The organism is Stutzerimonas sp. 21-1, assembly GCF_056336065.1.
Genome location: NZ_CM150500.1, coordinates 3497604 through 3610098, shown reverse-complemented (window position 1 = coordinate 3610098; position 112495 = coordinate 3497604). Strand labels below are relative to the sequence as shown.

At 65.2% G+C, this 112495-nt stretch carries 100 protein-coding genes (2 of these 100 only partly in view); 61 read left to right on the top strand and 39 right to left on the bottom strand.

Going from position 1 to position 112495, the window contains the following annotated elements; translation table 11 throughout:
* From bioD to AC0ZJQ_RS17305, 4 genes are all read left to right on the top strand, one after another.
* Positions 1-618 carry the 3' portion of a dethiobiotin synthase gene (gene bioD, locus AC0ZJQ_RS17320; protein WP_008569528.1) on the top strand. The gene continues 78 nt to the left of window position 1, outside the view, so the window shows 618 of its 696 coding nt (coding positions 79-696); the start codon falls outside the window, past its left edge; it ends in the stop codon at positions 616-618.
* 46 nt (positions 619-664) lie between these two features.
* A complete protein-coding gene (locus AC0ZJQ_RS17315; RefSeq protein ID WP_008569529.1) occupies positions 665-913 on the top strand; it encodes a hypothetical protein in 249 nt (82 codons plus the stop codon).
* 331 nt (positions 914-1244) lie between these two features.
* Positions 1245-3050: a phenylacyl-CoA dehydrogenase gene (locus tag AC0ZJQ_RS17310; RefSeq protein WP_476476996.1), complete on the top strand. Its 1806-nt coding sequence runs from the start codon at positions 1245-1247 to the stop codon at positions 3048-3050.
* A 198-nt stretch (positions 3051-3248) separates the two neighbouring features.
* A complete protein-coding gene (locus AC0ZJQ_RS17305; RefSeq protein ID WP_476476995.1) occupies positions 3249-5021 on the top strand; it encodes an acyl-CoA dehydrogenase C-terminal domain-containing protein in 1773 nt (590 codons plus the stop codon).
* A 361-nt stretch (positions 5022-5382) separates the two neighbouring features.
* On the opposite strand, the gene msrA is transcribed toward AC0ZJQ_RS17305, so the two are convergent.
* Together msrA and AC0ZJQ_RS17295 are read right to left on the bottom strand one after the other, a co-directional pair.
* On the bottom strand, positions 5383-6030 hold the full coding sequence (gene msrA, locus AC0ZJQ_RS17300; protein WP_155550808.1) for a peptide-methionine (S)-S-oxide reductase MsrA: 648 nt from the start codon (positions 6028-6030) through the stop codon (positions 5383-5385).
* Positions 6031-6124: 94 nt separating this feature from the next.
* Positions 6125-8788, bottom strand: coding sequence for a putative bifunctional diguanylate cyclase/phosphodiesterase (locus AC0ZJQ_RS17295; RefSeq protein ID WP_476476994.1), 2664 nt, complete (start codon positions 8786-8788; stop codon positions 6125-6127).
* Positions 8789-8934: 146 nt separating this feature from the next.
* On the opposite strand from AC0ZJQ_RS17295, the gene AC0ZJQ_RS17290 reads away from it, so the two are divergent.
* On the top strand, positions 8935-9426 hold the full coding sequence (locus tag AC0ZJQ_RS17290) for a hypothetical protein (protein WP_155551054.1): 492 nt from the start codon (positions 8935-8937) through the stop codon (positions 9424-9426).
* Between the two features lie 75 nt (positions 9427-9501).
* Here the strand turns inward: AC0ZJQ_RS17290 and aceF are convergent, their stop codons facing one another.
* Positions 9502-11160 carry a dihydrolipoyllysine-residue acetyltransferase gene (gene aceF / locus AC0ZJQ_RS17285; RefSeq protein WP_155550806.1) on the bottom strand — a complete coding sequence of 553 codons (1659 nt, stop codon included), beginning with the start codon at positions 11158-11160 and terminating at the stop codon, positions 9502-9504.
* A gap of 11 nt (positions 11161-11171) precedes the next feature.
* The gene (aceE, locus tag AC0ZJQ_RS17280; protein ID WP_237262658.1) at positions 11172-13820 is read right to left on the bottom strand and encodes a pyruvate dehydrogenase (acetyl-transferring), homodimeric type; all 2649 of its coding nucleotides are present in this window, start codon (positions 13818-13820) and stop codon (positions 11172-11174) included.
* Between the two features lie 269 nt (positions 13821-14089).
* Between aceE and glnE the strand changes: the two genes are divergently transcribed.
* From glnE to AC0ZJQ_RS17230, 10 genes are all read left to right on the top strand, one after another.
* Positions 14090-17026 carry a bifunctional [glutamate--ammonia ligase]-adenylyl-L-tyrosine phosphorylase/[glutamate--ammonia-ligase] adenylyltransferase gene (gene glnE, locus AC0ZJQ_RS17275; RefSeq protein ID WP_476476993.1) on the top strand — a complete coding sequence of 979 codons (2937 nt, stop codon included), beginning with the start codon at positions 14090-14092 and terminating at the stop codon, positions 17024-17026.
* 51 nt (positions 17027-17077) lie between these two features.
* The gene (locus AC0ZJQ_RS17270) at positions 17078-18001 is read left to right on the top strand and encodes a branched-chain amino acid transaminase (protein ID WP_043295460.1); all 924 of its coding nucleotides are present in this window, start codon (positions 17078-17080) and stop codon (positions 17999-18001) included.
* A gap of 81 nt (positions 18002-18082) precedes the next feature.
* Positions 18083-19117 (top strand): lipopolysaccharide heptosyltransferase II, encoded by a 1035-nt coding sequence (waaF, locus tag AC0ZJQ_RS17265; protein WP_476476992.1) that lies wholly within the window; start codon positions 18083-18085, stop codon positions 19115-19117.
* Positions 19118-20119, top strand: coding sequence for a lipopolysaccharide heptosyltransferase I (gene waaC / locus AC0ZJQ_RS17260; protein ID WP_138300543.1), 1002 nt, complete (start codon positions 19118-19120; stop codon positions 20117-20119).
* Positions 20119-21240, top strand: a complete 1122-nt coding sequence (locus AC0ZJQ_RS17255; RefSeq protein WP_138300542.1) for a glycosyltransferase family 4 protein — start codon at positions 20119-20121, stop codon at positions 21238-21240. The genes waaC and AC0ZJQ_RS17255 overlap by 1 nt, the downstream gene beginning before the upstream one ends.
* 121 nt (positions 21241-21361) lie before the next feature.
* Complete coding sequence (rfaP, locus tag AC0ZJQ_RS17250) at positions 21362-22177, top strand: lipopolysaccharide core heptose(I) kinase RfaP (RefSeq protein WP_102827938.1); 816 nt, start codon at positions 21362-21364, stop codon at positions 22175-22177.
* Positions 22174-22911, top strand: a complete 738-nt coding sequence (locus AC0ZJQ_RS17245; RefSeq protein WP_102827937.1) for a lipopolysaccharide kinase InaA family protein — start codon at positions 22174-22176, stop codon at positions 22909-22911. Before rfaP ends, AC0ZJQ_RS17245 begins: the two co-directional genes overlap by 4 nt.
* Positions 22908-23663: a lipopolysaccharide kinase InaA family protein gene (locus AC0ZJQ_RS17240; RefSeq protein WP_102827936.1), complete on the top strand. Its 756-nt coding sequence runs from the start codon at positions 22908-22910 to the stop codon at positions 23661-23663. Before AC0ZJQ_RS17245 ends, AC0ZJQ_RS17240 begins: the two co-directional genes overlap by 4 nt.
* Positions 23660-25099 carry a lipopolysaccharide kinase InaA family protein gene (locus AC0ZJQ_RS17235; RefSeq protein ID WP_237262655.1) on the top strand — a complete coding sequence of 480 codons (1440 nt, stop codon included), beginning with the start codon at positions 23660-23662 and terminating at the stop codon, positions 25097-25099. Before AC0ZJQ_RS17240 ends, AC0ZJQ_RS17235 begins: the two co-directional genes overlap by 4 nt.
* A gap of 100 nt (positions 25100-25199) precedes the next feature.
* Complete coding sequence (locus tag AC0ZJQ_RS17230; RefSeq protein WP_476476991.1) at positions 25200-26927, top strand: carbamoyltransferase family protein; 1728 nt, start codon at positions 25200-25202, stop codon at positions 26925-26927.
* 52 nt (positions 26928-26979) lie between these two features.
* Here the strand turns inward: AC0ZJQ_RS17230 and AC0ZJQ_RS17225 are convergent, their stop codons facing one another.
* Entirely contained in the window at positions 26980-28011 is a 1032-nt protein-coding gene (locus AC0ZJQ_RS17225) for an alpha-2,8-polysialyltransferase family protein (protein WP_237262652.1), read from the bottom strand.
* A 1000-nt stretch (positions 28012-29011) separates the two neighbouring features.
* Between AC0ZJQ_RS17225 and AC0ZJQ_RS17220 the strand changes: the two genes are divergently transcribed.
* Genes AC0ZJQ_RS17220 through AC0ZJQ_RS17210 form a run of 3 tightly spaced genes read left to right on the top strand, consistent with a single transcriptional unit; the run spans position 29012 to position 31975 of the window.
* On the top strand, positions 29012-29983 hold the full coding sequence (locus tag AC0ZJQ_RS17220) for a glycosyltransferase family protein (protein ID WP_237262651.1): 972 nt from the start codon (positions 29012-29014) through the stop codon (positions 29981-29983).
* Between the two features lies 1 nt (position 29984).
* A complete protein-coding gene (locus AC0ZJQ_RS17215) occupies positions 29985-30785 on the top strand; it encodes a polysaccharide pyruvyl transferase family protein (protein WP_237262650.1) in 801 nt (266 codons plus the stop codon).
* A gap of 8 nt (positions 30786-30793) precedes the next feature.
* Positions 30794-31975: a hypothetical protein gene (locus tag AC0ZJQ_RS17210; RefSeq protein ID WP_237262649.1), complete on the top strand. Its 1182-nt coding sequence runs from the start codon at positions 30794-30796 to the stop codon at positions 31973-31975.
* On the opposite strand, the gene AC0ZJQ_RS17205 is transcribed toward AC0ZJQ_RS17210, so the two are convergent.
* Positions 31939-32562, bottom strand: a complete 624-nt coding sequence (locus AC0ZJQ_RS17205) for a lipopolysaccharide kinase InaA family protein (RefSeq protein WP_237262648.1) — start codon at positions 32560-32562, stop codon at positions 31939-31941. The two genes, AC0ZJQ_RS17210 and AC0ZJQ_RS17205, sit on opposite strands and share 37 nt — an antisense overlap.
* 34 nt (positions 32563-32596) lie before the next feature.
* Between AC0ZJQ_RS17205 and msbA the strand changes: the two genes are divergently transcribed.
* Together msbA and hldE are read left to right on the top strand one after the other, a co-directional pair.
* Positions 32597-34402, top strand: coding sequence for a lipid A export permease/ATP-binding protein MsbA (msbA, locus tag AC0ZJQ_RS17200; RefSeq protein ID WP_237262647.1), 1806 nt, complete (start codon positions 32597-32599; stop codon positions 34400-34402).
* Between the two features lie 85 nt (positions 34403-34487).
* The gene (gene hldE / locus AC0ZJQ_RS17195; protein WP_476476990.1) at positions 34488-35909 is read left to right on the top strand and encodes a bifunctional D-glycero-beta-D-manno-heptose-7-phosphate kinase/D-glycero-beta-D-manno-heptose 1-phosphate adenylyltransferase HldE; all 1422 of its coding nucleotides are present in this window, start codon (positions 34488-34490) and stop codon (positions 35907-35909) included.
* 24 nt (positions 35910-35933) lie between these two features.
* Here the strand turns inward: hldE and AC0ZJQ_RS17190 are convergent, their stop codons facing one another.
* From AC0ZJQ_RS17190 to AC0ZJQ_RS17180, 3 genes are all read right to left on the bottom strand, one after another.
* The gene (locus AC0ZJQ_RS17190) at positions 35934-36821 is read right to left on the bottom strand and encodes a metal ABC transporter ATPase (RefSeq protein WP_237262645.1); all 888 of its coding nucleotides are present in this window, start codon (positions 36819-36821) and stop codon (positions 35934-35936) included.
* Between the two features lie 72 nt (positions 36822-36893).
* The gene (locus AC0ZJQ_RS17185; protein WP_237262644.1) at positions 36894-37703 is read right to left on the bottom strand and encodes an aldo/keto reductase; all 810 of its coding nucleotides are present in this window, start codon (positions 37701-37703) and stop codon (positions 36894-36896) included.
* Positions 37700-38872, bottom strand: a complete 1173-nt coding sequence (locus tag AC0ZJQ_RS17180) for an NAD(P)/FAD-dependent oxidoreductase (protein WP_237262643.1) — start codon at positions 38870-38872, stop codon at positions 37700-37702. Before AC0ZJQ_RS17180 ends, AC0ZJQ_RS17185 begins: the two co-directional genes overlap by 4 nt.
* A gap of 214 nt (positions 38873-39086) precedes the next feature.
* Between AC0ZJQ_RS17180 and AC0ZJQ_RS17175 the strand changes: the two genes are divergently transcribed.
* The 3 genes from AC0ZJQ_RS17175 to AC0ZJQ_RS17165 all read left to right on the top strand — a co-directional run bounded on the left by AC0ZJQ_RS17175 (position 39087) and on the right by AC0ZJQ_RS17165 (position 41549).
* Entirely contained in the window at positions 39087-39869 is a 783-nt protein-coding gene (locus AC0ZJQ_RS17175) for a sulfite exporter TauE/SafE family protein (RefSeq protein ID WP_314018122.1), read from the top strand.
* A 9-nt stretch (positions 39870-39878) separates the two neighbouring features.
* Positions 39879-40679 (top strand): prolipoprotein diacylglyceryl transferase, encoded by an 801-nt coding sequence (gene lgt / locus AC0ZJQ_RS17170; protein WP_008569565.1) that lies wholly within the window; start codon positions 39879-39881, stop codon positions 40677-40679.
* Positions 40680-40754: 75 nt separating this feature from the next.
* Complete coding sequence (locus tag AC0ZJQ_RS17165) at positions 40755-41549, top strand: thymidylate synthase (RefSeq protein ID WP_008569566.1); 795 nt, start codon at positions 40755-40757, stop codon at positions 41547-41549.
* Between the two features lie 24 nt (positions 41550-41573).
* On the opposite strand, the gene AC0ZJQ_RS17160 is transcribed toward AC0ZJQ_RS17165, so the two are convergent.
* From AC0ZJQ_RS17160 to AC0ZJQ_RS17140, 5 genes are read right to left on the bottom strand one after another with little or no spacing between them, the layout of a single operon-like run.
* Positions 41574-42560 (bottom strand): branched-chain amino acid ABC transporter permease, encoded by a 987-nt coding sequence (locus AC0ZJQ_RS17160; RefSeq protein WP_476476989.1) that lies wholly within the window; start codon positions 42558-42560, stop codon positions 41574-41576.
* Positions 42557-43447, bottom strand: a complete 891-nt coding sequence (locus tag AC0ZJQ_RS17155) for a branched-chain amino acid ABC transporter permease (RefSeq protein WP_476476988.1) — start codon at positions 43445-43447, stop codon at positions 42557-42559. Before AC0ZJQ_RS17155 ends, AC0ZJQ_RS17160 begins: the two co-directional genes overlap by 4 nt.
* Positions 43447-44151: an ABC transporter ATP-binding protein gene (locus tag AC0ZJQ_RS17150; RefSeq protein ID WP_155550786.1), complete on the bottom strand. Its 705-nt coding sequence runs from the start codon at positions 44149-44151 to the stop codon at positions 43447-43449. Before AC0ZJQ_RS17150 ends, AC0ZJQ_RS17155 begins: the two co-directional genes overlap by 1 nt.
* Positions 44144-44941 carry an ABC transporter ATP-binding protein gene (locus AC0ZJQ_RS17145; protein ID WP_165593758.1) on the bottom strand — a complete coding sequence of 266 codons (798 nt, stop codon included), beginning with the start codon at positions 44939-44941 and terminating at the stop codon, positions 44144-44146. Before AC0ZJQ_RS17145 ends, AC0ZJQ_RS17150 begins: the two co-directional genes overlap by 8 nt.
* Positions 44938-46146: an ABC transporter substrate-binding protein gene (locus AC0ZJQ_RS17140; protein ID WP_476476987.1), complete on the bottom strand. Its 1209-nt coding sequence runs from the start codon at positions 46144-46146 to the stop codon at positions 44938-44940. Before AC0ZJQ_RS17140 ends, AC0ZJQ_RS17145 begins: the two co-directional genes overlap by 4 nt.
* Positions 46147-46585: 439 nt before the next feature.
* Here AC0ZJQ_RS17140 and AC0ZJQ_RS17135 point away from each other — a divergent pair, with 439 nt between their 5' ends.
* A complete protein-coding gene (locus AC0ZJQ_RS17135) occupies positions 46586-47353 on the top strand; it encodes a ParA family protein (RefSeq protein ID WP_008569574.1) in 768 nt (255 codons plus the stop codon).
* Here the strand turns inward: AC0ZJQ_RS17135 and AC0ZJQ_RS17130 are convergent.
* Positions 47350-48147 (bottom strand): universal stress protein, encoded by a 798-nt coding sequence (locus AC0ZJQ_RS17130; RefSeq protein WP_476476986.1) that lies wholly within the window; start codon positions 48145-48147, stop codon positions 47350-47352. The genes AC0ZJQ_RS17135 and AC0ZJQ_RS17130 overlap by 4 nt on opposite strands.
* Before the next feature lie 187 nt (positions 48148-48334).
* Between AC0ZJQ_RS17130 and AC0ZJQ_RS17125 the strand changes: the two genes are divergently transcribed.
* On the top strand, positions 48335-49246 hold the full coding sequence (locus AC0ZJQ_RS17125; protein WP_008569576.1) for a response regulator: 912 nt from the start codon (positions 48335-48337) through the stop codon (positions 49244-49246).
* 138 nt (positions 49247-49384) lie between these two features.
* Positions 49385-50281, top strand: a complete 897-nt coding sequence (locus AC0ZJQ_RS17120; protein WP_008569577.1) for a peptidoglycan DD-metalloendopeptidase family protein — start codon at positions 49385-49387, stop codon at positions 50279-50281.
* A gap of 20 nt (positions 50282-50301) precedes the next feature.
* Here the strand turns inward: AC0ZJQ_RS17120 and AC0ZJQ_RS17115 are convergent, their stop codons facing one another.
* The 5 genes from AC0ZJQ_RS17115 to AC0ZJQ_RS17095 all read right to left on the bottom strand — a co-directional run bounded on the left by AC0ZJQ_RS17115 (position 50302) and on the right by AC0ZJQ_RS17095 (position 55457).
* Positions 50302-51645: a hemolysin family protein gene (locus AC0ZJQ_RS17115; RefSeq protein WP_008569578.1), complete on the bottom strand. Its 1344-nt coding sequence runs from the start codon at positions 51643-51645 to the stop codon at positions 50302-50304.
* A gap of 113 nt (positions 51646-51758) precedes the next feature.
* A complete protein-coding gene (gene phoR / locus AC0ZJQ_RS17110; protein ID WP_102827915.1) occupies positions 51759-53060 on the bottom strand; it encodes a phosphate regulon sensor histidine kinase PhoR in 1302 nt (433 codons plus the stop codon).
* Positions 53061-53100: 40 nt separating this feature from the next.
* Entirely contained in the window at positions 53101-53790 is a 690-nt protein-coding gene (gene phoB / locus AC0ZJQ_RS17105) for a phosphate regulon transcriptional regulator PhoB (RefSeq protein ID WP_008569580.1), read from the bottom strand.
* A gap of 182 nt (positions 53791-53972) precedes the next feature.
* Positions 53973-54869 (bottom strand): 4-hydroxybenzoate octaprenyltransferase, encoded by an 897-nt coding sequence (gene ubiA / locus AC0ZJQ_RS17100; protein ID WP_008569581.1) that lies wholly within the window; start codon positions 54867-54869, stop codon positions 53973-53975.
* Positions 54870-54917: 48 nt separating this feature from the next.
* Complete coding sequence (locus tag AC0ZJQ_RS17095) at positions 54918-55457, bottom strand: chorismate--pyruvate lyase family protein (protein WP_008569582.1); 540 nt, start codon at positions 55455-55457, stop codon at positions 54918-54920.
* Between the two features lie 133 nt (positions 55458-55590).
* On the opposite strand from AC0ZJQ_RS17095, the gene AC0ZJQ_RS17090 reads away from it, so the two are divergent.
* Positions 55591-56535, top strand: a complete 945-nt coding sequence (locus AC0ZJQ_RS17090) for a sensor domain-containing diguanylate cyclase (RefSeq protein ID WP_242683859.1) — start codon at positions 55591-55593, stop codon at positions 56533-56535.
* Positions 56536-56614: 79 nt separating this feature from the next.
* On the opposite strand, the gene glcC is transcribed toward AC0ZJQ_RS17090, so the two are convergent.
* Complete coding sequence (glcC, locus tag AC0ZJQ_RS17085; RefSeq protein ID WP_008569586.1) at positions 56615-57388, bottom strand: transcriptional regulator GlcC; 774 nt, start codon at positions 57386-57388, stop codon at positions 56615-56617.
* Between the two features lie 236 nt (positions 57389-57624).
* On the opposite strand from glcC, the gene glcD reads away from it, so the two are divergent.
* From glcD to AC0ZJQ_RS17035, 10 genes are all read left to right on the top strand, one after another.
* Complete coding sequence (gene glcD, locus AC0ZJQ_RS17080; RefSeq protein ID WP_476476985.1) at positions 57625-59124, top strand: glycolate oxidase subunit GlcD; 1500 nt, start codon at positions 57625-57627, stop codon at positions 59122-59124.
* Positions 59124-60182 carry a glycolate oxidase subunit GlcE gene (gene glcE / locus AC0ZJQ_RS17075; RefSeq protein ID WP_234302876.1) on the top strand — a complete coding sequence of 353 codons (1059 nt, stop codon included), beginning with the start codon at positions 59124-59126 and terminating at the stop codon, positions 60180-60182. The genes glcD and glcE overlap by 1 nt, the downstream gene beginning before the upstream one ends.
* A 6-nt stretch (positions 60183-60188) precedes the next feature.
* Positions 60189-61406, top strand: a complete 1218-nt coding sequence (gene glcF / locus AC0ZJQ_RS17070; protein WP_213661948.1) for a glycolate oxidase subunit GlcF — start codon at positions 60189-60191, stop codon at positions 61404-61406.
* A gap of 145 nt (positions 61407-61551) precedes the next feature.
* Positions 61552-61956 (top strand): heme-binding protein, encoded by a 405-nt coding sequence (locus AC0ZJQ_RS17065; RefSeq protein WP_008569589.1) that lies wholly within the window; start codon positions 61552-61554, stop codon positions 61954-61956.
* A 23-nt stretch (positions 61957-61979) separates the two neighbouring features.
* Positions 61980-64163 (top strand): malate synthase G, encoded by a 2184-nt coding sequence (locus AC0ZJQ_RS17060; RefSeq protein WP_008569590.1) that lies wholly within the window; start codon positions 61980-61982, stop codon positions 64161-64163.
* A 237-nt stretch (positions 64164-64400) separates the two neighbouring features.
* Positions 64401-66104 (top strand): L-lactate permease, encoded by a 1704-nt coding sequence (locus tag AC0ZJQ_RS17055; RefSeq protein ID WP_476476984.1) that lies wholly within the window; start codon positions 64401-64403, stop codon positions 66102-66104.
* Between the two features lie 116 nt (positions 66105-66220).
* Positions 66221-66388 carry a rubredoxin gene (locus tag AC0ZJQ_RS17050; protein ID WP_476476983.1) on the top strand — a complete coding sequence of 56 codons (168 nt, stop codon included), beginning with the start codon at positions 66221-66223 and terminating at the stop codon, positions 66386-66388.
* 32 nt (positions 66389-66420) lie between these two features.
* Positions 66421-67599 (top strand): FAD-dependent oxidoreductase, encoded by a 1179-nt coding sequence (locus AC0ZJQ_RS17045; RefSeq protein WP_476476982.1) that lies wholly within the window; start codon positions 66421-66423, stop codon positions 67597-67599.
* A 154-nt stretch (positions 67600-67753) separates the two neighbouring features.
* A complete protein-coding gene (locus AC0ZJQ_RS17040; RefSeq protein WP_043299591.1) occupies positions 67754-68026 on the top strand; it encodes an HU family DNA-binding protein in 273 nt (90 codons plus the stop codon).
* Positions 68027-68163: 137 nt separating this feature from the next.
* Positions 68164-68538 carry a hypothetical protein gene (locus AC0ZJQ_RS17035; RefSeq protein WP_003286587.1) on the top strand — a complete coding sequence of 125 codons (375 nt, stop codon included), beginning with the start codon at positions 68164-68166 and terminating at the stop codon, positions 68536-68538.
* Positions 68539-68676: 138 nt separating this feature from the next.
* Here the strand turns inward: AC0ZJQ_RS17035 and AC0ZJQ_RS17030 are convergent, their stop codons facing one another.
* The gene (locus AC0ZJQ_RS17030) at positions 68677-69585 is read right to left on the bottom strand and encodes a LysR family transcriptional regulator (RefSeq protein WP_008569596.1); all 909 of its coding nucleotides are present in this window, start codon (positions 69583-69585) and stop codon (positions 68677-68679) included.
* A 160-nt stretch (positions 69586-69745) separates the two neighbouring features.
* Between AC0ZJQ_RS17030 and AC0ZJQ_RS17025 the strand changes: the two genes are divergently transcribed.
* The 5 genes from AC0ZJQ_RS17025 (at position 69746) to AC0ZJQ_RS17005 (ending at position 74332) form a co-directional block, all read left to right on the top strand.
* Positions 69746-70927, top strand: a complete 1182-nt coding sequence (locus tag AC0ZJQ_RS17025) for an acyl-CoA dehydrogenase (protein ID WP_476476981.1) — start codon at positions 69746-69748, stop codon at positions 70925-70927.
* A gap of 107 nt (positions 70928-71034) precedes the next feature.
* Positions 71035-72258, top strand: coding sequence for a CaiB/BaiF CoA transferase family protein (locus AC0ZJQ_RS17020; RefSeq protein WP_476476980.1), 1224 nt, complete (start codon positions 71035-71037; stop codon positions 72256-72258).
* Positions 72259-72344: 86 nt separating this feature from the next.
* Positions 72345-72953, top strand: a complete 609-nt coding sequence (locus AC0ZJQ_RS17015; RefSeq protein ID WP_003286581.1) for a LemA family protein — start codon at positions 72345-72347, stop codon at positions 72951-72953.
* Positions 72950-73696: a TPM domain-containing protein gene (locus tag AC0ZJQ_RS17010; protein WP_237262625.1), complete on the top strand. Its 747-nt coding sequence runs from the start codon at positions 72950-72952 to the stop codon at positions 73694-73696. The genes AC0ZJQ_RS17015 and AC0ZJQ_RS17010 overlap by 4 nt, the downstream gene beginning before the upstream one ends.
* Before the next feature lie 18 nt (positions 73697-73714).
* Positions 73715-74332 (top strand): TPM domain-containing protein, encoded by a 618-nt coding sequence (locus tag AC0ZJQ_RS17005; protein WP_155550773.1) that lies wholly within the window; start codon positions 73715-73717, stop codon positions 74330-74332.
* 153 nt (positions 74333-74485) lie between these two features.
* On the opposite strand, the gene AC0ZJQ_RS17000 is transcribed toward AC0ZJQ_RS17005, so the two are convergent.
* Complete coding sequence (locus AC0ZJQ_RS17000) at positions 74486-76453, bottom strand: AAA family ATPase (protein ID WP_476476979.1); 1968 nt, start codon at positions 76451-76453, stop codon at positions 74486-74488.
* A 419-nt stretch (positions 76454-76872) separates the two neighbouring features.
* Between AC0ZJQ_RS17000 and AC0ZJQ_RS16995 the strand changes: the two genes are divergently transcribed.
* Together AC0ZJQ_RS16995 and AC0ZJQ_RS16990 are read left to right on the top strand one after the other, a co-directional pair.
* Positions 76873-77334: a FecR domain-containing protein gene (locus tag AC0ZJQ_RS16995; protein WP_155550771.1), complete on the top strand. Its 462-nt coding sequence runs from the start codon at positions 76873-76875 to the stop codon at positions 77332-77334.
* Complete coding sequence (locus AC0ZJQ_RS16990) at positions 77331-77897, top strand: OmpA family protein (protein ID WP_155550770.1); 567 nt, start codon at positions 77331-77333, stop codon at positions 77895-77897. Before AC0ZJQ_RS16995 ends, AC0ZJQ_RS16990 begins: the two co-directional genes overlap by 4 nt.
* A 54-nt stretch (positions 77898-77951) precedes the next feature.
* Here AC0ZJQ_RS16990 and AC0ZJQ_RS16985 read toward each other — a convergent pair whose 3' ends face one another.
* From AC0ZJQ_RS16985 to AC0ZJQ_RS16970, 4 genes are all read right to left on the bottom strand, one after another.
* Positions 77952-78332 (bottom strand): RidA family protein, encoded by a 381-nt coding sequence (locus AC0ZJQ_RS16985; protein WP_043297766.1) that lies wholly within the window; start codon positions 78330-78332, stop codon positions 77952-77954.
* Positions 78333-78448: 116 nt separating this feature from the next.
* Positions 78449-80557, bottom strand: coding sequence for a bifunctional GTP diphosphokinase/guanosine-3',5'-bis pyrophosphate 3'-pyrophosphohydrolase (gene spoT, locus AC0ZJQ_RS16980; protein ID WP_476476978.1), 2109 nt, complete (start codon positions 80555-80557; stop codon positions 78449-78451).
* A gap of 60 nt (positions 80558-80617) precedes the next feature.
* The gene (gene rpoZ, locus AC0ZJQ_RS16975) at positions 80618-80881 is read right to left on the bottom strand and encodes a DNA-directed RNA polymerase subunit omega (protein WP_003286572.1); all 264 of its coding nucleotides are present in this window, start codon (positions 80879-80881) and stop codon (positions 80618-80620) included.
* Positions 80882-81014: 133 nt separating this feature from the next.
* A complete protein-coding gene (locus AC0ZJQ_RS16970; protein ID WP_314018091.1) occupies positions 81015-81758 on the bottom strand; it encodes an RsiV family protein in 744 nt (247 codons plus the stop codon).
* A gap of 237 nt (positions 81759-81995) precedes the next feature.
* Here AC0ZJQ_RS16970 and AC0ZJQ_RS16965 point away from each other — a divergent pair, with 237 nt between their 5' ends.
* The 9 genes from AC0ZJQ_RS16965 (at position 81996) to AC0ZJQ_RS16925 (ending at position 91217) form a co-directional block, all read left to right on the top strand.
* Positions 81996-82613, top strand: a complete 618-nt coding sequence (locus AC0ZJQ_RS16965; RefSeq protein ID WP_008569609.1) for an NUDIX domain-containing protein — start codon at positions 81996-81998, stop codon at positions 82611-82613.
* On the top strand, positions 82610-83056 hold the full coding sequence (locus AC0ZJQ_RS16960; RefSeq protein ID WP_476476977.1) for a DUF1249 domain-containing protein: 447 nt from the start codon (positions 82610-82612) through the stop codon (positions 83054-83056). The genes AC0ZJQ_RS16965 and AC0ZJQ_RS16960 overlap by 4 nt, the downstream gene beginning before the upstream one ends.
* A 106-nt stretch (positions 83057-83162) precedes the next feature.
* On the top strand, positions 83163-83978 hold the full coding sequence (gene cpdA / locus AC0ZJQ_RS16955; RefSeq protein WP_476476976.1) for a 3',5'-cyclic-AMP phosphodiesterase: 816 nt from the start codon (positions 83163-83165) through the stop codon (positions 83976-83978).
* 77 nt (positions 83979-84055) lie between these two features.
* Positions 84056-84673 carry a YqiA/YcfP family alpha/beta fold hydrolase gene (locus AC0ZJQ_RS16950; protein ID WP_476476975.1) on the top strand — a complete coding sequence of 206 codons (618 nt, stop codon included), beginning with the start codon at positions 84056-84058 and terminating at the stop codon, positions 84671-84673.
* 15 nt (positions 84674-84688) lie between these two features.
* On the top strand, positions 84689-86575 hold the full coding sequence (gene parE, locus AC0ZJQ_RS16945; RefSeq protein ID WP_476476974.1) for a DNA topoisomerase IV subunit B: 1887 nt from the start codon (positions 84689-84691) through the stop codon (positions 86573-86575).
* Complete coding sequence (locus AC0ZJQ_RS16940; protein ID WP_476476973.1) at positions 86572-87552, top strand: esterase-like activity of phytase family protein; 981 nt, start codon at positions 86572-86574, stop codon at positions 87550-87552. The genes parE and AC0ZJQ_RS16940 overlap by 4 nt, the downstream gene beginning before the upstream one ends.
* Positions 87549-88076 carry a retropepsin-like aspartic protease family protein gene (locus AC0ZJQ_RS16935; RefSeq protein ID WP_476476972.1) on the top strand — a complete coding sequence of 176 codons (528 nt, stop codon included), beginning with the start codon at positions 87549-87551 and terminating at the stop codon, positions 88074-88076. Before AC0ZJQ_RS16940 ends, AC0ZJQ_RS16935 begins: the two co-directional genes overlap by 4 nt.
* A complete protein-coding gene (parC, locus tag AC0ZJQ_RS16930; protein ID WP_476476971.1) occupies positions 88073-90331 on the top strand; it encodes a DNA topoisomerase IV subunit A in 2259 nt (752 codons plus the stop codon). The genes AC0ZJQ_RS16935 and parC overlap by 4 nt, the downstream gene beginning before the upstream one ends.
* Before the next feature lie 181 nt (positions 90332-90512).
* On the top strand, positions 90513-91217 hold the full coding sequence (locus tag AC0ZJQ_RS16925) for a PqiC family protein (protein ID WP_476476970.1): 705 nt from the start codon (positions 90513-90515) through the stop codon (positions 91215-91217).
* A gap of 187 nt (positions 91218-91404) precedes the next feature.
* Here AC0ZJQ_RS16925 and AC0ZJQ_RS16920 read toward each other — a convergent pair whose 3' ends face one another.
* On the bottom strand, positions 91405-92913 hold the full coding sequence (locus tag AC0ZJQ_RS16920) for an AhpA/YtjB family protein (protein ID WP_008569619.1): 1509 nt from the start codon (positions 92911-92913) through the stop codon (positions 91405-91407).
* A 167-nt stretch (positions 92914-93080) separates the two neighbouring features.
* Here AC0ZJQ_RS16920 and serB point away from each other — a divergent pair, with 167 nt between their 5' ends.
* The gene (serB, locus tag AC0ZJQ_RS16915) at positions 93081-94295 is read left to right on the top strand and encodes a phosphoserine phosphatase SerB (RefSeq protein WP_008569620.1); all 1215 of its coding nucleotides are present in this window, start codon (positions 93081-93083) and stop codon (positions 94293-94295) included.
* A gap of 87 nt (positions 94296-94382) precedes the next feature.
* On the opposite strand, the gene AC0ZJQ_RS16910 is transcribed toward serB, so the two are convergent.
* The 6 genes from AC0ZJQ_RS16910 to AC0ZJQ_RS16885 form a co-directional block, all read right to left on the bottom strand.
* The gene (locus tag AC0ZJQ_RS16910; RefSeq protein ID WP_314018592.1) at positions 94383-95459 is read right to left on the bottom strand and encodes an NAD(P)-dependent alcohol dehydrogenase; all 1077 of its coding nucleotides are present in this window, start codon (positions 95457-95459) and stop codon (positions 94383-94385) included.
* A gap of 99 nt (positions 95460-95558) precedes the next feature.
* Entirely contained in the window at positions 95559-97625 is a 2067-nt protein-coding gene (locus AC0ZJQ_RS16905; protein ID WP_476476969.1) for an EAL domain-containing protein, read from the bottom strand.
* A 61-nt stretch (positions 97626-97686) separates the two neighbouring features.
* The gene (locus tag AC0ZJQ_RS16900) at positions 97687-99513 is read right to left on the bottom strand and encodes a molecular chaperone (protein WP_237262615.1); all 1827 of its coding nucleotides are present in this window, start codon (positions 99511-99513) and stop codon (positions 97687-97689) included.
* Between the two features lie 172 nt (positions 99514-99685).
* Positions 99686-100546, bottom strand: coding sequence for an archaetidylserine decarboxylase (gene asd / locus AC0ZJQ_RS16895; protein ID WP_237262614.1), 861 nt, complete (start codon positions 100544-100546; stop codon positions 99686-99688).
* Between the two features lie 11 nt (positions 100547-100557).
* Complete coding sequence (locus tag AC0ZJQ_RS16890; RefSeq protein WP_178091628.1) at positions 100558-101373, bottom strand: rhodanese-like domain-containing protein; 816 nt, start codon at positions 101371-101373, stop codon at positions 100558-100560.
* Between the two features lie 45 nt (positions 101374-101418).
* Positions 101419-102939, bottom strand: a complete 1521-nt coding sequence (locus tag AC0ZJQ_RS16885) for an HDOD domain-containing protein (protein ID WP_476476968.1) — start codon at positions 102937-102939, stop codon at positions 101419-101421.
* Positions 102940-103105: 166 nt separating this feature from the next.
* Between AC0ZJQ_RS16885 and motA the strand changes: the two genes are divergently transcribed.
* Positions 103106-103957 (top strand): flagellar motor stator protein MotA, encoded by an 852-nt coding sequence (motA, locus tag AC0ZJQ_RS16880; protein ID WP_008569628.1) that lies wholly within the window; start codon positions 103106-103108, stop codon positions 103955-103957.
* An 8-nt stretch (positions 103958-103965) separates the two neighbouring features.
* Positions 103966-104991 (top strand): flagellar motor protein MotB, encoded by a 1026-nt coding sequence (gene motB, locus AC0ZJQ_RS16875; protein ID WP_476476967.1) that lies wholly within the window; start codon positions 103966-103968, stop codon positions 104989-104991.
* Here motB and rsgA read toward each other — a convergent pair.
* On the bottom strand, positions 104988-106019 hold the full coding sequence (gene rsgA, locus AC0ZJQ_RS16870) for a small ribosomal subunit biogenesis GTPase RsgA (RefSeq protein ID WP_008569630.1): 1032 nt from the start codon (positions 106017-106019) through the stop codon (positions 104988-104990). The two genes, motB and rsgA, sit on opposite strands and share 4 nt — an antisense overlap.
* 121 nt (positions 106020-106140) lie before the next feature.
* Here rsgA and AC0ZJQ_RS16865 point away from each other — a divergent pair, with 121 nt between their 5' ends.
* Positions 106141-106947, top strand: coding sequence for a class I SAM-dependent methyltransferase (locus tag AC0ZJQ_RS16865; RefSeq protein ID WP_476476966.1), 807 nt, complete (start codon positions 106141-106143; stop codon positions 106945-106947).
* Positions 106948-106975: 28 nt separating this feature from the next.
* A complete protein-coding gene (orn, locus tag AC0ZJQ_RS16860) occupies positions 106976-107518 on the top strand; it encodes an oligoribonuclease (RefSeq protein WP_008569632.1) in 543 nt (180 codons plus the stop codon).
* Positions 107519-107553: 35 nt separating this feature from the next.
* Here the strand turns inward: orn and AC0ZJQ_RS16855 are convergent, their stop codons facing one another.
* Genes AC0ZJQ_RS16855 through AC0ZJQ_RS16845 form a run of 3 tightly spaced genes read right to left on the bottom strand, consistent with a single transcriptional unit; the run spans position 107554 to position 110392 of the window.
* The gene (locus AC0ZJQ_RS16855; RefSeq protein ID WP_476476965.1) at positions 107554-108195 is read right to left on the bottom strand and encodes an oxidoreductase; all 642 of its coding nucleotides are present in this window, start codon (positions 108193-108195) and stop codon (positions 107554-107556) included.
* 19 nt (positions 108196-108214) lie between these two features.
* The gene (locus AC0ZJQ_RS16850) at positions 108215-109891 is read right to left on the bottom strand and encodes a C13 family peptidase (RefSeq protein ID WP_476476964.1); all 1677 of its coding nucleotides are present in this window, start codon (positions 109889-109891) and stop codon (positions 108215-108217) included.
* Between the two features lie 45 nt (positions 109892-109936).
* The gene (locus AC0ZJQ_RS16845; RefSeq protein WP_102827874.1) at positions 109937-110392 is read right to left on the bottom strand and encodes a MaoC family dehydratase; all 456 of its coding nucleotides are present in this window, start codon (positions 110390-110392) and stop codon (positions 109937-109939) included.
* 166 nt (positions 110393-110558) lie between these two features.
* On the opposite strand from AC0ZJQ_RS16845, the gene AC0ZJQ_RS16840 reads away from it, so the two are divergent.
* Genes AC0ZJQ_RS16840 through AC0ZJQ_RS16830 form a run of 3 tightly spaced genes read left to right on the top strand, consistent with a single transcriptional unit; the run spans position 110559 to position 112241 of the window.
* Positions 110559-110921 (top strand): CidA/LrgA family protein, encoded by a 363-nt coding sequence (locus tag AC0ZJQ_RS16840; RefSeq protein ID WP_165593726.1) that lies wholly within the window; start codon positions 110559-110561, stop codon positions 110919-110921.
* On the top strand, positions 110918-111640 hold the full coding sequence (locus AC0ZJQ_RS16835) for an LrgB family protein (RefSeq protein WP_102827873.1): 723 nt from the start codon (positions 110918-110920) through the stop codon (positions 111638-111640). The genes AC0ZJQ_RS16840 and AC0ZJQ_RS16835 overlap by 4 nt, the downstream gene beginning before the upstream one ends.
* A 10-nt stretch (positions 111641-111650) precedes the next feature.
* Positions 111651-112241, top strand: a complete 591-nt coding sequence (locus AC0ZJQ_RS16830) for an LON peptidase substrate-binding domain-containing protein (RefSeq protein WP_102827872.1) — start codon at positions 111651-111653, stop codon at positions 112239-112241.
* On the opposite strand, the gene AC0ZJQ_RS16825 is transcribed toward AC0ZJQ_RS16830, so the two are convergent.
* Positions 112238-112495, bottom strand: partial view of a bifunctional DedA family/phosphatase PAP2 family protein gene (locus tag AC0ZJQ_RS16825; RefSeq protein ID WP_476476963.1) — the 3' portion only. Its footprint extends 1062 nt past the window's final position; 258 of the gene's 1320 nt are visible here — the last part of the coding sequence; the start codon falls outside the window, past its right edge; it ends in the stop codon at positions 112238-112240. The genes AC0ZJQ_RS16830 and AC0ZJQ_RS16825 overlap by 4 nt on opposite strands.

The following is a 112495-nucleotide window of genomic DNA, read 5'->3' as shown; positions in this document are numbered from 1 at the left end:
GCGCGGGCGGCTGGATTGTCGACGGCGGCGGTCAAGCCGATCGCTTCCGGCTGCACGGCGACGCCGCAGGGGCTGCGCAATGCCGATGCGCTCGCGCTGCAGGCCGAGTGCTGCCCGGCGCTCGACTATGCACAGGTCAACCCGTTTGCCTTCGCGCCGGCCATCGCCCCGCACATCGCTGCGCGTGAAGCCGGCGTGACGTTGAATACCGAGGCGCTGGCCGATGCCGTACAGGCCGTACTGGATCGACGGGCCGACTTCACCCTCGTCGAGGGGGCTGGCGGCTGGCGGGTGCCGCTGAACGCGCGGGAGACGCTGGCCGCCTTGCCGATGCGTCTGCAGCTGCCGGTGATTCTGGTGGTGGGCGTGCGGCTGGGTTGTATCAGTCATGCATTGCTGAGTGCCGAGGCGATCGCGCACGACGGTCTGGTGCTGGCCGGCTGGGTCGCCAATATCATCGATCCCGCCATGTCACGGCTGGACGAGAACCTCGCGACGCTCGACGAGCTGCTGCCGGCGCCCTGCCTAGGCCGCGTGCCGCGCCTGGCGGAGGCGTCGGCCGCGCAGGTCGCTGCGCACTTGCGATTGGCCGCGCTGGAACATCTGCCTTGCCGCTGACGACACCATCTGCTTGAATGCTGGCAATCCGCCTTCGGAGTCGACCATGCAAATCTCCAACAGTCTTCTTGGCGCCGGCCTGAGCGCCTACCAGGGCGCCCAGCAGCGAGTCGATCAGGCTGCTTCGACGATCGCCGCCGCCAGCCTGCCGACGGTCGACAGTTCCCAGGCGCTGACCGAGATCAGCGAGCAGCTGATCGAGCTGAAGCTCGGCGAGCACAACGCCGCACTCGGCGCCCGCCTGATTCGTAGCGCCGATGAAGTACTCGGCACGCTGATCGATACCCAGGCCTGATTCCTCGCGGCCCGTCGGCCGCGTCGCTTTCCCTCCTCTTCTTGTTCTTATGACGCGGCTGCTTTCACAGCCGGGCCCGCCCCTGCGCGTGCGTCGCGACTGCCGTCGCAACTGTCCGTTTCGTCCCTCTGCACACGTTGACGCATCGCCTAGCATGAAATCGCCGGCCGATGAGCGGCTGCCTTGTACCGGCTTGACATCGCTTGGGTCGAAACGTATGTTTCAAACGCCTGTTTGACTCTCCGTGCCCACGATCGACGGCCGGAATCGAATCCGCGCGGCCGGCCGCTGCCGACCGCCGCAACCAGAACTCACCGCTGAGGTTTACGTTATGCCCGACTACAAGGCCCCCTTGCGCGATATCCGCTTCATCCGCGACGAGCTGCTCGGCTACGAGGCGCACTACCAGAGCCTGCCGGGATGTGAAGACGCCACCCCGGATATGGTCAATGCCATCCTCGAAGAAGGCGCGAAGTTCTGCGAGCAGGTGCTTGCCCCGCTGAACCGTGTCGGCGACATCGAAGGCTGCACCTGGAGCGAATCCGGTGTGACCACTCCGACCGGCTTCAAGGAGGCCTACCAGCAGTTCGTCGAAGGTGGCTGGCCGAGCCTGGCGCATGACGTCGAGCACGGCGGTCAGGGTCTGCCCGAGTCGCTGGGTATGGCGATCAGCGAGATGATCGGCGAATCCAACTGGTCGTGGGGCATGTACCCGGGCCTGTCGCATGGCGCGATGAACACCCTGCACGCTCACGGCACCACCGAGCAGCAGCAGACCTACCTGACCAAGCTGGTTTCCGGCCAGTGGACCGGCACCATGTGCCTGACCGAGCCGCACTGCGGCACAGATCTGGGCATGCTGCGCACCAAGGCCGAGCCGCAGGCCGACGGCAGCTACAAGGTCACCGGCACCAAGATCTTCATTTCCGCCGGTGAGCACGACATGGCCGAGAACATCGTGCACATCGTGCTGGCCCGCCTGCCCAATGCGCCGGAAGGCACCAAAGGCATTTCGCTGTTCATCGTGCCGAAGTTCCTGCCGACGGCTTCCGGCGAAGTGGGCGAGCGTAACGGTGTGTCCTGTGGCTCGCTGGAACACAAGATGGGCATCCACGGCAACGCCACCTGCGTGATGAACTTCGACGCGGCCACCGGCTTCCTGATCGGCCCGCCGAACAAGGGCCTGAACTGCATGTTCACCTTCATGAACACCGCCCGCCTGGGTACCGCGCTGCAGGGCCTGGCCCATGCGGAAGTCGGCTTCCAGGGCGGTATTGCCTATGCCCGCGAGCGACTGCAGATGCGTTCGCTGACCGGTCCGAAGGCGCCGGAGAAAGCCGCCGACCCGATCATCGTGCACCCTGATGTACGTCGCATGCTGCTGACCATGAAGGCCTTCGCCGAGGGTAACCGCGCGATGCTGTACTTCGCCGCCAAGCAGGTGGACATCGTTCAGCGCAGTCAGGACGAGGAGCAGAAGAAAGCCGCCGATTCCCTGCTGGCCTTCCTCACCCCGATCGCCAAGGCGTTCATGACCGAAGTGGGCTTCGAGGCTGCCAACCACGGTGTGCAGATCTACGGTGGCCACGGCTTCATCGCCGAATGGGGCATGGAGCAGAACGTGCGTGACAGCCGGATCTCCTGCCTGTACGAAGGCACCACCGGCGTGCAAGCACTCGATCTGCTGGGCCGCAAAGTACTGATGACCCAGGGTGAGGCGCTCAAGGGCTTCACCAAGATCGTGCACAAGTTCTGCCAGGCCAACGAAGGCAACGATGCGGTCAAGGAATTCGTCGAGCCGCTGGGCAAGCTGAACAAGGAGTGGGGCGAACTGACCATGAAGGTCGGCATGGCTGCCATGAAGAACCGCGAGGAAGTCGGCGCCGCATCGGTGGACTACCTGATGTACTCCGGCTACGCCTGCCTGGCCTACTTCTGGGCCGACATGGCGCGCCTGGCTGCCGAGAAACTGGCTGCCGGCACCGAGGAGCAGGCCTTCTACAAGGCCAAGCTGCAGACCGCGCGCTTCTACTTCGCACGCATCCTGCCGCGCACTCGCACGCATGTGGAAGCCATGCTGTCCGGTGCCGACAATCTGATGGACATGGCCGAAGAAGACTTCGCGCTCGGCTACTGATCGTCTGCGCTGCACCCGAAAGCCGCTGCTCCTGCAGCGGCTTTCTGCATTCTGGAGCCTGAAAAAGTGCATTCCTAATGTGACCAATGAAAACTGATCGGTCACTAAAAGACGCTTAGTCCGATATTCGTTATTGGTTTAGACTCGCTGGAAACGGCCCGCCGAGGCCGCCAATCCGTGTCTTGCGAGGATTTGCACATGGCTGATTACCAAGCGCCGCTGCGCGATATGCGTTTCGTCCTGAATGAAGTCTTCGAGGCGCCGAAGCTCTGGCAGACCCTGCCGGCGCTGGCCGAGGCGGTGGATGCCGAGACGGCTGACGCCATCCTCGAAGAAGCCGGCAAGATTACCGCCGGTACCATCGCCCCGCTGAACCGCAGCGGCGACGAGGAAGGCTGCCGCTGGGACGCCGGGCAGGTCAGCACGCCGGCGGGCTACCCCGAAGCCTATCGCCTGTACGCCGAGGGCGGCTGGGTCGGCGTCGGCGGCGATCCGACCTATGGCGGCATGGGCATGCCCAAGGTCATCTCGGCGCAGGTGGAGGAGATGATGAACTCCGCAAGCCTGGCCTTTGGTCTGTACCCGATGCTGACCTCTGGCGCCTGTCTGTCGATTCACGCGCATGCCAGCGAGGCGCTGAAGCAGAAGTATCTGCCGAACATGTATAGCGGCGTCTGGGCCGGCTCCATGTGCCTGACCGAGCCGCACGCCGGCACCGATCTGGGCATGATCCGCACGCGCGCCGAGCCGCAGGCCGACGGCAGCTACAAGGTCAGTGGCACGAAGATCTTCATCACCGGAGGTGAGCACGACCTGACCGAAAATATCATCCATCTGGTGCTGGCCAAACTGCCGGATGCGCCGGCCGGTTCGCGCGGTATCTCGCTGTTCCTGGTGCCCAAGGTGCTGGTCAAAGAGGACGGCTCGCTGGGGGCGCGCAACGCCGCGTCGTGCGGCTCCATCGAGCACAAAATGGGTATCCAGGCCTCGGCCACCTGCGTGATGAACTTCGACGGCGCCACCGGTTGGATGGTTGGCGAGCCGAACAAAGGTCTGGCGGCGATGTTCACCATGATGAACTACGAGCGTCTGGGCGTCGGCATCCAAGGCCTGGCCACCGGCGAGCGTTCCTACCAGAGCGCCATCGACTACGCCCGCGAGCGCATCCAGAGCCGCGCACCGAGCGGCCCGGTGGCGCAGGACAAGGCGGCTGATCCGATCATCGTGCATCCGGACGTGCGTCGCATGCTGCTGACCATGAAAGCGTTGAACGAAGGTGGCCGCGCATTCTCCAGCTACGTAGCGCTGCAGCTGGATATCGCCAAGTTCAGCGATGATGCCGAAGCACGTCAGCGTGCCGATGCGCAGGTTGCCCTGCTGACACCGGTAGCCAAGGCCTTCCTCACGGACATGGGCCTGGAGACGACCGTGCATGGCCAGCAGGTGTTCGGCGGCCACGGCTTCATCCGCGAATGGGGTCAGGAGCAGCTGGTGCGCGACTGCCGTATCACGCAGATCTACGAAGGCACCAATGGCATCCAGGCGCTCGATCTGGTCGGCCGCAAGGTGGTGGGTAGCGGTGGCGAGCTGTACCGCAACTTCTCCGACGAGGTGCGTGGTTTCATCGCCTCTGCCGGGCAGGAGCTGGCCGAGTTCATCGAACCGCTGCAGGCTGCGCTGGACAATCTGGACGACTTGACCGCCTGGGTGCTGGAGCAAGCCAAGCAGAACCCGAACGAAATCGGCGCGGCCTCGGTGGAATACCTGCACGTGTTCGGCTACACCGCCTACGCCTACATGTGGGCGATGATGGCGCGTGCGGCGCTGGGCAAGAACGATGCCTTCTACCGCAGCAAGCTCGGCACTGCGCGCTTCTTCTTCGCCCGTCTGCTGCCGCGCATCCATTCGCTGACCGCCTCGGTACGCGCCGGCAGCGATTCGCTGTACCTGCTGGCGGCTGAGGAGTTTTGAGCGACGGCTTAATCTGGCGGCGTAATGAAATTAATCGGCCATGTGTGTGGAACGTTTGCGCCAGTAGTCCGGTCCTAAAAAGCACGTCGCTGTAAGCAATCACCTACAAAGCGGATCAAGGATGACTTGCTTGTAGGAAATTGCTTACAGCGCGTGATGCAAGATGGCTACTACTGTCTCGGCGAGGCGGTCAGTACTCTTCTGCACTCGGACCTCGGCGCAAGGTAGCGCAATCGAAAAGAAGGACGAGAACGGAGTGGCGCCAGGATGGCGCACGATCACGGATGTCAGGATTCACAGTCTGCAAAGCCCCGCCTCGGCGGGGTTTTTCTTTTTGCGCGCAACATAATCTGCGCCGGCGTCAGCCCGGCAGACGCACACCAGTACCTCCCAGGCCGCAGTAGCCACCCGGGTTCTTCGCCAAGTACTGCTGATGGTAGCCCTCGGCGTAATAGAACGTCGGTGCCTGCGCAATCTCCGTGGTAATCGCGCCATAGCCGGCCTGGCTGAGCTGGCGCTGGAACGCCGCCTGGCTGGTCTGTGCCTGCTCGCGCTGGCTGTCGTCCAGCCAGTAGATCGCCGAGCGGTACTGGCTGCCGACATCGTTGCCCTGGCGCATGCCCTGGGTGGGATTGTGCGATTCCCAGAACACGGTGAGCAGCGTCTGATAATCGATCTGCTGCGGATCGAATACCACCAGCACGGCTTCGGTGTGTCCGGTCAGACCCGAGCAGACTTCCTCATAGGTCGGGTTCGGCGTGAAGCCACCGGCATAACCCACGGCGGTGGTCCACACGCCGGGCTGTTCCCAGAAGCGCCGCTCGGCACCCCAGAAGCAGCCGAGGGCGAACAGCGCCTGCTGCAGGCCGGCAGGAAACGGTGGTTGCAGCGGATGGCCGTTGACGTAATGGGCCTCAGGTACCGCCATCGGCGTGGAGCGGCCCGGCAGCGCCTGTTCGGCGGTGGGCAGCGCGTTCTGATGCACGAGAATCTGCGAGCGTAGCGGCATGGTGACAACCTCGGCCGGAGCGAAAGACGTCAGTCAGGCTACCGGAGGTCGGCGGTGTCTTGAAGCGTCAGGCGCCGTCCGGTCGCCGCGGCGTTCAGGCCCAGTGCGGATAGCGCCGCAAGGCTTCGAGCAGGCGGGACGACGGGATCGGCTTATCGAACAGGTAGCCTTGGCCGATATCGCAGCGCTGGCGGCGCAGGAAGGCCAGCTGGGCGGGGCTCTCGATGCCTTCGGCGACGACTTTCAGACGCAGGTTGCGCGCCATCGCGATCACCGCCGAGGTGATCTCCATGTCGTCCTGGTTGTCGGGAATGTCCTTGATGAAGCTGCGATCGATCTTGATCACGTCGATGGGGAATTTCTTCAGGTAGCTGAGCGACGAGTAGCCGGTACCGAAATCATCCATCGCCAGCGTCACGCCCAGCGCCTTGAGCCCGAGCAGCTGCTGGCGAGTCTGTTCAGTGGCATCGAGCAGCAGGCCTTCGGTCAGCTCCAGCTCCAGCTGCGCGGCCGGCAGTTGTTCCTCGTGCAGGGTGGCAGCCAGGGAGGCGATCAGCTCGGGGTCGGAGAACTGCTTGGGCGACAGGTTGATCGCCACCTGCGGCCGGCCCAGCCCCAGCTCGGACAGTCGCACGCCCATGCGACAGGCTTCGCGGGCAATCCATTTGCCGATCGGGATGATCAGCCCGGTTTCCTCAGCCACGCTGATGAACTGGTCCGGGCTGATCATGCCGCGGGTCGGATGATTCCAGCGCAGCAGTGCCTCGACGCCTTGCAAGCGCCCCGAGCGCAGGCAGAGCTTGGGCTGGTAGAACAGCTCCAGCTCGTCGTGGGTGAGCGCACGGCGCAGGTTGTTTTCGACGAACAGCTTGTTGTTGGCCTCGGTGTGCAGCGCGTCGGTGAACACCTGGAGCTGGTTCTTGCCGTTGGCCTTGGCCTTGTGCAGCGCCTGGCCGGCATGCTTCATCAGCGTCTCCGGGTCGTTGCCGTGCAGCGGCGCGCAGGCCAGGCCGATCGAGCCGCTGACGCTGATCAGCTGCTTGTCGACGAACAGCGGTTTGTCGAGCGTGCGTAGGACCTGCTGCGCCAGGCGCTGGCCGGCTTCGAGGTCCATGTCGTCGAGCAGCAGGGCGAATTCGTTGCTGGCGAAGCGCGCCAGCACACCGTCGCGACTGAGGCCGTTGCGCAGGCGCTGCGCGAGGCTGGTCAGCAGCCGGTCGCCGGTCTGGTGCCCGAGGGTGTCGTTGATCCGCTTGAAATTGTCGATGTCCACCAGCAACAGGCACAGCTGGGGCGTGCGGTTGCCGGCGAAGCGCTCCTCCAGGCTGCGGATGAAGTACGGGCGGTTGCCCAGGCTGGTCAGGTTGTCGGTGTAGGCCAGGCGCTCGATGTGCTGCTGCACCAGCTTGCTCTGGGTGACGTCCTCGTAGATGCCGATGTAGTGCGTCAGCTCGCCGGCATCGTTGAGTACCTTGGAGATCGACAGCTGGCCCCAGTACGGCTCCAGGTTCTTGCGTCGGCTGCGAAATTCGCCTTGCCAGCTGTTGCCATGCGCCAGCGAGGAGGCCGTGTCCGAGAGCAGCGCACCGAGGTTCTCCAGACTGGTGAGATCAGTCAGCAGCTGACCGCGCACCTCTTCGGCGGAGAACTGGGTGATCGCGCTGAAACTCGGGTTGACGTATTCCACCCGGCCCTCGCGATCGACCAGGATGAAGGCGCTGGCGCTCTGTTCCACCGCACGCTGGAACAGGTGCAGCATGTGGGTCGCGCTGACGCGCTGCTGGTTGGCCAGGACCTGGGCGTACTGATCGGCGAGTTCGCCGGCGAACGCCACCTCGTCAGGCTGCCAGCGGCGCGGCGGGCCGTCGTGCTGCAGGCAGAGCAGGCCGATCATCTCGCCGCCGATACGGATCGTTGCGCTGAGGATCGAGCTGATTCCACGCGGAATCAGCAGATTTTGCGCCAGTTCATGCGTGCGCGAGTCGTGCACGACGTCGCTGACATCGAGGGTGCGACTGCTGTGCAGCGTCTCGAGGTACTGCGGATACGGGGCCAGATCGACCACGGCGGGGTACTCGTATCCGTCGTCGTCGCGGCGGAAGGCGGCGACCGCCTCCAGTTGCGTGCCGTTGAGCCGCCAGATGGCGGCCCGGCAGACCTCGTAGGCCTCGCAGGCGGCCTGGGTGATGAGTTCGGCGGCTTCGAGCTGCGGGTTGTCCGAGGCGTAGCGGTGACGGGCCAGGCGCACGATCAGCTGCTGCTGCGCGCGCGAGCGCACCAGCTGTTCCAGCTGTTCGTCGCGTGCCGGCGGGTCGAGCATGGTGTGCATGCCGGAGGTGGCGCCATTGAGCGGCGCGGCGGCGACCGGTTTGCCGACGATCAGGTAGCCGACCAGCAGTTCGCGCCCGTACTTGCGGCAGCGCTCGCCCACTTCGTTCAGCGTGAGCGTGCCGCGCGGAGTGTGCAGCTGGTATTCGACGCAATAGTGCGGCTGGTTCAGGAGCTGCTGCTGGATATCATCGTGCAGCTGGTGCCGGGCGTACGGCTCCATCAGGCTCGCGTAGGGCGAGTCGATCAGCGAGCACAGCTCGTTGGCCGCCACGTCGAAGTGGCGCTCGCAGGCTGGGTCCAGATAGAGCAGCAGCCAGCTGGCCTCGTTCAGACGCTCGAAACGCAGCATTCCAAGCCGGGAAGGCACTGGCAACTGCATCACAACCTCGGGCGCCAGACGGCTGGCGGCATCGGGATGTATTTTCATCGAGCGCTTGGCTTCCAGTATGCTGGCCGGACCGGCTGGTTGCGCTGTTGCACTGCTACAGCGGACTTCAAGGATGGCGAAATAATATTAACTTCGGGCAAGGGTGCATCATGCGACAGAGGCTGACAAGTCGGTGGTTGAAGTTATTGGCGGCGTCGATCTGCAGCTATGTCGCACTGCACACACACGCCGCCGATCAGGCGCAATTCAGTGGTGGCGAAGCCGAGCACTACCTCTCGGAATTGAAGTCTCGCTACGGTCTTGCCGGTGAGCGCGAAGCGCTGCTGGCGCATGGTAACGGCCTGCTGGACCGCTACGCGTTGCGGGTCGCCTATCAGGTCGGTGTCGCCAATCCGCAGGATCTCAGCTATCGCCTGAGCATCGGCAAATCCGGCGAACTGCAGGTTCGCGAAGAAGTGCGTGGTCCGGGCAACGGCATCGCGGTACACAATCGCAATCTGTCGGTGTTCGGTCTCGATCCCTATCTGAGCTATCGCTGTCCGCCGCAAGGGCTGGTGTGCATCATCGACAGTCCCGCCGACGGCATGCCGCTGGTCACCATCCTGCGCGATCCCGCGGGTGCCGAAGAACTGGCCAAGGCCCTGTCGTTCCTCATCCGCAATCTGCAGAAGGGCTAGCGGCGGCAGAGCCACCGGACGGCAAACAAAAACGCCGCATCCTTGTGAGGGATGCGGCGTTTTTCGTTCCGCGAGTTACAGCAGCAGTGTGCGAATATCCGCCAGCAGTTCCGACAGGCGCTTGGTGAAGCGCGCGGCGGCGGCGCCGTTGATCACCCGGTGATCGTAGGACAGCGACAGCGGCAGCATCAGGCGCGGCTGGAAGGCCGAACCATCCCACACCGGCTGCATGGTCGCCTTGCTGACACCGAGGATCGCCACCTCCGGCGCATTGACGATCGGCGTGAAGCCGGTACCGCCGATGTGGCCGAGGCTGGAGATGGTGAAGCAGGCACCCTGCATGGCATCCGGCGAGAGCTTCTTGGTGCGCGCCTTCTCCGCTAGCTCGGCGGCCTCACCAGCCAGTTGCAGCAGGCTCTTCTGGTCGACGTTGCGGATCACCGGGACCATCAGACCGTCCGGAGTATCCACCGCGAAGCCCACGTGCACGTACTTCTTGCGGATCAGCGCCTTGCCGCTGGGGGCCAGGGAGCTGTTGAAGTCCGGCAGCTCACGCAGCAGGTGCGCACAGGCCTTGAGCAGCAGCGGCAGCACGGTCAGCTTGACGCCGGCCTTCTCGGCGGCAACCTTCTGCGCCACGCGGAAGGCTTCCAGCTCGGTGATGTCGGCCGACTCGAACTGCGTGACATGCGGCACGTTCAGCCAGCTGCGATGCAGGTTGGCCGCGCCGATCTGCATCAGGCGGCTCATCTCGACTTCTTCGATCTCGCCGAACTTGCTGAAGTCCACTGCCGGGATCGGCGGAATGCCGGCGCCACCACTGGCGGCGACAGCGGTCTGCGGACCTTGCTGCAGCATGCTCTTGACGTACTGCTGCACGTCTTCCTTGAGGATGCGGCCCTTCGGACCGCTACCGGTGACTGCTGCCAGCTCGACGCCGAACTCACGCGCCAGCTGACGCACGGCCGGGCCGGCATGCACCTTGGCGCCGTCGCGGCTGGGCGCGCCAACCGGCTTGGCCGCTTCGGTCTGCGCGGTGGGCGCCGGCTTGCGATCGGCTTCGGCAGGCGTGGCGGCCTTGGTCGGCTCGGTCGGGGTGGTCGGTGCCGCGGCCGGAGCCGGAGTCGCCGCTGCGGCGCCCTGAACCTTGAGGGTCAGGATCAGGTCGCCGGTGCCGACTTCGTCGTTCAGCTTGATCGCCACGCTTTCCACCACGCCGGTGGCCGGCGAGGGGATTTCCATGCTCGCCTTGTCGGACTCCAGCGTCAGCAGGCTCTGATCGGCTTCGATGTGGTCGCCGGGCTTGACGTACAGCTCGATGACGCGGGCCTTGCCCGACGAGCCGATGTCCGGCACGTGGACCTGCTGGCTCTGCTCGGCGCCGCCAGCCGCTGCCGGTGCCGGTTCGGCACTGGCTGCCGGGGCGCTGGCTGCGGCGGTATCGGGTGCCTGAGCCGCTTGCGCGGCCGGCTCGGCTGGCGCCTCGGCGCTGGCTTCGCCGCCGTCACTTTCCAGCTCGAGCAGCTCATCGCCTTCCTTCAGGCGATCGCCCAGCTTGACCTTCAGCGCCTTGATTACCCCGGCCTTGGGCGCCGGGATTTCCATGCTGGCCTTGTCCGACTCAAGCGTCAGCAGGCTCTGCTCGGCCTCGATGCGGTCGCCGACCTTGACGAACAGTTCGATGACTTCGCCTTCGCCGCTGCCGATATCGGGTACGCGAATCAATTCACTCATGGCTTCGCTCCTCAGCAGTCCAGCGGATTGGGTTTATCGGCATTGATGCCGAACTTGACGATGGCTTCGGCCAATACCTTGGCTTCCATCTCGCCACGTGCGACCAGCTGTTCCAGCGTGGCCAGCACGACCCAGTTGCGATCCACTTCGAAGTGATGGCGCAGCTTCTTGCGCGTATCGCTGCGACCGAAGCCGTCGGTGCCGAGCACGCGGAATTCCTTGCACGGAACCCACTGGCGGATCTGGTCGGCGAACAGCTTCATGTAGTCGGTCGAGGCCACCACCGGGCCCTTGCGACCGGCCAGGCACTGCTCGACGTACGACTGGCGCGGCTTCTCGTGCGGGTGCAGGAGGTTCCAGCGGTCCACGGCGAGGCCTTCGCGACGCAGTTCGTTGAAGCTCGGTACGCTCCAGACGTCGGCGGCGACGCCGTAGTCTTCGCGTAGCATCTTCGCTGCCTCGCGCACTTCGCGCAGGATGGTGCCCGAGCCGAGCAGCTGGACGTGATGCGCGGCGTCCATCTTGTCTTCTTCGAGCAGGTACATGCCCTTGATGATGCCTTCCTCGATGCCCTCCGGCATGGCTGGCTGTTGGTAGGCCTCGTTCATCACGGTGATGTAATAGAAGATGTTCTGCTGCTCTTCGGTCATCTGTCGGATGCCTTCACGGATGATCACCGCCAGCTCGTAGCCGTAGGTGGGGTCATAGGTGCGGCAGTTCGGGATGGTCGAAGCGAGGATGTGGCTGTGGCCGTCCTCGTGCTGCAGGCCTTCGCCGTTGAGCGTGGTGCGACCGGCGGTGCCGCCGATCAGGAAGCCGCGCGCCTGGCTGTCGCCAGCCGCCCAGGCGAGGTCGCCGATGCGCTGGAAGCCGAACATCGAGTAGAACACGTAGAACGGCAGCATCGGCTGGTTGTGGTTGCTGTAGGCGGTCGCCGCTGCGATCCAGCTGGACATGGCGCCGGCTTCGTTGATGCCTTCCTCGAGGATCTGACCTTTCTTGTCCTCGCGGTAGAACATCACCTGATCCTTGTCCACCGGCTGATACAGCTGGCCGACCGAGGAATAGATGCCGAGCTGGCGGAACATACCCTCCATGCCGAAGGTGCGCGCCTCGTCGGGAATGATCGGGACGATGCGTTTGCCCAGGTCCTTGTCCTTGATCAGCTGCGCCAGCACGCGGACGAAGGCCATGGTGGTGGAGATTTCGCGATCGCCGGAGCCGTCGAGGATCGCCTTGAGGGTTTCCAGCGGCGGCGTCGGGATGCTGAAGCTCTTGGTACGCCGCTGCGGCACGAAACCGCCGAGCGCCTCGCGCTTCTTCTGCAGGTACTTGGCTTCCGGGCTGTCCGGCTCCGGCTTGTAGAACGGCAGGTCCTTGAGCTGGTCGTCGGCGATCGGTACACCGAAGCGGTCGCGGAACACCTTCAGGCTCTCGACGTCGACCTTCTTGACGTTGTGCGCGATGTTCTGCGCCTCGCCCGAACCGGTGCCGTAGCCCTTGATGGTCTTGGCCAGAATGACGGTCGGCTGACCCTTGTGGTGGACCGCCTGATGATAGGCCGCGTACACCTTGAACGGATCATGGCCACCGCGGTTGAGCTTCCAGACCTCGTCATCGGACATGTCGCTGACCATTTCCAGCAGCTCGGGGCGTGCACCGAAGAAGTGCTTGCGCACGAACGCGCCGTTGTTGGCCTTGTAGTTCTGGTAGTCGCCGTCGACCACTTCGTCCATGCGTGCTTGCAGCAGGCCGGCTTCGTCCTTGGCGAACAGCGGGTCCCACAGACGGCCCCAGATGACCTTGATGACGTTCCAGTCGGCGCCGCGGAAGTTGCCTTCCAGCTCCTGGATGATCTTGCCGTTGCCGCGCACCGGGCCATCGAGGCGCTGCAGGTTGCAGTTGATGACGAAGATGAGGTTGTCCAGCTTCTCGCGGCCGGCCAGGGAGATGGCGCCGAGCGATTCCGGCTCGTCGGTCTCGCCATCGCCGAGGAAGCACCAGACCTTCTGCTTGCCGGCCGGAATGAAGCCGCGGCTTTCCAGGTACTTCATGAAGCGCGCCTGGTAGATCGCCTGGATCGGGCCGAGGCCCATCGACACGGTGGGGAACTGCCAGAAGTCCGGCATCAGCCACGGGTGCGGGTAGGAGGGCAGGCCGCCGCCGTCGGTTTCGCGGCGGAAGTTGTTCAGCTGCTCCTCGCTGATGCGGCCTTCGAGGAAGGCGCGGGCGTAGATGCCGGGCGAGGCGTGGCCCTGGAAGTAGATCAGGTCGCCGCCATGTTCTTCGGTCGGGGCCTGGAAGAAATAGTTGAAGCCGATGTCGTACAGCGTCGCGCTGGAGGCGAAGGTGGAAATGTGGCCGCCCAGATCCGGGTCAGCGACGTTGGCGCGCATCACCATCGCCAGGGCGTTCCAGCGTACCAGCGAGCGGATGCGGCGTTCCATGAACAGGTCGCCGGGCATGCGTGCTTCGTGGGTGACGGGGATGGTGTTGCGGTACGGCGTAGTGATCGCGTAGGGCAGCTGGGTACCACTGCGGGTGGCCAGCTCGCCCATCCGGGTCATCAGGTAATGGGCGCGTTGTTCGCCCTCGCGGTCGAGGACGGACTCCAGGGCGTCCAGCCATTCCTGGGTTTCGACGGGATCGAGATCTTGCATGGCTTGCTCCAGGGCGGAAAGGCTTCCAGAATCGGTTGCCTGCTGCGCACCCGCTTTGTGGGCGGGAGCGTATATATGTTCTTGGATATGCCGGGGTAGGCCGGTCGTCTGTAGTTTTACTACAAAACTGCGCGGCGATCAGCCCCCTGCAGCATTCTTTAGTAGTAAAACTACAATCACAGGGCGCGGCCATACTTCCAAAGTGGCGCTTGCGCGGCTCTAGCTCGCGCGATCCGGCTGTTCCGACGTTACAAAAGGAAACGACCTACATGAGCCTGCCTCCACTGGCTGCATTGCCTGTTTCACTTCAGCCTTTTGTCAGCCGGGCGCAGGAGACGTTCCGGCGCGCCCTTGGCGAATCGTCCGAACAGCTGCTGGCGGCGTGGCCCGCTGCCCGGCGCGAAACGTTCGGTCGCGTTTGCGCCGCCAGCGATTTTGTCAGCGAACAGGTTAGCCGAGATCCGCAGATGCTGCTGGACCTGGCCGACACGGGGCTGCTGGAGCGCGCCCTGGCGCCCGGCGAGATGCGCGCGCTGCTGACGGCGGCGCTGGCCGAGTGCGACAGCGAGGACGCACTGGCGGTATTGCTGCGGCGCTTTCGCAATCGCCATCAGGTACGCATTGTCTGGCGCGACCTGGCGCGTGAGGCGGACCTGGCGCAAACCTGTCGCGAGCTGTCGGACATGGCCGACGCCTGCGTCGATCTCGCCTATCAGTGGCTCTACGCCCGCCATTGCGAGCAGTTCGGCGTGCCGACTGGTAACCGCTCCGGCCGACAGCAGCATCTCGTCGTGCTCGGCATGGGCAAGCTGGGCGCGCACGAACTCAATCTGTCGTCGGACATCGACCTTATCTTCGGTTATCCGGAAGGCGGCGAAACCGTTGGCGCCAAGCGTTCGCTGGACAATCAGGAGTTCTTCGTGCGGCTCGGCCAGCGCCTGATCAAGGCGCTGGACGCCATCACCGTCGACGGCTTCGCCTTCCGCGTCGACATGCGCCTGCGTCCCTACGGTTCGTCCGGGCCGCTGGTATTCAGCTTCAACGCGCTGGAACAGTACTACCAGGACCAGGGGCGCGACTGGGAACGCTACGCGATGATCAAGGCGCGCGTGGTCGCCGGCGATCAGCAGGCAGGCCGGGAGCTGCTGAAGATGCTGCGGCCGTTCGTTTACCGGCGCTACCTGGATTTCTCTGCGATCGAAGCGCTGCGTGGCATGAAGCAGCTGATCCAGCAGGAAGTCCGCCGCAAGGGCATGGCCGGCAATATCAAACTGGGTGCCGGCGGTATCCGCGAGGTGGAGTTCGTCGCCCAGGCCTTCCAGCTGATCCACGGCGGTCGTGACCTCAGCCTGCAGCAGCGACCGTTGCTGGATGTGCTGGCGACGCTGGCAGCGCAGGGCTACCTGCCGCCCGCGGCGGTCGACGAGCTGCGCGAAGGCTACGAGTTCCTGCGCTACACCGAGCATGCGCTGCAGGCGATCGCCGACCGGCAGACGCAGATGCTGCCGGAGAATGATGTCGACTGTGAGCGTGTCGCCTTCATGCTCGGCTTCGACAGCTGGACGGCATTCCATGAACGCCTGCTGCACTGGCGCGGGCGTATCGACTGGCATTTCCGCCAGGTCATCGCCGACCCCGACGAGGACAACAGCGAAGATGGCGAGCTGCCCGACGGCGGCGAATGGCTGGCGCTGTGGCAGCAGGACTGGGACGAGGACTTCGCCGCTGGTCAGCTGAGTGAGGCGGGTTTCCGCGACGGCCTGGCGGCCTGTCAGCGTCTGGCGCTGCTGCGCAACGGCAAGCAGGTGCGCACCATGCAGCGGCTCGGGCGCGAGCGGCTGGATGCCTTCATCCCGCGCCTGCTGGGGCTGGTCGTCGAGCAGGACAATCCCGATCTGGTGCTCGAGCGCGTGCTGCCGCTGGTCGAGGCGGTCGCCCGGCGTTCGGCCTATCTGGTGCTGCTCAGCGAGAACCCGCACGCGCTGCGGCGTCTGCTCGAACTGTGCGCCGCGAGCCCCTGGATCGCCGAACAGATCGCGCGCTTTCCGTCGCTGCTCGATGAGTTGCTCAACGCCGGGCGCCTGTACAGCCCGCCGCAGGCGCCGGAACTGGCTGCCGAGCTGCGCGAGCGGCTGATGCGCATCCCCGAGGACGATCTGGAGCAGCAGATGGAAGCGCTGCGCCACTTCAAGCTGGCGCATCGGCTGCGCGTCGCGGCCTCGGAGATCGCCGGCACGCTGCCGCTGATGAAGGTCAGCGACTACCTCACCTGGCTGGCCGAGGCGGTGCTGAAGGAGGTGCTGATGCTCGCCTGGCGCTACATGGTCGCCCGTCATGGCGTGCCGCGGCGCAGCGACGGCACGCCATGCGATCCGGGATTCGTCATCGTCGGCTACGGCAAGGTCGGCGGGATCGAGCTGGGGCATGGCTCCGACCTCGATCTGGTGTTCATCCACGACGGCGATCCGGCGGTCGAAACCGATGGCGCCAAGCCCATCGACAGCGCGCAGTTCTTCACTCGCCTGGGCCAGCGCATCATTCATCTGCTCACCACCCAGACCACCTCCGGCCAGCTGTATGAAGTGGACATGCGCCTGCGGCCGTCCGGCGCGGCAGGTCTGCTGGTCGGCTCGCTGGCCGCCTTCGAACGCTACCAGAGCCAGGAAGCCTGGACCTGGGAACATCAGGCGCTGGTGCGCGCGCGCGTGCTGGCCGGCTGTGCGCGGCTGACCGCCGACTTCGAGCGGGTGCGTGCCGCGGTGTTGGGGCGTGCGCGCGATCTCGACGCGTTGCGCCGCGAAGTCAGCGAGATGCGCGCCAAAATGCGCGACAACCTTGGCACTCGCTCCAGCCACGCCGGCGTGGATGACAACGCGTTCGAGGCAGCGGCCGAGTTCAATCTCAAGCAGGATGCCGGTGGTATCGTGGATATCGAATTTATGGTGCAATACGCGGCTTTGGCGTGGTCGCACCAGCATCCTGAACTGCTGCGCTATACCGATAACATCCGCATTCTCGATGGGTTGGAGCAGGCCGGGTTGATGACCGGCGATGAGGTCCGGCTGCTGCAGGACGCCTACAAGGCCTACCGTGCGGCTGCCCACCGGCAATCACTGCAGAAGCAGCCCGGAGTGGTGAGTGGGGATCAATTCCACGACGAGCGCCGCGCGGTCATGCGTATCTGGCGCGAGCTGGGGCTCGAGTGAAGCCCTTCGTCGGGCTACCAAGCAATTTCGAATTCTGAGGAGCTGGCAACGATGTCGATGGCCGATCGTGATGGCGTGATCTGGTATGACGGTGAACTGGTGCAGTGGCGCAACGCGACCACCCACGTGCTGACCCACAGCCTGCACTACGGCATGGGCGTGTTCGAGGGCGTGCGTGCCTACAATACGCCGCAGGGCACCGCGATCTTCCGTCTGGAAGCGCACACCGACCGTCTGTTCGACTCCGCCCACATCATGGGCATGAAGATTCCGTTCACCAAGGCCGAGATCAACGAAGCCACCCGCGCCGCGGTGCGCGAGAACGGCCTGGAGAGCGCCTACATTCGCCCGCTGGCCTTCTACGGTTCGGAAGGCATGGGTATCCGCGCCGACAACCTGAAGGTGCACGTGATCGTCGCCGCCTGGCACTGGGGCGCGTACATGGGTGACGAGGCGCTGGAGAACGGCATCAAGATTCGCACCAGCTCGTTCACCCGTCACCACGTCAACATCACCATGACCCGCGCCAAGTCCAGCGGCAGCTACGTCAACTCGATGCTGGCGCTGCAGGAAGCGGTCTCTGGCGGTGCCGACGAAGCGCTGCTGCTGGATCCGGAAGGCTACGTGGCCGAGGGGTCGGGCGAGAACATCTTCATCGTCAAGAATGGTGTGATCTACACCCCGGAAGTCACCGCGTGCCTGAACGGCATCACCCGTGGCACCGTGCTGACCCTGGCGCGCGAGATGGGCATCGAGATCGTCGAGAAGCGCATCACCCGCGACGAGGTGTACATCGCCGACGAGGCCTTCTTCACTGGTACCGCCGCCGAAGTCACGCCGATCCGCGAAGTCGACGGTCGCCAGATCGGCATCGGCCGCCGCGGCCCGGTCACCGAGAAGCTGCAGAAGGCCTACTTCGACCTGGTCACCGGCAAGACCGATGCCCATGCCGAATGGCGCACGCTGGTCAAATAAGCCGAGGGCTGGCAGCCGGAAGCTGGACGTGACCAACACTCCGGCACCGGCTTCCAGCTTCACGCTGATGACTTCCCGCTTATGAATATTCTGATCGTAGGTCCCAGCTGGGTCGGCGACATGGTGATGGCGCAGACGCTGTTCGTCTGCCTAAAACAGCGCCACCCCGACTGCCAGATCGACGTGCTGGCGCCCGAGTGGAGCCGGCCGATCCTCGAACGCATGCCCGAAGTGCGCCAGGCGCTGAGCTTTCCGCTCGGCCACGGCGTGCTCGATCTGGCGACCCGGCGCAAGGTCGCGCAGGGCCTGCGTGGCCAGTATCAGCAGGCTATCCTGCTGCCCAACTCGTTGAAGTCCGCGCTGGTGCCATTCTTCGCCGGGATTCCCAAGCGCACCGGCTGGCGCGGCGAAATGCGCTTCGGCCTGCTCAACGATATCCGCAAGCTCGACAAGCAGCGCTATCCGCTGATGATCGAGCGCTTCATGGCGCTGGCGTTCGAGCCGGATGCCGAACTGCTCCGGCCCTATCCGCACCCGTCGCTGCGTATCGATGCGACGACGCGCGCGGCGGCGCTGGCGCGCTTCGGCCTGAACGTCGAACAGCCGGTGCTGGCGCTGTGTCCCGGTGCCGAGTTCGGCGAATCCAAGCGCTGGCCGGCTGAGCACTTCGCCCAGGTTGCCGAGGCGAAAATCCGTGAAGGCTGGCAGGTCTGGCTGTTCGGCTCGAAGAACGACCATGCAGTCGGCGAAGACATCCGCGCGCGGCTGATTCCCGGCCTGCGCGAGGAGGCGGTGAATCTGGCCGGCGAAACCAGCCTGGCCGAGGCGATCGATCTGCTGTCCTGCGCTGAGGCGGTGGTGTCCAACGACTCGGGACTGATGCACGTGTCCGCCGCGCTCGGCCGTCCGCTGGTGGCGGTGTACGGTTCGACCTCGCCGGCGTTCACCCCGCCGTTGTCCGAGCAGGTCGAGGTCGTGCGTCTGGGCTTGGAGTGCAGCCCCTGCTTCGAACGCACCTGCCGCTTCGGCCATACCAACTGTCTGCGCGAGTTGGACCCGGCCCGCGTGATCGAGGCGCTGGGGCGCCTGCTGCCGCAGCCGGTCGAGGTGCGCTGATTGAAGGTGCTGCTGGTCAAGACCTCTTCGCTGGGCGACGTCGTGCATACGCTGCCGGCGCTCACCGACGCGCAGCGGGCCATTCCCGGCATCCGCTTCGACTGGGTAGTGGAAGAAGGTTTCGCCGAGATTCCCGCCTGGCATCCGGCGGTGGATCAGGTGATTCCGGTGGCTATCCGCCGCTGGCGCAAGCAGCCGTGGCAAACCCTCCGCTCCGGTGAGTGGCGCCGCTTCAAGGCACGTCTGCGCGAAACCCGCTACGACCTGGTGATCGACGCTCAGGGGCTGCTGAAAAGCGCCTGGCTGACCCGCTACGTCAAGGCGCCGGTGGCCGGCCTGGACCGTGATTCGGCCCGCGAGCCGCTGGCTGCGCGCTTCTATGATCGGTGTTACGCCGTGCCGCGCGAGCAGCACGCGCTGGAGCGGGTGCGTCAGCTGTTCGCCCAGGCGCTTGGTTATCCGCTGCCGATCGGCATCGGCGACTACGGGCTGGATCGCGCACGGATGGCTGCGCCGGGCGAGCAGCCGTACCTGCTGTTTCTACATGGCACCACCTGGCCGAGCAAGCACTGGCCGGAAGCCTACTGGCGCGAGCTGGCCGAGCGCATGAGCGACGTCGGCTGGGCGATCCGCCTGCCGTGGGGCAACGCCGAGGAGAAGGCCCGCGCCGAGCGCATCGCCGATGGCATCGGCAACGCAGCGGTGCTACCGAAACTGAATCTGGCGGGTATCGCCCGGGTGATCGCCGGTGCGCGCGCCTGCGTTGCGGTAGATACCGGTCTCGGTCATCTGGCGGCAGCGCTGGATGTGCCGGCTATTTCACTCTATGGTCCGACGCTGCCTGGGCGCGTTGGCGCCTACGGGCGCTCGCAGGTGCACCTGTGCGCCAGCGGGCCGAACGCCGGCAGCGGCGACCGGCACCGGCCCTGTTTCGACGAGCTGCGCCCCGAGCGCGTCGTCGCTGAATTGAATGCCCTGCTGCGGGCCACGGAGTCCGACTGATGCAACTGGCGTTCATCCTCTACAAGTACTTCCCCTTCGGCGGGCTGCAGCGCGATTTCATGCGTATCGCCCTGGAATGCCAGCGCCGCGGCCATGCCATCCGCGTCTACGCGATGATCTGGGAAGGCGAAGTGCCGGACGGCTTCGAGGTGCTGATCGCGCCGGTCAAGGCGTTGTTCAACCACACCCGCAACGAGCGCTTCACCGCGTGGGTCGAGGCCGACCTGGCGCGCCGCCCGGTGGATCGGGTGATTGGTTTCAACAAGATGCCGGGGCTCGACGTCTACTACGCCGCCGACCCCTGCTTCGAGGACAAGGCGCAGACCCTGCGCAACCCGATCTACCGGCGCTGGGGTCGCTACAAGCATTTCGCCGAGTACGAGCGTGCGGTGTTCGACCCGCAAGCGAAGACCGAGATCCTGATGATCTCCGAGGTGCAGCAGCCACTGTTCGTCAAGCACTACGGCACCCCGGCCGAGCGTTTTCACCTGCTGCCGCCGGGCATCGCCGCGGACCGCCGCGCGCCGGCCAATGCCGCGGCAATCCGCGCCGAGTTCCGCGAAGAATTCGAGCTGCGCCCCGACGAGCTGTTGCTGGTGCAGATCGGCTCCGGCTTCAAGACCAAGGGCGTCGATCGCAGCCTCAAGGCGCTCGCCGCGTTGCCGCGCGAGCTGAAGCAGCGCACGCGGCTGCTGGTGATCGGCCAGGATGATCCCAAGCCGTTCAAGCTGCAGGCCAAGGCGCTGGGCGTTTCCAGCATGGTCGAGTTCCTCAAGGGGCGCAGCGACATCCCGCGCTTCCTGCTCGGTGCCGACCTGCTGATCCACCCGGCTTACAACGAGAACACCGGCACCGTGCTGCTGGAAGCGCTGGTCGCCGGCTTGCCGGTGCTGGTCAGCGATGTCTGTGGCTACGCGCATTACATTGAAGACGCCGCCTGCGGCTGTGTGGTGCCCAGTCCGTTCGAGCAGGCGACGCTCGACCAGTTGCTGGCGCTGACGCTCGCCGATGACGAGCAGCGTGCCCGCTGGCGACGCAACGCCCTGGCTTATGCCGAGACCGCGGACCTCTACTCCATGCCGCATAAGGCGGCCGACGTGATTCTTGCGGAGGGCAAATGATTCGGCCTTGCTGCCTGCCCCGCAGGCTGGATAACACGCGTAGTGCTTATTCGTCGGCGCTGCCGCAGTGCGTCAGTGGTGGGCAAGGCTACACCGTGCCCCCTCTGGCGGAGGGGCCACCATGCAACTGATCCTCGCCGAACCCTTCAAGAGCCTGTGGCGGGGCAAGGATGCCTTCGCCGAGGTCGAGCGCCTCGAAGGCCAGGTCTACCGCGAGCTGGAAGGCCGTCGCACGCTGCGTACCGAGGTCGAAGGGCGCGGCTACTTCGTCAAGATTCACCGCGGTATCGGCTGGGGCGAGATCGTCAAGAATCTGCTCACCGCCAAGGCCCCGGTGCTCGGCGCCGGCCAGGAATGGCGGGCGATCCAGCGTCTGCACGAAGTCGGCGTACCGACCATGACCGCCGTCGCGTACGGCGAGCGCGGGGCCAATCCGGCCAGCCAGCATTCGTTCATCGTCACCGAGGAGCTGGCGCCGACCGTCAGTCTTGAGGATTTCTCGGTGAACTGGCGCGAGCAGCCGCCGCTACCGGCGCTCAAGCGCGCACTGATCGCCGAAGTTGCCCGCATGGCCGGTACCATGCACCGCGCCGGTGTGAATCATCGGGACTTCTATATCTGTCACTTCCTGCTGCACACCGACAAGCCCGTTACAGCGAGCAATTTCCGCCTGTCGCTGATCGACCTGCACCGCGCGCAGACCCGAGCGCAGACACCGCGCCGCTGGCGCGACAAGGACCTGGCCGGGCTGTACTTCTCGGCGCTGGGCATCGGCCTGACGCGGCGTGACAAGTTGCGGTTTCTGCGCGGCTATTTTCAGCGGCCCTTGCGTGACATCCTGCATGACGAGGCGCATCTGCTCGCCTGGCTGCAGCGCAAGGCCGAGCGGCTGTCCAGTCGCTATGCGCGCAAGTACGCGCCGGGCGCACAGGCGTGAGTGGCTGGCAGCTCGCGACCGGCACGCCCACCGAGGCGGTCCGGGCATTCGCCGATCTGCCGACGGTGTTCGCGCTGACCGGCGAGGCGATCGCCAGCGATCCGTTATCCGAGGTGATTCGCGTCGAATGCGGCGGCTTGCGCTACTACGTCAAACGTTATTGGGCTGCCGGCAAAGGGCTGCGGCGCTTTCTCGGGCGGCCGCGGGTCAAGGCCGAATGGCAGAATCTGCGGCACTTCGCGCGCTGGGGTATTCCCGTCGCGCCGGTGGTGGCCTGGGGCCTGGAGCGTCGTGGTGGCGCATTCCTGCGTGGCGCGCTGATCACGCTGGAAGTGCCCAACACTGTCGACATGGCGGCCATGGCGGCGAACAACGACCCGCGTCTGAGCGATCGCCACTGGGTTGCGCGCATCAGTCGCCAGCTGGCGCATGCTACCCGCACCCTGCATGATCACCATTTCGCCCACAACGACCTGAAATGGCGCAACCTGCTGATCAATGAGGACGGCGGGCTGTTCCTGATCGACTGCCCCTCTGGCGCCTTCTGGTGGGGGCCTTTCCTGCGGCGGCGCATCATCAAGGATCTGGCCTGCCTGGATAAGGTGGCCAAGTACCATTTGAGTCGCACCCAACGCCTGCGCTTCTACCTGCAGTACCAGCGGCGTGGGCGGCTGATACCGGCTGATCGGGTGCTGATCGCGCAGGTGCTGGAGTATTTCGAGGGACGCGAATGAACGAGTTTTTTTCCGTTACTGATCGGCCCCTGCTCGACGCGCACGGGCTGGCCAGCTTCGATGCACTCTGGGCCGTGCAGCTCGAATCGGTCGATATGCCCAATACCGGTCGCGGCGGCTGGAGTAGCGTGTTTCGCCTGGAGTTGGGCGATACGGCCTATTATCTGAAGCGACAGAGCAACTACCTGACTCACAGCCTGCGCCATCCGTTCGGCGAGCCGACGTTCGCCTGCGAATTTCGCAACATTCAGCGCTACCAGCGCCTGGGTATACCGGCGCTGCAGGCCGTATATTTCGGCGCGCGGCGAGTCGCCGGCGAGCATCGTGCCATCCTGCTCACTCGCGCGCTGGACGACTGGCGGGACCTCGACAGCTGGCTGATTAGTTGGAGTGAGCAGCCTCTAGCGACTCGGGCGGCCGTGCTGCGGGCCTGCGCCGAACTAGCCCGCACACTGCATGAGGCCGGTCAGCGCCACGGCTGTTTTTATCCCAAGCACATCTTTCTGCGCCCGGTCGGAGAGCGCTTCGAAGCCTGCCTCATCGATCTGGAAAAGACCCGGCCACTGCTGCCTGGGCGCAACGATCGTGTCGTCGACCTCGAAGCCCTGTTGCGCCGTGCCGCTGCCTGGGGCCAGAACGAGGTGCGACAACTGCTGGCGGGTTATCTGCAGCAGGACGAGCATGATCCGGCTATCGACGCCTGGCTGGAAAAGATCGCTGGCCGCCACCGTAGCAAGCAGGCACGCGCATGAAACTGAACGAACTGACCCGCGCCGGCCGCTCGCCGGCGCTGCCGCTGACGCTTGTGCTGCCCGCCGGCGAACTGCGCATGTTGCAGTGGCTGCGCGTGCTGCCGGGGCAGCGTTATGTCGGTAGGGCCGAATGGCAGGGACGTATCGTGCTGGCCAAGCTGCTGGTCGGCGCTAAGGCTGAGCGCCATTTCCAACGCGAGCGCCACGGTGCTCGGTTACTGGCCGAGCAGGGCATGAGTACCCCGGCGTTGCTCTCCGAGGGCTTTGAGACTGGGCTGGGTGGCTGGTTGCTCTTCGACTTCCTCGTTGGCGCCGAAAGTCTGGAACAGGCCTGGCGGGCGGTGGAGCACGAACCGCCGCTGTCCGATCTCCAGCAGACGGTGCTGGGGGAAGCGCTGGGCGCCATCGCGCAATTACACGCGCGCGGCCTGTGGCAGGACGATCTGCATCTGGACAATCTGCTGCGGCATGACGGCCATCTATTCATCATCGATGGTGGCGGCATTCAGGCGCAGACTCCCGGCCAGCCGCTGGCACGCGACAAGGTGCTGGCCAACCTCGGCGTGTTCTTCGCGCAGCTGCCGGCTGGTCTGGAGCCGTACATCGAAGAACTGCTGGTGCACTACATCTTGGTCAACGGCGAGCATGCCCTGCCGTTGGAGGCTCTGCTGCGGGAGATCGCCAGCGTACGTCGCTGGCGACTGCGCGACTATCTCGGCAAGCTTGGCCGCGACTGCTCGCTGTTCAGCGTCAGGCGCAGCCTGAGCGTGCTACGCATCGTTCGTCGCAGCGAGGTGGCTGTAATGGAGGACCTGCTGGCTGCGCCGGATAGGGCGCTCGAGTCGGGACGTGCATTGAAGCGGGGCGGCAGTGCCAGCGTGGCGCTGATCGAGACAGCCAGCAGGCCGCTCGTGATCAAGCGCTACAACATCAAGGGCCTGGGCCACTGGCTGCGTCGCTGCTGGCGACCCAGCCGTGCCTGGCACAGCTGGGTCGAGGGAAATCGCCTGAGTTTTCTCGGCATCGCCACGCCACGACCGCTGGCCATGCTGGAACGGCGTTGGCTGGGCCTGCGCCAACGCAGCTATCTGATTACCGAATACAGCGGCGGCGAGGATATAATTGCCCGTTTCCAGCCGTACCTCGCTGGTTCGCCGCCCGAATCCGAGTTGCGGGCACTCGATCAGTTGTTCGCTGCGCTACGTCGAGAGCGCATCAGCCACGGTGATCTTAAGGGTACCAACCTGCTCTGGGATCAGGGGTGCTGGACGCTGATCGATCTGGATGCTGCGCAGCAACACCGCAGCGAGGCGGGTTTCAGTCGCGCCTATACGCGTGATCGCGCACGTTTTCTGCGCAACTGGCCGGCCGACTCGGCGCTGCATCGGCTGCTGGCCGAACGAATACCGAAGGACAGCTTGGAGCCCGATGCTTGAAGCTGGAAGAACACGCTCTGCGGAGCTGAACTAAACATCCGCTGTTGCTTCAAGCCTCCGGCTTCAGGCGTCCAGCTCGCTTTTCAAGAGGCTTTCATCCGTGGCATTGACGATTCTCGGCCTTTCCGGCGCCCTCAGCCATGATCCTTCCGCTGCCCTCTACATCGACGGCAAGCTCATCGCTGCTGCCGAGGAGGAGCGCTTCGTGCGCGACAAGCACGCGAAGAACCGCATGCCCTACGAGTCCGCCAAGTTCTGCCTGGAGCAGGCCGGCATCAAGCCGAGCGACGTCGACGTGGTGGCGATTCCCTTTGCGCCCATCAGCATTTTCGAGAAAGCCCGTTGGCACTACGCCAAGCGCTACTGGTACGCCCCGGACCGCGCGCTCGACGCCATTCTCATGGGCAACCGTCGCTATTATCGCTACAAGAAGCGCATCCAATGGTGCTTGCAACAGCTGGGCTTCGATCTGAAAAAGGTCAAGCTGCAGCCGGTCGAGCATCACTTGGCTCACGCTTCCAGCGCCTACCACTGCTCCGGCTTCACCGAGAAGACCGCGATCATGGGCATCGACGGCAAGGGTGAGTACGCCACCACGTTCTTCGGCTGGGGCGAGAACGGCAGGATTCATAAGATCAAGGAGTTCTACGATCCGGATTCGCTGGGCGGTCTGTACGGAGCGATCACCGAATACCTCGGCTTCGAGATGCTCGATGGCGAGTTCAAGGTCATGGGCATGGCGCCCTACGGCGACGCGGCCAAGTACGATTTCTCTCGCCTGGCGAAATTCGAGAATGGCGAGCTGATCATCAACACCGATTACGCCAACGTCATCGGTTTCCGTCGCTACAAGGAGAACGGCAAGGGCTACTACTTCTCGCCGAAGCTGATCGAGTGGCTCGGTCCCAAGCGCGAGGGTGATATCGCCGACGATCCATATATCCACTACGCCGCCAGCATGCAGGCGCTGTTCGAGAAGCTTGCGCTGGAGATGATGGACTACTACCTGGGCGACATCATCCGCGAAACCGGCAAGATTGCTTTCGCCGGCGGCTGCGCGCTGAACGTCAAGCTCAACCAGAAGATCATTGCCCGCTCCGAAGTGAAGGAGCTGTTCGTCCAGCCCGCCTCCGGCGACGCCGGTACCGCCGTCGGTGCGGCGGCCTATGTATCAGTGCAGCGTGGCGTACCGGTGGAAAAGATGGAGCACGTATATCTCGGTCCGAGCTTCAGCAACGAGGACGTCATCGCGGCCTGCGCGCGCCACCCCAACAAGCCCGCTTGGCAGCAGATCGACAATGTGGCCGAGCGCATTGCCAAGATCATGGTCGACGGCAATCCGGTCGCCTGGTTCCAGGGGCGCATGGAATTTGGCCCGCGCGCCCTCGGCGGACGCTCGATCATCGGCTGCCCTAGCGTCCCGGGCGTCGCCGACCGCATCAACGAGCAGATCAAGTTCCGCGAGCGCTGGAGGCCTTTCTGCCCCTCTATGCTCGATACCGTCGCGCCGCAGATGCTCAAGGTCGACCACCCGAGCCCGTTTATGACCTTCACCTTCGAAGTCAACGAAGGCTGGAAGGAGCGCGTCGGCGAAGTCGTCCACGAAGACGGCACCTCCCGCGCCCAGGTCCTCAAGCGCGAATACAATCCGCGCTGGTATGACCTGATGGTCGAGCTGGAAAGGCTCACCGGCAACGGCGTCTCGCTGAACACCTCACTCAACCGCCGCGGCGAACCGATGGTCTGCTCGCCCACCGATGCGCTGAACATGTTTTATGGCTCGGATCTGCAGTACTTGATCATGGAGGATGTGTTGGTGGTGAAATAGTACCCATCCATCTTTCGATACCGGCAGCGAAAATCGCTTTGCTGTCGGAACCTCAGCGCAGTTCTACTCCGATGCTTCGGAAGTACCTTCCCAAGGACTCTTTCTTATCGGTTTGAGTAAGTGATAGACCAAAAGATATGGACTGGACGTCGTCGGCGAAAAGGATCTTTGCTGTGGCCAGTGCGGCGCTGTAACAGGAAATGACTGCTACTGGTTGGAGCTCGCACAGTGCAATCTCTACTGGACCGTTCTGCTCGATCAATTGGTATCCATCTACGAAAAAGTCCAGAAAATCTCCTGCGCGGGGGTGCTTGCTGTAATAAATAATGTCGAAGCTATTGTTCATCAGCCAGTTATGCATTTGATCCCGCACGTGCGCATGTGTGGAGTCGCTAATATATCCGTTCTTTAAGAGCGGTTGGCCAATGATTATAGCTGAACGTCCGGTGCGTGCCTTTGGAGTGCTCTGGATGTAGTTCTTCAGGCCCGATAGTTCGATTATTTTCTCCGGGGCAACGGGTACGATAATGCTTGGGAATGTATATATATTCTGGACAATATCGTCCGCTCCACCAATTAAGTCTCCGGCCGGAACATAATACTCCAGCATAGGGTAAAATATATTGGCTGGGTTCCATTTTTTTTTGAAAAATTTTATTTTCCGTTTTCTGTTGAGAGGAATCGGTTCTATGCTCGCAAGTCCGTGAGGAATAAGGCATACGCGTATTAGGCTTTGAGGAAATTTTTTCTTTAAATAGTTTATTGCATAGTTGCTCTTTGATGTCGACAGGCGAGGTAGATGAATTCGGATAGTGTCGGGTGCTGTGTTGAGCCTGTGCACCTCTCGGGCGACCATTTCAAGGTTGCTTAATATAGTGCGTCGTTCCGGGAATATGCCTCGCTTTGGCTGGGTTGAAAGTTTCAGATGGGAGGCAAAGGATTCGGGATTTATGATGAACGGTGCTTGCTTTCCACTATAAGCTAGTAAGTTTTGACTATGCTTTTCATGTTGGCTGGCGATTATTTCGGAGGCTAGCACTTCCAGTTCGGTTTTAGCAAAATAGATGGCAACAGATCCGCTCATGTAAGTGCTCCATATTGCATGGTATTAGTTTGCGTGTTTTGGGTTTTCGGGGGCAGTGATATCCGGGTTGGCGATATGTGGTTATGCGGAGCATTGTGTCAGGAAAGCTTGAGCTCCGCTCCCGAAAAGGGACGGATCATGGTGAAGTGTAGATGTCTGCTGTGTTCATAAAATGAGGTTGCGCTCTGTTTGCATAACTGCGCGTTCCTGTTTTTTGGAAAAAGGGCTTCAGTCGTTTGTTTTCCATGCATTATATGTTTTTTAGGCGTTTCTTTGGTTTGTTTATCGATCCGACCATATGGCTTTATTCTCGATTAGGTGCCAGCAAGGCGGCTTATATCATCTTCAGTTCGGGAGTGGCACAGCTAGTTGCAGCAGAAGAAGGTAGTCTAACTCTATCGAGTCCCCATCTGAATGCTTGATAGCATCCACGCTAAACGGTTTATCTTGCGTATCGCGGCGGCGGTGTGGGTGAAGACTACCCTGCAGCAATGCTCCTTGATAGTGTGGATCATATCCGCATTGTGCTGGCGGGCGCCATGAGGTGATAAGCATGCTTGGTGACTGCAATACAGGAAGCCCCTCTAGGCCGGCAAGGGCGCTTAAGGGGTTCCTTTGTCGGTGAGTGCGCTATAGCGGGTTTCGGCGAACGAGGGTTGGTGGTGATGCAGGTTAGACTGCTGTTAACGTCGATGCATGTTCGCCTGGGAAAGTTCTGCTTTCGGCTCGCGAGGCGGAGGCCGGCTTGCTCAGGGCCAGCTTTACTTGGCTTTGGCGAAGAATCAATCGGGCTGGTGGCTACTGTGTAGGGCGACTAGCGGATGCAGGGCGTTGCTCGGCTAGGCAAACAGAATTCGGATATTAAACAAAAAACAAGGTAAAGTTCTAAGTTGGGTGAGCTGGCTGCGGCTGGCGGCTGAAGCATTTTGAGCCTAGTGCGGTCAGGATCGGTGTTGCTTTCCACAGCGTTTCATTTTCAAGGTTATGGAGACTGGTTCTTGTGAAAGTTTTGCTGCTTGTGATGGACAAACAGCGCATCAATCTCGATCACCTGTACGAATGTGTTCGCATGGCTATTGGTGATTGCGATATCGTGCGTGTGAGTAACACGCAGCAAAGAAAGCTATGGCTAGTGCTTCGCCAGCGCAAAAGTCGAGCCTATGACCGTATCGTGATTTTCTCCCGATTGAAACGCCTAAGACGCCAGCTTGATGTGTTGCGTTGCATTCCTGGTCTAGTATTTATCGAGCATGACGCCTGCCAAAACTACATGGTGGGAAGCAAGTACTACGGTCGTTATTCCCCTTTTTATGGGAAATTGCCGTGGGCTAAAGTCTTGGTTTCAGGAGTGGGAGTGGCGAAGCGCTTGTGCAGTGAAGGGGTAGATGCGCATTTCGTTTCCAAGGGATACGACGAGCAGCTTATCGTGAGTAAAAATGCGAAGCGAGATATATCGGCCGCTTTCATCGGTAGTGTAAATGGCCACTCCTATGAGAAACGCAAAAGGATGCTGGAGTCCATCGCCGCTAGAAGTGAGTTATTGATAACGCGTACGGAGTCAGGTACGCAGTATGTAGAGCTGCTCAATCGTACCCGTATCTTCGTTAGTGCTGATGTCAGTATGGGTGAGTACATGGTGAAGAACTTTGAAGCCATGGCTGCGGGGTGTGCGCTGTTGGCTTGGAGTCAGGGTGAGGATGAAGATGCAGCTTTGGGCTTTGAAGATGGCAAGAACGTCATGCTTTACAGGTCTGTCGAGGAGGGCGTGGCTAAGCTTGAGCTTCTTAAGAATGATCCAGTTCTCGCAGAGCGCCTCGCCAAGGCGGGGCAGGAATTTGCTCGCCAGCGCTATACCTTCGCACGGGTTGGACAAGATCTAGCGCGGGCAATTCTCGAGCCCATGCGCCCCTGGCCAGGGCTAACCTCCTGGCGGCGGGCATGGGTGTATCTCCGATATGGAATGAGAGTCTAAAATGACTATTAAGCTTTACTGGTGCCGGGGTAAGGGGCGTAGCGACCCGGGTCAGCAGAATTTCGGTGACTATCTGTCGCCTTTGCTGGTGGAGATGTTGGCGTCCAAGCCTGTGGTTTATGCGCCAATAGATCGGGCGGAGATGATGGCCATAGGCTCGATCTTGCCTAGGGAACGTAAAGCCAGGCGTTTTTTTCTACCACATCGCTTGCACATCTGGGGCTCGGGTACGGACGCACCAGGGCTTAGCTTCTCTTCGCGCCATCATTATCATGCCTTACGGGGTACGAAAAGCCGCGAGCAAGTGCTTGGACTCCAGGCTAGCCCTGCATTGGGTGATCCTGGTTTGTTGGCGCAACATTGGTGGGCTGGTCGTGCGAAGCCAGCTAAGAGTTATCGGGTCGGTATTATTCCTCACTATGTGGATCGTCAGCATCCCGCGGTGATTCAGGCGGCGAAAATGCCGGGAGTGATGTTGATCGATGTATTCTGGCCGGTGGAGGATGTGTTGCGAGCAATACTCGCTTGTGATTTCGTACTCTCCTCCAGCATGCACGGACTGATTGTTGCGGATTCATTTGAGGTGCCTAATCGGCGATTGCGTCTTTCGAATGGATTGATCTCCGATTTTAAGTTTGTTGATTACTATTCGGCGTTTTCGATGGAAGAGCCCAAGCCTCTCGGCGATTCTGCACTGCATACCCTTGGGCGGGCGGATATCGCTGAGTTAGTAGGCGAGTATAAGCGTCCGGGATTGCTTGATTTGCAGGCTGGCCTGCTGCGCTCCTTCCCCCGGTATTGAGGTTTTTAATGACGTGGTTTGGTAAGCAGTGGCTGTACTATGGCCCTTGGATGTTCGCCGTACTTTTTGGATTGTTCTGTGTTGCTTTCTATCTTCCGCTTTCTTCGAAGGCGACAAACAACATATTCTATGTTGGCTTAGCTTTACCTTGTTTGGGTTGGTTGTTGTTGAAGCCGAATGCGTTGGTCTTGCTGGTTCGGCCGTTTGGCTGGTTTTTTGTATTGATAATAGCTTTATCAGTGCTGGATGCTAGGGGTGTGGCTGGCTTGAAAAAAGCATTGTATTTGTTGTTGTTTTTTTGTAGCTGCTTGTTGCTGCAGAGGCGACGCTGGGATGTGAACGCGCTGTATGAGGTATGTGCGTGGGTAGGCGTCGGTGTGTTGGCTTTTATTACCGTTGACTGGATATGGATATGGCAGAATAGTGGAAAATTTTTGCGCTACGGCCGTTTCCTTGGTGAACCAATAAATCCGGTACACTTCTCGCTCATCATTAGCAGTGCGATGATTTATATTTGGCTATTTCGATTGGCAGATACGTGCGAACGACGCTCGCCTTGGATGCTATCGGTGGGGTTGTTCTTACTGGTCTGTGCTGTTTTGCTGTGTGCAACTGTTTTCCAGTCCCGCTCAACGTTGGTGGGTTTGGTTCTGTTTTACGTCGGGTATTTAATATACAGGCGCATGATTTTTCTTGGACTGGCAACACTGCTAGCACTGGGGGCACTGGGAGCTCTCTTGTTCTTCGTTGGTGTCGATGAGTTACTTCTGCGGCGAGGCTTTAGTTATCGACTAGATATTTGGCAGGATGCTTGGGGACGCCTAATTGCCGTGTGCGGCTTTTGGACTGGCTGCGGTTCCGATGAATATCTCTTTTTAGGGAGATTCGAGCATCCGCATAGTGGCTATTTTGCCATGCTATACCGCAGCGGCCTGTTTGGGGTTCTGTTGTTCTTTTTGTTTGCGTTGCTGTGGTCTGTTTATGTGCTGCGTGTGCGCTCGAAGTGGTTTCTATTGTCGTTGTTTGGCTGGGGAAGTTTGCTGACAACAAGCAATGGTGTGCTTACCTCGCCGCAGCCCTTGTGGATTTATTTTTGGCTGCCCGTCTTTATGGCGATATTGGATAGTCAGCGAGGCGCAGTAACGAGCTATTTTCAGGAGCGCCGGATCTCATGTACTGCGCAGTCCTGATAATGAGCAATTAGGCTGTCAAGGGGGAAGTCAGTCAATTTGCGCCGGCGCAGGTAGTGCTTTAAGTGTGCGAAATTACGTTGCACCCGCCAGGAACTGAGTGGGTGTCGCTTGAACTGAAGGTCTAGAACATCAATCAGCCCATGTTCGCCGTCTGGAAGCAACAAAATATTTCCCAAGTGAAGCGAGCGAAAATATACTCCGCGCCGATGCAGTCGATATACGAAGTTGGCCAAAGAGGGTATGAGCTGCTGTGCCTTCTGTGGAGCTTGTCGGTAGAGTTGCTCGATGGACTCGCCTGGAAGCGGGCGATATATGCAGGCGCTTAGCCCTGCTTGGCGATCAAGCCAAAGTAGGTCCGTTATCTCAGGAGCTTGAACGCCGACTTGGCGCAGGCGCTCCGCGTTGTAGGCGAAACGGGAGGCCGCAGGCCTCAAGCGCGCCAGCCAACGCTGGCGGCGAGTATGAAATATCTTCAGAAACAAGCCATTTTCTAGCGCCACCACCTTCGGTCCCCGGGCATCCCTCTCCAGAACCTCTCCACTGGCCAACCAATCTTCCAGCTCCTGCGCTGATACAATCCGCATTTCGTTCCTCTAGCCGTCTCATGGGGCTGCCGCAATGGCCAATTCTACCCAGCAATCCAGCGTAAAGGTGTATCTGAGGTTGCTGCGCTATGTACTCCCCTATTGGGGCTTGTTCGCCATCAGCATCCTCGGCTTCCTGCTCTTCGCCTCCACCCAGCCCATGCTGGGCTACATCCTCAAGTTCTTCGTCGATGGGCTGAACAATCCGGACGCCGGTTTTTTTGCCCAGGTGCCTCATCTCAACGAACTGGAGTGGCTGGCCGGGCTGAAGCTGCTGCAGGCGGTGCCCTTGCTGATCGTGGTCATCGCGCTGTTGCAGGGTGTCGGTTCGTTTCTTGGCAACTATTTCCTGGCCCGCGTCTCGCTGGGTTTGGTACATGACCTGCGTGTGGCGCTGTTCAACAACCTGCTGACGCTCCCCAATCGCTACTTCGACAGCCACAACTCTGGACATCTGATCTCGCGCATCACCTACAACGTGACCATGGTGACCGGGGCAGCGACGGATGCGATCAAGGTGGTGGTGCGCGAGGGTATGACAGTGATCTTTCTGTTCGCCACGCTGCTGTGGATGAACTGGAAGCTGACGCTGGTGATGGTGGCGATCCTGCCGGTGATTGGTGTGATGGTGTCCAGTGCCAGCAAGAAATTTCGCAAGCAGAGCAAGAAAATCCAGGTCGCGATGGGGGATGTCACCCATGTGGCTTCGGAAACCATCCAGGGCTACCGGGTAGTGCGCAGTTTCGGTGGCGAGGCCTACGAGCAGGCACGTTTTCTCGGCGCGAGTCAGGACAACACCGGCAAGCAGCTGCGCATGGTCAAGACCAATGCGGTCTATACGCCGACGCTGCAGCTGGTGATCTACAGCGCGATGGCGGTACTAATGTTTCTGGTGCTGTACATGCGCGGTGATGCTTCTGCCGGCGATCTGGTTGCTTACATCACCCTGGCTGGCCTGCTGCCGAAACCGATCCGGCAGCTGTCCGAGGTCAGTTCCACCATACAAAAGGGTGTTTCCGGTGCCGAAAGCATCTTCGAGCAGCTGGACGAAGCCTCGGAAGTCGATGGCGGTACGCTGGAGCGTGAGCGAGTGGCGGGGCGACTGGAGATTAACGGGCTGAGCTTCGTCTATCCGGGCACCGATAAGCAGGTCCTGCACGACATCAGCTTCAATGTCGAGCCGGGGCAGATGGTTGCGCTGGTCGGCCGTTCGGGCAGTGGCAAATCCACCCTGGCCAATCTTATTCCGCGGTTCTACCACCACGATCAAGGGCAGATTCTGCTCGACGGCGTGGATATCGAGGACTACACGCTGCGCAACCTGCGTCGGCATATCGCCCTGGTGACTCAGCAGGTGACCTTGTTCAACGACACTGTCGCCAACAACATCGCCTATGGCGATCTGGCAGGTGCCCCGTTGGAAGACATCCAGCGCGCGGCTCGCGATGCCTACGCGGACGAGTTCATCCAGCAGATGCCACAAGGCTACCAGACGCTGGTTGGCGAGAATGGTGTGTTGCTTTCCGGCGGCCAGCGCCAGCGTCTGGCGATCGCCCGCGCGCTGCTGAAGAACGCGCCGGTATTGATCCTTGACGAGGCGACTTCGGCGCTGGACACCGAATCCGAGCGGCATATCCAGAGCGCGTTGGACCACGCCATGAGTGGCCGCACCACGCTGGTCATCGCCCATCGCCTGAGCACCATCGAGAAGGCCGATCTGATCTTGGTGATGGAGCAGGGGCGTATCGTTGAGCGCGGCAACCATGCGCAGCTGCTGGCGGCGAACGGTGCCTATGCTCGTTTGCACGAGAAGCAGTTCAAGGACGACGAGCCGGCGTGATCCGCGTGTCTGCTGGGCCGCGCGAGCCGCGGCGCGCCGGCATGCTATGATCCGCGGCGTTTTCCAGCGCCCCGGAGCCCTCTCAATGAAGCTGTCCATGCCCCGTTTCGACCAAGCTCCCGTCCTGGTAGTGGGTGACGTCATGCTCGATCGCTATTGGCATGGCGGCACGTCGCGGATTTCGCCGGAGGCGCCGGTGCCGGTGGTCAAGGTCGAGCAGATCGAGGATCGCCCCGGTGGTGCGGCCAACGTTGCGCTGAACATTGCTGCACTGGGCGCGCCTGCCCAGTTGGTCGGCGTGACCGGCGAGGACGAGGCGCGTCAGAGCCTGGTCGACAGCCTCGCAGCCGCCGGCGTTGAAGCGCATTTCCAATGCATCGAGCACCAGCCGACCATCGTCAAGCTGCGCGTCATGAGCCGCCATCAGCAATTGCTGCGCATGGATTTCGAGGAACCGTTCGATACCGATCCGGCGGCGCTGCTAGCCGAGGTCGAGGCGCTGTTGGCCGGGGTAAAGGTGCTGGTGCTGTCCGATTACGGCAAGGGAGCGCTGAAGAATCATCAGGCGTTGATCCAGGCGGCGCGCCGCCGCGGGATTCCGGTGCTGGCCGATCCCAAGGGCATGGATTTCGAGATCTATCGCGGTGCGTCGCTGATCACGCCGAACCTCGGCGAGTTCGAGGCGATCGTCGGGCATTGCGCCGATGAGGCCGAGCTGGTCGCCAAGGGCGCCGAGCTGATGCGCCGCCTGCAGCTGGACGCTCTGCTGGTGACCCGTGGCGAGCACGGCATGACCCTGCTGCGCCCCGACCACGCCGCGCTGCATCTGCCGGCGCGCGCGCGCGAGGTATTCGATGTGACTGGCGCCGGCGATACCGTGATTTCCACACTGGCCGCTGCGCTGGCCGCCGGTGCCGAGCTGCCGCAGGCCGTGGCGTTGGCTAACCTGGCCGCCAGCATCGTGGTCGCCAAGCTGGGCACCGCCTGTGTCAGCGCGCCGGAGCTACGCCGCGCGATCCAGCGCGAGGAAGGCTCCGGGCGCGGCATGATGACGGTCGAGCAACTGCTCACCGTGGTCGAGGATGCCCGCGCCCAGGGCGAGAAGATCGTTTTCACCAACGGCTGCTTCGACATCCTGCACGCCGGCCACGTGACCTATCTGGAGCAGGCGCGCGCTCAGGGCGACCGGCTGATCGTCGCGGTCAACGACGACGCCTCGGTCAGTCGCCTGAAGGGGCCGGGCCGCCCGATCAACAGTGTCGACCGGCGCATGGCGGTGCTCGCCGGCCTGGAGGCGGTGGATTGGGTGGTGTGCTTCTCCGAAGACACGCCGGAGAACCTGCTGGCGCAGGTACGCCCCGATGTGCTGGTCAAGGGTGGCGACTACGGTGTCGATCAGGTGGTCGGCGCCGAGCTGGTCCGCGCCTATGGCGGCGAGGTGCGTGTGCTGGGGCTGGTAGAGAACAGCTCCACCACCGCCATTGTCGAGAAGATTCGCAAGGCCTAGCGGCCGCGGCCGTGCCGCCGCCACTCAGCGGGCGACAGCCAGGGCGCGGCCGGCCCACCAGTCCTTCCAGCCAATGCGCTCGTCGCGCACTACCCAGCCGTCCTGCGGCGCGAAACTTTCCGACAGCCACAGCCCGCGGGTCGCCACCGGGCTCAGGCGGCCGCTACGCAGCTGCAGCAGCTGCTCCTGCGGTTCGCCATGCCGCAGCGGAATCAGATAGAGATCGGCCTGACTGCGATCCAGACGGGCAACCAGCTCGCCGTCCTCGAGACGCTCGTCGACATGGAACAGGCTTGGCCGATGCACGTCCTTCGGCACTTCCAGACGCATGTCGTAAACCAGCTGCAGCGAGGCCGTAGGCAGGTGCACGTATGCACGCGGACGTTCCATCAGCACCCGCTCGCCGCAGTGCACCGGCCGCGTGGCGCCGGTCAGCGAGGCGAGCGCGAAGTGCGGCGTTTCGCGGTACTGCAGCGGGCCTTCATACGGCGTTGGCAGCCAGGTATCGCCGAAGCGGCCGCTCAGCCAGCCTTCCGGGGTTTCCAGCAGGCATTCCTCGGCGATTTCCTGGATGGCGGTGAGCAGCGGCAGATTGAGTTCGTGAGCCGGCACGTAGCCGGAGATCAGCTTGAGTACCACGTCGCCGCGATCCAGCCGTTGCTGGCGTACCAGCACCCAGTATTCGCGATCCTGCCAGTCGAGGGTGAGGCGCACCGAAACGCCCAGATTGGCCAGCTCGAGGGCGAAGCGGTGGGTGCTGGGGACCTCGACCGGACGCCGACGCTCGATGACTTCGCCGAAGTTCAGCGGCCGGCCCAGGCTCTGGTAGTTGAGGCGGTCCGGGTTGGCCTCGACGTACAGCGGCAGCGTCTTGAAGGCGGTGGGGCTCTTGCGCAGCAGAACGGTCGGCATGCGGTTCCTCCTGGCGGCGAGTTTCGGCGGTAGCGGCCTCGGGCGGAGGAGACAGCCTAGCCCAGGCGGATCTCAGTTGCCCGTCAGTACGGCGGCGGCGGTGCGCACGTTGTCGGTCAGATGCTTCGGGTTGATGGTGCCGATGATCGCCGCGCCGACGCCGGGATGGCCGAACAGCAACTCGAAGCTGCGTCGCACCGGGTCCTCGCCCGGTCGCAGGCAGGCGTGGCCGCTGGCCAGCGCCTTCTTGATCAAGATGCCCTTGGCGTGGGCGGCGGCGTAGTCGAGCACCGGGCGTTCGGCCTGCTCGTTGAGGTTGTAGGTGACCATCGCGCAATCGCCGTCCTGCAGCGCCAGCAGGCCGCCCTCGACGGTCTTGCCGGACAGCCCGTAGGCGAGAATCTTGCCCTCGCGCTTGAGCTCGGCGAGTGTCTGGTAGACCTCGGCGTGGCGCAGGATATCCACGTCGTTGCCGTCCGAGTGCACCAGCACCAGGTCGATGCGGTCGGTGCGCAGGCGCGCGAGGCTGCGGTCCACCGAGAAGCGCGTGTGCGCGGCGGAGAAATCGAAGCGCGACTGGCCGTTGTCGAACTCCTCGCCGACCTTGCTGACGATCACCCAGTCGTCGCGCTGGCCGGCCAGCAACGGCCCCAGGCGTTCCTCGCTGACGCCGTAGGCCGGTGCGGTGTCGATCAGGTTGATGCCCAGCTCGCGAGCGAGCGCCAGCAGTCGGCGCGCCTGCGCGTCGTCGGGAATGGCGAAGCCGCTGGGGTATTTCACGCCCTGGTCGCGGCCCAGCTTGACCGTGCCGAGGCCCAGCGGGGAGATCGTCAGCCCGGTGCTGCCGAGCGGCCGATGCAGGTCATGCAGCGTCGTGCTCATAGCAGACCTTCCCAGAACGGGCCGCTGACCGGCGGTCGCGGCAGCGCCGGCAGTGGCGGATGGTTGCCCGGGCGGATGCCGTCGCGGGCGAGGGCCGCTTCGACGCGGTCGGAGAAGTCCGGTGACAGTGCCAGCTTGGTCGGCCAGCCGACCAGCAGTCGGTCCTGTTCGGCAAGGAAGGCGTTGTCCGGGCGCGCCAGGCTGGACTGTGCCGGCTCGGCGCGGTCGATCCGCAGCGTGGCCCAGCGCGCGGCGGACAGGTCGATCCACGGCACCAGTTCGGCCAGTTCCTGTTGTGCTGCGGCGATCTGCGCGGCCTCGTCGCGCGCCACGCCGGCGGCTTCGGCCAGGTCGCCGCCGAGATACCAGACCCATTCGCCGTCTGCGGCCGGATGGCTGGTCACGGTGATCCGCGGCTTGCTGCCACCGCCCAGGCAATGCGCGTAGAGCGGCTTGAGCGTCGGCGCCTTGAGCATGACCATGTGCAGCGGTCGGCGCTGCATGGCCGGCTGCTGCAGGCCGACGGCGGCGAGCAGTTCGGCGGTGCCGCCGCCGGCGCTGAAGACGATGCGTTGTGCGCGGATGGCGCGACCGTCGACGCGCAGGCCGACCAGCTCGCCGCCCTCGCGCAGCGGCTCGATCCGCTCACCGGCCAGCAGGCTGTCGCCGGCCAGTTCCGCCAGGCGAACGATCAGGCTCGGCACGTCAAGCACCAGCTCGCTGAGGCGGTACACCTTGCCCTTGAACTGCGGATGCTGCAGCGCCGGCGGCAGCGCGTCGCCCTTCACCTGACCGACCCGCGAGCGCACCGCCTTGCTGGCGAAGAAGCTGGTGAGATTGCCGGCCAGCGTGCCGGGCGACCACAGGTAGTGCGCATCGGACAGCAGCCGCGCGCCGCTCAGATCCAGCTCGCCCTGGCCGTCGAGTGCCTCGCGCCAGCGCCGCGGCATGTCGGCGATGGCTTCCGAGGCGCCGGTCAGCGCGCCGTGCAGCGCGTACTTGGTGCCGCCGTGGATGATGCCTTGCGATTTCACGCTCTGCCCGCCGCCCAGCGCGCCCTTGTCGACGAGCAGGGTGGCGAAGCCCAGGCGGCGCAGGCGGGCATTGAGCCAGAGACCGGCGACACCGCCGCCGACGATGAGAACGTCGGTGCTGAGGGATTCGGACATGGCGCGACCTCGCAAGAAAACAGGGCGGCAGTATAACTGGCGACGGCATTGGCGCAGCCACCGGCTGGGGGGTTGCCGTGCCCGTCGGCCGGATTTGCCGCGTCGGGCATGCGCGCCGCACCCGCCGCCGTGACGGGCGTTTGTGCTACCGCCGGCCTCCGTTTTGCGGCGGTTTCCGCTACCATGCCGCTTTCGTTGCGCCGGGACAGAAGCGATGGAGTTCCTGCTGTATCTGCTGTTGGGAAGCGGTGCCGGCGTGCTGGCCGGGCTGTTCGGCGTGGGCGGCGGGTTGATCATCGTGCCGGTGCTGGTACTCAGCTTCGGTGCACAGGGCTTTTCGCCGGAGGTGCTGACGCATCTGGCGGTCGGCACATCGCTGGCCACCATCGTTTTCACGTCGATCAATTCGATTCTGACCCATCACCGCAAGGGCGCGGTGCGCTGGCCGATGGTGCTGTGGATGACCGTCGGCATCCTGCTCGGCGCGGCGCTCGGCAGCCTGACGGCCGCGGCGATCCAGGGACCGATGCTGCAGCGCATCATCGGCATCTTCGCCATCGTGATGGCGGTGCAGATGGCCTTCGACCTGCGTCCCAAGGCCAGCACCGGCCAGCCCGGCAAGGTCGGGTTGTCGCTCGCCGGCGCGGTGATCGGCTGGGCGTCGGCGATCTTCGGTATCGGCGGCGGTTCGCTGTCGGTGCCCTACCTGTCCTGGCGCGGCCTGCCGATGCAGCAGGCAGTGGCGACCTCGGCGGCATGCGGCCTGCCGATCGCCCTGGCCGGGGCAATCAGTTTCATTGTTGTCGGCTGGCAGACGCCCGACCTTCCCGAGTGGAGTCTGGGCTTTGTCTATCTGCCGGCAGTGCTCGGTATCGCGGCGACGAGCATGTTCTTCGCCCGCCTCGGTGCCCGGCTGGCGCATCGCCTGTCGCCGCGCGTGTTGCGGCTGCTGTTCGCGCTGCTGCTGCTGAGCGTCGGTACCCATTTCTTGATTTGAGGAATCACCATGCTGGCTTACCCGCAGATTGATCCGGTGGCGGTCGCCATCGGTCCGTTGCAGATTCACTGGTACGGGCTGATGTACCTGATCGGCATCGGCGGCGCCTGGTGGCTGGCGTCCGGGCGCGTCGCGCGCTTCGCCCCCGAATGGCCGAAGGACAAGCTTTCCGACCTGGTGTTCTGGGTGGCGATGGGGGTGATCGTCGGTGGCCGCCTGGGCTATGTGCTGTTCTACGACCTGGCCGCTTACCTCAATCAGCCGAGCCTGATCCTGCAGGTATGGAAGGGCGGGATGTCGTTCCACGGCGGGTTGCTCGGCGTGCTGCTGTGCACCTGGATCTTCGCCCGGCGCAACGGCAAGAGCTTCTTCGAGCTGATGGACTTCATCGCGCCGCTGGTGCCGATCGGCCTGGGCGCGGGGCGCATCGGCAACTTCATCAACGCCGAGCTGTGGGGCAAGGCGACCGACGTGCCCTGGGCCATGGTCTTCCCGACCGATCCGCAGCAGCTGGCGCGGCACCCGTCGCAGCTCTACCAGTTCGCTCTGGAAGGCGTGGCGCTGTTCGTCATCCTCTGGTTCTACTCGCGCAAGCCGCGCCCCACGATGGCGGTTTCCGGCCTGTTCGCGGTCTGTTATGGCATCTTCCGTTTCATCGTCGAGTTCGTCCGCGTGCCGGATGCGCAGCTGGGCTACCTGGCCTTCGGCTGGCTGACGATGGGGCAGGTGCTCTGCGTGCCGATGATTCTGCTGGGCGTCGGCATGATCGCCTGGGCCTACAAGCACAACCCGCGCAAGGCCATCGCCTGACCGTCCGGCTCCGCCGGCGCGACAAGCGCGGCGGGGCCTCTTACCATTGCCCCTTTTTCCAGTTCCGAGCCCGCGATGAAACAGTACCTCGACCTCATGCGCCACGTGCGCGAGCACGGCACCTTCAAGAGCGACCGCACCGGCACCGGCACCTATTCGGTGTTCGGCTACCAGATGCGTTTCAACCTGGCCGACGGCTTCCCGCTGGTGACCACCAAGAAGTGCCACCTGCGCTCGATCATTCACGAGCTGCTGTGGTTCCTGAAGGGCGACACCAACATCGGCTATCTGAAGGACAACGGCGTATCGATCTGGGACGAGTGGGCCGACGAGAACGGCGACCTCGGCCCGGTCTACGGCTATCAGTGGCGCAGCTGGCCGGGGCCGAACGGTGAGTCGGTCGACCAGATCGCCAACCTGCTGGAGATGATCAAAAAGAACCCGGATTCGCGCCGGCTGATCGTCTCGGCGTGGAACCCGGCCCTGGTCGAGCAGGCCGCGCTGCCGCCCTGCCATGCGCTGTTCCAGTTCTACGTCGCCGACGGCAAGTTGAGCTGCCAGCTGTACCAGCGCTCGGCCGACATCTTCCTCGGCGTGCCATTCAACATCGCCAGTTACGCGCTGCTGACGCTGATGATCGCCCAGGTCTGCGGCCTGCAGCCCGGCGAGTTCATCTGGAGCGGCGGCGACTGCCACCTCTACGCCAACCATCTGGAACAGGCCGATCTGCAGCTGTCGCGCGAGCCGCTGCCATTGCCGACGATGAAACTCAACCCCGCCGTGCAGGACCTGTTCGCCTTCCGCTTCGAGGATTTCGAGCTGGTCGGCTACCAGAGCCATCCGCACATCAAGGCGCCAGTCGCCGTCTGACGTGCGCGGCGGCCGCCGGCGGCCTCAATCCTCGTCGTCGCGCCGGGTCAGCCGGCGACCGAGGCGCGAGGCATAGAATTCGCCGATCATGCCGCGGCGGAACACCAGCACGCAGACCATGAAGATGACCCCGGTGACCAGCGTCACCGGCAGCTCCGACGTGGCGAAGTAATTGCCCAGCCCCGTGACCAGCGCCGCGCCGAATGCCGGGCCGATCAGCGTGCCGATGCCGCCGAGCAGGGTCATCAGCACCACCTCGCCGGACATCTGCCAGCTGACGTCGGTGAGCGTGGCGAACTGGAACACCAGCGCCTTGAGCCCGCCGGCCAGCCCCGCCAGCGCCGCCGACATGACGAACGCGCCGAGCTTGTAGCGCGCCACCGAATAGCCGAGCGAGATCGCGCGGTTCTCGTTCTCGCGGATCGAACGCAGGATCATGCCGTACGGCGAGTGGATCACCCGCCAGATCACCAGCAGGCCGGCGAGGAACACCGTCAGCACGAAGAAGTACATGTACAGCGGCTCGGCCAGATCGAGCAGGCCGAACAGGCGGCCGCGCGGGATGTTCTGGATGCCGTCCTCGCCGTGGGTGAATGGCGCCTGCAGGCAGAAGAAGAAAAACATCTGCGACAGCGCCAGGGTGATCATCGTCGAGTAGATGCCCTGGCGGCGGATCGCCAGGAAGCCGATCACCAGCCCGAGCAGCGCGGCGCCAGCAACGCCGACCAGGATGCCCAATTCCGGCGTCAGCCCCCACTCCTTCACCGCATGAGCGGTGAAATACGCTCCGCCGCCGAAGAACGCCGCGTGCCCGAACGAGAGGATGCCGGTGTAGCCGAGCAGCAGGTTGAAGGCGCAGGCGAACAGCGCGAAGCACAGCACCTTCATGATGAAGATCGGATAGAAGTAGAACGGCGCCAGCACCAGCGCCAGCACCCCGACGCCGATCAGTACGGTTTCCAGGCGCAGCGCCGGGCGCCTGCTGGTGACGATGCGGGTTTGGCTGTTCATCCGGCGTCCCTCCCCATCAGGCCGGCGGGGCGCACCAGCAGTACGATCGCCATGATCACGAAGATCACGATGTTGGAGGCTTCGGGATAGAACACCTTGGTCAGCCCTTCGAGGATGCCGAGCATGTAGCCGGTGATGATTGCGCCGAGGATCGAGCCCATGCCGCCGACCACCACCACGGCGAACACCACGATGATCAGGTTCGAACCCATCAGCGGGCTGACCTGATAGATCGGCGCGGCGAGCATGCCGGCCAGCCCGGCCAATGCCGCGCCCATGCCGTAGGTGAAGGTCAAGAGCAGCGGCACGTTGATGCCGAAGGTGCGCACCAGCGTCGGGTTCTCGGTGGCCGCGCGCAGGTAGGCGCCCAGCTTGGTTTTCTCGATCAGCAGCCAGCTGGCGATACAGATCACCAAGGATGCCAGCACCACCCAGGCGCGGTACTTGGGCAGGAACATGAAGCCCAGGTTGTAGCCACCGGCCAGTTCCTTCGGCACCGCATAGGGTTGCCCGGACGAGCCGTAGAAGTAGCGGAACGCGCCTTCCATCGCCAGCGCCAGACCGAAGGTGAACAGCAGTCCGTAGAGGTGATCGAGGTTGTACAGCCGCGACAGCGCCAGCCGCTCGATCAGCGCGCTGACCAGGCCGACGATCAGCGGCGCGAGAATCAGCGCCGGCCAGTAGCCGATGCCCAGTGTGGCCAGCAGCAGGTAGCCGGCGAAGGCGCCGATCATGTACTGCGCGCCGTGGGCGAAATTGATGATCTTCAGCATGCCGAAGATGATCGCCAGCCCCAGGCTGAGCATGGCGTAGAACGACCCGTTGATCAGGCCGATCAGCAGCTGGCCGAGAAAGGCCTGGATCGGTACGTCGAAGATCGTCGTCATCAGACCCCCAGGGCGTCGTTGAGCGTCGCCATGCGCCCGGGCAGTTCGGCGACGGCGAAGCGGTCGATCACCGTGCCGTGGTCGACCACGTAGAAGCGGTCGGCGACCTTGCTGGCGAAGCGGAAGTTCTGTTCCACCAGCAGGATGGTCATGCCGCGCTGCTTGAGCGTCTGCAGCACCTCGCCGATGCGCTGGACGATCACCGGCGCCAGGCCTTCGGTGGGCTCGTCGAGCAGCAGCAGGCGCGCGCCGGTGCGCAGGATGCGCGCCATCGCCAGCATCTGCTGCTCGCCGCCGGAGAGCTTGGTACCGGGGCTTTTGCGGCGCTCTTCGAGGTTGGGGAACAACTGGTAGATCTCCGCCAGCGTCATGCCGCCCTTGGCGATCACCGGCGGCAGGGTCAGGTTCTCCTCCACCGTGAGGGTGGCGAAGATGCCGCGCTCCTCCGGCACGTAGCCGATGCCGTGGCGCGCGGTGCGATGCAGCGGCACGTGCAGCATGTCCTTGCCGTCAAAGCGGATGCTGCCGCTGCGCTTGCGGATGATGCCGACGATCGCGCGCAGCGCGGTGGTCTTGCCCACGCCGTTGCGCCCGAGCAGGGTCACGGTTTCGCCCTGCTGCACGTCCAGGTCGATGCCGTGCAGCGCATGGCTCTCGCCATACCAAGCGTTGAGGTCGCGCACGCTGAGCAGCGCTTCAGTCATCTTCGGTCCCCATGTAGGCCACCCGCACGCGCTCGTCCTGACTGACGCTGCGGTAATCGCCGGAGGTGAGAATTTCGCCGCGTTGCAGCACGGTCACCTGATGGCAGAGATCGGCGACCACCTTGAGGTTGTGCTCGACCATCAGCACCGCGCGCTCGGTGGCCACCTGACGGATGATCTCCGCGACCGTGTGCACGTCCTCGTGGCCCATGCCGGCCAGCGGTTCGTCGAGCAGCAGCACCCGGGGCTCCAGCGCCAGGGTGGTGGCCAGCTCCAGCACCCGCTTGCGCCCGTAGGACAGATCGGCCGCCGGCTCATGACGACGGTCGGCCAGCCCCACGGATTCGAGCAGCTGCATGGCGCGGCCGTTGAGCCGGTTGAGCGAGCGCAGCGGCAGCCAGCACTGGCTGGCCAGGCCGTTCGGGCGCTGCAACGCCACGCGCACGTTATCCAGCACGGAGAGGTGCGGGAACACCGCGGAGATCTGGAACGAGCGCACCAGCCCCATGCGCGCCACCTTGGCCGGATCGGTGCGGGTGATGTCCTGATCGAGCAGGTGGATGCTGCCGCTGGTCGGTTGCAGGAACTTGGTCAGCAGGTTGAACACCGTGGTCTTGCCCGCGCCGTTGGGCCCGATCAGCGCATGCACCCGCGCGTGGCGCACGTCGAGGTCGACGTTGTTGACCGCGACAAAGCCGCCGAACTCCTTGCGCAGGCCACGCGCCGCGAGCAGCACCGGATGCTCCTGCGGCGTCGCGAGCGCCTCTGGCCGTGCTGCCGCTGCACTCATTGCCCGACCAGCTCGCAGCCGCTGTCGGCCGGCTTGAGGTAGGCCTCGTCGCCCGGCACGGTGGCCAGCACCTTGTAGTAATCCCAGTCGCGCTTGCTTTCCTCCGGCTTCTTCACCTCCATCAGGTAGACGTCGCTGATCAGCCGGCCGTTGGCGCCGACCTTGGCGTTGCGCGCGAAGACGTCGTCCACCGGCAGCTCGTGCATCGCCTTGGCCACCGGCTCGGTGGCGTCGGTGCCGGCCTTCTCGATCGCCTTGAGGTACTGCATGACGCCGGAATAGGTGCCGGCATGGACCATGTTCGGCATGCGCCCGGTGCGCTTGAAGAAACGCTCGCCGAACTCGCGGGACTTGTCGTCGCGGTCCCAGTAGAAGCTCTCGGTCAGGGTCAGGCCCTGGGCGGCGTCCAGGCCCAGGCCGTGCACTTCGGCGAGGGTGAAGAGCAGCGCGGCGAGGCGCTGACCGCCGGCGACGATGCCGAACTCGGCGGCCTGCTTGATGCTGTTGGCGGTGTCCAGACCCGCGTTGGCGAGGCCGATGACCTTGGCCCCGGAGGATTGCGCCTGCAGGAGGAACGAGGAGTAATCGGTGCTCGCCAGCGGATGGCGCACCGCGCCCTTGACCTCGCCCCCCTTGGATTTAACGAACTTGGAGGTCTGTTCCTCCAGCGAATAGCCGAAAGCGTAGTCGGCGGTCAGGAAGTACCAGCTGTCGCCGCCCTGGGACACCAGCGCACCGCCGGTGCCGACCGCCAGCGCGTGGGTGTCGTAGGCCCAGTGGAAGCCGTAGGGCGAGCACTGCTTGCCGGTCAGCTCGGTGGTGGCGGCGCCGGTGACCAGGTTGATCTTCTTCTTGCTCTTGGAGATGCCCTGCACCGCCAGCGCAACGGAGGAGGTGGTCAGCTCCATGATCGCGTCCACCTGCTCGCGGTCGTACCACTGCCGCGCGATGTTGGAGGCGATGTCCGGCTTGTTCTGGTGATCGGCGGTGACGACCTCGATCGGCACGCCCTGTATCTTGCCGCCGAAATCCTCGGCGGCCATCTTCGCCGCCTCGTACGACCATTTGCCGCCGAAGTCGGCATACACCCCGGACTGGTCGTTAAGGATGCCGATCTTCACCTTGCCGTCGGACATCTCGGCGGCGGATGCCGGGATGGCGAGTGCGGCCGCGAGGGTTGCTGTTGCGATGTCGGATAGTCTCATGCAGGTCTCCTTACGTGCGGAGCCGCGGCGCAGGTGGTTTCACCGGCCCGGCAGGGAAGGGAATCGAAGCGGCAAGCAGGCTGGCGCCCAGCGGCGGCCGCGCAGGCCCACGAGCCACGGCGCGGCTGGGGCGCAGACTGGAACGGGTGGATGACGTAATAGCGAGGCAGCGCTCGCTCGGAGGCGGCGCGTCGGTGCGGCGCGTCGGCATTCGCGACGCAGCGCAGGGGGTGGCGGTGCCGGCCCTGACGATGGCGCATCTGCAATCCTTTGTTGTTCTTATTCGGTAGAGCTAACCGTAGCAGGGGATCGTACGGGCGCAACCGGGCAGGACGTGTGGCGCGTATCGCGCCGCCACCGGCTAGGGTTTTTTCCGATCGCTCATCTGTTTGTCATGTTTGCCGTATAGACTCGACCGGTCAGGTTAGGGAGGTGCGACATGCGCAGGGTGGTGTTCAATCAGAAGGGCGGCGTCGGCAAATCCAGCATCGCCTGCAATCTGGCGGCGGTGAGCGCGGCCCAGGGCTACCGCACGCTGCTGGTGGATCTCGATGCGCAGGGCAACTCGACGCATTACCTGACGGGGCTGACAGGCGAGGACGTGCCGACCGGCATCGCCGACTTCTTCAAGCAGGTGCTGGCCAGCGGCCCGGCTGGCAAGAAGGCGCGTCCGCCGATCTTCGAAACCCCGTTCGACAACCTGCACCTGATCACCGCGACCGCCGAGCTGGCCGACCTGCAGCCCAAGCTGGAGGCCAAGCACAAGATCAACAAGCTGCGCAAACTGCTCGACAATCTCGCCGAAGACTACGAGCGGATCTATCTCGACACGCCGCCAGCCCTGAACTTCTACACCGTTTCGGCGCTGATCGCCGCCGACCGCTGCCTGATTCCTTTCGACTGCGACAGCTTCTCGCGCCAGGCGCTGTACGGTCTGCTGGAGGAGATCGAAGATCTGCGCGAGGACCACAACGAGGCGCTGGAGGTCGAGGGCATCGTGGTCAACCAGTTCCAGCCGCGTGCCGCGCTGCCGCAGCAGATGATCGCCGAGCTGCTGGAAGAGGGCCTGCCGGTGCTACCGGTCAACCTGATGAGTTCGGTGCGCATGCGCGAATCGCACCAGGCGTGCATGCCGCTGATCCACTTCGACCCGCGGCACAAGCTGAGCCTGCAGTTCGTCGAACTGCATGATCTGATCGAAAGCTAGCGCGCCACCAGCACGTCGCACGGCGGCTGGTCGAGGAACTGCCGCGTCAGGCTGCCGAGCAGGGCGCTGCTGAGTTCGCCGCGACTGTGCCCGCCCAGCGCCAGCAGCTGCGGATGCAGTTCGCCCAGCGCCGCCTCCAGGCAGTTGTTGCGTTCGCCCTGATGCAGGCTGTAGCTGAGTGTGGCGCGGCTGTCCGGCAGCGTGGCCTGAATATCCTCGATCAGCTGCTCGAACAGTTCGTGCTCCAGCGCCAGCGCGTCGGCATCCGCACCGTGAATCTCGGCCACTTCGTGGATATGCAGGGCGTGCAGCTCGCCGGCGGCTGGCAGCAATCGCCACGCGATCTGCAGCGCGCGGTTGGCGCAGGGTGAGAAGTCCAGGGCGGCGAGCGCGCAGCTGTACGGCTCGACTGCCGGATGGGCTGCCAGCAGCAGCGGCGCCGGGCTGGCCAGCAGGATGCGTTCCAGCGTGGTGCCGGCGAAGCCCAGGCTGGAGTGGCGATGGTGACGGCCCAGTACCAGCAGATCGACCTCCAGCCCCTGTGCCTGGGTCAGTACCTCTTCCACCGGGTGGCCGTGTCGCAGCCACAGTTGCGCCATCGTCGCGCCATTGGCCTGCAGGCGCGCCTGCAGATCGGCGCGCACGCTGGCCTCGTCCTGCGGCTCGCCGCGACTGTCGAGCACATGCAGCAGGCTCAGCCGGGCACCACTCTGCTGCGCCAGCTGCGCGGCGCGGCGCAGGGCGAGGTCGGCTTCTGGGCTGAGATCGTGGGCGACGAGAATGTGCTGAACCATGCTGGCCTCGCGGTGACGGAAAGCGCGAGTATGCCGCGCCCGGCGGGCGCTGTCCCGCGGCGCGCTGCCTCAATGGCGGTGCGCCGTTCGCTGATCCGGCGCAACGGACAGGTGCGGCGAAGGACGCCATGCTTTTGCTGGCAGGTACGCTGCGGCTATGCTTGCCGGCATTCGCAGGAGGGGATGGATGAGCAAGGTCAGTGTGTTGATAGTGGATGATGCGCCGTTCATTCGCGATCTGGTGAAGAAGGGGCTGCGCGGACATTTCCCCGGCATCGGCATCGAGGAGGCCGTCAACGGCCGCAAGGCGCAGCAGATGCTCGGTCGCGAGCGCTTCGACCTGATCCTCTGCGATTGGGAAATGCCGGAAATGTCCGGCCTCGAGTTGCTCACCTGGTGCCGCGCGCAGGAGGGTCTGAAGACCACTCCGTTCATCATGGTGACCAGCCGCGGCGACAAAGAGAACGTCGTGCAGGCGATCCAGGCCGGGGTTTCGGACTACATCGGCAAGCCGTTCACCAACGAGCAGCTGACCAGCAAGGTGCGCAAGGCACTCGGCCGCGCCGGCAAGCTCGACGCGCTGGCGGCCAGTGCGCCGGTGCGCGCGCTGTCGCCCGGGATGGCCAACGACTCGCTGGCCGCGCTGACCGGTGGCAAGGCCGAGGTGGTGCGTCCCGCGCCGGCCGCTGCGCCGATTGCCGCGTCTCCGCTGCTGCAGCCGGCCGCCGCGCCAGCCGCCAGCAAGCCGGCCGCGGCAACCGGTGGCCGCGGGCAGGGCCAGTTGCGTCTGGCGGCCGGTACGCTGGCGTGCGTGATCAAGGCGCTGAGTCTGAAGGAGGCGCTGCTGGTGGTGCGTCGTGGCGAGCTGCTGCCGCAGGTGCTGGAAAGCGCCGTGCTCGACCTGGAGCAGGGCGAGGGTGGCGAGATCGCCCGGCTGAACGGCTACCTGCACGCGGTGGCCGCGCTGGAGCCCAAGCCCGACAGCGAGTGGCTGCAGCTGTCGTTCCGCTTCGTCGACCGCGATGCGCAGAAGCTCGATTACCTGTCGCGTCTGATTGCGCGCGGCACAGCGCAGAAGCACTTCGTACCCGGCGCCTGAGTACGTCGCGCACACTTCGTCGGCAGGCGCCGCGCACAAGCTGACCGGCTTCACACCCCGACGGTCGGTGGCTCGCGGCGCCCTGGCGGCGCTGCTAGTCTTCGCCCTCCAACCGACTTCACGACTAGAACTGCCGTTATGCTGGGGCGTCTTCTTCCTTTGCTCGGGCTATCGCTGCTGGCCTCGCCCGCACTGGCTCTGACCATCTACAAGTACACCGATGCCAATGGCGTGGTGACCTACAGCGACCAGGCTGCGCCCGGTTCGCAGGTGTTCGTCTTCCGCGACCGCATGGTGGAGAAGCTCGACAACCAGGTGAAGCTGGAAACCCGCAAGCATGCGGCCGGTGAAACGCTGGTGGTGCGCAACGACCTGTTCGCCCCGGTGGATATCGAGCTGAAGCTGGAGGGTGTGAGCAATGCGGTGGGTGCCCCGGCCCAGCCGATCCGCTGGGTGCTGCCGCCGCGCAGCCAGATCCGCCTGGCCACGCTGGCGCCGCGCGATGCCAGCAAACCGCTCCGCTACACACCCAAACTGCGCCATGCGCTGGGTGATCCCCGGCTGCTGCCAAAGCCCTACAAGTATCCGCTGCCCTGGCGCGGCGGCCCGTTCCGCCTGACCCAGGGCGCCAACGGCCAGTACAGCCACTTCACGCCCAAGGGGCGGCATGCGGTGGATATCGCCATGCCTGAGGGCACGCCGATCATCGCGGCGCGCGGCGGCATGGTGGTGAAGGTGGAAAACCAGCAGAGCGGGCGTGGTACCAATCCGGCCGGCAACTTCGTGCGCATCCTGCACGACGACGGCACGATGGGCGTCTACCTGCACCTGATGAAAGGCTCGGTGGCGGTGCAGGAAGGCCAGCGGGTGGAAACCGGCACGCGTCTGGCGCGCTCCGGCAATACCGGTAACAGCACCGGGCCGCACCTGCACTTCGTCGTGCAGCGCAACGTCGGGCTGGCCGTCGAGTCGATTCCGTTCGCCTTTTCCCAGCCGGTCGACAGCCTGCCGAATTTCGCGGTGGGCGGCGAGTAACCGAACGCCGCCCCCGGTCGCTATGACTCCTGGCGAAGCACCTTGGCCAGCACGATCTTCGGCCCGCGCATCTTCTTGACCACGATCTGCAGGCCTTCGACCTGCAGTTCCTCGTTTTCCTCGGGAACCCGCTTGAGAGTTTCGTAGATCAGCCCGGCCAGGGTCTCAGCTTCGACATGGTCGAGGTCGACGTTGAGCAGGCGCTCGACTTTGAACAGCGGCGTGTCGCCGCGCACCAGCAGCTTGCCGGGCTGGTAGGCGAGGATGCCGCGCTCGGTCTTGCGATGCTCGTCCTGAATGTCGCCGACCAGCACCTCGAGCACGTCTTCCATGGTCAGGAAGCCGATCACCTTGTGGTCGCCTTCCTCCACCAGCACGAAATGCGCGCCCCCCTGACGGAACTGGTTGAGCAGCACGTTGAGCGGCATGTGCTTGGAGACGCGCTCCAGCGGCCGCAGCAGATCGTGCAGGTCGAAGTGCTCGGCCAGTCGTTCGTCCTCGGCCAGCGCCAGCAGCAGGTCCTTGATGTGCAGCAGGCCGACGTACTCGCCCCGGCTGCTGTCGTACACCGGATAGCGGCTGTACTTGTGGCGGCGGATGGTGTCGAGGATGTCGCCGAGCGGCGCATCGTGCTCCAGCTGCAGCAGGTCCTCGCGGGAGTTGGCCCAGTCGACCACTTCCAGCTCGCTCATCTCCACCGCCGAAGCCAGCACCTGGATCTGCTGGTCGCTCGGATTCAGCGCGCGGTTGGAGTGCAGGATCAGCTTCAGTTCTTCGCGGCTGTAGTGATGCTCATGGTGCGCACCCGGCTCGCCCTGGCCGGCCAGGCGCAGGATGGCGTTGGCGCTGGCGTTGAGCAGATAGATCGCCGGATACATCAGCCAGTAGAACAGGTACAGCGGCACGGCCGTCCACAGCGACAGCAGCTCGGGCTTGCGGATTGCCCAGGACTTGGGCGCCAGCTCGCCGACCACGATGTGCAGGTAGGAAATGATGAAGAACGCGGTGAAGAAGGCGATGCCGTGCACCAGCGCTTCGTTGTCGATGCCGACCAGCGCCAGCAGCGGTTCGAGCAGATGGGCGAACGCCGGCTCGCCCACCCAGCCAAGTCCCAGCGACGCCAGGGTGATACCCAGCTGGCAAGCCGACAGATAGGCATCCAGCTGGTTATGCACGGTGCGCAGGATGTGTCCGCGCCAGCCGTGCTGACTGGCGATGGCCTCCACCTTGGTGGCGCGCAGTTTGACCATGGCGAACTCGGCTGCGACGAAGAAACCGTTGAGCAGGACGAGGAACAGGGCAAACAGAATCAGGCCGAGATCAGCGAAATAGGAGGGTGCAACGTAACTGGGGGAAGGGTCCATGAGGTGTTCTGGGTGACAATGGAGCGCTCAGAATGGGGGCGCCGGGCGGGCTTTTCAACCAACCATCCGACGATCGCGTGGTAGCGCCATGCGATCCGCCGGCTCACCGGCCGTTAGCGCTGCGCGATCTGCGAGGTCGGAAAGTGGCAGGTAAAGGTGCTGCCTTTGCCCGGCGAGCTGTTGATGTCCAGCCGGCCCTGATGGCGCAGCAGTACGTGCTTGACGATCGCCAGGCCGAGACCGGTGCCGCCGGTATTGCTCGCGCGGCTGGAGTCGACGCGATAGAAGCGCTCGGTCAGCCGCGGCAGGTGCTTGGGCTCGATACCCAGGCCCGAATCCTCCACGCTCAGGTGCGCGCCGGCCTCGTTGCTCCACCAGCGGATGTGAATATCGCCGCCGCCAGGCGTGTATTTCACCGCATTGAACACCAGATTGGAGAACGCACTGCGCAGCTCGGCCTCGCTGCCCTTGAGCCACAGGGCGGCATCGGCGTCGAGGCTGATGCGGTGCGCGTGGCTGCCGGAAAGCGCGCGCGCGTCGCTGGTGATCGATTGCAGCAGCGGCGCGACGGCAATCGGCTGGTTGTCGGTCGGCCGGTTGCTGGCTTCGAGCTTGGCCAGCAGCAGCAGGTCGTTGATCAGGTGCTGCATGCGATCGGTCTGCTGGTTCATCTGCTGCAGCGCGCGTAGCAGGCGCGGATTGATCTGCTCAGGGTTGTCCAGCAACGTCTCCAGATAGCCGGCAATCACAGTCAGCGGCGTGCGCAGCTCGTGGGAGACGTTGGCGACGAAGTCCTTGCGCATCTGCTCGAGCTGATGCACCCGCGTGACGTCACGCACCACCAGCAGGCGTTCGCTGTTGCCGTAGCGGGTGATGGTGATCTGCAGGCGCAAGCGGTCGTTGACCGGCGCCGGCAACTCCAGCGGTTCGTCGTACTGGTCGCCCTCGAAGTAGTCCTTGAAGCGCGGATGGCGCACCAGGTTGGTGATCGGGTGGCCGATGTCCTGCGGTTTCTTTAGACCGAGCAGGCGGTCGGCGGCGATGTTCCACCATTCCAGGTTGCCGTCGCTATCGAGCATGATCACCGCGTCCTTGAGCGCGGCGGTGGAGCCCTGCACGCGGTCGATAACCGCCTGCAGCTGGCCGCGCAGGCGCAGGTCGCGGCGTTGCAACTGGTAGAGGTTGTCGAACACCTCGCCCCAGACGCCGGCGGCATCGGGTGGCGGCTGGTCGGCATCCTTGCGCTGCAGCCAGTGCTGCAGGCGGCGCAGCTGATGGAAGGTCCAGCCCAGATAACCGCCCAGACCGAGCACGAGCATCCAGGCGTATTCGCCAGTGACCAGCCCGAGCAGAAGGCAGGCGCCCAGCAGGAGCAGGAGACGGCGGACGAGCGTGCCTTGCCAGTTCTGGTTCAACCGAGAAGCTCCATGCGGACGGTAGGGTGGCGGTGAGGTGTCAGACCTTGCTGGAGAAGCGGTAGCCGGTGCCGCGTACGGTCTGGACCAGGTTCTCGTAAGCCTCGCCAAGCGCCTTGCGCAGTCGGCGGATATGCACGTCGACGGTGCGCTCCTCGACATAGACATTGCCGCCCCAGACCTGATCCAGCAGCTGGCCGCGAGTATAGGCGCGCTCCTGGTGCGTCATGAAGAACTGCAGCAGACGGTACTCGGTCGGGCCCATCTCGGCCGGCTTGCCGTCGATGGTGACGCGGTGGCTGATCGGGTCCAGCAGCAGGCCGCCAACCTCGATGGGCGCCTCGCTGTCGGTCGGCGCGGCGCGGCGCAGCACGGCCTTCAGGCGCGCTACCAGTTCGCGGGGGGAGAACGGCTTGGTGATGTAGTCGTCGGCGCCGACTTCCAGACCCTGGATCTTGTTGTCCTCTTCGCCCTTGGCGGTGAGCATGATGATCGGGGTGTCGGCGGTCAGCTCGTCGCGCTTCAGGCGCCGCGCCAGCTCGATGCCGGAGGTGCCGGGCAGCATCCAGTCGAGCAGGATCAGGTCGGGCTGGCGATCGATGATCAGCGCATGGGCCTGCTGGCTGTTCTCCGCCTCCAGGCATTCGTAGCCGGCCATTTCCAGGGCGACGACGATCATCTCGCGGATCGGCGCCTCGTCGTCGACGATCAGTATGCTCTTGCCGTTCATGGTCACGCCTCGGTCATTCTGTCGCTCGGCATTAGATAACGGAATTATTGCAGCGATGTGACAGCACGAGGGCAGCGGCCGGCGGCGTTCGCCGGCGTGCCATCAAAGCGCTATTGATTGGCTATTTTTTGCGCGATAGCGGCCTGTTTACCGCACGATCACGCACATTGACTCAGCGCAGTTCAGCCCGCCTTGAGTGCGTAATCCGCCACGATGCCGGCGAAGATCGCCAGACCGGCCCAGTGGTTGTGCAGGAAGGCGGCAAAACAGCGCTGGCGGTCGCGCGAACGGGTGTAATGGAATTCCCACAGGTAGCAGGCGGCGGCGAGTGCCAGGCCGAGGTGGAACCACTGCCCCAGCTCGAAGCGCGCGCCAGCCAGCAGCAGGCAGAACAGCATCAGGCCCTGCAGGCCGAGGATGATCACCCGATCGGCATCGCCGAACAGGATGGCGGTGGAGCGGATGCCGATCTTCAGATCGTCCTCGCGGTCGGCCATGGCGTAGTAGGTGTCGTAGGCCACCGTCCACACCACGTTGGCGACGAACAGCAGCCAGGCCTCCGGCGGCAGCGTGCCGCGGGTGGCGGTGAAGCACATCAGGATGCCCCACGAATACGCCGCACCGAGCACCACTTGCGGGTAATAGGTGTAGCGCTTCATGAATGGATACAGCGAAGCGACCGCCAGCGCGCCGAACGACAGCCAGACGGTGAGCGCGTTGGTCAGCAGCACCAGGCCGAAGGCCAGTGTCACCAGCACGGCGAACAGTATCCAGGCCTCGCGCACGCGGATGCGCCCGGTGGCCAGCGGGCGGTTGCTGGTGCGCTGCACGTGGCCGTCGAAATTGCGGTCGGCGAAATCGTTGATCACGCAGCCAGCGGCGCGCATCAGCACCACGCCGGCGCTGAAGATGAACAGATGCTTGAGGCTCGGCAAGCCCTCGGCGGCGATCCACAGCGCGGTGAGGGTCGGCCACAGCAGCAGGTAGATGCCGATCGGCTTGTCCATGCGTGTCAGCTGGATGAAGTCCCAGGCGCGTGGGTGCAGGCGATTGCACGATTGCAGGAGTTTCAGATACATCGGCGGTCTCCGTGCGGAAGATGACGAATCAGGCGCGGGCAGCGCGGCTCATGGCGCGATGCTGGCGGCTTGCCAGAGTTCGGGCAGGAATACCTCCGCCACCAGCACGCCGAGGTGCTCCCGGCTGAAGCGCGAGCGGCGCGCCCACAGGTCGCGCTGGCGATGCTCCGGCGGCAGCCAGGCGGCGGGGTAGCGGCAGGCCTCTAGCGTGCCGCGGGCGAACGCCGGATCGCTGAACAGCAGTTCGCCGAGCGAGCGACTGCCGAGGCCCTGCAGGTCCATGCCGGAACGCTCCAGCGCGGCGCGTGCGGCGACGCTGCGGGCGAACACCCAGGGCCGGCCGTGGCCGCACAGGTAGACTTCGCGCACCCAGCCCTGGCTCCCGGACGCCACCCCGAGCGCGACGCACTCGTCGTCGCGCAACGGCTCCCAGGCCTGGTGCAGCGGGATCACGCTGAAGGCGCCGGCGGCCAGCTCGGTCAGGCGACGGGTCAGCGAGCCCTTGTCGACGTAGAGCCAGTCATGCTGCAGCGGATCGAGCGGTGTCGGCAGTTGGTTGGCGGTCAGCCAGGTGTGGAGTTCAGGCACGGGCGATAGAGGGTGCGATTCAGGAAAGGCGGGGAGTCTAACAAGAAAGCCGGCAAGCGCGCTGGCTGCGCCGGTTGCGCTGGTTGTCGATCTTGGTTACAACCCTGCGCATGCCCAGCACGGATTGTCCGCCATGCCCGACTCGATGATGAACGGCTCGATGATGAACGATAGTGCGGTGTACAAGACACTGCTGGAATCGACCAAGGCCATTCCCTGGAAGATTGACTGGGCCACCATGACGTTTGCCTACATCGGCCCGCAGATCGAAACCCTGCTGGGCTGGCCGCAGGGCAGTTGGCTGAGCGCCAATGACTGGGCCGAGCGCATGCACCCTGAAGACCGCGAGTGGGTGGTGAATTTCTGTGTGGCGCAGTCCCAGTCAGGCCTCGACCACGAGGCCGACTATCGCGCTCTGACCCACGACGGCCGCTATGTGTGGATTCGCGATGTGGTGCATGTGCTGCGCAATGCCGCGGGCGAGGTCGAAGCGCTGGTCGGCTTCATGTTCGACATCAGCGAGCGCAAGCAGACCGAGCAAAAGCTGTTGCAGCTGCAGAAGCAGCTGGAAGAACTCTCCTATCAGGACGGCCTTACCGGCGTGGCCAACCGGCGCATGTTCGATAACCGCTTCCAGATGGAATGGAGCAACGCCCAGCGCACCAGTCAGCCGCTGTCGCTGATCCTGTTGGATATCGACTACTTCAAGCAGTACAACGATCACTATGGTCATGTGCGCGGCGACGATTGCCTGAAAAGCGTTGGCCAGGCCCTGAGCGGTGCCGCCGTGCGCCCGCGCGATCTGCTGGCCCGTTATGGCGGTGAAGAGTTTGTCCTGTTGCTGCCAGAGACCGACGCCCAGGCCGCGGCCCAGGTTGCCGAGCGCTGTCGTCAACTGATTCGCGGGCAAAATATCCAGCATGCCCACTCCCAGGTCGCACCGCAGCTGACGATAAGTCTGGGCGTCGGCACCCTCATCCCGGGCCCGTTCGACCAGCCCCACGCGTTTCTCGAAAGGGTGGATCGCCTGCTCTACAAGGCCAAGCATCAGGGGCGCAACCAGGCGGTACTGGCGTAGCCCGAAGGCGATCCGCCCAGCGCGCCAGGGTGGATGTAAACGACATCCACCCTACGTCCATCCGTTCCAGCCTTCGGGTTTACGCCCAGCCTTCCAGGCGCATGGTGGCGCGCACCAGGCGTTGTTCTTCCTGTTCGATCTCCCGCAGGTTGTCGCGAATGCCGTGCACGTGGTCGCGTGCGGCGCGTTGCGCCTGGTCGGGCAGGCGTTCGGTGACCGCGTGGAACAGCCGCGAGTGCTGGCGGTCGATCTGCCGCTTCTGCACCGGGCGGTGATAGAGGTTGTTCACCGAGGCGAACACGGTGGACAGCATCAAGTCGGTGAGCGACTGCAGGGTGTGCACCAGCACCGGATTGTGCGAGGCCTCGCAGATGGCCAGGTGAAAGGCATGATCCAGGCGCGCATGTTCGCGCGGGTCGGCGTCCTGCTCGTCGGAATGGGCGGCGAGCATCTCCTCGTAGCGCCGGCGCAACAACACGAAATCGGCATCGGTGCCGCGCAGCGCGGCGAGTCGCGCCGATTCGCCTTCCAGTAGCGCGCGCACTTCCAACAGGTCGTACAGCGTGCGCGGCTGCGAATTGAACAGGTGCATCAGCGGGCTGGCATCGCGCTTGTCCGACAACTGGGCAACGAAGGAGCCGCGCCCCTGCGCCGTCTCGATGATCCCGCGCCCGCGCAGCACGCGCAGACCCTCGCGCAGGGCCGAGCGGGAGATGCCGAGTTTCTCGCACAGGCGCCGCTCCGAAGGCAGTGCCTGGCCGGCTTTGAGCACGCCATCGACGATCAGGCGCTCGATCCGCTCGGCGACCACGTCGGCAACTTGACGACGGTCATTGTTCTTTTCGCTCAACATGCAGGTGCTCTCCCTGCTGGTAGGACCAGTTTGCGGGCAGTTTACCCTGAGTGGCCTCTTACGTGCAGAAATGGCGGCTTGACTGGTATTCAGGTAGTGCCTGAGCGCCTACCACTACAGAAACTGGTAGGACCAGTTGGTGCGGGCATGGACGACCTTGCATCGCGCAGGCTAAACATGCGGCATCTCACCGCAGCGGCCGTGCTGGGGTGACCGTACGAGAGCGGCGAATCTGCATGAATATCCTCTACGACGAACGCGTCGACGGCGCGTTGCCCAAGGTCGACAAGACCGCGCTGCTGGCCGAACTGCAGCGCGAGCTGCCGGATCTGGAAATCCTCCATCGCGGCGAAGACCTCAAGCCGTACGAATGCGACGGCCTGTCGGCCTACCGCACCACGCCGATGCTGGTGGTGCTGCCCGAGCGTGTCGAGCAGGTCGAAACACTGCTCAAGCTCTGCCACCAGCGCGGCGTGCCGGTGGTCGCCCGCGGCGCCGGTACCGGTCTGTCCGGCGGTGCGCTACCGCTGGAGCAGGGCATCCTGCTGGTGATGGCGCGCTTCAACAAGATTCTCGAAGTCGATCCGGTCGGGCGCTTCGCCCGCGTCCAGCCCGGCGTGCGCAACCTGGCGATTTCCCAGGCCGCCGCGCCCTACGAGCTGTACTACGCGCCGGACCCGTCGTCGCAGATCGCCTGTTCGATCGGCGGCAACGTCGCTGAGAACGCCGGCGGCGTGCACTGCCTGAAGTACGGCCTGACCGTGCACAACCTGCTCAAGGTGGAAATCCTCACCGTCGAAGGCGAGCGCATGGTGCTCGGCTCGGACGCGCTGGACTCGCCGGGCTTCGACCTGCTGGCGCTGTTCACCGGCTCCGAGGGCATGCTCGGCATCGTCACCGAGGTGACCGTCAAACTGCTGCCCAAGCCGCAGGTGGCCAAGGTGCTGCTGGCCGCGTTCGACTCGGTGGAGAAGGCCGGGCGTGCGGTGGGCGACATCATCGCCGCCGGCATCATCCCCGGCGGGCTGGAGATGATGGACAACCTGTCGATCCGCGCTGCCGAAGACTTCATCCACGCCGGCTACCCGGTGGATGCCGAGGCGATCCTGCTCTGCGAACTGGATGGCGTCGAAGCCGACGTGCACGACGACTGCGCGCGTGTCAGCGAAGTGCTGAAGCTGGCCGGCGCCACCGAAGTACGCCTGGCGAAAGACGAAGCCGAGCGCGTGCGTTTCTGGGCCGGACGCAAGAATGCCTTCCCGGCGGTCGGGCGCATCTCGCCGGACTACTACTGCATGGACGGCACCATCCCGCGGCGCGAGCTGCCGGGCGTGCTCAAGGGCATCGCCGAGCTGTCCGAGCAGTTCGGCCTGCGCGTGGCCAACGTGTTCCACGCCGGCGACGGCAACATGCACCCGCTGATCCTCTTCGATGCCAACCAGCCCGGTGAGCTGGAGCGTGCCGAAGAGCTCGGCGGCAAGATCCTCGAACTCTGCGTGAAGGTCGGCGGCAGCATCACCGGCGAGCACGGCGTCGGCCGCGAGAAGATCAACCAGATGTGCGCGCAGTTCAACAGCGACGAACTGACCCTGTTCCACGCGGTGAAGGCGGCCTTCGACCCGAGCGGCCTGCTCAACCCTGGCAAGAACATCCCGACCCTGCACCGCTGCGCCGAGTTCGGCCGCATGCATATCCACAACGGCGAACTGCCCTTCCCCGAACTGGAGCGCTTTTGATGACGGTTTCATTCGATGCCAGCGAGCAGTTGCTGGAACAGGTCAACCAGGCGCTGGCGAGCAAGACCCCGCTGCGCATCCAGGGCAGCGGCAGCAAGGCCTTCCTCGGTCGCGCGGTCGAGGGCCAGTTGCTCGACGTGCGCGCCCATCGCGGCATCGTCAGCTACGACCCCACCGAACTGGTGATCACCGCGCGTGCCGGCACCCCGCTGGCCGAGCTGGAAGCCGCGCTGGATGCCGCCGGGCAGATGCTGCCCTGTGAGCCGCCGCATTTCGGCGAAGGCGCCACGGTCGGCGGCATGATCGCTGCCGGGCTGTCCGGCCCGCGCCGGCCGTGGAGCGGTTCGGTCCGCGATTTTGTCCTCGGCACGCGGATCATCACCGGGCAGGGCAAGCACCTGCGCTTCGGTGGTGAGGTGATGAAGAACGTCGCCGGCTACGACCTGTCGCGCCTGATGGCCGGCAGCTTCGGCTGCCTCGGCGTGCTCACCGAAGTCTCGCTCAAGGTGCTGCCCAAGCCGCGCCAGTGCACCAGCCTGCGGCTCGAGATCGATCTGGAGCGCGCGCTGCTCAAGCTCGCCGAGTGGGGCCAGCAGCCGGTGCCGATCAGCGCGGCCAGCCATGACGGGCGATTCCTCAACCTGCGCCTGGAAGGCGGCGAAGGTTCGGTCAACGCCGCGCGCGAGCGCATCGGTGGCGACGATCTGGACGCCGGTTACTGGAGCGAGCTGCGCGAGCAGCGCCTGGCCTTCTTTGCCGACGCACGGCCGCTGTGGCGGCTGTCGCTGCCGAACAACACGCCGGCGCTCAACCTGCCGGGCGAGCATCTGGTGGACTGGGCCGGCGCCCAGCGCTGGCTAAAGACCGATGCCGATGCGGTGACCGTACGCGGCATCGCCGTCGAGGTCGGCGGCCACGCCAGCTGCTTCACCGCGGGCGCGACGGCCAATCCGTTCCAGCCGCTGTCCGCACCGCTGCTGCGCTATCACCGCCAGCTCAAGGCCGCGCTCGACCCGCAGGGGATCTTCAACCCCGGCCGCATGTATTCCGAGGTCTGACGACGTATGCAAACGAATCTGAGCGAAGCCGCCAAGCAACTGCCGCGCGCCGAGGAAGCCGAGAGCATCCTGCGCTCCTGCGTGCACTGCGGTTTCTGCAACGCCACCTGCCCGACCTATCAGTTGCTCGGTGACGAGCTGGACGGCCCGCGCGGGCGCATCTACCTGATGAAGCAGATGCTCGAAGGCGGCGAGGTGACCGAGAGCACCCAGCTGCACCTGGACCGCTGCCTGACCTGCCGCAACTGCGAAACCACCTGCCCGTCCGGGGTGAAGTACCACAACCTGCTGGACATCGGCCGTGACTTCATCGAGCGCCAGGTGCCGCGTTCAACCGGCGAGCGCCTGCTGCGTAGCGGCCTGCGCACGGTGATTCCGCGTCCGGGCCTGTTCAAGGCGCTGCTGAGCACCGGCAATGCGCTGAAACCGCTGATGCCGGCCTCGCTGAAGGACCACCTGCCGCGTGAGATCCGCCCGGCCAAGCCGCGTCCGCAGGTGCTGCACCAGCGCCGCGTGCTGATGCTCGAAGGCTGCGTGCAACCGAGCCTGTCGCCGAACACCAACGCCGCTGCCGCACGCGTGCTCGACCGTCTGGGCATCAGCGTCACGCCAGCGCGTGAAGCGGGCTGCTGCGGCGCGGTGGATTACCACCTCAACGCCCAGGACGCCGGCCTCGACCGCGCACGGCGCAACATCGACGCCTGGTGGCCGGCCATCGAAGCCGGCGCCGAAGCCATCGTGCAGACCGCCAGCGGTTGCGGGGCCTTCGTCAAGGAATACGGCCACCTGCTCAAGGATGACCCGGCCTACGCGGCCAAGGCCGCGCGCGTCAGCGAGCTGGCCAAGGACCTGGTCGAGGTGCTGCGCAGCGCCGAGCTGGAAAAGCTCGACGTGCGCGCCGACAAGCGCATGGCCTTCCACTGCCCGTGCACCCTGCAGCACGCACAGAAGCTCGGCGGCGCGGTCGAAGACGTGCTGACCCGCCTCGGCTTCCAGCTCACCGCGGTGCCCGATGCGCACCTGTGCTGCGGCTCGGCGGGCAGCTATTCGATCACCCAGCCAGAGATTTCCCACCAGCTGCGTGACAACAAACTCAATGCACTGGAGAGCGGCAAGCCGGAGGTGATCGTCACCGCCAACATCGGCTGCCAGACCCACCTGGATGGCGCCGGCCGCACGCCGGTGAAGCACTGGATCGAAGTGGTCGAGGAATCGATGGGCTAACGGTGGAACAGGCTGCGCCGTTTTCCACCCTACGACGCGCGAGTCGTAGGGTGGACATCTCGCGCAGCGAATGTCCACCGAGCCATTCCGGCCATCCCGCCGCGCGCCAACCGAACAACCGAAATACGCAGACAGGAGAATCGAGATGAAAAGCAAAGCCGTACTGAGCCAGACCGAAGTCGCCACCATCCTCGCCGCCGCCCGTGCCGAAGCGCAGGCCAATGGCTGGGCCGTGACCATCGTCGTCGCCGACGACGGCGGCCATCCGCTGGCGCTGGAGCGTCTGGACGGCTGTGCGCCGATCGCCTCCTACATCGCCACGGAGAAGGCCCGCAGCTCGGCCCTCGGTCGCCGCGAAACCAAGGGTTACGAGGACATGGTCAACAATGGCCGCAGCGCCTTCCTCTCCGCGCCGGTGGTCTGCTCGCTGGAAGGCGGCGTGCCGGTAGTGGTCGACGGCCAGGTCATCGGTTCGGTCGGCGTGTCCGGCGTGACTGCCGCGCAGGACGCGCAGATCGCCAAGGCGGGCGTCGCCGCCCTCGCTCACTGAATCAGGCACAAGGAGAACAACAGATGTCCGAGCGCGTAACCCTGGGCCGCCTGCAGGTCGCGGCCAACCTCAAGCGTTTTGTCGAAGACGAAGTCCTGCCGGGCACCGGCATCGACGCCGCCGCCTTCTGGAGCGGCCTGGACCAGCTCGCCCACGACCTGGCGCCGAAGAACCGTGCCCTGCTCGCCGAGCGCGATCGCCTGCAGCTCGAACTGGACGCCTGGCACAAGGCCAATCCGGGTCCGATTCAGGACATGGCCGCCTACCGCACCTTCCTCGAATCCATCGGCTACCTGCTGCCGGTGCCGGGCGAGGTGAAGATCGACACCGCCAACGTCGACATCGAGATCGCCACTCAGGCCGGCCCGCAGCTGGTGGTGCCGATCATGAACGCCCGCTATGCGCTGAACGCCGCCAACGCCCGCTGGGGCTCGCTGTACGACGCGCTGTACGGCACCGACGCCATCTCCGAAGAGGGTGGTGCGCAGAAGGGGCCGGGCTACAACGAAGTCCGTGGCGCCAAGGTCATCGCCTACGCGCGCAACGTGCTCGACCAGGCCGCGCCGCTGGCTGAAGGCAGCCACGCCGACGCCACCGCCTACCGCGTGCAGGACGGTCAGCTCAAGGTGACCCTGGAGAACGGTACCGTCACCGGTCTCCAGCAGCCGGAGAAGTTCGTCGGCTTCCAGGGCGAGGCAGTCGAGCCCAAGGCCGTGCTGCTGAAGAACAACGGCCTGCACATTGAGATCCAGATCGATCCGAACAGCCCGATCGGCCAGACCGACCCGGCCGGCGTGAAAGACCTGCTGATCGAAGCCGCGGTCTCGACCATCCTCGACTGTGAGGACTCGGTCGCCGCGGTGGACGCCGACGACAAGGTGCTGGCCTACCGCAACTGGCTGGGCATCGTGCAGGGCACCCTCAGCGAGGAAGTCGCCAAGGGCAATTCCAGCTTCGTCCGCCGCCTCAACCCGGACCGCGAGTACAGCGCGCCGAACGGCGGCACGCTGAAGCTGCACGGCCGTTCGCTGCTGTTCATCCGCAACGTCGGCCACCTGATGACCAACCCGGCGATCCTGCTCGAAGACGGCAGCGAGATCCCCGAAGGCATCATGGACGGCGTGTTCACCAGCCTGATCGCCAAGCATGACCTGGCGCGCAAGGGCAACTCGCGCACCGGCAGCTTCTACATCGTCAAACCGAAGATGCACGGCCCTGCCGAAGTCGCCTTCGCCGACGAGCTGTTCGGCCGCGTCGAGGACCTGATCGGCGTGCCGCGCTTCACCCTGAAGATGGGCATCATGGACGAGGAGCGCCGCACCAGCGCCAACCTCAAGGCCTGCATCGCCGCCGCCAAGAGCCGCGTGGCGTTCATCAACACCGGTTTCCTCGACCGCACCGGCGACGAGATGCACACCTGCATGGAAGCCGGCCCGGTGCTGCGCAAGGGCGACATGAAGAACACCCCGTGGATCAAGTCCTACGAGCGCAACAACGTGCTGGTCGGCCTGGCCTGTGGTCTCGCCGGGCGCGCGCAGATCGGCAAGGGCATGTGGGCCATGCCGGATCTGATGGCTGCCATGCTCGAACAGAAGATCGGCCATCCGAAATCTGGCGCCAATACCGCCTGGGTTCCGTCGCCCACCGGCGCGACCCTGCACGCACTGCACTACCATCAGGTAGACGTGCAGGCGGTGCAGCGCGAACTGCAGAAGGTCGACCTGGCCGCCGAGCGCGAGCAGCTGCTCAATGACCTGCTGACCATCCCGGTGGTCGCCGCGGACAAGTGGAGCGCCGAAGAGAAGCAACAGGAGCTGGACAACAACTGCCAGGGCATCCTCGGTTACGTGGTGCGCTGGGTGGAGCAGGGCGTCGGTTGCTCCAAGGTGCCGGACATCCACGATGTCGGCCTGATGGAAGACCGCGCCACCCTGCGTATCTCCAGCCAGCACATCGCCAACTGGCTGCACCACGGTGTGGTGACCCGCGAGCAGGTGCAGGAAACCCTGCAGCGCATGGCCAAGGTGGTCGACCAGCAGAACGCCGGTGACCCGCTGTACCGCCCGATGGCGCCGGACTACGCCAAGTCCATCGCCTTCCAGGCAGCCAGCGACCTGGTGTTCAAGGGGCGCGAGCAGCCGGCCGGTTACACCGAGCCGCTGCTGCACCAGTGGCGCCAGCGCTTCAAGGCGGCCAATCCGGCCTGAAGCGAGCCATGAACGGCAAGGCGGGAGCTTGTCTCCCGCCGGTACAAGACAGGAGCCCCGGACGCCGATTTTTGCGTTCGGGGCTTTCGAGCATGGGGATCTGCCAGGCAGTTCGGCAGCACCCGGGGGGTCCGCAACTGCGACGGCCGTAGGCTGTGACGGCGCGGGGTTCCATGCAAGGCACCGGGCTTGCCCGGACATAAGAAAAGCGGTTCACAACAAAAACAGGGACTAATAATGAGTCAAACACTACTGTCCATACTGGCCTTCGTGCCGCTGGTGCTGGCGGGTGTCCTGCTGATCGGCTTTCGTTGGCCGGCCAAGTACGCGATGCCGCTGGTTTTCGTCCTCACTGCGCTGATCGGCCTGCTGGCCTGGGACATGACCCTCAACCGGGTCATCGCTTCTACCTTGCAAGGGTTGATCCTCACCGCGGCGATCCTCTGGATCATCTTCGGTGCGATCCTGCTGCTGAACACGCTCAAGCACTCGGGAGGCATCTCGGCGATCCGTCGCGGCTTCTCCGACATCAGCCCCGACCGTCGCGTGCAGGCGCTGATCGTGGCCTGGCTGTTCGGTTGCTTCATCGAAGGGGCCTCCGGCTTCGGTACGCCGGCCGCGGTGGCGGCGCCGTTGCTGGTGGCGCTGGGCTTCCCGGCACTGGCCGCAGTGGTACTGGGCATGATGGTGCAATCCACGCCGGTGTCCTTCGGTGCGGTGGGTACGCCGATTCTGGTCGGTGTCGGCGCGGGTCTGGACAAGACCGGCATCAGCGCGCAGCTGGCGACCGTGGGCAGTAACTGGGACGTGTTCTTCCACCTGATCTTCTCGCGGGTGGCGATCATCCATGCGCTGTGCGGGATTCTCATGCCGCTGATCATGATCAGCATCATGACGCGCTTCTTCGGCCGCAATAAGTCCTGGTCGGAAGGTCTGGTGGTGGCGCCGTTCGCCATCTTCACCGGCCTGAGCTTCGTGATTCCGTATGCCGCTGCCGGCGTGTTCCTTGGACCGGAGTTCCCCTCGATCATCGGCGCGCTGGTCGGTCTGGCCATCGTCGTACCGGCGGCCAAGGCCGGCTTCCTGCTGCCCAAGCAGAGCTGGGATTTCGCTCCGGCCAGTGAATGGCCGACGGAGTGGATGGGCAAGATCGAGATGAAGATCGAGGACATCGCCGGCAAGACGCCGATCTCCGTGCCGATGGCCTGGGCGCCGTACCTGCTGCTGGCGGCGTTCCTGGTGATCTCGCGGGTGTTCCCGGACGTCAAGGCGGCATTGATGTCGCTCTCCTTCGGCTGGAAGGACATCCTCGGTGAAGCCGGTGTCTCGGGTACGCTGGAGCCGCTGTACCTGCCCGGTGGCATCCTCTGCATCGTCGTGGCGATCACCTTCTTCCTGCATCGCATGAGCGCGCGCGAGCTGGGTGCGGCGATCAACGAGTCGAGCCGGACGCTGCTCGGCGCGGGCTTCGTGCTGATCTTCACCATTCCGATGGTGCGTATCCTGATCAACTCGGGGGTCAACGGCTCCGACCTGGTGTCGATGCCGGTGGCGATGGCGCAGCTGGTGGCCGACAGCGTGGGTTCGGTGTATCCGTTCTTCGCGCCGGCCGTGGGTGCGCTGGGCGCGTTCATCGCCGGTTCCAACACCGTGTCGAACCTGATGCTCTCGCAGTTCCAGTTCAACACCGCGGGCCTGCTGGGTCTGTCCGGTGCGCTGATGGTGGCGCTGCAGTCGGTGGGCGCGGCGGCGGGCAACATGATCGCCATCCACAACGTGGTCGCCGCTTCGGCTACCGTGGGCCTGCTCGGGCGCGAAGGCATCACCCTGCGCAAGACGATGCTGCCGACGCTGTACTACCTCGTCCTGGCTGGCAGCATCGGCCTGCTAGGCTTCTACGTACTGGGCATCACCGATCCGCTGGTGGGCGTCGCCCGCTGAGTACGCAGCAACCCTGAGCGACGGGCGGCCTTGGCCGCCCGTTTCGTTCGTGGCATGGCAAGTCCGCGCGTGCTCGTATAGCGTGCGGTTCGATGAATACAGTATCGAGGTCCGGAATGAACAAATGGCAGTGCGTGGTGTGCGGATTCACCTATGACGAAGCGGCCGGATTGCCCGAGGAGGGCATCGCGCCGGGCACCCGCTGGGAAGACGTACCGGAAGACTGGACCTGCCCCGACTGCGGCGTTGGCAAGGTGGATTTCGAGATGGTCGTGGTCGACTGAGCCGCGCTTTGCATTACAACGAGGAGGACAACGTGACAGCACCTATCGTGATCATCGGCACCGGCCTGGCCGGCTACAACCTGGCCCGCGAGCTGCGCAAGCTCGACAGCGCGCCGCCGCTGCTGCTGATCACCAGCGATGACGGTCGATCCTATTCCAAGCCGCTGCTGTCCACCGGCTTCGCGATGGGCAAGGACGCCGACGGCTTGGGCCAGGCCGATGCCGGCGAGATGGCCGAGAAGCTCAATGCCGAAATCCGCACCCATACCCGCGTCACCCGCCTCGAACCCGCGGCGCGCCGCATCTGGATAGGCAACGAGCCGGTGGTCTATCGCGATCTGGTGCTCGCCTGGGGCGCGCAGACCATCCCCGTGCCGGTCGAGGGCGACGCGCAGGACGCGATCTTCCCGATCAACGACCTGCATGATTACCGCCGTTTCCGCACGGCGGCGCAGGGCAAGCGGCGCGTACTGATTCTCGGCGCCGGGCTGATCGGCTGCGAGTTCGCCAACGACCTGCTGACCGGCGGCTATCAGGTCGACGTGGTCGCGCCGAGCACGCAGATCATGCCCGGACTGCTGCCGCTCGAGGCGGCCGCCGCAGTGCAGAGCGGGCTGCAGCAGCTCGGCGCGCGCTTTCGCCTGGGGCCGGTACTGCAACGCCTCGAGCGCACGGACGACGGCCTGCAGGCGCGTCTCTCGGACGGACAGACGCTGAGCTGCGACCTGGTGGTGAGCGCCGTCGGTCTGCGTCCGCGCACCGAACTGGCCGCCGAAGCCGGTCTGCAGGTGGCGCGCGGCGTCGTCGTCGATCGTCTGCTGCAGACCTCGCAGCCGCACATCTACGCACTGGGCGACTGCGCCGAAGTGGAAGGGCTCAGCCTGCTCTACGTGATGCCGCTGATGAGCGGCGTGCGCGCACTGGCCAGGACGCTGACGGGCACCCCGACGATGGTCAGCTACGGTGCCATGCCGGTCACGGTCAAGACGCCGGTATGCCCGCTGGTGGTCTCGCCGCCGGCCGTTGGTGCCGAAGGCCACTGGTCCGTGGAGGCCCAGGGCGCCGACGTGCGTGCACGCTATCTGGCGCCCTCCGGCCAGCTGCTCGGCTATGCTCTGACAGGCGCGGCAACGCAGGAGCGGATGGCGCTGAATCGGCAGCTTCCGCCGGTATTGGCGGAACTGCCGCAAGTTCTGTCGCTAAAGGCCTGAGCCGGGATCGGACTTGAGTCGTAGAAGACTGGCGCAGGTGCTAGCAGCATGCCATTCTCGACGCGTCTGCCCGGTCTAGAGCCGTCGCAGCGCCTTAGAACGCTGTTCCTCGGAGCAGCAGGACACAACAACAACAAAGTCTCAGAGGCTTCCAATGCGCAAACCGGAACTCGCCGCAGCCATCGCCGAGAAGGCCGACCTTTCCAGGGATCAGGCCAATCGTGTACTCAACGCCGTGCTCGATGAAATCACCAATGCGCTGCACCGCAAGGACAGCGTGACCCTGGTCGGCTTCGGCACCTTCGTACCACGCCATCGCGGCGCCCGCACCGGCAAGAACCCGCAGACCGGCGAGCCGGTCACCATCAAGGCCAGCAACACCGTGGCATTCAAGCCCGGCAAGATGCTCAAGGATGCCGTCAGCTGACGTGCGCTACCCGGAGCCCCAGCGGCTCCGGGTCAACTGACCGCCCGGTCGCTCAGCGACCCCGCCGAACCCGCACTTTCGCCCGCTAATCCAGCCTCTACAATGCGGCCTTTTCCTCGTATCGGTCGGACGTCACCATGAAATTCCGTTTCCTGCTTTGGATGCTGGGCCGCCTGATGGCCAAGGCCAGCCGTACCAACCCCGAGTTCCAGCAGCAGCTGGGCGACAAGGACCTGACCTTCCAGCTGCATACCCTCGACGGCAAGGTGGCGCGGCATTTCGTCGTGCGCGACCAGCGCGTCACCAGCAAAAGCGGCCCGGCGAGCGAGCCGGCGTTTTCCCTGGGCTTCAGGGATGCGGTCTATGGGTTCGAGACCATGACGGCGAAGAACAAGCAGCTGGCGTTCATGCAGGGGATTCAGGACAAGAACATCCAGATTCAGGGGAATCCGGCGCTGGTGATGTGGTTTCAGGGGCTGACCAAATACCTGAAGCCTCGTAAGAAGAAGTGACCCTGCCGCGTCACCTGCTCGTATCCAGCCAAGAACCGTAGGGTGGAAAACCGCGTAGCGTTTTCCACCTCGTAGGGGCGTCCGTGCGTACGATCGAGGCACAGGCTCCAGCGTTCGCCGATAAGTCGGTCCGTAGGACTATGCCCCGTCCTGCTCCCGCCAAATCCTCGCCTCTTCCTTCAACCAATCGCGAAACGCCACCAGCCCCGCCGACTCCACCTTGCGCTCCGGAATCATCAGGTAATACGCCCGCGCCTCGCTGCGATAGGCATGCGGATGCGTCGGCACCAACCGCCCCTCGGCCAGCTCGCGCTGGATCAGGAACGGCGGAATCAGCGCCACGCCCATGCCATGCTCCGCCGCCTGCGCCAGCATGGAAAACAGCTCCAGCCGCGGGCCGGTCATGTCGCGGGCGACCTTGAGCCCCAGCGAATCGAACCACTGCCGCCACGCATAGGGCCGCGTGGTCTGCTGCAGCAGCGGCATTGCCGCCAGGCGTTCGGCATCTAGCGGCTGGCCGTCTCGCAACAGCGCCGGACTGCACACCGGCTGCAGGTCCTCGGGCATCAGGTAGTGCGCCTCGGTGCCGGACCAGTCGCCGTCGCCAAAATAGATCGCGGCGTCGAAATCGGTATCGGCGAACAGGAACGGGCGGGTGCGATTGGTCAGGTTGACGGTGATCTGCGGGTGCAGCGCCTGGAAACGCGGCAAGCGCGGCAGCAGCCACTGGGTGCCGAAGGTCGGCACCAGCGCCAGCTCCAGGGTCTGCGTACCCTGCTGGCCCATCACCGAGAGGGTGTCGCGCTCCACCGCATCCAGCTGCGCGGCGATGCGCCGGGCGTAGGATAGCCCCGCCTCGGTCAGCTTCACGCCGCGTCGCGAACGACGGAACAGTTCCAGGCCGAGAAAGGCTTCTAGTCCGCCGATCTGCCGGCACACGGCGCCCTGGGTCAGAGCCAGTTCCTCGGCGGCGCGGGTAAAGCTCTCGTGCCGCGCGGCCGCCTCGAAGGCGATCAGGGCAGCAGTGCTGGGAATCTTTCGGCGCATCGTGCGGGCGGCTCACTCAAGTCGATCAGAAAAGTCCTTCTACCTTATCTAGTTGTGAGCAAATCGCACAGATGGGTGCGAATTTCTCGTTTGCAGCGGCGCGGGATGCTTCCTAGCATCGACTCATCCGAATCCGCACGACCGCACAAGAGGAAGAACGATGGCCGGCTCCGCACGCTTCAACTGGATCGACCCGCTGCTGCTCGACCAGCAGCTCACCGAGGAAGAGCGAATGGTGCGTGACAGCGCCGCGCAGTTCGCCGCCGACAAGCTGGCGCCGCGCGTGCTGGAAGCCTTCCGCCATGAGCGCACCGATCCGGCGATCTTCCGCGAGATGGGCGAGACCGGCCTGCTCGGCGCGACCATTCCCGAAGCCTACGGCGGCAGCGGGCTGAACTACGTGTGCTACGGCCTGATCGCCCGCGAAGTTGAGCGCATCGATTCCGGCTACCGCTCGATGATGAGCGTGCAGTCCTCGCTGGTGATGGTGCCGATCTTCGAATTCGGCAACGAGGCGACCAAACAGAAGTACCTGCCCAAACTGGCCAGCGGCGAATACATCGGCTGCTTCGGCCTGACCGAGCCTAATCACGGCTCCGACCCGGGCTCGATGGTCACCCGGGCGAAGAAGGTCGACGGTGGCTACCGCCTTTCCGGCAGCAAGATGTGGATCACCAACAGCCCGATCGCCGACGTGTTCGTGGTCTGGGCCAAGGACGATGCCGGCGAGATCCGCGGCTTCGTGCTGGAGAAGGGCTGGGAAGGCCTGTCCGCGCCGGCGATCCACGGCAAGGTCGGCCTGCGCGCCTCGATCACCGGCGAGATCGTCATGGACAACGTGTTCTGCCCGGAAGAGAACGCCTTCCCCGACGTGCGCGGGCTGAAAGGGCCGTTCACCTGCCTGAACAGTGCGCGCTACGGCATCAGCTGGGGCGCACTGGGCGCCGCCGAGTTCTGCTGGCACACCGCGCGCCAGTATGTGCTCGACCGCCAGCAGTTCGGTCGCCCGTTGGCCGCCAATCAGCTGATCCAGAAGAAGCTCGCCGACATGCAGACCGAGATCACCCTGGCCCTGCAGGGCTGCCTGCGCCTCGGCCGGATGAAGGATGAAGGCAGCGCGGCGGTGGAGATCACCTCGATCATGAAGCGCAACAGCTGCGGCAAGGCGCTGGACGTCGCGCGCCTGGCCCGCGACATGCTCGGCGGCAACGGCATCAGCGACGAGTTCGGCGTGGCCCGGCACCTGGTCAACCTCGAGGTGGTGAACACCTATGAGGGCACCCATGACGTGCACGCGCTGATCCTCGGCCGCGCGCAGACCGGTATCCAGGCGTTCTTCTGACGGATCGTAGGGTGGAAAACCGCCAGCGTTTTCCACCCCCCGGTCCCGTATCCACCGGTGGAAAACGCCTGCGGCCGTTTTCCACCCTACGCATGAAGGAAATCGCAATGTCCGGCGCTCTGTCCCATCTGCGCGTGCTCGACCTGTCCCGCGTGCTCGCCGGACCCTGGTGCGGACAGGTCCTCGGTGATCTCGGCGCCGAGGTGATCAAGGTCGAGCGCCCGGGAACCGGCGACGATACCCGCCATTGGGGCCCGCCCTATCTCAAGGACCAGCACGGCGAGAACACCTCGGAGGCGGCCTATTACCTGAGCGCCAACCGCAACAAGCAATCGCTGACCGTCGACTTCACCCAGCCCGAGGGCCAGCGCATCATCCGCGAACTGGTGATGCAGAGCGACGTGCTGCTGGAGAACTTCAAGGTCGGCGGGCTGGCCGCCTACGGGCTGGACTACGCCAGCCTGAGCGCCATCAATCCGCGGCTGATCTATTGCTCGATCACCGGCTTCGGCCAGGACGGGCCTTACGCCACACGTGCCGGCTACGACTTCATGATCCAGGGCCTCGGCGGGCTGATGAGCCTGACCGGGCGCAGCGATGCGGAGGAGGGCGCCGGGCCGGTCAAGGTCGGCGTGGCGCTGACCGACATCCTCACCGGCTTGTACGCCACCGTCGGCGTGCTCGCCGCGCTGGCGCACCGCGAGCGGACCGGCGAAGGCCAGCACATCGACACCGCACTGCTCGACGTGCAGGTCGCCTGCCTCGGCAACCAGGCGCTCAACTACCTCACCACCGGCGTGGCGCCCAAGCGCATGGGCAATGCCCACCCGAACATCGTGCCGTATCAGGATTTCCCCACTGCCGATGGCGATTTCATCCTCACCGTGGGTAACGACGGGCAGTTCCGCAAGTTCTGCGAAGTGGCCGGGCGGCCGGAATGGGCGGACGATCCGCGTTTTGCCAGCAACCGTGCGCGGGTTGCCCATCGCGCCGAACTGATTCCACTGATCCGCCAGGTCACGGTGTTCCACACCACGGCCGAATGGGTCAGCAGGCTGGAACAGGCCGGCGTGCCCTGCGGGCCGATCAACGATCTGGCGCAGGTGTTCGCCGACCCGCAGGTGCAGCATCGCGGCCTTCGGGTCGAGATGCCGCATCCGCGGGCCGGCCGCGTGCCGCAGGTGGCCAGCCCGCTGCGCCTGTCGGCCTCGCCGGTCAGCTATCGCCGGCCGCCGCCCTTGCTCGGCGAGCACAGCGCGGCGCTGCTCGAACGGCTGCTGCAGCTGCAGCCAGCGCAGATCGGCGCTCTGCGCGATGCCGGTGTAATCTAGCGTCGCAGGCGCGGGCGGCACGGCTGAACTCTGCCGGCGCTTGGCTATTCTTACTCAGTACCTCGAATTGAATGGATGAGCGAATCATGCGGACGCAGCGCTTTGGCTTTCCCTGGCAACTGCTGGTGGTGTTTCTTTTCTCCGGGCTGCTCAGCGGCTGCGGCATCAACAACATTCCGCAGTACGACGAGCAGGTGAAATCTGCCTGGGCGCAGGTGGAGAACCAGTACCAGCGCCGTGCCGACCTGATCCCCAATCTGGTGGAGACGGTCAAGGGCTTTGCCCGCCAGGAGCAGGAAACCCTGACGGCGGTGATTGAGGCGCGGGCCAAGGCCACCTCGATACAGGTAGACGCCAGCACCCTGGACAACCCCGAGCAGTTGCAGCAGTTCCAGCAGGCGCAGAACCAGCTGACCGGCGCGCTGAGCCGCCTGATGGTGGTGTCCGAGCGCTATCCGGAGCTGAAATCCAACCAGAACTTCCTCGCCCTGCAGTCGCAGCTCGAAGGCACCGAGAACCGCATCGCCGTGGCACGGCGTGACTTCATCGCCGCGGTGGAGCGCTACAACACCGAGATTCGCACCTTCCCCGGGCGCATCTGGCACACGCTGATGTATAGCGACATGCCGATCCGCGAGACCTTCGAGGCCACCGCCCAGAACGCCGAGCAGGCGCCGCAAGTGAAATTCCAGTGAGATTCGCGCCGGCTCTGCTGCTCGGCCTGCTGTTCTGGGCGGCGGGCGTCGCCGCGCAGCAGCTGGCGTTACCGGCGCTGAGCGGTCGGGTGGTGGATGGCGCCGAGCTGCTCGACCCTGCGACCGAGGCGCGCCTGACCAGCATGCTCGCCGCGCATGAGCAGGCCACCACCGAGCAGCTGGTGGTCGTGACCGTACCGGATCTGCAGGGCCGCAGCATCGAGGAATTCGGCGTTGCGCTGGGCCGCGCCTGGGGCATCGGTCAGCGCGGCGAGGATAACGGCGCGCTGCTGATCGTGGCGCGCGATGAGCGACGTGTGCGCATCGAGGTTGGCTACGGCCTGGAAGGGCGGCTGACCGATGCGCAGTCTTCGCTGATCATCAACGGCATCATCGTGCCGGCCTTTCGCGAGGGCGATTTTGCCCGAGGCATCAGCGCGGGCGCCGAGGCGATGATCCAGGTGCTCGGCGGCGATCCGCTGCAAAGCGCGGCGCTGCGCCCGGCGATGCCGATGGGCTCGCAGGAGCCGGGAGGCCTGGGCATCCTCGGTTTCTTCCTGATGCTGGTGGCGATCTTCCTCGTTGGTGGCGGTCGTGGCGGGCGCGGTGGTCGCCGCGCGCTGCTGCTTGGCGCGTTGCTGGGCGGTATGGGCCGTGGCGGCGGGGGCGGCTTTGGCGGCGGCGGGGGCTTTGGCGGAGGAGGCGGCGGCTTCGGCGGCGGTGGTGCCTCCGGTGGCTGGTAATCGAACGATGGACGCGCAATGACCTTACTGAGCGAGAGCGAGCTGCAACAGGTGGCCGCGGCAATCGAGCGCATCGAGCGCGACACCGATGCCGAGGTGGTGACCGTGCTGGCCGCGCAGGCCGACGACTACCGCTACATTCCGCTGCTCTGGGCCAGCGTGATTGCGTTGCTGCTGCCCGGCGCGCTGCTGTTCTTCGGCGGCTGGCTGAGTGCCTGGCAGCAGCTGCTGGCGCAATGGGCGACGTTCCTCGTGCTGGCCGTGGCGTTCCGCGCGCCGGCGCTGACCAGTCGGCTGATACCGCGCGCGGTGCGCAACTGGCGGGCCTGCAATCTGGCGCGGCGGCAGTTCATCGAGCTGAACCTGCATCACACCGAGGCCGATACCGGCGTGCTGATCTTCGTCAGCGAGGCGGAGCGCTATGTGGAGATCCTCGTCGACCGCGGCATCGCCAGCCGTATCGACAATGCTGCCTGGGAGACGATCGTCGCCGCCTTCACCGAACGGGTGAAGCAGGGCCGGGTGCTCGAGGGTTTCCTCGGCTGCATCGAGTCGGCCGGCGCGCTGCTGGCACAGCATGTGCCGGCCACCCATGCGCGCAACGAGCTGCCCAATCGGCTGGTGGTGCTGGACTAGCGGCGTTCGAGGGGGGGGGCGCCGCAGCCTTTGTCGCGATGGGCAAGGCTGCGCCGTTGCCCACCCTACGACCCGGCACAGGTTGCGTAGGGTGGAAAACGCGCGCAGCGCTTTTCCACCGAACCCGTTCCCGAGGTGAGCCTCGCGCCGGCCTCAGGCCATCCCCGGCCCGTCGTCGCACGGCTTGTCCTGCAGCGCAGGCGACAGCTCGAAATGCTCGGCATGTTCCAGCGTGCTGGCGGCGACGCGATCGAGGTTGCCGATCTGGGCGCCGATGCTGCTGATGCTGGCGTCGCGGTGATGGGCGGGCAGCCGCTCGATGGCCGCCAGCACCTCTTCGCCGGGCACGGTTTCGCTGGCGAGCAGCCGTGCGGACACCTCGTCCAGCGCCGGCCGCAGCCGCTGCAGCAGCGCCTGGCAGTCACGTTCGAGCTGGCGGAGTAGGTCGTCGGCGGCGCGAATGGCGTCGCCGGAGTCGAACTCGATGTGCGCATCACGCACCGCCTGCAGGCTGAGCAGCGAGCCTTTCGGTCCCATGCCCAAGGCGCCGACCATCGACAGGGCGATCTTCGAGGCCTCCTGCAGGTCCTGCCCGGCACCGGACGAGACCTCATGGAAGTACAGCTGCTCGGCGCAGCGCCCGGCCAGCAGCATCTGAATGCGCGCGCGCAGCTCGGACTCCATGTGCAGGCGCTTGTCCTCCACCGGCGTCACCAGGGTCACGCCCAGCGCCTGGCCGCGCGGCAGGATGGTGACCTTCTCCACCCGGCCAACCTTGAGTTCGGCCGCCACCAGCGCGTGGCCGGCCTCGTGCACGGCGATGCGCTTGCGGTCGGTCGGCGACATCGGCGTCACGCCCGACGGCTGCTCGCCGATGCGGCAGGTTTCGACGGCATCGACGAAGTGGCCCATGTCGACCTGCGTGGCGCCCGTGCGGGCCGCCAGCAGGGCGGCATGGTTGACGATGTAGGCGATGGCCGCTGGCGTCAGCCCGACGCTGTTGCGTGCCAGCTGCGGGAAGTCCAGATCGTCGGCAGCGCTGATCCGCCCGGCGTACAGGCGGAACAGCGCTTCGCGGTCGTCCAGCCCCGGTAGACCGACGGCGATGGAGCGGTCGAAACGGCCCTCGCGCACCAGCGCCGGATCGAGCGAGTTGGGAAAATTGGTCGCGCCCAGCACCAGCACGCCGCTGGCGCCGTCAAAGCCGTCCAGTTCGGCGAGGAACTGGTTGATGATGCGGTTGCTCTCGGCATCGCTGGAGCGCTGCTGCTCGGCGCGCTTGCCGATGCCGTCGATCTCGTCGATGAAGATGATGCACGGCGCCTGCTTGCGCGCGGTGCGAAACAGCGCCTTGACCTTCTGGATGCCGACGCCGAAGTACATCGAGGAAAAGTCGCTGCCGGTCACCTGGATGAAGCTGGCGTTCGATTCGCTCGCCAGCGCCTTGGCCAGCTGGGTCTTGCCGGTGCCGGGCTCGCCGGTCAGCAGTACGCCCTTGGGCGGACGCGCACCGAGGCGTGCGTAAGCGGCCGGGTCGCGCAGGTAGGCGGTGACATCGGCCAGCGCCTGCTTGGCCTCCGCGGCGCCGATGACATCGGCGAAGGTCACGCCGCTGCCCTTGCGCTGCACCTCGAAGCCGCGGGTCTTGAGAATGAAGAACAGCGCGCCGCCGAGCAGCAGCAGGACCATGGGCGAGTATGGCAGCAGCGACAGGTAGAACGGCTTGTCCGCCGCGGTCTCGAACAGCGTCAACGGAAACAGCTCGCCGCTGCTGGCGTAGTGGTCGAGCAGCAGTGCGGTGACCTGCCCGGACTGCTCCGGCACCCAGTAGCGCTGGCCGTCGCGAGCGCTGATGTAAACCGCGTCGGCGCCCAGTGCGGCGCTGGCGACGGCGCCGCCGCGCAGGTCGGCGAGCAGACGGGAGAGGTCGCCGCGATGGGCGTCCCAGCTGTCGCGCGAGGTTTGCAGCTCGGCCAGCATAGCAGCGGCAGAGCCGGCGGCCGGCGGTTGCGCGGGCGTGCCGGGGCGAGTCGCCCAGAAGGCCAGCACAGCGAGCAGCAGCAGGGCGAACATGGACAGCGCAAGACCCGGACGGCCCTGGAGCAAACGTGGTTTCTTCATTTCACATCCAATCGGGGCAGGCCCGACGCGTCGATAAAAACACTGCCCGACAGGCAGACCACAGTTTTCTGATGCGGGCGAAACCCGCCGGCGCACAGCACGCTGTGCGTGCGGTCGCTAGCTTATGGATGCTGTTCTGTGCCAGACCGCTGGTCGGTTTTTAATCAACCGCCAGCGGCGAGGATACGGCAAGCGAGGTCGCCCGGACCGTCACACGACGAACGGGTGCCAGGTTTGCGACGAATGACAGGTCGTCGACGGAACCCTTTCGTGCGCGGGGAGCAGGAGCGTATGCGGACCCGAGGCCACTCCGCTTTATGCGATTGCACGCGGCGTTGCGGAATCTTTTGCCGATTTCGACTGCCTTAGTGGTTCGGCTTAATCATTGCCGTTCCGCTAGCTGTCGATTCGAGAGACCGATGAACGATCCGCACCTGAAGCTGTTGCGCTGCCTGGCCGGTTTGCCGGCGCTGTGGTTGGCCTCCGCCGCCGCAACCGACCTGCCCGAGCCCAGCGGGCATGTGGCTCGCGTCGATGGCGCCGCCTATGTCAGCAGTCGCGGCTATACCAATGCCGCTCGGGTCGGCCAGGCGATCATCCCCGGGGTAACGCTGAGCACCGGCGAAGGCGGCGCGCTGGGCGTGATCCTCAGCGACGGCAGCGTGCTGTCGTTCGGTCCGCACAGCGAACTGGTGCTGGACGACTACCGCTTCGCCCCGGCCGAGGATCAGTTGCGACTCGATGCGCGCCTGCAGCGCGGCACGTTGAATCTGCTCGCCGGCGATATTGCCCGTCTGGCACCGGGCGCCATTGCCGTGGATACCCCGGACGGTCGTGTGCGGCTGCACGGCGGCCAGATGCTGCTGAAGGTGGTCGAATGAGGGTCGGCTGGCGTGGCTGGGCCGTGGTGCTGCTGGCGGCGGCGCTCGCCGGTTGCAGCGGACGCTCCTACGTGATGCTGCCTGGCGCCGGCAGCGTGGCGCTCGACGATCAGGAGCCACCGCAGCTGACGCACGCCGGGCAGGGCATGACGCTGGGCGATGCGCGCCCGTTCAGTGTGAGCGCGTTGCGCCGCGAGCGGGATTTCGAGCGGACGCTGGCGGCGCAACCGGCACTGCCGGAACGCCACATGCTCCAACTACGCGCCGACGGTCAACCCGACGCCGCCGCCGAGGCGATCGTGCAGCAGGTACTGGAAGCCGTACGGCGTCGTGATTACCCGGTGGTTACGGTGATCGGCCACACCGATACGCTCGGTGCCGAGGCGGCCAATGTGCGGGTCGGTCTGCGTCGCGCGCAGGCGGTTGCCGAGCTTTTGAAGGCCCGAGGGCTGGAGACGATGGAGTTGCGGGTGACCAGTCACGGCGAGCGCAATCTGCTGGTGGCGACGCCGGATGCGACCGCCGAGCCGCGCAATCGACGGGTCGAGGTGCTGATTCGCTGAGCGCGGTCCGCGCTGAGGGAAGGAGGCGCACCGGCTGGCGGTGCGCCAAGCAGGTCAGTCGATGACCAGGATCGCGTCCATTTCCACTTGCGACCCTTTCGGCAGCGCAGCAATGCCGATGGCGGCGCGCGCCGGATAAGGCTGCTGGAAGTAACGGCCCATTACCTCGTTGACGGTCGCGAAGTTGCCCAGATCAGTGAGGAAGATGTTGAGCTTGACGACATCCTTCAGCGAACCGCCAGCGGCTTCGGCCACGGCCTTGAGGTTCTCGAAAACCTGCACGGCCTGGGCTTCGAAGCCCTCGACCAGTTCCATTGTCTTGGGGTCCAGCGGAATCTGGCCGGACAGGTAAACGGTATTGCCGGCCTTGATCGCCTGGGAGTAGGTGCCGATGGCAGCGGGGGCCTTGTCGGTGTTGATGACGGTCTTGCTCATGGAAACTCCTCTGCGGAATTGGCAATTGGCCGGTCAGCATAATGACTTGTGACAACCGCAGCCACCGTCGGCGATAAGGTGCGAGGTGGCGGCCCCGTTGTCTTGCGGGGCGAAATTCAGGCCCTGAGTCGCGTGATCCGGGTGACACCCTTGATCGCACGCAGCTTCTTGATCACCCGTGCGAGGTGCACGCGATCATGCACGCTGACCACCAGCTGGACCACGCTGACACGCCCGTCACGCTCGTCCATGCCGATCTTCTCGATGTTGCCGTCGGCGGCGTTGACGCTGCCGGCGAGCAGGGCGATCAGGCCGCGCTGGTGCTCCAGCTCGATCCGCAGCTCGACGTTGAATTCGCCGGTGACGTCCTTAGCCCACGACAGCTGGATGCATTTGTCCGGGTTGTGACGGAATTCGGCAATGTTCCGGCAGGTGTCCAGGTGCACCACCATGCCCTTGCCGGCGGACAGGTGGCCGACGATCGGGTCGCCCGGGATCGGCGTGCAGCACTTGGCGTAGCTGAGCACCAGGCCCTCGGTGCCGCGAATCGCCAGCGGGCCTTCGGCGCTGGGCGCCTGCTCGCCGTCGCTGGCCAGCAGGCGTCGGGCGATCACGTAGGCCATGCGATTGCCCAGGCCGATATCCTCGAGCAGGTCCTCGATGAATTCGACGTGGTACTCGGCGAGGACCTGGCGAATGCGTTCGGCGCTGATCTTGTCCAGGCTGGTCTCGAAGCCGGTGAGCGCCTTGTTCAGCAGACGTTCGCCGAGGCTGATGGATTCCGAACGGCGCTGCAGCTTGAGCGCGTGGCGGATGTGCGTGCGTGCCTTGCCGGTGACCACGAAGTTCAGCCAGGCCGGGTTCGGCCGGGCGCCCGGCGCGGTGACGATTTCCACCGTCGAGCCGCTTTCCAGCGCCTGCGACAGCGGCGCCAGGCGACGGTTGACGCGGCAGGCGATGCAGGTGTTGCCGACGTCGGTGTGCACCGCGTAGGCGAAGTCCACCGCGGTGGAGCCCTTGGGCAGCTCCATGATGCGGCCCTTGGGCGTGAAGACGTAGACCTCGTCCGGGAACAGGTCGATCTTCACGCTCTCGATGAATTCCAGCGAGTTGCCGGCGCGCTGCTGCAGTTCCAGCACACCCTTGACCCATTGCCGGGCGCGGGCATGGGTGCCCTTGGGCACGTCGTTCTCGTCGGACTTGTACAGCCAGTGCGCGGCGATGCCGTTATTGGCCATCTCCTCCATTTCGCGGGTGCGGATCTGGATTTCGATGGGCACGCCGTGCATGCCGAACAGCGTGGTGTGCAGCGACTGATAGCCGTTGGCCTTGGGAATCGCGATGTAATCCTTGAAACGACCGGGCAGCGGCTTGTACAGGCTGTGCACGGCGCCGAGCACGCGGTAGCAGGTATCGACCTTGTCGACCACGATGCGGAAGGCATAGACGTCCATGATCTCGTTGAACGCCTTGCGCTTGCCGCGCATCTTCTTGTAGATGCTGAACAGGTGCTTCTCGCGGCCCACCACCTCGCCTTCCAGGCCGTCGCGCGCGAGGCAGTGAATCAATGACTGCTCGATCTTTTCGACGATCTCGTTGCGGTTGCCGCGGGCACGCCGCACCGCGACGCGGATGCGCTCGGAGCGCATCGGGTGCATGGCCTTGAAGCCGAGGTCCTCGAACTCCACTCGCATCGAGTGCATGCCCAGGCGGTTGGCGATGGGCGCGTAGATTTCCAGGGTTTCCTTGGCGATGCGCCGGCGTTTCTCGCCGGCCAGTACTTCCAGCGTGCGCATGTTGTGCAGGCGATCGGCGAGCTTGACCAGGATCACGCGGATGTCGCGCGCCATGGCCATCGCCATCTTCTGGAAGTTCTCGGCCTGCGCTTCAGCCTTGGTCTCGAAGTTCATCTGGGTCAGCTTGCTGACCCCGTCGACCAGTTCGGCGACGGTTTCGCCGAACTGCGCAACCAGCGCTTCCTTGGGAATGCCGGTGTCCTCGATGACGTCATGCAGCATCGCAGCCATCAGGCTCTGATGGTCCATGTGCATGTCGGCGAGGATGTTGGCTACCGCGAGGGGGTGGGTGACGTAGGCTTCACCGCTGCGCCGGCGCTGCCCGTCGTGGGCCTGCTCGGCGTAGAAGTAGGCGCGGCGAACTAGGTTGACCTGGTCCGGGCCGAGGTAGGTCGACAGGCGATCGGCAAGGGTATCTATGGCTGGCAAGGCTGTGCTCCTTGCCGGCGCGATGTAGGCTCGGCGGTTCGACTTCGACCTGGCATTTAATCAGATGGCCTCGTTGGGCTCTTCCTCATACTGGATGAAGAGCGGTTCGTCGTCGACGATTTCATCCTGTGCAATGACATCGTAGTCGACCAGACCGGAAGCGATCTCGCGCAGGGCGACGACGGTCGGCTTGTCGTTTTCCCAGGCCACCTTCGGCTCTTTGCCGCCGGTCGCCAGCTGGCGCGAACGCTTGGTGGCCAGCATGACCAGCTCGAAGCGGTTATCGACGTTGTCCAGGCAATCTTCAACGGTAACGCGGGCCATGGTGTTCCTCGTGTGCAATAGCGGTATAGCGGGCCCGGATGGGCGAGCGGACGGAATAGTCTAAAAAATCACCAGCGCGAATGGAAGCGCTGTTTGGGCGTGGAAGCGGGCGCGAATGCCGGCCAGCGCACGCTCAGAGGTATTCCGGCTTGAGAATGCCCTGGAGTTGCGCATGCGGAATGAACAGCTCCGGATGGCCGCTGGAGTAGGGCGCGATGCTGTAGACGTCATACTTGAGCAGCACGCTGTCCTTGAGCAGGGCGATATGCGCGGTCTGCTGGAACGGCCACTGCTCGCGGAAGTCGGAGTTCTGTGCCTGGTCGTTCTGCGCCAACCAGCGCTGATGGGCCTGGCGGGCGGCGCGCCAGAAGTTGCCTTCCTGACCGGGGATGAGCAGGTCTTCCAGGCGCAGTTCGCGGTCCCGTGCACTGTCGTAATTGATGAAGCCACGCCCCGGCATGCCGTGTGCGCCACCGGTATAGAGGTAGCTGGACAGCTCGATCACGGTGATGTCGCCATGCTGCTCGCGCACCTTGGCCTGCAGATAGCTGGCCCAGCCGGGCTCGGCGTCGCGCAGGAACTCGGTTTGATAAGCCTGGAGCGACTCCGGCAGCCGTGCATCCGGTGCGTTGAGCGTCATGCGGCGCAGGCGCTCGTCGATCAGGCGGTCGAGCTGCGGCTCATCGGCAAAGTGCAGCGTGTCGATATTGACCAGCGGGCAATCCTCGCCGTCGCAACCGTGCGGTCGTTCCTCGGTGAGGCGCTGCGTGGCCTGCGGCGCTTGTTGCAACGGATTGTGCTGGCAGGCGCCGAGCAACAGCAGGCTGGCCAGCAGGGCGTAGACGGGAAAGCGTGCGGTAGAGGTCGGATGGCTCATGGTTCGCCTGTCGGGGTGAGGTGCCGTTTCGAGTTCATTGGGTGTCTGAAGTTCGCCGTGACCGGATCCGGCCGCCTTGCATCGGTCAGCTGAGGGCTGCGGCCGTATCGGCGGCGCGCTAGGATGATCACGGAGACGGCTCACGATGTGCGGCTGTAGTCATGCCAGTGCCGGTGCAGTGCGGATCATGTCAGACGCTGCGCGGGTACGGCCCAACCGAATGTGAGTGATGTCCAGATGAGCGAGACTTTCAAGCCCGGCCCGGATGATGTCCAGATCCTGCGACGCGAGCAATGCTTCAGCGGTTTTTACCGTCTGGAGCGCCTGCACCTGCGTCATCGCCAGTTCAATGGTGCGATGGGCGCGGAGCTGAGTCGCGAGCTGTTCGTGCGTCATGATGCGGTGTGCGTGCTGCCCTACGATCCGTGCCTGGACCGGGTGGTGCTGATCGAGCAATTCCGCGTCGGCGCGCTGGGCAAGGCGAGCAATCCCTGGTTGATCGAGCTGGTCGCCGGGCTGATCGATACGGATGAACAGCCCGAGGAGGTGGCGCGCCGCGAGGCCATCGAGGAGGCTGGGCTGGAGCTGGGCGAACTGTGGCCGGTGACCCGCTACTTTCCCTCGCCGGGCGGCAGCGACGAGCAGGTGCATCTGTTTGTCGGTCGGTGCGACAGCCAGAACGCCGAGGGCGTATTCGGCCTGGCCGAGGAGGGCGAGGACATTCGCGTGCACGTCTGGACGCTGCAGCAGGCGCTGCAGGCTGTGCGTGACGGGCGCATCGACAACGCGGCGAGCATCATCGCCCTGCAATGGCTGGCGCTGAACCGTGACGATGTGCGGGGAGCCTGGCGATGAACCGACGCCGCGAGCGCTACCGGGTCGATCTGCCCGAGCTGCAGGCCACTTGCGAGGCCAATTACTTGCGCCTGCTGTGTCTGCTGCCGGAGATGCGCCAGTCCGGCCGTACCCGGCGCATCGCCATCAGCCAGGGCGATCAGCTGCTCGGCGTGCTGGTGCTGCAGGTGCTGGAAAACTGCCCCTACACCACCACCGTGCAGGTCAGCCAGGAGCACTGCCTGAGCTGGCTGCCGGTGCCGAGAATGGAGGTGCGCGTGTATCACGACGCGCGCATGGCCGAGGTGGTTCGCGCGGAGAATGCCCGGCGCCTGCGCGGCATCTACCACTATCCCAACGCGCAGATGCACCAGCCGGACGAAAAGAGTCAGCTCAACCTGTTCCTCGGCGAGTGGCTCAGCCATTGCCAGGCGTGCGGTCACGAACTCGAACCGGTGCTCTGAGCATTCGTCGCCAGCGCCGTTCTGTGACCCACGCCCACTTCCCGCGGTTTCCCTCCCGTGTGCAGCCAACCATAATTCGGTTGCGATTTTCCCGAGGAGACGGGCCTTGCTTGGTGCATCCCTGACCGCTGCTGAAGAGTCGGTGCTGCTGGTGCAGCTCACCGATAGCCATCTGTTCGCGCCGGCGCAGGGTACCCTGCTGGGCATGGACACCTGCGACAGCCTGCAGCGGGTGATCGATCTGGTGCTCGAGGAGCAACCGCATATCGACCTGCTGCTGGCCACTGGCGATCTCTCGCAGGACGGCTCGCTCGAGTCGTACCAGCGCTTTCGCGAACTCTCGACGCGCATCGCCGCGCCTGCACGCTGGTGCCCGGGCAACCATGACGAGCGCGAAGCCATGCGTGAGGCGACCCGTGGGACCAGCCTGATGGAACCGGTGTTCGAGTGCGACAACTGGCGGGTGATCCTGCTCGATACCCTGCAATCCGGCGAAGTGTTCGGCGTGCTGGACGAGCCGCAGCTCGAGTGGCTCGACGCGACGCTGCGTGCTGCGCCCGAGCAGCACCACCTGATCTGCCTGCACCACCATCCGGTGACGATCGGCAGCCGCTGGATGGACAGCATCGGCCTGCGTGAGCCCGAACGCTTATTCGAGGTGCTCGACCGCCATCGCAACGTCCGTGCACTGCTCTGGGGGCACATTCATCAGGAATTCGAGCAGGTGCGCAACGGCGTGCGGCTGCTCGCCTCGCCCTCCACCGGCGTGCAGTTCGCTCCGCGTAGCGAGCGCTTCAAGGTCGATAGCCTGGCGCCTGGGTATCGCTGGCTGCGCCTGCACGGCGACGGTCGTCTGGACACTGGCGTGTCGCGCGTCAGCGGCATCGACTTCGAGGTGGACTACAGCGTCAAGGGCTACTGAGCCGCGCCGGCAGGCGGCTTGCACCGTGCGGCGTCCGCCTTGTAGCCTTCCCCGTCCCTTGCCTGCCAGCGAATCGAATGACCAGCGATCGTCCCGCCATCCTCTACATACACGGGCTCAACAGCTCGCCATTGTCCCAGAAGGCCCGTCAGCTCAGTGCCGCGCTCACGCGTATCGGCATGGCCGACTGCCTGCGGGTGCCGGCGCTGCATCATCATCCGCGCCAGGCCATCGCCCAGCTGGAAACGGAGCTGGCCGCGCTGGGCCGGCCGCTGCTGGTCGGCGGCTCGCTCGGCGGCTACTATGCGACCCACCTCGCCGAGCGCCACGGTCTGCGTGCGCTGCTGATCAATCCGGCGGTGCTGCCGCATCGGCGTTTCGATGGCTACTTGGGCCCGCAGACTAACCTCTACAGCGGCGAAGTCTGGGAACTCACCCATGACCATGTCGCGGCGCTGGCAGAGCTGGAAGTGCCGCCGCCGCAGGATGCCGGGCGCTATCAGGTCTGGCTGCAGACCGGCGATGAAACGCTGAACTATCGCCAGGCCGTCGACTTCTACCGTGGCTGCGCGCTGCGCATCCAGGCTGGGGGTGACCACGGTTTTCAGGGCTTCGCCGAGCGTCTGCCGGCGCTGCTGGCGTTCGCCGGGTTCGCTCCGACGCTCTGGCTCGAGACCGATTTTTCCGATTCATAAGCTATCGAGACGCCCATGTCTTACACCGCAGAAGCCATCGAAGTCCTTTCCGGCCTCGATCCGGTGCGCAAGCGCCCGGGCATGTATACCGATACCTCGCGGCCCAATCACCTTGCCCAGGAAGTCATCGACAACAGCGTCGACGAGGCGCTGGCCGGCCATGCCCGTTCGGTGCAGGTGATCCTGCATGCCGACAATTCGCTGGAAGTCATCGACGATGGCCGCGGCATGCCGGTGGATATCCATCCCGAGGAAGGCGTTCCTGGTGTCGAACTGATCCTCACCAAGCTGCACGCCGGCGGCAAGTTCTCCAACAAGAACTACCAGTTTTCCGGCGGCCTGCATGGCGTGGGCATCTCGGTGGTCAACGCATTGTCGACGCAGGTGGTGGTCACCGTCCGCCGCGACGGCAACGAGTACCGCATGAGCTTCGCCGATGGCTACAAGGCCAGCGACCTGCAGGTCATCGGCACGGTCGGCAAGCGCAACACCGGCACTAGCGTGCAGTTCTGGCCGGATGCCAAGTACTTCGACTCACCGAAGTTCTCCATCAGCCGGCTCAAACACGTGCTCAAGGCCAAGGCGGTGCTGTGTCCGGGGCTGAACGTCAGCTTCGAGGACAAGGCCAGCGGCGAGAAGGTCGAATGGCATTACGAGGACGGCCTGCGTTCCTATCTGGTCGATGCTGTCAGCGAGTTCGCCCGCCTGCCTGACGAGCCCTTCGTCGGCGCGCTTTCCGGCAATACCGAGGCAGTCGACTGGGCATTGCTGTGGTTGCCCGAGGGCGGCGACAGCGTGCAGGAAAGCTACGTCAACCTGATTCCCACCGCGCAGGGCGGCACCCACGTCAACGGTCTGCGCCAGGGCCTGCTCGATGCCATGCGCGAGTTCTGCGAGTTTCGCAGCCTGCTGCCGCGCGGCGTAAAGCTGGCGCCGGAGGATGTCTGGGAACGTATCGCTTTCGTGCTCTCGATGAAGCTGCAGGAGCCGCAGTTCTCCGGGCAGACCAAGGAACGGCTGTCCTCGCGCGAGGCCGCCGCGTTCGTCTCCGGGGTGGTCAAGGACGCCTTCAGTCTGTGGCTCAACGCCAACCCTGAGCTGGGCCTGCAGCTCGCCGAACTGGCGATCAACAACGCCGGCCGGCGGTTGAAGGCGAGCAAGAAGATCGAGCGCAAGAAGATCACCCAGGGCCCGGCGCTGCCGGGCAAGCTGGCCGACTGTGCCGGACAGGACCCGGCACGCGCCGAGCTGTTCCTGGTGGAAGGTGATTCGGCCGGCGGTAGCGCCAAGCAGGCGCGCGACAAGGAGTTTCAAGCGATCCTGCCGCTGCGCGGGAAGATCCTCAACACCTGGGAAGTGGACGGTGGCGAAGTGCTGGCCAGCCAGGAAGTACACAACATCGCCGTGGCCGTCGGGCTCGATCCGGGCTCCAGCGATCTTTCGCAGCTGCGCTATGGCAAGATCTGCATCCTCGCCGACGCCGACTCCGACGGTCTGCACATCGCCACGCTGCTCTGTGCGCTGTTCGTCCAGCATTTCCGCCCGTTGGTGGAAGCCGGCCACGTTTACGTCGCGATGCCGCCGCTGTATCGCATCGATCTGGGTAAGGACATCTTCTACGCCCTTGACGAGGCCGAGCGCGACGGCATCCTCGAGCGCCTGGTGGCCGAGAAGCGTCGCGGCAAGCCGCAGGTCACGCGCTTCAAGGGTCTCGGCGAGATGAACCCGCCGCAACTGCGCGAAACCACCATGGACCCCAACACCCGCCGGCTGGTCCAGCTGACCCTCGATGACTTCGACGGCACCCGCGAAATCATGGACATGCTGCTGGCCAAGAAGCGCGCCGGCGACCGCAAGAGCTGGCTGGAGTCGAAGGGCAATCTGGCCGAGGTACTGGTTTGATCCGCCGCTACCTGGTGCTGCTCGGCCTGCTCGGCGCGGCCGTGCCGGCCAGCGCGGCGCCGGTCGAGCTGCAGCTGGTCAGCGAGCATGCGGTTGCCGGTATGACCGGCGGCAATCTCTCCGGCCTGGCCTGGTGCGGCGATGCGCTGTGGGCCGTATCCGATCGCGACGACGACCGGCTCTACCGGCTCTCCGGCGGCGCCGGCGAATGGCAGGCCGAGGCGGAGCGTTTCGAGCTGCCGCCGCCACCAGCCAGCGGCTTGCCCTGGGGTATGCGCATGCGTACCTGGGTCAGTGGCCAGCTGCGCGGCGGCCAGATGGATTTCGAAGGCCTGAGCTGCGACAGCCTGGGCAATCGTTACCTGGTCAGCGAAGCGCACGCCGGCGTGCTGCGGGTCAATCCGGCCGGCAGCGCCGAATGGCTGCGCCTGCCATCGTCGCTGGTACGCCAGGCGCGGGCCAGCGGCATGCTGCTGCATTTCAATGCGATGTTCGAAGGCATCGCTGTCGATCCGGCGGCCGAGCGCATGTGGCTGGCGGCTGAGCGCGAGCGCCGCGGGCTGCTGGTGCTCCATCGCCGGCAGAACAGCTGGCACTGCACCGGCGGTTGTGTACTGCTGTCCGAGGGCGGTCAGGAGCTGCCACCGCCAGCACTCGGGCAACAGCCCACGGCGCCGGGCTTTACCGCCGTGGCCTTCCATCAGGACAAGCTGTTCACTCTGGAGCCGCTGGCGCATCAGGTCTGCCGCCGTGTACCGGCGACCGGCGCCGTGGAGCGTTGCTGGTCGTTCGTCGCGACGGCGTTGAGCGAGGAGCGACGCTACCCGACACGCTTCGGTACCGCCGAAGCGCTGTGGCTCGACGCCGAGGGTGCCTGGATCGGCGTCGACAACAACGACATGCGCCGCGCCGATGGTGAGCAGCGTCCGATCGTCTGGCGTTTCGCCGCGCCGGCCGGCGGCTGGAACGCGCCGTGAGCCAGACGGCCGGTCGACGCGCCGGGCGGGTGATGCTGGTGCTCGCCTGGGCTGCCGGTCTGTTCCTCGCCACGCGCTTTTTCGCCGATTGGGAAGGTGAACGCAGCAATCCCAATCGTGAACCGCTCTCGCGCGTCGAGAACGGCCAGATCGAAGTGCAGCTGGCCGGCAATCGCAGCGGGCATTTTGTCGCCGATGGCCGAATCAACGATATGCCCGTCACCTTCCTGCTCGACACCGGCGCCACCGACGTGGCGGTGCCGGTGGAGCTGGCTGGGCGTCTGCAGCTCGAGCGCGGCGCGCCGGTTCAGCTGCAGACCGCCAACGGCCGCACCACCGGCTATCGCACGCAGATCGAGCGCCTGCAATTGGGCGACATCGTCCTACGCGACGTACGCGCGGTCATCGCCCCAGGCTTCGACAGCGAGCAGATCCTGCTCGGCATGAGCGCCCTGAAACGTCTCGAATTCACCCAGCGCGCCGGCACCCTGGTGCTGCGCCAACACGCCACGGATCGACCATGAGCGAAACACTCGACCTGAGCCTGGACGGCGTGGAGCGGCGCTCCCTTGCCGACTTCACCGAGCAGGCCTACCTCAACTATTCCATGTACGTGATCATGGACCGCGCCCTGCCGCACATCGGCGACGGCCTCAAGCCCGTGCAGCGGCGCATCGTCTATGCGATGAGCGAGCTGGGTCTGAACGCCGACGCCAAGCACAAGAAGTCGGCGCGCACCGTCGGCGACGTGCTCGGCAAGTTCCACCCGCATGGCGACAGCGCCTGCTACGAGGCCATGGTGCTGATGGCCCAGCCGTTCAGCTACCGCTACACGCTGGTCGACGGTCAGGGCAACTGGGGTGCGCCGGACGATCCCAAATCGTTCGCTGCCATGCGTTACACCGAGGCGCGGTTATCGCGCTATTCCGAGGTGCTGCTGTCCGAGCTGGGGCAGGGCACGGTGGATTGGGTGCCGAACTTCGACGGCACGCTCGACGAGCCGGCGACGCTGCCGGCGCGCCTGCCCAACCTGCTGCTCAACGGCACCACCGGCATCGCCGTGGGCATGGCCACCGACGTGCCGCCGCATAACCTGCGCGAAGTCGCGGCGGCCTGCGTGCGCCTGCTCGACGAGCCGAACGCCACCGTCGAGCAGCTCTGCGAGCATATTCTCGGTCCGGATTTCCCTACCGAGGCGGAAGTCATCACGCCGCGCGCGGAGTTGCTGAAGATCTATGAAAGCGGTCGCGGCTCGGTACGCATGCGCGCCGTGTACCGGCTTGAAGACGGCGACATTGTGGTCACCGCGCTGCCGCACCAGGTCTCCGGCGCCAAGGTGCTGGAGCAGATCGCCGCGCAGATGCAGGCCAAGAAGCTGCCGATGGTCGCCGACCTGCGCGACGAATCGGATCACGAGAATCCCTGCCGTATCGTCATCATTCCTCGCTCCAACCGCGTGGATGCCGACGAGCTGATGACCCACCTGTTCGCCACCACCGAGTTGGAGTCGAGCTACCGGGTCAACACCAACGTCATCGGCCTGGACGGCAAGCCGCAGGTGAAGAACCTGCGCGTGCTGCTCAGCGAGTGGTTGACCTACCGCATCGGCACCGTGCGCCGCCGTCTGCAGTTCCGCCTGGATAAGGTGGAGAAGCGCCTGCACCTGTTGGACGGTTTGCTGGTCGCCTTCCTCAATCTCGACGAGGTGATTCACATCATCCGCACCGAGGACCAGCCCAAGCCGGTGCTGATGGCGCGCTTCGCGCTGTCCGAGCTGCAGGCCGACTACATCCTCGATACGCGCCTGCGCCAGCTGGCACGCCTCGAGGAGATGAAGATCCGCGCCGAGCAGGACGAGCTGATGAAGGAGCGCGAGCAGCTGCTGGCGCTGCTCGGCAGCGAGACCAAGCTGAAGAAGCTGGTGCGCAAGGAGTTGCTGGCCGACGCCGAGACCTACGGCGATGCGCGGCGCTCGCCGATCGTCGAGCGCGCCGAAGCCCGTGCGCTGTCGGAAAACGAACTGCTGCCGTCCGAGCCGGTCACCGTGGTGATTTCCGAGAAAGGCTGGGTGCGTTGCGCCAAGGGCCATGACATCGACGCAACCGGCCTCTCCTACAAGGCCGGCGACGGGTTCAAGGCCGCCGCTGGCGGGCGCTCGAACCAGTTCGCGGTGTTCATCGACAGCACCGGGCGCAGCTATTCGCTGGCGGCGCACTCGCTGCCTTCGGCGCGAGGCCAGGGCGAGCCGCTCACCGGCCGCCTGACGCCGCCGCCCGGCGCCAGCTTCGAATGCGTGCTGCTGCCCGATGACGATGCCCTGTACGTGATTGCCTCGGACGCCGGCTACGGTTTCGTGGTCAAGGGTGATGACTTGCAGGCCAAGAACAAGGCGGGCAAGACACTGCTGTCGCTGCCGGCCGGCGCGAAAGTGGTGGCACCGCGGCCGCTGCACAGCCGCGACGACGACTGGCTGGCGGCGGTGACGACCGAAGGGCGCCTGCTGGTGTTCCCGGTGCGGGATCTGCCGCAGCTGGGCAAGGGCAAGGGCAACAAGATCATCGGTATTCCTGGCGAGCGGGTAGCCAGCCGCGAGGAATACCTGGTCGATCTGGCGGTGCTTTCGGCAGGCGCAACGCTGACGCTGCAGGCCGGCAAGCGCACGCTGTCGCTCAAGGCCGATGACTTGGAACATTACAAGGGCGAGCGCGGGCGACGTGGCAATAAGCTGCCGCGTGGTTTCCAGCGAGTCGATGGCTTGCAGGTCGAACGCGTGGGCTGAGTGGCGCGCTTCAGTGCTGGCATCCGGGGCCGGATTCACGGAAGATAGCCACCTTTCAAACAGGCGACGCTCTGTCGATCCGACTTTCGGATCGTCCAGCACGCCGCATGGCTGGCCGTCACCGACGATCGGGTAGCCGGCGCCCGCCGTTGCATAGCCTGGATCATGGTGTAAGAGGGTAATGAACAAGTTGCTGCGTCTTTCGACTGTCTTGCTGGTACTCAGCGCCAGCTTGTCTGGCTGCATGCTGCAGCAGCCGCTGCCCATGTACCGCCTGGAGAATGGATCGGCCACTATGCCGGAGCGGATCGATGGTCCGGCGGTGCTGCTGGGACCGGTGACCCTCGCGGATTATCTGCAGCGTGATGCCATGCTGCAGCGCCTGCCTGACGGCAGCCTGGCGGCCGATGCGCAGCATGCGCGCTGGGCCGGCAGCCTGCAGGGCGACATCGAACAGCTGCTGTTGCGCCAGCTCGCCGCCGGGCTCGAGACCCAGCGTGTGCAGTTGAGTCCGGCCGGCGCTGGGTTCACACCGGATGTTCAGGTTGAAGTGGCCATTACCCGGCTGGATTCCGGCCCGGCGCACCCGGCGGTGCTGGAGGCGCAATGGCGACTGCTGGACAAGCAGGGCAAGCTGCAAGGCAGTCGCCTGGTTCGCCTGCAAGAGGAGCATCAGGGCTCGCCGGCCGATCAGGTGCATGCGCAGAGCGTGCTGCTGCAGCGTCTCGGTGAAATGCTGGCGACCGCGGCAAAGCCGCTGGCCGTCGCCAAGCCGGCTGCACCCAAGCGTGAACCCGCCAGGCCGAACAAGGCCGCCGAAGCGAAGGTGCCGCGCATCCCGGCACTCGAGCCGATCCGCACTGATATGGAAGTGTTCCGCTTCTGATCGCCCCGCGAGCCGGCCGGGAAAGACGCTGGCCGGCTCGTCAGCCTCCCGATTCCTCATACCTTCGCGCAGCCGCAGCCGCAGCCGCAGCCGGTTTCGGCGCGCGGCCGGCTTTTGCGTGGCTATCTGTCGGTAAGCAAGCGCGCCGGCTGGCGGCGCGAAGGGGAGGGTGAACGCGTGCAGCGCCTCAGCTGCGCTGACGTAGCTCGTGCATGCGCGTCAGCTGGCGCTCCAGCAGCGACGGATACGGCTCCAGCAGTCGCTCCACGCAGCAGGCACCCTCCGGGCTGGCGATCGGGCGGATGCGTGCGCGCTGCCTGATCAGCGGGTCGTCGCCGATGCTGCGCTCGACCAGCAGCAGGTTGCGGCTGTGCAGCGACATCGCCAATGCCGCCTGAGCGGCGTCGCTGAGCAGCAGATCGCCCTGACTGAGCTCGTACAGACCTTCGCCTTCGGTCAGGCCTAGTTGCAGCTGCAGGGTCAGCCCGCTGTCGGCGACCTCGATCTGCAGCGCGTGGCTCAGCGCGCGCATCAGCTCGCCGCAGCAGATCGCGTGGGTGAGGTAGTTCTGTTCATCGTCCTGGCTGTGGAACAGCATCAGGCTGCTGCCGTCGTTGAGTGTCTGCAGTTCCGCCTGATAGAGCGTTGCCGCTTGCTGCAGGGAGTCACGGTAGCGCTGCAGCAGATCGGTCAGACGCTCGCGCGGCAGGCGTCGCAGCTGTTCCTGGCCGCCGAGCTGAATGGCCAGCACCGCACTCTTGCGCGGCGCGGCCGGTGGGGTCGGCGCCGGCGGCGTCGGGGCGGCGAACGGCGGATCTTCGTCGTCGAAGGCGCCGAACGGTTCGAAGTCATCGTCCGCGCGCAGGGCCGCCGGCTCGCCGAGTGACGGCTCGATCGGTTGCGTCGGTGCGGCCGCAGGCGGTTCGCTGAAGTCACGCGGATCGACCTGATCGAAATAGCCCTCGTCGAGCATTTCGCCGAGATCCAGTTCCGGCTCGGGTTTTTCCGGCACCAGACGTGCCTGCAGCTGACGAGCGAGGTCGCCGATCTCGTCCTGACGCCCGGCGCCCGGCGCGGGGTCGTCCGGATCGCGCAGCCACAGGCGCAGCTGCAGCAGCGGCGTGGACAGCTGGCGGCCCAGACGCATGCTCAGCACCAGCGCGAGCGCCAGCAGGATCAGGCTGAGCAGGCCCATGCTCTGCAGGCTGATGGTCATCGGTTGCTGGAACTGCTGCATGTCGAGGCTGATGCGCAGATGGCCGGCGATCACTTCCTGGAAGCTGATCGGCGTGGAATACAGGCCCTTGTCGTCACCCAGCAGGCTGTGCTGCGGCCGCGTACCGGACTCGGCCAGCACGCGGTTGTCCACGCTGTAGATGGCGGCATGGGCGACCAGCGGATTCTTCACCAGATTGCTGAGCAGCACGTTGAGACTGAGGATGTCGTTGGCTACCAGCAGATCGGTAGCCGAGGCGGCCGTCTGTGTGACCAGGCTCTGGCCGAGCGCATCGGCCTGCTGCTCCATCGCCTGCTTGAACTGCATGCCGATCACCCACGCATAGATGACCAGCGCCAGGGCGACCAGCAACAGCGTGTGGCTGGCGATGCGCAGCACCAGTGGGACGCGGTGCTGACGCACGGCGCGGTAGAGCATGAGGAAGAAATTGTCTGGCTTGACGGATGCGGGCCGGTTCACAGAGCGCGGCTCTTCTCGAAGGAAATTGGCGGGCAGTATACGGAAAGCGCGATGGCGGCTGAAGGTCTGCGCGGTAAAGCAGACGAAACGTCGAAGCCCCCGCGCGTACCGGATAGCCCGGCGCGGATGTTGTAGAATGCGCGCCTTCTTTGCATGGGAGTTGCGCCTTGCGCGAAATCGTCCTGATCAACATCACCGGGGAAGATCGTCCCGGTCTGACTGCAGCCATCACAGGTGTCCTGGCGCAGGGTGGCGTGAACATCCTCGATATCGGTCAGGCGGTGATCCATGACACGCTGTCCTTCGGCATCCTGGTCGAGCTGCCCGATAGCGAAGGCGCCTCGGCGGTGCTCAAGGACGTGCTGTTCATGGGCTACAAGCACGACCAGCAGGTGCGCTTCACGCCGGTGTCCGAAGACGACTACCAGCACTGGGTGGCCGGTCAGGGCAAGTCGCGGCATATCGTGACCCTGCTGACGCGCAAGGTCACCGCCGAGCAGCTGCACCGGGTCAGCTCGATCACCGCGAAGTTCGGCCTGAACATCGATCACATCGACCGCCTCTCCGGGCGCATGCCGCTGGACGTGCCCGAGGAGCTGGGCAAGGGCTGCATCGAATTCTCCGTGCGCGGCGAGCCGGAAGACACCGCGGCGCTGCGTGCCGAATTCCTCAGCGTGGCGCAGGAGCTGAACGTCGACATCGCCTTCCAGCGCGACTCGATCTTCCGCCGCAACCGGCGTCTGGCGGTGTTCGACATGGATTCGACGCTGATCGAGGCGGAGGTCATCGACGAACTGGCCAAGGCTGCCGGCGTCGGCGAGCAGGTGGCGGAGATCACCGAGCGCGCCATGCGCGGTGAGCTGGATTTCCGCGCCAGCTTCAAGGAGCGCCTGGCGCTGCTCGAGGGGCTCTCGGAGAACGTGCTGGCGGACATCGGCGCCAGCTTGCGTCTGACCGAGGGCGCCGAGCTGCTGTTCGCCGAGCTCAAGCGGCTCGGCTACAAGACGGCAATCCTCTCCGGTGGTTTCAGCTACTTCGCCCGGCAGCTGCAGGCCAAGCTGGGCATCGATTACGTGTTCGCCAACGAACTGCAAATCGTCAACGGCAAGGTCACCGGCGTGGCGGTCGAGCCGATCGTCGACGCCCAGCGCAAGGCCGATCTGCTGCGCCAGCTGGCTGAGCAGGAAGGGCTGCGCCTGGAGCAGACCATCGCGGTCGGCGACGGCGCCAACGACCTGCCGATGCTCGGTCTGGCCGGCCTCGGCGTGGCGTTCCGCGCCAAACCGCTGGTCAAACAGTCGGCCAAGCAGGCGATCTCCACTCTGGGGCTGGATGGCATCCTCTATCTGCTCGGCTATCGCGACCGGGAAGGCGCGGAGTAACGCCTTTTCCGATAGGCATAACGGCAGAAACGACAAGCCCCGAGTCGGGGTCGGCTCGGGGCTTGTCGTTTCCGGGTACTGGCTGCTTTAGGGCTTGATGGCCACCTTGAGCACGCCGTCACGCTGATTGGCGAACAGGTCGTAGGCCGCTTCGATGTCGTTCAGCGCGTACTGGTGGGTCACCAGTGGGCCGAGGTCGACGCGCCCGGACGCCACTACGTTGAGCAGCCGGCGCATGCGTTCCTTGCCGCCGGGGCACAGCGAAGTGACGATCTTGTTGTCGCCGAGGCCGGCATGGAACGCGCCCAGCGGAATGGTCAGGTCGCTGGAGTAGACGCCCAGACTCGACAGCGTGCCGCCGGGCTTGAGCGCGCGCAGCGCCTGCTCGAAAGTGGTCTGGGTGCCGAGCGCTTCGATGGCGGCATCGACGCCACGGCCACCGGTCAGCTTCATGATCTCGTCGACGACATCGACGTTGCGGAAGTTCATCGTCACGTCAGCGCCCATCCGTCGCGCGATATCCAGCCGGGCATCGACGCCGTCCACCGCGATGATGGTGCTCGCGCCGCGCAGCTTGGCGCCGGCGGTGGCGCAGAGGCCGATCGGCCCCTGGGCGAAGATCACCACGATGTCACCGATCTTGATGTTGGCCGCCTCGGCGCCAGCGAAGCCGGTGGACATGATGTCCGGGCACATCAGGACCTGCTCATCGGTCAATCCGTCGGGCACCGGCGCCAGGTTGGCCTGCGCGTCGGGCACCAGCACGTATTCGGCCTGGGTGCCGTCGATCGTGTTGCCGAAGCGCCAGCCGCCCATCGGCTTGTAGCCGTGGCAGCTGCAGCCGCCGTCTTGCGAGGAGAGACCGTCCTGGCTGGCGTAGGAGGAGAAGTTCGGGCAGATGGCACCGGCGATGACCCGCTGGCCTTCCTGGTAACCCTGCACGTTGCTGCCGAGCTTTTCGATGATACCCACCGGCTCGTGGCCGATGGTCAGGCCGCGGGCGACCGGATATTCGCCCTTGAGGATGTGTACGTCGGTGCCGCAGATGGTGGTGGTGGTGATACGCAGCAGCGCATCGTTGGGGCCGATCTCGGGGATCGGCTTGTCCTGCAGTTCGATACGGCCCGGTTCGACGAACACCGCGGCTTTCATCATGGCCATGATGGCGACTCCTCTCGGATCAAAAGACGTCAGAACACTCTAGTCGAGTGTTGTGACGTCTCGCTGATCCCGATCAAGGTCGTGCCTGATGCAGGGGGACGGTTACTCCTCGTCCGAGGAGAAGTTGTAGTCCATCGACTGGCTGGGGCCTTGCAGGTAATGACCCTGGATGTAGTTGACGCCCGCCTGCCAGAGCGTCGCCAGCACCGTGGCGCTCTCGACGAAGGGTACGATGCTCCGGCGCTTGTGTTCGTGCAGGTCGGCGAGCAGCTGCTTGAGCGCTTCCTGGTTCTCCTGGCGGCTCAGATCCTGGGTGTAGGAGCCGTCGACCTTGACGAACAGCGCGTTCAGGTGACGCAGCGTGTTGAATGGATTGAGCACGCAGCCGAAGTTGCTCAGCGCCATGTGGCAACCCAGCTCGGCGAGGCCTTGGCCCAACGCCTTGGCGGGTTTGAGGTAGGCCACCGCATCCGGTTCGTTGAGCTCGAACACCAGCGCGTCGCCCGGCAGGCGGGCTGCCTTGAGCACGACGCCGAGCCAGGGCAGCAGCCCGGGATCCTGCAGACTGGCGCTGGACAGGTGCAGGAACAGCCGCGTGCTGTGGCCCTTGGTGCGATGTTCGGCAAGCAGCTTGATCGAGTTGAGGATCACCCAGCGGTCGATCTTGCCGGCCAGGCCAGCGTCGCTGGCAGCGCTGAGGAACTGCGCCGGCGGGACTTCGACGCCCTGTGGGTCGAGCAGGCGCAGCAGCACCTCGTAGTGCTCGTGGCTGTCGCCGCGCAGGCTGATGATCGGCTGGAACAGCAGGCGGAAACTGTTGGTGTCCAGCGCCTGCTGCAGCATGGCGGCGAGATTGCCGCGACTTGCAGCCGCCGCCAGCTCGTCGGCCGGATCATAGCGCTTGAGCGAGTTGCCGTCGGTGAGTTCGTCGGCACAGCGATGGGCGCGTTCGATGACGTCCTGCGCGCGCGCGGTCTTCTCGTCCAGGCCAGCGACGCCGATGCTCAGGGTGGTCTGCACGGTGCGACCGCCAATGTCGAACAGGTGGCCTTCGACGCGAGTCAGCAGCTTGCGCAGCGAGACTTCGGCCTGGTCCGGTGCGATACCGGGCTGCAGCGCGGTGAACACATCGTCGGCGAAGCGGGCCAGCGGCGCCTGGGCGTCAAAGTATCCGCGCAGCACATCGGCCAGCTGGTGCAGCAGCTGGTCGGCATCGCTCAGGCCGATTTCGGCCTGCAGGCTGGCGAAGCGGTCCACGCGGATATACGCCAGGCTGGCGATCTGGCCGGCATTGACCGCGCGCTCGACGGCGCTGTCGACCAGTTCGGTGAAATGGTTGCGGTTGTGCAGGCCGGTAATCGGGTCCTGCGTGCTGATCTCGCGCAGCTTCTGCAGTTCGGCGCTGTCGTTTTCGGCGCGGATCACGACTTGGATGCACGGCTCGCCATCGTAGGTGGCTGGCGAGAAGTGCATGCGCGCCTGGAAGCTGTCGCCATCGAAGCGCACGCCACTGCAGGTCAGCTCGCTGTTACCTTCCATCGTCTGGTAGTTCTTCAGGAAGGTCTTGAAACTGCCCTGATCGCAGGCTTCGATCAGGTCGATCATCGGCATGCCTTCCAGATCTTCGACGTCGGCGTAGCCGAACAGCTCAAGGTAGGCGCGGTTGGCATAGATGTGCATGCCGTCGTGCACGTAGGCAATGGCGTCCACCGAGCTGTCGAGCAGCAGCTGGCAGCGTTTTTCCGCCTCGCGCAACGCCACTTCCGCCGAACGCCGGGCGCGCCGCTGTTCGAGGTTGGCCAGCTCGCGGTTGGCCACCAGTAGCAGCCACTCGTCCTCGCCCTGCGGCAGTGCGTCCTGGGCGCCGAGCGTCAGCGCATCGGTGATCGCTTCGGCGTCGTTGCTCGCGGTGAGCTGGATAATCGGGATGTCCTTGGCCTGCCGGCGGATGGCGGCGATGGCCTCGCTCGGTTCGAGATTCTCGCTGCTCGGCGCGGCGATCAGCAGGTCCCAGGTCTGTTGCAGCGCGCTCGCGAGATCATCGCTGGACGTGAGGCGATGCACCCGGGTGGCCTGTCCGGCATTGCGGAACAGACTGACCAGACGCTCGGCTTCGTTCTGCGAATCCTCGAGAATCAACAGGCGGATGGTTTTCTTTTGCAGGGCCATGACGACAGATCAAAAGCGCGCCGAAGGTGCGCGGGCGGGCGAAAATACGGGTGCCGGCAATCTACAGCGACTTCCAGAGTGAGTCAAAATCTGCGTCCCCATTGACTGCGCGGGTTCCCCAGGCTGTGACCGGCATCTCCGGCTCGGCGGGCGGCTGGCCGATGAGCTGGTACTCGAACTGGTTGTAGTTGCCGGTATGGCTCTGGCGGCGCTGCAGTACGGCGCGCTGCTCGTTGCCTTCCTGATTGATCAGCACCTTGTGGCCCTGCTGAAACGGCAGGCGCGGGGCGATCAGGGTCGCCGCCTGGCCGATGGCCGGGATTGCCGGCAGCAGCAGCGCGCGCAGGTATTCGCTGCCCAGCTCGGTCTTGCGCAGCAGACGCAGGCCGCAGGGTTGCGCTTGCGGCGCGATCAGTTCGACGCCCATCTGCGTGCCGCCGCCGCGCACCTGGCGAACCCAGCGCACCACGGCGACGCTCCAGCCGTTGTCGCCGTCGCGCAGTCCCAGCAGCTCGCCAGCCTGCAGTTGTGCGGGAACCTCGGCCGGCCAGGCCAGGCAGTAACCGCCGGGGCTGTGGTTGACCAGGCGAACCTCGAACTCGGGGTAGGTCTGCTCGCTGGCTTGCGCGGCCGCTGGTGCCTGGCTGGGATTGGTCGGGCGAACGAACTCGATGTGTTCATCGGGCAGCAGGCCGTCGCCGTTGAGGCTTTGCGCGTCGAAGGCGTTCGCCCAGACGTCGGGGGCGCCGTTGTTGGCCTTGAACACTGCCGAGCTGGGTTCCTCGTGACGCTCCAGCACGGCGTTAAATGGACGCCGGCCGGCGAGTTGGTAGTGCAGGGCGGTCATGCCGATGCACAGGTGCAGCGTGCCGTTGGCCGGCGTGCGCTGGAAGGAGCGCTCGGACATGTCGCCCCAGGCTGCGCTCAGGTGCAGCAGCAGGTCATCGCCGATGCCACTGGCGTCCGGCAGCGAAGAGCGGTCGCGATGCTCCGGCGGCAGGCGCAGGTGATCGGCGAGCGCTGCGACCAGCCGGCTGGTGTCGATGCCGCACATGCTCGGCAGCGCGTCGCGGGCGAACAGCGAGCGGTAACGCGGCGCACTGTCATGCTGCGGCGAGAAGACGAACAGGCTGGACGGTGCGCTGGCCGGCTGGATCACCGCCAGCATGCTCCAGGCCTCCAGTGCCTTGGCCAGTCGGGCGATGCCGGACTGGCGCAGCTGGTTGCAGCGCGCGCAGCCCAGCAGCAGCGTGGCGAGGTAGCACTGTTCGGTGCTCAGGCCCGGACCGTAGTGCGCCAGCGGGTCGCGCACCGCGGCGCCCTGCACGGCGTGCTGCGCAGCGAGCTGATAGAGCTGGTGCAACTCGAGCCAGAGGCTCTCGGCGGCCGGGCTGTAGAGCTGGGCGGAGCGCGTTAGCAGCGCGCCGAGGCTGTGCACCGCACGCTGCAGCGCGATCGTCAGAAGCTGCCGACGATCCTGCTCGGAGCGTGCGAGGGCGCGCACGACGATCAGCTTGTAGCCGGTCGCCAGATGATTCTGCAGCGCCTGGCAGAGGCCGGCGATCTTGCGTGGCCGCTCGTCGAGCACGATCGGTTGATTCAGGTAGTGCCGCTCAAGGTGCCCGCAGACGTAGTGCACCTCGGGGCGTAGCAGTTCCAGCAGTTGCAGACGGGTTTGCGACGGCACACGCAGCTGGTTGATTTCCACCAGCGCCTGGTAGAGCTGGCGTGCCATTTCTCCCAGATTGGCCTTGGGCAGGCCGGCGAGCCACACCTGCAGTGCGCGCACGCTCGCCTCGCAGAAGCTCAGGCTCTGCTGGGTCGGCGTGGGTACGCGCAATGGCAAATGAAGACTCTGCAACCGGAAAACTCCCGCAGCACCGACCATCGGTGCCTTGTCAGCGAACTCTATCAGCTGCGCTTCGTCGTGTTGATGATCGACGATGTCATTTTGATATTATCCGATGATTGGTCGTTCCGGTACGCCGGGTTGTCGCAGGGCGTGTCGGGTGCGGCGCCGCGCGCGGGTGGGCCTGCTCATTCTGCAGGCCCTGCCGGCATCATTTCTGCGCCTGGCCGAGCGCTTCGCCCATGCACACCGGGCTCAGCGGGCCCAGTTGCTCCGCCCAGCGAACCTGCTCCGGTCCGAACAGCAGGATCACCGTGGAGCCGAGCTTGAAGCGGCCCATTTCCGCGCCTTTTTCCAGCCGGATCGGTGCGCGCGCGGATTCGTCGTACAGGAACGTCTTCAGCGTGCGCTTAGGTGGCGTGACGAGGCCGGCCCAGACGGTTTCGATGCTGGCGACGATCATCGCGCCGACCAGCACCATCGCCATCGGCCCGCGTTCAGTGTCGAAAATGCACACCACGCGCTCGTTGCGCGCGAACAGTTCCGGCACGCCCTGGGCGGTCACCGTGTTCACCGAGAAGATGCGTCCCGGTACATAGACCATCTCGCGCAGGGTGCCAGTGATCGGCATGTGCACCCGGTGGTAGTCCTTGGGCGACAGGTAGACGGTGGCGAAGTCGCCGCCCATGAACGGCGCGGCTCGCTGGTGATCGCCGCCGAGCAGCTCCGTGACGCTGTAGCTGTGGCCCTTGGCCTGGAAGATGCGGCCCTGCTCGATCTTGCCGAGCTGGCTGATGGCGCCGTCGCAGGGGTTGAGAATGGCGCCGGGCGTCGGGTCCAGCGGGCGGGCGCCATCCTTCAGCGCGCGGGTGAAGAACGCGTTGAAGTGCTCGTAGGCGCTCAGGTCTTCGATCTGTGCCTGGCTCATGTCTACTTGGAAATGTCGGGCGAAACACTTGATGAAGGCGTTCTTCAGCCAGGGAATGCGACATTCGGCCAGGCAGCCGGCCAGGCGCGAAATCAGGTGATGCGGCAGCAGGTACTGGCTGATGACGAACAAGCGATCTTTCATGGATGACCTTTTCATGACTGGATCGGCGTATCGGGCAGGTTGCCCCATTCGCCCCAGGAGCCGGCGTAGCCCTTGATTCTGGGGTAGCCCAGAGCCTTGGCCAGCAGGTAGGTGAAGCCCGAGCGGTGATGCGTCTGGCAGTGGGTGATGATTTCCTTCTCCGCCACGATGCCGAGTGCCTGGAGCTGCTCGGCTATGTCGCTGCGGATACGCAGCGCGCGTGCCGGGTCCATGCCGGCGGTCCATTCGAAGTTCACTGCGCCGGGAATGTGCCCGCCGCGAGCGGCGAGCACCTTCTCGCCGCGGTATTCCTGCGGCGAGCGGGCGTCCCAGACCACCAGATCGTCCGCGCCGAGGCGGCTTTCGAGGTATTCGCGGGTGGCGATGGGCGCGCTGTCGAGTTGCAGTGCGACCGGGCCGCCAGCCGCGACCGGCACGTCGCGCGACAGCGGGCGGCGTTCGGCCAGCCAGGCATGCAGGCCGCCGTCGAGGTAGTGGTAGTGGCGATGGCCGATCACATCGAGCAGCCAGATGAAGCGCCCGGCCCAGCCGCCGCCCTCGTCGTCATAGACCACATAGACCGCATCGGCGCGATGGCCGAGGGCGCCGAACAGCGCTTCGAGTTGTGCCTTGGGTGGCAGCAATCCCGGCGCCGGTGGCTGGCCCAGCTGGGTCTGCTTGGGGTCGACGAAGCGCGCGCCGGGCAGGTGGCCTTCGGCATAGCGGGCGGCGCTGGTGAGGTCGACGAGAATCAGTTCGGGGGCGTGCAGGCGTTCGGCCAGGTCGGCAGGCTCGATTACCAGTGGCAGGTTGGCAAAGACGGACACGGCAGGTCTCGGCGAGTCGGTGAAGGCGCAGTCTAGCGAAAAAGCTCAGCTGCCGCGCTTGCTGAAATTGCCCAGCGCCCGCTCGATGCACTGGGCGGTCTTGTCGAACGCCTGCAGCGTCGGGGCGCTTAGCGCGGCGTTGTCCTGGTCGGCGATCAGCAGCATCAGCACGCGCCCGTTGCTGCCCAGCGAGCGCAGCAGCAGGTGCTCGCCGGCAAACAGCGCCTTGAGCGTGCCGGGTAGCAGCGCGGAGAAGGTCGCGATGTTGTCTGGCTGCAGGTACAGCTGTGCGGGTTTTTCCAGCAACCGGCGCAGCACCTGGCTGTGTTGCGGATCGAGGATCAGGCGCGCGGCGTGCTCCGGCAGGCCGACGTCCTGTTGCGTGACCAGCCGCTGGTTCTTGCGATCCAGCAGCATCAGCAGTACGCGCTGCATGCCGATGCTGACCAGCGCGGTTCGCGCGCAGGCCGTCAGTTGATGCACGTTGGTGAAGGGGCTGGGCGCACTCAGCAGCTCACGGCAGCAGTCGCGCCAGCGCGCCAGCGCTTCGGCATCGGGCACGCTGGCGGTGCCGGCTTTCTTGTGCTGGAAGCGGCTGTCCCACGGCCACAGCAGTCCTTGCGCCGGGTGCCAGAGGTCGTTCGGGCCGATGGCCCGCGCGCTGTCAGCGGCCTGCTGGTGGACCAGCTGCTGCACCTGCGCCATCGGCAGTTGCAGGTACAGGCCGATCAACTGCTGCCAGCGCAGGCTGTGCACGCCACTCCAGCTGTGATGCGCGGCGAGCGCCAGGCCGTTGGCCAGCACGATGGTGTTGCTCGGCAGGGTCAGCCAGCGACGCAGTTCGGGGTCGGCGTCCAGCCGTTGCTGCTGCTGCAAGGGGTGAGCATTGTCGCGGGCGATGTGCAGCGCCTTGACCAGCAGGCGACGATTGCCGCCGAGCAGTCGGTAGCCCTGGATGATCCAGTCGGGCAGATGCCAGTGCTCGGCGATTCTCAGGCACAGCTCCAGCAGCGGCACGCCGAGCAGTTGCTGTTCGACGCGCCGCAGCGGCTCGCCGCTGACCAGCACGCGCTGTTCCCAGGCCTCGAACAGCTGCGGGCGCGCGGCCAGCAGTGCCCAAACCGGCGAGAGAAACAACAGGCTACCCCAGTGGATGTCCTGCCACAGACGTGCCAGGCGGCCGGCGAACAGGCCGCTGGCCTGCTGGCTGGCGTGCCGGCTGATCAGCACCATCTGCCGCAGCGCCGGCGGCATGTCGGCGGTTGCCGTGGCGGGAATGCGGTCGAGGAGGCGTTCGGCGCGCTCCACGCCGATGCGGCTGAGCGCGGTTTCGAGATTCTCCGCAGGCTGGCCCTCGCCGCCATGCCGGTTGGCTTCGCGGATAAAACTCAGCGCCAGTACCGGGCTGGGCTGCACCCGCTCGGCAATCTGGCGCATGGACTGGCTGTTGTCGCGCAGCGCCCGGCGCACGCTGTCGTGCACCGCGGCGAATGCCGGCAGCGGGGTATCGTCGAGAAGCTTGATCCAGGCGGGGATGCTGCGGGGTAGCGAAGTCGTTGTGGTCATGGCGCCGAACTGGCTTTTCGTCGGGATGCTCTTTAGTCTGGCGCAAAAGTTCCGATAACCCGAACAATTCTTTCAGATACCCCTCCTTGACGGAGCGCGGAGCCGCTGGGCAAACGTGCTCCGATTCGTTTCGAGCGGTTGGTAATCAGGCTTCCCAGACGTACCTATGGTCAAGATTCTCGGCATCATCGTGGTAATTGGCAGCGTGCTCGGCGGCTTCATGCTCTCCGGTGGCGCCCTGGCGGCACTCATCCATCCGTTCGAAGTGCTGATCATCGGTGGCGCCGCGCTCGGCGCGTTCCTGCAGGCCAACCCGGGCAGCACGACGAAGATCGTGTTCCAGAAATCGCTGAAGATGTTCAGCAGTCGCTTCACCCAGACCTATTACCTGGAAGTGCTTGGTCTGCTCTATTCGGTGCTCAACAAGAGCCGTCGCGAGGGCATGATGGCCATCGAGGCGGACCTCGAGGATCCGGCCGCCAGCCCGCTGTTCAGCAAGTACCCTGGCGTGCTCAAGGATGAGCGCATGACCGCGTTCATCTGCGATTACCTGCGCATCATGTCCACCGGCAACATGGCCCCGCACGAACTCGAAGGGCTGTTCGACATGGAGCTGGCCAGCCTCAAGGAAGAACTGGAGCATCCTTCGCATGCGGTGAATCGCATTGCCGACGGCCTGCCGGCGATGGGTATCGTCGCCGCGGTGCTCGGCATCGTGCTGACCATGTCGGTGCTGGCCGATGCCAACAACGCGGAGATCGGCGAGAAGGTCGGCGCCGCGCTGGTCGGTACCTTCCTCGGCATCCTCGCCGCCTACGGCTTCTTCGGCCCGCTGTCCGCCTCGCTCGAGCACGACGCGCGCGAGGAGCTGAATCTCTACGAGGCAATCAAGGCCACCCTGGTCGCCTCGGCTTCCGGCATGCCGCCGACGCTGGCCGTCGAGTTCGGCCGCAAGGTGTTGTTCCATGCCCATCGCCCGAGCTTCACCGAGCTTGAGCAAGCGATGCGTGGCAGCTAAGCGCCGCTATGGACAACAATCAACCGATCATCGTTAAGCGGGTCAAGAAGACCGCCGGCGGCCATCACGGCGGCGCCTGGAAGATTGCCTTCGCCGACTTCATGACTGCGATGATGGCGTTCTTCCTGGTGATGTGGCTGATGAGCTCGGCGACGCCGGAGCAGAAGCGCGCCATCTCCGGCTATTTTCAGGACCCTATCGGCTTCACCGAAAGCGCCAGCCCGCACGTGATCGACCTGGGTGGCACGCCGACGCCGTCGCCGGACCGCACCCTCAACCCGGAGATCGACCCGGCGGTGCCGCAGGCGGATGTGCAGATCGACGGCGATCAGGTGGAAACCCTCGCCGAACAGATCGAACGCGAGCGCCTGGAACTGCTGCTGCAAGAGCTGCAGAACAAGGTCGACGAGAACCCCGAGCTGGAGCGCTTCAAGGATCAGATCCTGTTCGAGATCACCAAGGACGGGCTGCGCATCCAGATCATGGATGACGAAAACCGTCCGATGTTCGCGCTCGGCAGTGCGCAGCTGCAGCCGTATTTCGAGGACATCCTGCTGGCGATGGGCGACACCATTCGCGCGGTGCCGAACAAGATCAGCATCAGCGGCCATACCGACGCCAAGCCGTACGCCGGCAATGGCGATTTCGGCAACTGGGAACTGTCCGCCAACCGCGCCAACGCGGCGCGTCGCACGCTCATCGCCGGACGCTACCCTGAAGAGCAGATCGCCCGTGTCGTCGGCTATGCCTCCTCGGCGCTGTTCGATCGCAAGAACCCGCTCAACCCGATCAACCGGCGCATCGACATCCTGGTGCTGACCAAGAAGGCGCAGCGCAACATCGAGAACGAGCAGTTCGTGCCGGCCGAGGGCGACGATGCGAGCAAGGCGCCAGCCGCACCGGCGAATCCGTCTGCTCCGGCGGGCGCCAGCGGTGAGCCGCTACCGCCGGGGCAGGTGCGCGAGCGGCTGAACATCTTCGATGAAGGCGTGCTAAAGCTCGACCAGCCGCGGCCCGCCGGCGGCGACGATTAGTAGTCGGGATCGGGCAGGCTGCTGAGGATGTGCCGGTAACTGTTCATCCGCTGCGGCTGGATGCGTCCGTCCTCAAGCGCCTTGAGCAGCGCGCAGCCCGGCTCGCGGTCATGCTTGCAGTCGCGGAAGCGGCAATGCCCGAGCAGCTCGGCGAACTCGATGAAACCGGCCTCGACATCGTCGCGGCTGACGTGGCCGAGGCCGAATTCGCGGATGCCGGGCGAGTCGATCAGTTCGCCGCCACCGGGGAAGTGGAACAGTCGCGCCGTGGTGGTGGTGTGAGTGCCCTTGCCGGTCAGCTCCGAGAGCGCACCGACGCGGGTATCGACGCCCGGCAGCAGGCTGTTCACCAGTGATGACTTGCCCACCCCGGACTGGCCAACAAACACGCTGACGTGGCCGTCCAGCGCCGCGCGCAGTTCGTCCATGCCGGCGCCGCCGTGGGCCGACACCTCCAGCAGCGGATAGCCAAGCGTGCGGTAGACCGCCAGCAGCGCGTTGAGCGCGCCCTCGTTGTGCTCGTCGATCAGGTCCGCCTTGTTCAGCAGCAGCAGCGGACGGATACCGGCATGTTCGGCGGCGACCAGATAACGGTCGATCAGGTTGGCGTGCGGTTCGGGCAGCGGCGCGAAGACGATGACGATCAGGTCGACGTTGGCCGCCACCGGCTTGAGCTGGCCGCGGGTGTCGGGGCGGCACAGTTCGGAGTGGCGCGGCAGCTGCGCGACGATCACGCCGATGCCCTGGTTGCCCGGGCGCCATACCACGCGGTCGCCGGTGACCAGCGCCGGCAGGTTGGCGCGCAGGTGGCAGCGGAAGACCTGCCCGCTGTGCTCGCCTTCCTGAGCTTCGACCTCGACCTGCACGCCGAAATGCGCGATCACCAGACCGAACTGCTCCGGCCCCAGATCGCCGCCTTCCAGTTCTTCCAGCGCGCGGGATTCGCGGCGTGCCGCGCGGGCAGTGCGTTCTTCCTGGATTTTCTCGATGCGCCAGTTCTGGCGGCGGTTGAGTTGGCGTTTGGCCATGTGCGGGGCGTCGGTCGATGAAGGTGCGCGAGTCTAGCATGGCCGACCGGCGCCGCTGACCGCCTGTTTCGGCGCGCAGGCGGCAGGTAGACTGGCCTGCCGTTCCGTCTTCGTGTTCTTCATGTCCGACTCGCCGCGCTTTCGTCCGCCGATCCTGCACGCCCTGGGTGCGCAGCTGGCGGCGCTGCTGCTGACCTGGTTGATGCTGCTGGCCGCGGCGCGCCTGCTGGGCCTGCACGTCTCGCTGCTGCAGGCGGCCATCATGCAGGGCGCGCTCGCCGCCTTGCTGGGCGCACGGCTGGGCCTGTCGCGCTGGTGGTGGCCGATCAACCTGGCCTTCGTGCCGGCGCTGGTTGCGCTGCGCGATCACAGCCTGCCGGGATGGCTGCCGCTGGCGGCCTTCGCCGCGTTGTTATTGCTGAACTGGAACGTTTTTTTCGAGCGCGTGCCGCTGTATCTGACCGGCCGGGCGGCCGAACGGCGCTTGGCTGAACGTCTGGCCGGGCTGCCGGCGGACTTCCGTTTCGTCGATCTGGGCTGCGGGCTGGCCGGCAGTCTGTCGCGTCTGGCCCAGGCTTATCCGCAGGCGCGCTTCGTCGGCGTGGAGACCGCGCCGCTGGCGTTCCTCATCGCCTGGCTGCGCTGCCTGCCGCGACGCAACTGCCGTATCGTCCTGCGCAGCCTGTGGCGCGTCGATCTGGCGTGGTACGAGGTGGTCTACTGCTTCCTCTCGCCGGCCCCGATGCCGGCGCTGTGGCGCAAGGCCTGCGTGCAGATGCGGCCGGACGCGCTGCTGATCAGCAACAGTTTCGAGGTGCCGGGCGTCGAGCCCGAAGAGCGGCTGGCGGTCGACGACTGGCGGCAATCGCAGCTGCTGCTCTGGCGCCCCGGTGCGCCCCGGCCTGACGACCCGCAGGCGAGCCGCTAAACTGCGCGCCACAGCCAAGGAGCCCATCATGCAGAACCCGCAGAACCTGATCTGGATCGACCTGGAAATGACCGGTCTGGACCCGGATACCGACGTCATCATCGAAATGGCCACCATCGTCACCGACAGCCAGCTCAACATACTGGCCGAGGGGCCGGTGATCGCGGTGCATCAGAGCGACGAGGTGCTGGCGCGCATGGACGAGTGGAACACCCGCCAGCACGGCGGTTCGGGCCTGACCCAGCGAGTGCGGGAGAGCCGCATCGGCACCGCCGAGGCAGAGGCCCAGACCCTGGCGTTTCTCGAACAGTGGGTGCCGAAGGGCAAGTCGCCGATCTGCGGTAACAGCATCTGCCAGGACCGGCGCTTCCTCTATCGGCAGATGCCCGAGCTGGAGCGCTACTTCCACTACCGCAACCTGGACGTCTCGACGCTCAAGGAGCTGGCCGCGCGCTGGGCGCCGCAGATCATGCAGGGATTCAGCAAGAGCGGTACGCACCTGGCGCTGGACGACATCCGCGACTCCATCGCCGAGCTGCGGCACTACCGCGAGCATTTCATCAAGGTGTGATGCCGCCGGCGGCGTCCGTGCCGCCCGGCGCGCCGCTATTTGCCGAGCTTGCGCAACTCGTCGGACTCGACGATGCGCACGCCGTCGCCTTCCTCCAGCGCCAGACGCCACAGCGCGCGGGCCAGCGTGCAGGCTTCGATGCCGTGGTACTTGCCCGGCAGCAGTTGCGACAGCGGCGCGGCGATCCGCTCGCTCAGGCGCAACTCCAGGCGCGGGCCGAGCAGCTGTGACGGCCGCGCGATGGTCAGCTGCGGCCAGTCCTGGGCCTCGAGCGCCGCTTCCATCTCGCCTTTGACCCGGCAGTAGAAGATCGGGCTGTCCGGGCGGGCGCCCAGCGAACTGATCACCAGCAGGTGTCGCGCGCCCAGCTCGCGTGCGCGGCGGGCGAAGGCCAGCACCAGATCGAAATCGATGGCCCGGAACGCTTCCTGAGTGCCGGCCTGCTTGAGCGTGCTGCCCAGGCAGCAGAACGCGGTATCGACCGGGCCGTTGAGCTGTTCGAGCAGCGACTGCAGCGGCCCGACCGGGTTTTCCAGGCGCGGGTGCGCCGCCAGCGGCTTGCGCGTTGGCGCCAGCACGCGTTCGACGGTGGGTTCGTTGAGCAGTCGATCGAGCAGGTGTTCGCCGGTCAGTCCGGTGGCGCCGGCAAGCAGAATGCGCTGGGGCGTCAGATACATGGTCATGCTCCTTGGCGAATCAGTGTGAGGCGGCGCGTCGTTGCTGCAGGCTACGCCAGTGTTCGACGACCGGCTCGGGCGCCCATATCTGGGGTTCCGATGCCTGATAGTCGTCGGCCTGCTCGCGTTCGGCAACCCTCGCCTGCGCCAGCGTGAAGGCGTGCACGATGTCGTCGGTCGGCTGCAGCGCCTCGGCGAACAGCGCGCGGCCGAAATAGGTGAAATCGCTTTCCTCCGAGCAGCCGAAGGACACGCGATCGGCGCGTGCGGCGGTCATCACCAGTCGCCTTGGGTCCTTTAGCGGCTCGATGAAACCGCCGGAATAGCAGGCGGAGATGACCACCACCTGGTTGCGCTCGGCCAGCGGGGCGAGTAGATCGGCCAGGTCCGGGGCGCTCAAGTCGTCCAGCCCCAGGCGTGGCTGCTGCAGGATCAGGTGGTGATCGGCGGTGCCGTGGCTGGTGAGGTAGATGAACACCAGATCCTCCGCGCCGCTGCGCTCGGCCAGGGTGGCGGCGGCGCGCGCCAGGTTTTCGCGGGTTGCCAGCGGACGATCGCCGAGGTGATCGCGGTGGTTGACCAGGCTGATCTGCCCGCGCGCGGCGAAGCGCTCGGCCAGCAGGCGCTGCACGTAGTCGGCCTCGCGCAGGAACACGCTCTGGCGACCGTCGCCGGCCAGCACCAGGCTGTACAGCTCCGCCGCGGGCGTGGAGGCGGGAACCGCGGCAAGCGCCTGGTCGAGCAGCGCGCCCTGGCGCAGCAGGCCGATTTCGAGCGGGTCCGGCAGCCGCTTGCCGTGCTCGTCGCGCACGCGGCGGCCGTTGTGCCAGCTGCCGCGCTGCACGCTGTTGCTGGCGAGGGTCAACTGGCCGTCGCCGCTGAACTTGCCGTGACGAAAGCCGCCGCGGTAGACGCTGCCGTCGGCACGTTCCAGCACACCGCTGCCGTGGTACTGCCAGCGGCGGAATTCGCCGCGATAGCGATTGCCATCGGCGCTGGTGTGGCGACCGGCACCGGTGAGTTCACCGTGAACGAACTGGCCTTCCCAGACATCGCCGCGGCCATCTTCGTAGCGACCCGCACCGTGGAAACTATCGTCGGCGAAGGTGCCGCGATAGCGCTCGCCGTCCTCGGAAAGGTAGACGCCGTCGCCGTTGAGCAGGCCGTCGCGGAATTGCCCGCTGTACGAGCCGTCCGCATCGCTGCGCGTGCCGGTGCCGTCTGGCTGGCCGTTGGCGAAGCGTCCCTGATAGCGCACGCCGTCGGCGTATTCGAGGACGCCTTCGCCGTGATAGAGGTCGTTCTGGAATTCGCCGCTGTAGTGGGCGCCGTCCTGGCTAAAGGTGCCCAGCCCGTGCATGCGGCCCTGGCGGAACTGGCCTGCATAGACGCCACCGGCGGCGTAGCTGAAGCGCCCCTCGCCGTGGAACAGGCCGTGTTCGAAGGCGCCTTCGTAGCGGTCGCCGTTGGCGCCGGTCCAGCGGCCCTCGCCGTGCCATTGACCGTCCTTGAACTTGCCGCGGTAACTGCTGCCGTTGGGATAGTCGATGCGTCCCTCACCCTGCAGCAGGCCATCCACCAGCGTGCCGCGGTAGCGTCCGCCGTCGGGCAGCACGGCATCCGGCGGCAGCAACGGTTCGCCGTCGCCGCAGGCGGCGAGCAGGCAGGCAAGAAGCAGGGGAGTCAGGTGACGCATGCGGGCATCCAGACGACGGAACGCCCGCAGTATGCCGCAATCGCCTCAGACGAAGCAGAGCGCCAGCGATTGCGCGATATAGGCAGGTTTCTCCGCGCCTTCGATCTGCATCTCGGCGCGGGTCTTGAGCAACCACTGACCGGGGTTCTTCTCGTGGGCGTCGAGCAGGGTCGCGTGCAGGCGCACCCGCGAGCCGACCCGCACCGGCTGGATGAAGCGCAGGCTGTCCAGGCCGTAGTTGACTGCCATCTTGGTGCCCTGCGGCACCACCATGAGGTCTTCCATGAGCTGCGGCAGCAGCGAGAGCGAGAGGAAGCCGTGCGCGATGGTGCCGCCGAACGGCGTCTGCCGGGCCTTCTCAGGATCGACATGAATGAACTGGTGATCGCCGGTGCACTCGGCGAAGTGATCGACGCGGCTCTGGTCGATGGTCAGCCAGTCGGAGTGGCCGAGTTCCTTGCCGATGTAGTCCTTGAGTTCATCGAGCGGTACCTGGGGCATGGGGCGGTTCCTCTGCGGGACGTTTGTTGTCGGTGAAGATCAGCACGCACCCTCGGCCCGCGCAATCACCCATGATCGGGCGAATGGCGCGTCATAGCGAAGTCGCCGCTGCGTGAGGTGGTCGGTTGCGGCTTATACTCGCTGACATTTGCCGGAGGGGGCTCCCATGCTGCTGCGCGGTCTGACCTGGCTGGTGCTGTTCCAGCTGCTCGGCACGGTACTCAATGTGTTGCTGGTGCCGATGCTGCCGGGGCCGATCATCGGTCTGTTGCTGTTGTTCGCCGCGCTGCTGCTGCGCGGCAGTGCGAGCGAGTCGCTGCAGGTGGCGGCGAGCAGTCTGCTGCGCTATCTGCCGCTGCTGCTGGTGCCGCCGGCCGTGGGGGTGATGGTCTATACCGAAGCGATCCTGCAGGACTTCTGGGCGATCGTCGGCGTGCTGGTGATTTCCCTGCTGATCTCGCTGGTATTCACCGGCTGGCTGATGCAGGCGCTGATCCAGCGGCAGTCCCGCCGGCGGGAGGACGCATGACGACAATGCTCGACTGGCACGCCGCCTGGCAGGCGCTGATCCATCATCCGCTGTTCGGCGTCGGCATCACGCTCGCCGCGTTCCAGCTGTCGTTCGCCGCCTACGAGAAGACCCGCTGGGTGTTCCTGCAGCCGGTCCTGCTCTCGGCGCTGCTGGTGATCGGTGTGCTGCTGCTGTGCGGGCTCAGCTATGCCGATTACGCCGACAGCGCGCAGTTGCTGACGGTCATGCTCGGCCCGGCGACGGTGGCGCTGGCGGTGCCGTTGTATCTGAATCTGCGGCGCATCCGCGAACTGTTCGCGCCCATCGTGATCACTCTATTGGTGGCCGGCGTCACCGCCACCGCGCTGGGCATGGCGCTGGCCTGGCTGTTCGGCGCCGAGCGGATGATCCTCATGACCCTGGCGCCGAAGTCGGTGACATCGCCCATCGCCATGCTGGTGGCCGAGCAGATCGGCGGCGTGGTCGCGCTGGCGGCGGTGTTCGTGATGATCACCGGTGTGCTCGGGGCGATCTTCGGCCCCGCGCTGCTGCGCCGCTGTGGTGTGCACCATCCGGCGGCGCGCGGCATGGCCCTCGGCCTGACCGCCCACGCGGTGGGGACCGCCCAGGCGCTGCAGGAGAGCGACGAGTGCGGCGCCTTCGCCGCGCTGGCGATGAGTCTGATGGGCGTGATGACAGCGGTGCTGCTGCCGCTGGTGGTGACCCTGTTGCTGTGATGGAGCCTGCATGAAGCTGCCGCTGTTCCCGCTTGATACCGTGTTGTTTTCCGGCTGCACGCTGGATCTGCAAGTCTTCGAACCGCGCTACCTGGACATGCTCAGCGGCTGCCTGAAGGCCGGTCATGGCTTCGGTGTGGTGCATATTCTCGAGGGCAGTGAGGTCGGTCCGGCGCCGGCGGCGTTCGCCCGGATCGGCTGCGAGGCGCTGATTCGCGACTGGCAGCAGCAGCCCAACGGCCTGCTGGGCATTCGCGTCGAGGGCGGGCGGCGCTTCTGCGTGGAGTCTTCCGAGGTCCAGCGCGATCAGCTCAGCATCGCCGACGTGCGCTGGCTGGATGAACTCGCCGAGCGGCCGCTGGACGACAGCCATGCCGATCTGCTGGTGCTGCTGCAGGCGCTGGGCCGCCACCCGATGGTGGAAAATCTGGGCATGGGCGGCACGCCGGCCGGGCAGCGCGACCTCGCCGCGCAGCTGGCCTATCTGCTGCCGTTCCAGCCCCAACAGAAGCTCGACCTGCTGGCGCTGGATGCGCCGCAAGCGCAGCTCGAACTGATCCAGTCCCTGCTGGAAGCGCTGCAGGGCGAGCTGGTCGGCTAGAAGTACCGATACATCTGCATCGCCGTCGGCAGCGCCCAGAGTGAGAAGGCGCCCAGCAGGCCGAGGCACGCCGGCAGGATCAGCCACCATGCGCGCGGCGACAGCGCCGGCAGCGGTGTGCGCCATTGCACCAGCGTCAGGCTGAGCGAGCAGAAGGTGGCGGCGAGCAGCGCGCCGGCCAGTACGTCGGTGCTCCAGTGCACGCCCAGATAGACCCGCGACAGCGCAATGGCGGTGGCCGGCAGCCCGGCCAG

What these genes read in the sequence shown, in the direction of transcription:
- AC0ZJQ_RS17315 (WP_008569529.1), top strand. Translation starts at nt 665, where the DNA reads ATGCAAATCTCCAACAGTCTTCTTGGCGCCGGCCTGAGCGCCTACCAG.
- AC0ZJQ_RS17310 (WP_476476996.1), top strand. Translation starts at nt 1,245, where the DNA reads ATGCCCGACTACAAGGCCCCCTTGCGCGATATCCGCTTCATCCGCGAC.
- AC0ZJQ_RS17305 (WP_476476995.1), top strand. Translation starts at nt 3,249, where the DNA reads ATGGCTGATTACCAAGCGCCGCTGCGCGATATGCGTTTCGTCCTGAAT.
- msrA (WP_155550808.1), bottom strand. Translation starts at nt 6,030, where the DNA reads ATGCCGCTACGCTCGCAGATTCTCGTGCATCAGAACGCGCTGCCCACC.
- AC0ZJQ_RS17295 (WP_476476994.1), bottom strand. Translation starts at nt 8,788, where the DNA reads ATGAAAATACATCCCGATGCCGCCAGCCGTCTGGCGCCCGAGGTTGTG.
- aceF (WP_155550806.1), bottom strand. Translation starts at nt 11,160, where the DNA reads ATGAGTGAATTGATTCGCGTACCCGATATCGGCAGCGGCGAAGGCGAA.
- aceE (WP_237262658.1), bottom strand. Translation starts at nt 13,820, where the DNA reads ATGCAAGATCTCGATCCCGTCGAAACCCAGGAATGGCTGGACGCCCTG.
- glnE (WP_476476993.1), top strand. Translation starts at nt 14,090, where the DNA reads ATGAGCCTGCCTCCACTGGCTGCATTGCCTGTTTCACTTCAGCCTTTT.
- AC0ZJQ_RS17270 (WP_043295460.1), top strand. Translation starts at nt 17,078, where the DNA reads ATGTCGATGGCCGATCGTGATGGCGTGATCTGGTATGACGGTGAACTG.
- waaF (WP_476476992.1), top strand. Translation starts at nt 18,083, where the DNA reads ATGAATATTCTGATCGTAGGTCCCAGCTGGGTCGGCGACATGGTGATG.
- AC0ZJQ_RS17255 (WP_138300542.1), top strand. Translation starts at nt 20,119, where the DNA reads ATGCAACTGGCGTTCATCCTCTACAAGTACTTCCCCTTCGGCGGGCTG.
- rfaP (WP_102827938.1), top strand. Translation starts at nt 21,362, where the DNA reads ATGCAACTGATCCTCGCCGAACCCTTCAAGAGCCTGTGGCGGGGCAAG.
- AC0ZJQ_RS17240 (WP_102827936.1), top strand. Translation starts at nt 22,908, where the DNA reads ATGAACGAGTTTTTTTCCGTTACTGATCGGCCCCTGCTCGACGCGCAC.
- AC0ZJQ_RS17235 (WP_237262655.1), top strand. Translation starts at nt 23,660, where the DNA reads ATGAAACTGAACGAACTGACCCGCGCCGGCCGCTCGCCGGCGCTGCCG.
- AC0ZJQ_RS17225 (WP_237262652.1), bottom strand. Translation starts at nt 28,011, where the DNA reads ATGAGCGGATCTGTTGCCATCTATTTTGCTAAAACCGAACTGGAAGTG.
- AC0ZJQ_RS17215 (WP_237262650.1), top strand. Translation starts at nt 29,985, where the DNA reads ATGACTATTAAGCTTTACTGGTGCCGGGGTAAGGGGCGTAGCGACCCG.
- AC0ZJQ_RS17210 (WP_237262649.1), top strand. Translation starts at nt 30,794, where the DNA reads ATGACGTGGTTTGGTAAGCAGTGGCTGTACTATGGCCCTTGGATGTTC.
- AC0ZJQ_RS17205 (WP_237262648.1), bottom strand. Translation starts at nt 32,562, where the DNA reads ATGCGGATTGTATCAGCGCAGGAGCTGGAAGATTGGTTGGCCAGTGGA.
- msbA (WP_237262647.1), top strand. Translation starts at nt 32,597, where the DNA reads ATGGCCAATTCTACCCAGCAATCCAGCGTAAAGGTGTATCTGAGGTTG.
- hldE (WP_476476990.1), top strand. Translation starts at nt 34,488, where the DNA reads ATGAAGCTGTCCATGCCCCGTTTCGACCAAGCTCCCGTCCTGGTAGTG.
- AC0ZJQ_RS17190 (WP_237262645.1), bottom strand. Translation starts at nt 36,821, where the DNA reads ATGCCGACCGTTCTGCTGCGCAAGAGCCCCACCGCCTTCAAGACGCTG.
- AC0ZJQ_RS17185 (WP_237262644.1), bottom strand. Translation starts at nt 37,703, where the DNA reads ATGAGCACGACGCTGCATGACCTGCATCGGCCGCTCGGCAGCACCGGG.
- AC0ZJQ_RS17180 (WP_237262643.1), bottom strand. Translation starts at nt 38,872, where the DNA reads ATGTCCGAATCCCTCAGCACCGACGTTCTCATCGTCGGCGGCGGTGTC.
- AC0ZJQ_RS17175 (WP_314018122.1), top strand. Translation starts at nt 39,087, where the DNA reads ATGGAGTTCCTGCTGTATCTGCTGTTGGGAAGCGGTGCCGGCGTGCTG.
- lgt (WP_008569565.1), top strand. Translation starts at nt 39,879, where the DNA reads ATGCTGGCTTACCCGCAGATTGATCCGGTGGCGGTCGCCATCGGTCCG.
- AC0ZJQ_RS17165 (WP_008569566.1), top strand. Translation starts at nt 40,755, where the DNA reads ATGAAACAGTACCTCGACCTCATGCGCCACGTGCGCGAGCACGGCACC.
- AC0ZJQ_RS17160 (WP_476476989.1), bottom strand. Translation starts at nt 42,560, where the DNA reads ATGAACAGCCAAACCCGCATCGTCACCAGCAGGCGCCCGGCGCTGCGC.
- AC0ZJQ_RS17155 (WP_476476988.1), bottom strand. Translation starts at nt 43,447, where the DNA reads ATGACGACGATCTTCGACGTACCGATCCAGGCCTTTCTCGGCCAGCTG.
- AC0ZJQ_RS17150 (WP_155550786.1), bottom strand. Translation starts at nt 44,151, where the DNA reads ATGACTGAAGCGCTGCTCAGCGTGCGCGACCTCAACGCTTGGTATGGC.
- AC0ZJQ_RS17145 (WP_165593758.1), bottom strand. Translation starts at nt 44,941, where the DNA reads ATGAGTGCAGCGGCAGCACGGCCAGAGGCGCTCGCGACGCCGCAGGAG.
- AC0ZJQ_RS17140 (WP_476476987.1), bottom strand. Translation starts at nt 46,146, where the DNA reads ATGAGACTATCCGACATCGCAACAGCAACCCTCGCGGCCGCACTCGCC.
- AC0ZJQ_RS17135 (WP_008569574.1), top strand. Translation starts at nt 46,586, where the DNA reads ATGCGCAGGGTGGTGTTCAATCAGAAGGGCGGCGTCGGCAAATCCAGC.
- AC0ZJQ_RS17130 (WP_476476986.1), bottom strand. Translation starts at nt 48,147, where the DNA reads ATGGTTCAGCACATTCTCGTCGCCCACGATCTCAGCCCAGAAGCCGAC.
- AC0ZJQ_RS17125 (WP_008569576.1), top strand. Translation starts at nt 48,335, where the DNA reads ATGAGCAAGGTCAGTGTGTTGATAGTGGATGATGCGCCGTTCATTCGC.
- AC0ZJQ_RS17120 (WP_008569577.1), top strand. Translation starts at nt 49,385, where the DNA reads ATGCTGGGGCGTCTTCTTCCTTTGCTCGGGCTATCGCTGCTGGCCTCG.
- AC0ZJQ_RS17115 (WP_008569578.1), bottom strand. Translation starts at nt 51,645, where the DNA reads ATGGACCCTTCCCCCAGTTACGTTGCACCCTCCTATTTCGCTGATCTC.
- phoB (WP_008569580.1), bottom strand. Translation starts at nt 53,790, where the DNA reads ATGAACGGCAAGAGCATACTGATCGTCGACGACGAGGCGCCGATCCGC.
- ubiA (WP_008569581.1), bottom strand. Translation starts at nt 54,869, where the DNA reads ATGTATCTGAAACTCCTGCAATCGTGCAATCGCCTGCACCCACGCGCC.
- AC0ZJQ_RS17090 (WP_242683859.1), top strand. Translation starts at nt 55,591, where the DNA reads ATGCCCGACTCGATGATGAACGGCTCGATGATGAACGATAGTGCGGTG.
- glcC (WP_008569586.1), bottom strand. Translation starts at nt 57,388, where the DNA reads ATGTTGAGCGAAAAGAACAATGACCGTCGTCAAGTTGCCGACGTGGTC.
- glcD (WP_476476985.1), top strand. Translation starts at nt 57,625, where the DNA reads ATGAATATCCTCTACGACGAACGCGTCGACGGCGCGTTGCCCAAGGTC.
- glcE (WP_234302876.1), top strand. Translation starts at nt 59,124, where the DNA reads ATGACGGTTTCATTCGATGCCAGCGAGCAGTTGCTGGAACAGGTCAAC.
- glcF (WP_213661948.1), top strand. Translation starts at nt 60,189, where the DNA reads ATGCAAACGAATCTGAGCGAAGCCGCCAAGCAACTGCCGCGCGCCGAG.
- AC0ZJQ_RS17065 (WP_008569589.1), top strand. Translation starts at nt 61,552, where the DNA reads ATGAAAAGCAAAGCCGTACTGAGCCAGACCGAAGTCGCCACCATCCTC.
- AC0ZJQ_RS17060 (WP_008569590.1), top strand. Translation starts at nt 61,980, where the DNA reads ATGTCCGAGCGCGTAACCCTGGGCCGCCTGCAGGTCGCGGCCAACCTC.
- AC0ZJQ_RS17055 (WP_476476984.1), top strand. Translation starts at nt 64,401, where the DNA reads ATGAGTCAAACACTACTGTCCATACTGGCCTTCGTGCCGCTGGTGCTG.
- AC0ZJQ_RS17050 (WP_476476983.1), top strand. Translation starts at nt 66,221, where the DNA reads ATGAACAAATGGCAGTGCGTGGTGTGCGGATTCACCTATGACGAAGCG.
- AC0ZJQ_RS17040 (WP_043299591.1), top strand. Translation starts at nt 67,754, where the DNA reads ATGCGCAAACCGGAACTCGCCGCAGCCATCGCCGAGAAGGCCGACCTT.
- AC0ZJQ_RS17035 (WP_003286587.1), top strand. Translation starts at nt 68,164, where the DNA reads ATGAAATTCCGTTTCCTGCTTTGGATGCTGGGCCGCCTGATGGCCAAG.
- AC0ZJQ_RS17030 (WP_008569596.1), bottom strand. Translation starts at nt 69,585, where the DNA reads ATGCGCCGAAAGATTCCCAGCACTGCTGCCCTGATCGCCTTCGAGGCG.
- AC0ZJQ_RS17025 (WP_476476981.1), top strand. Translation starts at nt 69,746, where the DNA reads ATGGCCGGCTCCGCACGCTTCAACTGGATCGACCCGCTGCTGCTCGAC.
- AC0ZJQ_RS17020 (WP_476476980.1), top strand. Translation starts at nt 71,035, where the DNA reads ATGTCCGGCGCTCTGTCCCATCTGCGCGTGCTCGACCTGTCCCGCGTG.
- AC0ZJQ_RS17015 (WP_003286581.1), top strand. Translation starts at nt 72,345, where the DNA reads ATGCGGACGCAGCGCTTTGGCTTTCCCTGGCAACTGCTGGTGGTGTTT.
- AC0ZJQ_RS17005 (WP_155550773.1), top strand. Translation starts at nt 73,715, where the DNA reads ATGACCTTACTGAGCGAGAGCGAGCTGCAACAGGTGGCCGCGGCAATC.
- AC0ZJQ_RS17000 (WP_476476979.1), bottom strand. Translation starts at nt 76,453, where the DNA reads ATGAAGAAACCACGTTTGCTCCAGGGCCGTCCGGGTCTTGCGCTGTCC.
- AC0ZJQ_RS16995 (WP_155550771.1), top strand. Translation starts at nt 76,873, where the DNA reads ATGAACGATCCGCACCTGAAGCTGTTGCGCTGCCTGGCCGGTTTGCCG.
- AC0ZJQ_RS16990 (WP_155550770.1), top strand. Translation starts at nt 77,331, where the DNA reads ATGAGGGTCGGCTGGCGTGGCTGGGCCGTGGTGCTGCTGGCGGCGGCG.
- AC0ZJQ_RS16985 (WP_043297766.1), bottom strand. Translation starts at nt 78,332, where the DNA reads ATGAGCAAGACCGTCATCAACACCGACAAGGCCCCCGCTGCCATCGGC.
- rpoZ (WP_003286572.1), bottom strand. Translation starts at nt 80,881, where the DNA reads ATGGCCCGCGTTACCGTTGAAGATTGCCTGGACAACGTCGATAACCGC.
- AC0ZJQ_RS16970 (WP_314018091.1), bottom strand. Translation starts at nt 81,758, where the DNA reads ATGAGCCATCCGACCTCTACCGCACGCTTTCCCGTCTACGCCCTGCTG.
- AC0ZJQ_RS16965 (WP_008569609.1), top strand. Translation starts at nt 81,996, where the DNA reads ATGAGCGAGACTTTCAAGCCCGGCCCGGATGATGTCCAGATCCTGCGA.
- AC0ZJQ_RS16960 (WP_476476977.1), top strand. Translation starts at nt 82,610, where the DNA reads ATGAACCGACGCCGCGAGCGCTACCGGGTCGATCTGCCCGAGCTGCAG.
- AC0ZJQ_RS16950 (WP_476476975.1), top strand. Translation starts at nt 84,056, where the DNA reads ATGACCAGCGATCGTCCCGCCATCCTCTACATACACGGGCTCAACAGC.
- parE (WP_476476974.1), top strand. Translation starts at nt 84,689, where the DNA reads ATGTCTTACACCGCAGAAGCCATCGAAGTCCTTTCCGGCCTCGATCCG.
- parC (WP_476476971.1), top strand. Translation starts at nt 88,073, where the DNA reads ATGAGCGAAACACTCGACCTGAGCCTGGACGGCGTGGAGCGGCGCTCC.
- AC0ZJQ_RS16925 (WP_476476970.1), top strand. Translation starts at nt 90,513, where the DNA reads ATGAACAAGTTGCTGCGTCTTTCGACTGTCTTGCTGGTACTCAGCGCC.
- AC0ZJQ_RS16905 (WP_476476969.1), bottom strand. Translation starts at nt 97,625, where the DNA reads ATGGCCCTGCAAAAGAAAACCATCCGCCTGTTGATTCTCGAGGATTCG.
- AC0ZJQ_RS16900 (WP_237262615.1), bottom strand. Translation starts at nt 99,513, where the DNA reads ATGGTCGGTGCTGCGGGAGTTTTCCGGTTGCAGAGTCTTCATTTGCCA.
- asd (WP_237262614.1), bottom strand. Translation starts at nt 100,546, where the DNA reads ATGAAAGATCGCTTGTTCGTCATCAGCCAGTACCTGCTGCCGCATCAC.
- AC0ZJQ_RS16885 (WP_476476968.1), bottom strand. Translation starts at nt 102,939, where the DNA reads ATGACCACAACGACTTCGCTACCCCGCAGCATCCCCGCCTGGATCAAG.
- motA (WP_008569628.1), top strand. Translation starts at nt 103,106, where the DNA reads ATGGTCAAGATTCTCGGCATCATCGTGGTAATTGGCAGCGTGCTCGGC.
- motB (WP_476476967.1), top strand. Translation starts at nt 103,966, where the DNA reads ATGGACAACAATCAACCGATCATCGTTAAGCGGGTCAAGAAGACCGCC.
- rsgA (WP_008569630.1), bottom strand. Translation starts at nt 106,019, where the DNA reads ATGGCCAAACGCCAACTCAACCGCCGCCAGAACTGGCGCATCGAGAAA.
- AC0ZJQ_RS16865 (WP_476476966.1), top strand. Translation starts at nt 106,141, where the DNA reads ATGTCCGACTCGCCGCGCTTTCGTCCGCCGATCCTGCACGCCCTGGGT.
- orn (WP_008569632.1), top strand. Translation starts at nt 106,976, where the DNA reads ATGCAGAACCCGCAGAACCTGATCTGGATCGACCTGGAAATGACCGGT.
- AC0ZJQ_RS16855 (WP_476476965.1), bottom strand. Translation starts at nt 108,195, where the DNA reads ATGTATCTGACGCCCCAGCGCATTCTGCTTGCCGGCGCCACCGGACTG.
- AC0ZJQ_RS16850 (WP_476476964.1), bottom strand. Translation starts at nt 109,891, where the DNA reads ATGCGTCACCTGACTCCCCTGCTTCTTGCCTGCCTGCTCGCCGCCTGC.
- AC0ZJQ_RS16845 (WP_102827874.1), bottom strand. Translation starts at nt 110,392, where the DNA reads ATGCCCCAGGTACCGCTCGATGAACTCAAGGACTACATCGGCAAGGAA.
- AC0ZJQ_RS16840 (WP_165593726.1), top strand. Translation starts at nt 110,559, where the DNA reads ATGCTGCTGCGCGGTCTGACCTGGCTGGTGCTGTTCCAGCTGCTCGGC.
- AC0ZJQ_RS16835 (WP_102827873.1), top strand. Translation starts at nt 110,918, where the DNA reads ATGACGACAATGCTCGACTGGCACGCCGCCTGGCAGGCGCTGATCCAT.
- AC0ZJQ_RS16830 (WP_102827872.1), top strand. Translation starts at nt 111,651, where the DNA reads ATGAAGCTGCCGCTGTTCCCGCTTGATACCGTGTTGTTTTCCGGCTGC.